Raw genomic sequence first — 98,586 nt, 5'->3', positions numbered from 1 at the left:
AGTAAAAGCAATGAAATAAATCAGTAAAATGGTTAGATTTAGTGTGTCCAAAATTTATTTAGGACAGGATTGTTAAAATACAATCAATTTCCCTAAACCCAGACTTTTTGCTAATTACCGAAATAACAATTTCAAGTAATTATTTTTAATTCACAATAATGTAAGTAAATTTAGGGTTTTATAGACTACTTATGACAAACAGATTATATGAGAAATTTTAAAGCCCTAACACTACTTCTTTTAGTTTCATTTGCAACTATTGGTTGTTTTGAAGATAATGATGATATCCCAATAGCTACAAGCAAAATAAACGATTTTGTTTGGAAAGGCATGAATCTTTTTTATTTATATAAAGACGATGTTCCTGATTTAGCAAATAATCGTTTTTCAAGCAATAATAGTGAATATGCCGATTACTTGAATAGTTTCCAAAGACCAGAAAACTTATTTGAAAGTTTGATTTATAACAGAGAAAACGTAGATAGATTCAGCTGGATTGTTGATGATTATATTGCTTTAGAACAATTTTTTAGTGGTATTTCTAGCAACAACGGTATGGAATATCAGCTTTTTAAATTTTCCACCACAGGTACAAACCAATATGGTGTGGTTACACATGTGTTACCAAATACTGATGCTGAAGCTAAAGGCATTAAACGCGGTGATATTTTTTATGGGATTGATAATGTACAACTTACTGAGGGCAATAAATCTCAGCTTCTAAGGCAAAACAATTATACTATTAATTTAGGAGCATATAATGATAATGGCACACCAGAAGTTAGTGATGATTCTGTAAATACAACCTCAGAAAGTATTTCATTATCGAAATCAATATATACAGAAAACCCAATTCTAGTAAATTCAGTTCTTAACGTTGGTAATACAAAAATTGGATACTTAATGTATAATGGTTTTACCGGTACCAATCAATTTAATACGGAATTAAACACTGTTTTCGGTTCATTTAAAAGTAATAATATCAATGAATTGGTTTTAGATTTACGTTATAATCCAGGTGGCTCTGTTTATACTGCTATTATATTATCTAGTTTAATTACAGGGCAATTTACAGGCGATGTTTTTAGTACCGAACAGTGGAATATGGAATTCCAAGAAGTTTATCAAAACCAAAATCCAGAGTTATTAATTAACAAGTTTATAAATAATGATAATGGTGCTTCTTTAAACAGTTTGAACCTTACTAAAGTTTATGTGCTAACTACAAAAAGAAGTGCTTCTGCAAGCGAATTAATCATTAATTCATTACGCCCTTATATTGATGTTGTTCAAATAGGCACAACAACTGCTGGAAAATATCAAGCTTCAACGACATTATATGATTCTCCAAATTTTAGACGAGAAGATGCTAATCAAGGCCACGCCTACGCCATGCAGCCTTTAATTTTTAAATCACTTAATGTTAATGGGGTAACTGATTATTTTAACGGACTTACCCCAGACATTGTTTTAGGAGAACAATTTAATAATTTAGGGATATTAGGAAATCAAAACGAGCCGCTTTTAGCTGCTGCCATTTCACGAATAATGGGAACAGGACGTTTTACTAAATCAAAATCAAATTTTCTTAAAATCACTAATGGTAGTGAGGATTTTGAACCTTTTGAAACGGGTATGTACGTTGAAAAGGAACTGCCTTTAAACCTTATAAATAATTTTCTTTTTGAATAAACACAAAACCTACTTCAACTGGAGTTCTGGCAAAGATTCCGCTTTGGCGCTATATCATTTATTGCAAGATAATAATTATAGTGTTGAGGAATTAATTACGACGGTTAACAGTCATTACAATCGTGTATCCATGCATGGATTAAGAAAGGAACTATTAATAGCCCAAACCCATGCTATAAATATCCCGGCTAGTTTAATAGAACTTCCCGAAATGCCAAGTATGGAAATCTATGAACAGAAAATGCTTGAAACAGTTACCAGACTGAAAAATGACAATTTTACCCATAGTGCATTTGGCGATATTTTTCTTGAAGATTTAAGAGATTATAGAGAGAAACAATTGGCCAAACAAGGCTTTAAAGCTGTTTTTCCTATTTGGAAACGAGACACCAAAGCTTTACTAAATGAGTTTTTAGATTTAGGTTTTAAAACCATTATAGTTTGTGCTAATTCGAAATATTTTGGTGAAGAATTTGTTGGCACCATTATAGATAAAAACTTTATTAATAATTTACCCGATGCTGTTGACCCTTGCGGAGAAAATGGAGAGTTTCACACGTTTTGTTTTGATGGTCCTATTTTTAAAAAACCCATACCTTTTACTTTAGGAGAAAAAGTGTATCGTGAGTATAACGCACCTAAATCAGATGATGATTCTGTTTGCAAAAGTGAAGATGAAAGGTACGGTGTTTGGTATTGCGATTTGATTCCTGAATAAAAAAAGACCTGTCAGGTTTTTAAAACCTGACAGGTCTGAAAATATTTAATTAAAATATACACTTCCAGGAATAATATTTACAGTAGTGGTATTAATTAATGTATTTGTTGACAATTGGTAAGACGTTAAAGTTCCTTTACTCGCAAAATCTCCAGCATCAACACCATATAACACACCATTATTTACATTCATATTATAAAAGCTAAGCCCCGAAATTTCTGAATTAGTTGGCAATGTGGTTTCAGAATTATTCATTTTATATACAGAACCATCTAGGTAATAATATAATGTATCATTTTCAACAGATAAAAAGTTTGGATGCTCCGTTACATCAAAATCTATGGAAGTAGCAGTATTAGTAACTGTATTTATTTTAAATAATTTTCCAGCAGTTTCACTTCCTGTCCATGCTGGTTTCCCGCCACACAGTACCCACAAATTTCCAGAAGCATCAAATTGTAATGTGTTCGGTACATCGCCAACTGTAATTGTTGCTGTTACTGCATCAGACGTTGCATCTATTACTGAAACTTTATCGTTCTGACTAAACCCGCCTTGTTGCGCTACATAAATGGTGTTTCCATTAGCTATAATTTCTTCCGGACCTTCTACAACCGAAATGGTATTACTTGCTAATGTATTTATGCTTAAATCAATAATGGCAATATAATCATCAGTGGCGTTTCCTCCATCACCCCAATTTGTAACATAGCCTTTTCCATTCGAAAAAGCTATAAACCTAGGGTTACTTAATCCTGAATTAATTGTTGCAACAGATTCAAACGTATAGCGATTAACGATTTCTATTTTATTAGAAACATTTAAAACAATATAGGCCAAATCATCATTAAATGCTATACTCTGTGCCGTGTCTCCTAAAAGCGAACTGTTTATAGTATTAAATACATTGTTTTCAACCGTCTCCAAATCGTAAGTAGCAAAAGAAATTGATGCATTCCCTTGCCCAAAATTCCCTTCATGAGATATTAAAATTCCATTTTCGTAATCGCCTTTTGGTGATGGCACACTTACATCATCGCTACTACAGGAGGTAAAAACAAAAGTTAAGGATACTAGTACTACTGCAATTCTTTTTAAGTTCATTGTTTAAAATTTAAGTGTTAATTGTAAAGTGAAATTTCTATTAGGCATGGGCCTTAGTGACACATTTTCGTAATAGGTATTGTATATATTATTAATTTTAAAATCTACTAAATACTGATTGTTTCTTTTTGAATTGAAGGTATAAGCCAACCCAAAATTACCGACATCAAATCCCTCTAACACACCCCCTATTATGTCTACTTTTCCATTATATAAATGTTGGTAAAACATTGTAAATGCTTTATAATGATATGAAATAGCTGTATTGGCTTTATGAGCAGGCACGTAAAACAAATCTTGTTCTTTTTCTAAATCCCTAGCAACAGTATAAGAATAGTTAGAAGCTATATCAAGAGCATGTTTATTAAACTGCTTTTTGAATTTCAACTCGGCTTCTACTCCATAATTACTGGCACTTGCTACATTAACAGGATTCCAATAACCGGTATTAGTGTTTGGACGCCATTGTATTAAATCTGAACTTTTTATATAAAATGTATTAAGACTACCTATAAAATCTTTAACCAAAATATTTTGACCAATATCTATTTGAAATGATGATTCTGGTTTTAAATCTAAATTCCCAGCGGGTTGCCAATACAAATCGTTAAATGTTGGAACTCTAAAGTTTTTAGAAGCATTAATTTTTAAAGTATAGGCTTTAGTTGCTTTAAAACTAGCATCTGCAGAAAAAACGATGGGACTTTTAAAATTAGAAATAACATCTTTTCTAGCACTCAATGCATATTGCAATTTTGGATAAGGTGAATGGCTTAAAATGGTCGTTATTGAGAATGCATTACGTTTAGGGCTACTAAAACTATGTCCCTTAGCGGTTACATAACTGTAATCTGTAATAGTATTTAGCTCTATTTTTTTTGAGAATTTATAGTTAAAACTATACTTTACCAACCAAGTATTGGCGCTTCCTTCAGAAAAATTAGAACTATTTTTATTTTCAAAATATTTAAATTCCTCTAACAAATTAACGGCTTTCAACTTGGAACTCATAGCTCCTGAAGCCCTTACCCATTCTAACATCGTACGATAATCGTTGCTTAGATATTTACTATCGGAGGGCGCCACCAGCGTAGATGAGAATTCTCTATCGCTTCTAAAATTTTGATGGTATAATTTAATAACGTCATTTTTTGAAATTACATAACCAACATTCAAGTTTAAATCCAAATTATTGAATGCGGCATTTTCATTTTCTTTATCGGTTCCTAAAAACCTATAATTATTATCAGAATCTTTATAAGCGGCACCAATAGTTGCAGTCCATAAATTTGAACCAAATGAAGAATTAAAAGCCATTTCCTTGGTGTCAAAACTACCATAAGACAATTTCAACCTGTTTTCAAAATGTGATTTAAACTCTAACTCATTATTTAAATGCACACTGCCACCAATAGAACCACTACCATATTGCACACTGCCACCACCGCTTCTAATAGCTATAGAATTATAATTTGAAGTACTTACAGTATTAAAATCAACTTGACCATTAAGTTGGGAATTAATATTAATCCCATTCCAAACAACTGCTGTTTGAGAGGCATTAGTACCTCTAAAAGAAGGTGAAGATACCATACCATATCCATTTTCCTTTAAATAAATATTAGAGTTGTATCGTAATACATCCGTTAGAGAGGTATTATTTTTTCTGAGAATAGAATCTGAAAGAATGGTTACTTTATAACCTTTTGCATAGCGTTTCAATTTAACATCGCTCAGTATCACTTCATCCAATTTCTGAATAGAGTCCATAAAAGCCTGAGCATTAATTGACATGCTAAAAACAGACATAAATAAAAGGCAAATAAATAATTTCATAATATCAAATACTTTTCTCCCGAAAGTTGTTTTTGAATTCTGAAAAATGGCAGGTCTCCTGACTTGTTTTATGTTATTACACCTTCCCAGCATAAAGCCAGTGGTATTGAAGTTAATAACATCCTCAATGAGGCACCCAATCAAATTGAGCATAAACTTACAGTTGCGGGAACAGTTCTGGAATTAACTAATTACGATATACGAATTACGATTTTTTGAATGAAAACTCATTGAAATCGTAAATCTAAAATCTGCAATTGTAAATAGTTGCACCAGATTCCCTTTTAATTTGTTCACGTGAAATGAACAAAACCAAATTTCTATGCAAAAGTACTTTTTTAATATAAATGACAATTAAAAAAACTACTTTTTCTTATTCAGTTTATAAATAAGGTAAATAAATCCTATAAGAAAATGAGCTATTATTACTCCAGCTACTATATATATTGTTAAATTTGAACCATTTCGCATGATTGTATTTTTTTTAAAAATAAGCACCTATAATATAATTAAAAGTGACCATTGTCACACAGCATTTATGATTTACAAATTCCTTCTATTACATATTTTATGCTTACTGCTTAATTGTAAAAGTGAACCTAAAAAACAATTAAGGGAAATTTCAGAAGGCACTAATCTTAACGTAAAATATGCCAAAGGTTTTTCTATCAAAGACTATAAAACATATAAAATTTTAGAAATAAATAAACCTTGGCCGCAATCAAAAAAGAATTATCGATTTGCCTTATTAAAAGCTAATTACGATGCCAATTTTTGGAGTTTAGAAAAACAAAGATTTGATGATGTTATTGAGTTACCCATTAACAAAATAGTAGTCACCTCAACCACACATATTCCTGCTTTAGATTTATTAAATGTTGAACAAACTTTAATTGGGTTTCCTGGAACGGATTTTATTTCATCTGAAAAAATAAGACAACAAATAAACCAAGGAAGCATAAGAGAGCTTGGTAAAAACGATGGTTTAAATACCGAAGTATTATTAGAATTAAACCCTGATTTGGTTGTAGGTTTTGGTATTGATGGTAATAACCGTTCCTTAGAAACCATTAAAAAATCGGGAATCCCTGTGATTTTTAATGGCGATTGGGTAGAAAATTCACCGCTAGCAAAAGCAGAATGGATAAAGTTCTTTGGCGCCTTGTATAACAAAGAGAAAGAAGCTGATTCAATTTTTAACCAAATAGAAAAAAACTATTTAGAAGCGAAGCTATTAGCTCAAAATGCAAAAACAAAACCAACGGTTTTAAGTGGCGCCATGCATAATGATATTTGGTATTTGCCAAACGGAACAAGTACAGAAGCACAACTTTTAAAAGATGCTAACGTAAATTATTTATGGCAAGACACTGTAGGCTCTGGTAGTTTAAAATTGAATTTTGAATCGGTTTTTGTAAAAGCAAAAGATGCAGATATTTGGCTAAACCCTTCTAACTATTCAAGTTTTGAAACTTTGAAAAATGGTAATGAAAACCATGCCTTGTTTAAAGCATTTCAAAACAAAAACATGTTTACCTTTACAAATACTATAGGCGAATCTGGAGGAGTTTTATATTACGAATTAGGTATGACAAGACCTGACTTAGTTTTAAAAGACCTTATAAAAATTTGTCACCCAGGATTATTAGAAAATTACGAAGCTCACTTTTTTAAACCTTTGAAATAATTGCCAAATAAAAAAACATATCAACTTTCATTTATAGTTTTAATCATTATTCTAATCCTGTGTTTTTTTATGAATATTAGTTTAGGTTCTGTGTCGATTCCCTTAAAAGATATTTTTAATAGCCTAACCGGAAACCCAACGGGACAAGAAACATGGCAGCATATTATCCAAAACTACAGATTACCTAAATCCTTAACAGCTATTATAGTCGGTTCTGGATTAGGTATTTCAGGATTACTTATGCAAACCCTGTTTAGAAATCCTTTAGCAGGGCCTTTTGTATTAGGAATTAGCTCCGGGGCCAGTTTGGGAGTCGCTTTGGTTATTTTAGGTTCGGGAGTTTTTGGCGGTATTTTTGCATCGCTTTTTATTTCAAAATGGGGCGTTGTTATAGCAGCAAGCTTAGGAAGTTTTTTAGTACTGCTTGCCGTTTTAATGGTTTCTATAAAAGTTCGAGATACTATGGCTATTCTTATTATTGGGCTCATGTTTGCTAGTATTACAGCGGCAATTGTTAGCGTACTCTCCTATTTTGGTTCTGCAGAACAACTACAACAATATATTTTTTGGGGCTTTGGCAGTCTTGGGAATTTATCATGGCATGATGTACTCATTTTGTTTCTCATTTATGGATTAGGAATCATTATAAGCATTCTATCAATCAAACCTTTAAACACCTTACTTTTAGGAGAAAACTATGCCAAAAGTTTAGGATTAAATATTAAACAAAGTCGTTTAATAATCATTATAGCAACAAGTTTATTAGCGGGAACCATTACGGCTTTTACTGGACCAATTGCATTTATTGGTTTAGCTATTCCTCATATAACTCGACAAGTTTTTAATACTTCAAATCATAAAATACTATTACCAGCAGTTTTTATATTTGGTGCTATAGTCATGCTTATTTGCGATAGTATTGCTCAGTTACCAAATAGTGATTTCACGCTACCTATTAATGCCATCACATCTTTAGTAGGTGCACCAGTAGTTATTTGGTTATTAGTTAGAAAACGGAAAATGATTTTTTGAAAAAATTAACGGAAGACGGAAGACCAAAAGGCGACCTGTAGTATTGAGTAATCACAAATGATTAGTGTCCCCTTGAGGGGACTTTAGGGGTGTTTTTAAAAAATTGACGGAAGACAGAATAGAGAATAGAGAATAGAGAATAGAGAATAGAGAATAGAGAAAATTCATGAATAAGTGGCTATAAAAAACCAACATATCATATTAAAAACCGAAGATTTATCCATCGGTTATGCTTCAAAAAAAGCAAAAACCAGTGTGGCCTCAAATATCAATATTGAATTAAAAAAAGGTGAACTTATTGGACTAATCGGTGCTAACGGTATTGGAAAATCTACTTTATTAAGAACACTAACTCAAGTTCAAGCTCCTTTAAGTGGTTCTATATATTTGAACAATAAAAATGTTTTAGACTATAAGCCTTTAGACTTAGCAAAAGTGATGAGTTTGGTTTTAACCGAACAAATAGCTTCAAAAAACTTATCGGTTTTTGAATTGGTGGCTTTGGGGAGACAACCTTATACCAATTGGGTTGGCAACTTATCTGAAAAGGATAAAACAATTATCAATAAAGCAGTAGAGCAAACTAATATTGAAGAATTAAAACATAAAAAATGTTTTGAGTTAAGTGATGGGCAATTACAAAAAGTCATGATTGCTCGTGCATTGGCTCAAGATACTGACTTAATTATTCTAGATGAACCCACCACACATCTGGATATGTATCATAAAGCATATATTTTAAAACTACTTCAAAAACTAGCAAAAGAAACGAATAAAACTATTTTATTTTCTTCACATGAAATAGATTTAGCCATTCAACTCTGCGATAATATGGTTGTTATGACTAATGACACTGTTGTGTCTGACCAGCCTTGTAATCTTATAGAAAAAGGTGTTTTCGAAACTTTATTCCCAAAAGATTTAATTGCCTTTGATGTGAAGACAGGAAGTTTTAGAGTAAAGGAGTAACATCTCTTTGTATTTCATCTCAAATTTCACTATATTCACATAATTGAAAATCAACATTTTAGCACTTTTCTCCCCTTTTAATGATTTTCTGCATGTAATTAAAATCATATTCTAATGAATACTTCAAAATTATTATTACTCATAGGGGGACTTTTCATGTTCCTAAATATTTCAAGTTGCAAAAATAAAACACCAAAACCTAGCCCCGCTTTAGCTACCATAAACTTTTTAAGAGGAGATTTACTTTTGTGTGGTGACGGGCAGTTTGGAGAACTTAAGTTTTCGCTCTCTTGTAGTTATGAGACTAGAGAAACCTTCGATTTAGCAGTAGCCTTGTTACATTCCTTTCAATACAATGAATCTGAAAAAGCATTTGTTAAAGTTATAGATGCCGACCCTAATTGCCCCATGGCCTATTGGGGGGTTGCAATGAGCATTTATCATGCTGCTTGGTTTCCGCCATCAAAAGAAGATTTAATCAAAGGATCTTCAGTCTTAAAAATAGCCAAAGGATTATCAATGGACAATAAACAAAGAGATTACATAAATGCTATTGATGCTTTTTATACAGATTGGGAAACTATAGATCATAAAACACGAGCTAAAAGGTTTGAAGTTAAGATGGAGCAGATATATCTAAAATACACCGAAGATATGGAAGCGGCTATCTTTTATTCCTTAGCCTTATTTTCTACTAGAGATCGCGTTGGAAAAGATTATATAAACGAAAAAAAAGCAGGTAAAATTCTTGAAGATTTATTCGTAGAGAATCCAAATCACCCAGGTATTGCACATTATATTATTCACAATTATGACAACCCCGTTTTAGCTCAAAAAGCTTTAAAAACAGCCAGACGCTATGCAAACATAGCACCCTCTTCGGCTCATGCCCAACATATGCCTTCACATATTTTTACAAGATTAGGAATATGGCAGGAGTCAATAAATTCAAATTTACAATCTACCGAAAGCGCTAGATGCTATGCAGAATCTGCAGCTTTATCTGGTTCTTATTTTGAAGAATTGCATGGTATCGATTATTTAGTGTATGCCTATCTTCAAAAAGGAGATAATGCTAATGCACAACTGCAACACGATCTAATTAAGGAGCGGAAAAAATTTCACCCTCAGATGTTAATGGCTTCAACCTATCCTTTAGCGGCTATACCTGCAAGACTGGCTCTTGAAAACAAAGATTGGGAGCGTGCAGCAAATTTAAAACTGCAAGATGTTGAATTAAATTGGGAACAGTTTCCTTGGCAAGAAGCCATACATCATTTTGCCATTGCCATGGGCGCAGCAAATACAAACGATTTTGAAACTGTTGAAGAAAAAATTGAAATTTTAAAACAGTTGCATCAAAAGTTAATCGCTCAAAATGACAAAACACAAGACATTCCAATTAAGCTAGTAGATATTCAAATTAAAACTACTCAAGCTTGGTTAAATTTTAGAAAAAATGATTTAAAAGATGGCCTTGAATTAATGCAAGAAGCTGTTGAAATGGAACGAAAAACAAGTAAGCACCCCGTTACTCCTGGCGATGTGTTACCCGCTATAGAATTACTTGGCGATATGCTTTTAGAATTAAATAAACATGAGGAAGCGTTAGCCGCCTATGAAGAAGATTTAATTGGACGCCCAAATAGATTTAACGGCATTTACGGTGCAGCAATAGCCTCAAAAAAGTCTGGCAACACTAAAAAAGCCATCAACTATTTTAAACAACTCATTGAACTAACAAAAAACACGAATAGTGATCGGTTAGAATTGGAGGAAGCAAAAACTTACCTTAAGTTACAAAACCAATCTATTTAAAAGCTTTATAAATGAAGGTTTTCAATCTATTTATTTTCTTGTTACTTATTTTGTTTCTATCATGCAAAAATACCCTTGAAAAACCATTACCTATTTATAATCCTGCTCATTTTAATCCAGAATTAGTAGACCCTAGTCTAAGAGATAAAACTGAATATCATACCGTTTCAGACTTTAAGCTTATAAATCAAAATGGAGACACCATCACACAAAACGATTATAAAGACAAAATTTATATAGCCGATTTCTTTTTTACCAGTTGTAAAACTATTTGTCCAATGATGACAAATAATATGGCAGAAATTCAAAATACATTTTTAAAAGATGATGATGTGATGCTTTTATCATTATCGGTAACACCGGAAATTGACAGCGTATCTATTTTAAATGAATATGCCACCAATAAAGGGGCTATAGATTCAAAATGGAATATTACCACAGGTAACAAAAAACACATATACAATTTAGCTCGAAAAAGTTATTTCGCTGTTGTGGAACAAGGTGATGGCGGACTCCAAGACTTCATACACACACCTAATTTTATATTAATAGATAAGAAAAAGCAAATTCGGGGTATTTATGATGGTACAAGTACGGAAGATATCAAACAAATTATTGAGGATATTAGAATTTTAAAGCACTAGCTAAATTCTTCCTTTACCATACTTTAATCTTCCAACTTAAAAAATTATCTTTGATTATATTTATTTTCTAAATGAACGACAACCTTATTCTTATTCTCGCTATTCTTGTTTCCGCTATTATTGGAGGCTATTTAGGCATGATTTTCACAAAACTTAAAAGTAAAAGTGAACAAAGCACACTTGAAGAACGCCAAAACCAAATGGGTTCTACAATTTCTGAATTAAAAGATAATTTAAGTAAAATTGAAACTGAACGAGAAGATATTCGTCGTGAAAAAGAATTATTAAATTCTGAATTAACAAGAAAAAATACGGAATACGAAAACCTACAACAACTAAATGTAAAACGTGATGCTGAAATAGAACAGCGCCAAGAACAACTGCGTAAAGACTTTGAGTTGTTAGCTACAAAAATTCTTGATGAAAAATCTGAAAAATTCACACTTCAGAATAAAGAAAACATCAAAAGTATTTTAAATCCGCTTCAAGAAAAAATCAAAGTTTTTGAAGAAAAAGTAGACCTAACCCAAAAGGAAAGTATTAGTATGCATTCTGCTTTAAAAGAGCAATTGCTAGGTTTAAAAGACCTCAACCAACAAATGACAAAGGAAGCTACCAACCTGACTCGAGCTTTAAAAGGTGATAGTAAAATGCAAGGTAATTGGGGCGAGTTGGTTTTAGAACGTGTTTTAGAAAAATCTGGTTTAGAGAAAGACAGAGAGTATTTTGTACAACAAAGTTTTACTTTAGAAAACGGCTCACGTGTATTACCCGATGTGGTTTTACATCTTCCTGATAGCAAAAAAATGATTATAGATAGTAAAGTATCTTTAACCGATTATGAACGGTTAGTAAATGCTAATGATGACGACAAACCTCAATATTTAAAAGCACACATAAACTCTGTTAAAAAGCACGTAGACCAACTTTCGGAAAAAAATTATCAGGATTTATATGATATTGAATCGCCAGATTTTGTTTTGATGTTCATTCCTATTGAACCTGCTTTTGCTGTGGTTGTAAATGACGATAATTACATTTACAATAAAGCTTTTGAAAAGAATATAGTTATAGTAACACCATCTACATTACTAGCAACTTTACGTACCATTGACAGTATGTGGAACAATGAAAAACAACAGCAAAATGCTATTGAAATTGCACGACAAGCTGGAGCACTGTATGACAAATTTGAAGGCTTAGTGTCCGATTTAACAGGTGTTGGAAAAAAAATAGATGCTGCGAAAACCGATTATTCTGCTGCTATGAATAAATTAGTCGAAGGTAGAGGAAACCTTATTACTAGTGTTGAAAAACTTAAAAAAATGGGAGCTAAAGCTAAAAAATCGCTTCCTGAAGCTATTATAAAACGAGCTCAAGAAAATGAATAATTTAATTATGACTTTAAATTCAATTCTTAATTTAGAATTTTAATAACGGAACCGTTAAAAATTATTAAAATCGCTTTTATATCCAAAATCATTTATATCTTATTAAAAATAAGATTCTGTTTTGACGTTTAGGAATATATATTGTTATTTTGGTTCTAATACTAATCATTACAATTAAAGGTCAATTGCTTATGTTTAAACACGCCAAAGAATCACAAGTATTCATAACCGAACTCATGTTACCATCACATTCCAATTTTAGCGGAAAAATCCATGGTGGGCATATTTTGAATTTGATGGACCAAATTGCTTTTGCATGTGCTTCTAAACATTCCAGAAATTACTGCGTAACTGCATCTGTTAATAAAGTTGATTTTTTAAATCCTATTGAAGTTGGAGAGCTAGTAACTCTTAAAGCATCCGTTAACTATACAGGTAGAACTTCTATGGTTGTTGGTCTTCGCGTTGAATCTGAAAACATTCAAACAGGCAAAAAGAAGCATTGTAATTCTTCATATTTCACGATGGTTGCCAAAGATGAACATGGTAAAAATGTACCTGTTCCTGGTTTAATTTTAGATACTGAACAAAGCATTAGACGTTTTGCAAGAAGTATTGCCAGACAAGAACAAGCCAAAACACGTTCTTCTCGTTTCAAATCTTCAGAATTTAAAATTGAAGAACATTTGGAATTAATTAAAACTCAAAACGCAAAAATTATAATGTGAAATTTGCAAGGTTATTGATTTTTTACGACTTTAAACTAAGCTTACCGACTTATTAAATACCAAGAAACAGAAGAAATCAAAAATAAATAAGCTAATGCGTAAATGGATTATTTTATTTTTTTTACTAATTACAGGATTTACTCTTTACAAGTATTTCTACCAAGACCATAGAGATATACAAGCTGAAAAGGCAAACTTCATAGTCACTTCAACCTCAATGGCAACAGAATTCTCTATTAACATGTTAGAGGCTGAATCAAAATACATTGATAAAACAATAGAAATATCTGGAAAGGTTTCAGAAATCAACAATCATGATTTAACTCTTGATGAAACCATTTTTTGTCAGTTTAAAGAAAATATAAAGAAATCTATTAAATTAGATTCAAAAATAAAAATAAAAGGACGAGTTATAGGCTATGACGATTTGCTTGAGCAAGTTAAATTAGACCAATGTAGTATTACTAACTAATTTTAAAAATGACTTGATTAATGTCTCGAAGTAAAATATTGGTAAATATTTACTTAAAGTCACTGCTTTAGGAAAAACAAAGACAAAACTATTTATAAAACAATAACTTATTTATTTAACCATAACTAAATTGATAATATGAAGCACCTATTAATTATATTCTTATGTATCCCTTTTATTATTAATTCGCAAAATGATTTATTGGATGAAATAGACACAGATTCTACAGGAATACAATATGCTACTGCTATTTTTAAAGGTTTAAAAATCGTGAATTTTGAATCCACTAAACTAGTTGCTGATAAGGAATTTACGTTTATAGTATCACACAGGTTTGGAAGTTTAGAAAATGGTATCGATACATTTTTTGGTTTAGATGAAGCTGTAACAAGATTAAATTTTGTTTATGGAATTTCCGAAGGCATAAACATTGGTGTTTCCAGAAGTTCATTTTTGAAAATTTTTGATATCTCAGCTAAATATAGATTATTGAGGCAGCAAGAAAATGGGTTTCCGTTTACCATAGTTGGTTATAACGCCATACTAATAAACACAGCGTTAGAAAAAGATAATTTACCACTTTTAGAGTTTAAACATCGTTTGGGCTATACGGTTCAATTTCTTGTATCCAGAAAAATAAATACTAATTTTTCTATAGAATTAGCACCTACTTTTTTTCACGACAATTATGTTGTTATTGATGAACAAAGTAATTCTCAATTTGCACTTGGTTTTGGTGGGCGTTATAAACTTAGTAAACGCTGGTCTGTTAATGCAGATTATGGTTTACACTTAAACAGGGCTAGTAATTCGCCATTTAAAAACCCTTTATCTATAGGTTTAGATTTAGAAACCGGTGGCCATGTGTTTCAAATGCATTTTACAAACGCTCAAGCCATGAATACCAATGGGTTTTTAGGACAAGGTTTTGGAGATTGGTCTGATGGAAATATCTACTTCGGATTTAACTTAAGTAGAACTTTTTAATTTTTAAAATGAATAAATAATTAATAAAAAAAGAAAGCTATGAAATTTAAAAACTTAATTTATGCCTCAGCAATGTCAATATTGCTGTTTAATTGTTCAAGCGATAGCAACGATGATTTAGCCCCTAAAGAAGAAGAAATAGATCCAGACCCAACTGCTATAACTTATGATGCAAACATTAAAAGTATATTTAGTAGCAATTGTACTAATTGTCATGGAAGCCAACCAACAAATGGTGCACCAACATCTTATACGACTTACACTCAGGTAAAAAATTCAATAGACAAAATTATTAATCGTATTAATAATGCTTCTAATCCGATGCCGCAAAGTGGTCTTATGTCTCAATCGTTGAGAGATGATATTCAACAATGGAAAGATGATGGTCTATTAGAAAACTAATTGTTTAGCATATGGCAAGTATTTTGTATTTATTATATTGAACTGATTTAAAACAATTATTAATATGAAAAAATCAGTCTATTTAATTGCTTTTATAAGCGTTAACATATTTTCTCAGGCAAAATACCTAACAAAAACTGGGGTTATTAATTTCGAAGCATCGGTGCCTTCAGTTGAAGAAGTTAAAGCCACTAACAATGCAGTTACCGCTATTATAAATTCTGATAGTGGTGAATTTGCCGCATTAGTTCTTGTGAAGGGTTTTCGTTTTAAAAACGCTTTAATGGAAGAGCATTTTAATGAAAATTATGCGGAATCCGACACCTACCCAAAAGCAACTTTTAAAGGAAAAATAAAAGATTTTTCTTTGGATAAATTAAACTCAACATCCTCATTTATTGCCGATGGTGTATTAACTTTTCATGGAAAAACAAAACAGCTTGAAGGTGTCATTTTAAACATTACAAAAAGCGATGACACCATTTCAATATCTAGTGTTTTTAATGTGAATGTTTCAGATTTTGATATTAAAATCCCTAAAATAGTTCGAGACAAAATCTCCAGAAATGTAGATATTTCTTTCGACTTTAACCTAAAAAAGAAGTAACTTCAAAATGATTTATAATAAGAAAGCCGCTTAACGCGGCTTTCAATATTTACTCAGAGTGTTTATTCAAAAATATGCTTTGCAAACTTTCAGTTAAAACACTATTCCTTTATAAATTTACTCATTAAGTCCATAGTATTCGTTTTTACTTTAAGAAAATAGAATCCATTTGGCAGACCCGAAGTATTTATAACATTCTTATCGGTTTTTGAATTGAACATCACTTTTTTACCAGTTATATCATAAATGGCATATCCCTTTATTACGCCATTGTTCTCTAAAGAAACCGTTAATTGGTCCGGTACAGGGTTTGGGTAAATCTTAAATTTAGAATTTGAAAAATCACTTATACTTAATGTACTTGTAACCGTAATACCGTAATCATCGGCACGTTCAACAAAACCATTACCACATGCAACGGGAGCTTGGATATGATCAGATATCACTCGCATCCTTAGTAACGTATTTGTTATAGCAGTAGCTGGAGGTGTAACACTTACTGATGGTGATCCTACAGAACTTGCTGCAATATTATCAGTTAAAACCTGTTCATTATTTCCATTATTATTAGATGTTTCAAAAACCCCATTATTATCCCAATCAATCCACACTTCTAGAAATGCACTTCCATCGCTTCTAGACTGGTATGTAACATCTAAATCATAGGCGGTTGAAGCGACTAAAGATGTATTATCAGAACATATAAAATTATTCATCGTACTAGCAGGTATAAATGTACTTGTTGCATTATTTAATGTGTTAAAAGTAACATTAGTAACCCCACAACCAAAATCATTATTATTATTAGTACTAGAAACAGAACATGCAGCTACTACCGTTTCATCTGTAATAATAATATACTCTGTATCTGAGGTACAACCTGCAGAAGTAACAGTAACTGTATAAGTTCCAGCTTCAGTAATTGTTGCTGACGCGCTATTACCAAGTCCATTGTTCCAACTATAACTATCACCGCCAGATGCCGTTACGCTAATGGAAGGCGCAGTATCACAAGTAAGTGCAGTTGCACCTGTATTGTTCGTAATAATAGCAGTTGTAGGTGACCTACTATCTGTAATTACTATACTCGTTGTATCTGTGCAACCATCTAACGACGTTGCTGTAACCATGTATGTACCAGGTTCTGCAATAGATATATCTGAGGTTATGCCCTTATTATTATCCCAAAGGTAGCTAACTCCTCCTGTTGCTGTTACACTAATTGAAGGCGCTGCACAAGTTAACTCTGTTACACCACTGTTATTAGTTATTCCTGCTGTTGGTGGTGTACAAACTGGTTTAACATAAACACCATAATCGTCAGCACGTTGAGCCAACCCATTTCCACATTCGTTAGGAGCACTACCATAATTTGATATAACTCGCATTCTAAGCAGCATATTTAATGTAGCATTTGCAGGTGGCATTACACTTCCTGATGCATTATGTGAACCTGCTGAACTTATTGGCACATTATCAGTTAAAACGCTTTCATTATCTCCATTACTATTAGAAATTTCAAAACTTCCACTATTATCCCAGTCTATCCATACTTCTAAATATTGAGCAGCACCATCTATCGACTTATAAATAACGTCCAAATCATAAGGTGTTCCAACATTAACCGTAGTATTATCAGAACATGTAAAATCTTGAATAACTGGATTAGCAGGTATAGCTGTACCTGTTACATTGTTTAAAGTATTAAATAAAACACTAGTTACTCCAGTACCAAAATTTTTATTGGTATTGCTAGTATTAGTCGTAACCGAACACCCGGCTATAACTCCCGAACTTACAGATATATTTCCTGCTTTAGTTAAACTAGTGGTGCCATGCAAATTTGTTACCGCAAGTGTTACATCATACAATCCAGAATTATCAAATGTAATTGTAGGATTTTGATCTGTTGAGGTATATGGTGTATCTACATTATTGTTAAAAGTCCATAGAAACGTTATATTATCATACCCTGTATTGGTTTTAGTATTTGGTGTACAACTTGACTCATCTTTAAAAGTTATTGTATTCCCAAGACAGGCATGTGTTCCCGATGATGTGAAATAGACCGTAGCCGTTGAAGCTGGGGTTAGCGCAGGACTTGTAAGAAAAGAAGCTCTAGCACCAGTTAATGCAGCTTGTGACACAGCACGCTGACCTCCTGTAAATTCAGTAGGACAACCTGTATAATCCATATAATTATGCATATGATCTTGATGTGTGCCAGTATCTCTTCTGAATCCAGTATCCGGATTAATTTCTTGATCGAATGTTAAATCACAATTATTTGCATCACTATTACCACAATCATTATAAATTGAAGGATCTATAGACGATGTCCTAATGTGGTTTGGGGTATCTGCAATAAGATCACCCGCACCAGTAGGACAACTTGTTCCATTACTATCACCCTGAAAAGTATGTGCTAAATTAAATGCATGTCCCATTTCATGAGCCCATACAGTTGATGATTCATTCAAATAAGAACAAGTTACAACTACAGATCCATCATAAGCCTGTCCGTGTGACGAAGCAAAATAAGCATAACCAGCTGTAAAAAACCCTCCACTAAAACAGTTCTTATTATCAATTTCATCAACAAGCCAAACATTATAATATTTGGTAGGATCCCAAATACCATACTCTTTAAGAGAATTTAATCCACCACCAGAGTCATAGTCATCTATACCCCCAGATTCACTTCTATTTACACCATTACTTACATAGGCAGGGACGCCGCTCATGTCTACACGGTCAATACCATTGGTACATCCTCCATTTTCATCTTGAATAGCTAAAGCAAATTCAATTTGCATATCTACACCATCACCAAACCCATTAGAACCAGCAACTTTTCTCCAGTAATTATTTAAATACTCCAAACCTCTTTTTACGTCTTCGTCAGAAATATTAGTACCTGTTCCAACCGATTCGCCTTTATGCATAACATGAACAACTACCGGAACTTGATAAATACCATTTGGCATTTTATTTTTCTGAGAACTAACCTTTTGAATAGATTGTATGGTTTGTAAATGACGTGCTTTATACCGAGCATCATTCTTCATTTTTTTATTATGTATAAAATCTGTCCCACAAAATTCAGGATTAAAGGGTGTGCTTTTAGTTTCAGATTTTCCTTTTTGTGAGCTAAGTTTTTGTCCATTAACGTGGTGACCTGAGAATAGAATAGCTAAAACAATTAATAAAAAGTAAGGTTGGTTTTTCATCATAGTAAGATTTTTAATAACTTTTTGAATAGCTAATATATAATATTATCCTTTCAACTAAGCTAGAAAACACGCATATCATCGATGATAGGCATTGCTATTACTTAAATACGAAGGATTATCGGATATAATTATAAGTTTTATAGATGGCTTTTTAGAAAATTAAATACTCATACCAATTCTTAAACATGAATATTTAATTTTAAAAAAACGCAATTAAAAAGCCGCTTTAAGCGGCTTTTTAATCAATTATTTCAGCGAGTCCTATTTGCTCAAATACATTTTTCGTCTTGAATATAAATCGTAAAATTCATCGTCTTTTAAACTGTCTATAAATAAAATACTCTCACCAGTACTTTTCATTTCTGGTCCTAGTTTTTTATTTACGTTATGGAATTTATCAAAAGAAAATACGGGTTGCTTTATAGCATAGCCATCTAATTTAGGTTGAAAATTAAAATCTTTCACCTTCTTATCCCCTAGCATCACTTTTGTTGCGTAATTCACATAAGGCTCTCCATAAGCTTTAGCTATAAATGGTACAGTTCTAGAAGCTCTTGGATTGGCTTCGATAATGTAAACCGTATCATCTTTAATAGCAAACTGAATATTTATTAATCCAACTGTTTTTAATGCTAAAGCAATTGTTTTAGTATGATCTATAATTTGTTGCATCACTAAAGGACCAAGATTAAATGGTGGTAATAAAGAATTACTATCTCCAGAGTGAATACCACAAGGTTCAATATGCTCCATAATTCCTATGATGTAAACATCCTCACCATCGCAAATCGCATCAGCCTCAGCTTCTATAGCACCATCTAAATAATGGTCTAACAGTAATTGATTTCCTGGCATTCTACTTAATAAATCAACAACATGTTTTTCTAATTCTTCCTTATTGATTACGATTTTCATCCCTTGGCCACCAAGTACATATGAAGGACGCACTAAAATCGGAAAATCCAACACATCTGCAATTGCAGAAGCTTCATCTGCTGTAGTTGCAATATCAAATTCAGGATATGGAATATTATTTTCTTTCAAAAGGTTTGAAAACAAACCTCTATCTTCAGCTAAATCTAGAGCCTCAAAACTAGTTCCTAATATCTTTATTCCGTATTTGGTTAATTTTTCGGCAAGTTTCAAAGCAGTTTGTCCACCAAGTTGCACGATAACGCCTTCTGGCTTTTCATGTTTGATGATATCGTAAATATGCTCCCAAAAAACGGGCTCAAAATAAAGTTTATCAGCAGTATCAAAATCTGTTGAAACTGTTTCAGGATTACAGTTAATCATTATGGTTTCGTAACCACATTCAGCAGCAGCTAAAACCCCATGAACACAACAGTAATCAAATTCGATACCTTGGCCAATTCTATTTGGACCAGACCCCAAAACAATTACTTTTTTCTTATCGGAAACTATACTTTCATTATCTGCATAACGTTTACCGTCTGCGGTTTCCATTTCACTTTCAAATGTTGAATAATAATATGGTGTTTTTGCTTCAAATTCTGCGGCACAAGTATCAACTAATTTATAAACACGATTTACACCTAACTCTTCACGTTTGTTATATACTTGACTTTCTAAACAGCCCAACATGTGCGCTATTTGTCTATCGCCATAACCTTTTTGTTTAGACTCAAGTAGTAACTCCTTTTCAATGGTATCAATAGTAAATGTTGAAATTTCATTTCTAAGGACATGTAATTCTTCATATTGCTTTAAAAACCACATATCTATTTGTGTGATTTTATGAATTTTGCTCAGAGGGATTCCCATGGCAATGGCATCATATATAATGAAAACCCTATCCCATGAAGCATAAGTTAGTTTTTCTATAATCTGATCATAATTCTTATTCTCTTTAGCGTCAGCGCCTAATCCGTTTCGTTTAATCTCAAGTGATTGTGTTGCTTTATGAAGGGCCTCTTGGAATGATCGTCCAATACCCATAACCTCTCCTACGGATTTCATTTGAAGTCCTAATCTTCTATCCGAACCTTCAAATTTATCAAAATTCCAACGTGGTATTTTTACAATAACATAATCTAAAGTTGGTTCGAATAATGCTGAAGTCGATTTTGTAATTTGGTTATTTAATTCATCTAAATGATAACCTAAAGCCAATTTAGCAGCAATTTTTGCAATTGGATACCCTGTTGCTTTACTCGCCAACGCTGAAGAACGCGATACACGCGGATTAATTTCAATAGCTATGATATCTTCATTTTCATCTGGAGATACCGCAAACTGCACGTTACAACCTCCTGCAAAATCACCAATACTACGCATCATATGAATTGCCATATCACGCATTTTTTGATACGTTCTATCGCTTAATGTCATTGCTGGAGCTACGGTAATAGAATCTCCAGTATGAATTCCAATCGGATCCATGTTTTCAATAGAACAGATTATCACAACATTATCATTAGAATCTCTAAGTAGTTCTAATTCATATTCCTTCCAGCCAATTAATGCCTTATCAATCATAACTTCATGAATAGGAGATACCTCTAATCCACGAGTTAATAATTCATCAAAATCTTCTTCTTTATAAACAAATGAAGCCCCTGCTCCACCTAAAGTAAAGGATGCTCTAATTATCAAGGGAAATCCAAATTCCTGAGCTATTTCTTTACCTTTTAAATATGAATTAGCAGTGGCTTGAGGTGCCATTGGAACACCTATTTTAAGCATCAATTCTCTGAACTGCTCTCTATCTTCTGTAATATTTATGGCATCAATATCAACACCAATAATTTCTACATCAAAATCTTTCCAAATACCTTTTTCATCAGCCTCGATACATAAGTTCAAAGCGGTTTGACCTCCCATTGTTGGCAATACTGCATCAATTTGAGGATGGTCTTTTAGAATCTTAATTATTGATTTTGTATTAAGTGGCAATAAATACACATGATCGGCCATAGCGGGGTCTGTCATGATTGTTGCAGGATTAGAATTGATTAAAATAGTTTCAATTCCATCTTCTCTAAGCGATCGTAGTGCTTGAGTTCCTGAGTAATCAAATTCACATGCTTGCCCTATTACAATTGGACCTGAGCCAATAATTAGTATCGATTTAAGTTTTGGATTTTTTGGCATTTTTACTGGTTATATGTTGAATTTCAATTTTTTACAAAAATAGTAATCAGTAGATATAAAAAAAGGCATTACACTTAAGTAACACCTTTAAATTATCAACAATTGTTAATCATTATTTTTTATGTCTAGTTTCAGTTGAAACAGATAATTTTTTTCTTCCTTTAGCTCTTCTACGAGATAACACCTTTCTACCATTAGCAGAAGCCATTCTTTCTCTGAAACCATGTTTATTTCTTCTCTTTCTTTTTGATGGCTGAAACGTTCTTTTTGGCATTGTCTTATTTTTTTAAATCTGAATTGTATTTTTTAAAGCTATGGCTTTCCTCAAAACCGAGGGCAAATATACAAAGCCTTTACAACTTTGACAAAAGTAATTTGAAAAAAATTCGAATTATTTTTTCAGAATAGAAAAACCCATGCTAGACCCTTATTTATTTGGGCTAACAGGTCATCTTTGTTAAATATCTATAGATAGATTTTAATAAAAATTTAGTTTCTTTGCACTCTTAAAACAATAAATTTGTTTAGTTTTAAACTAAACAACACTTTTTACTATTAGAAAATTTAATATCATGTACAATAAAATCATAAAACTTATCATTGCTGCGGGAATCATCGCTTTTGCTGTTTATCAATTTACAGAAGGCTATATAGGCAATGGCATTATGCTTATTCTTCTATCATTCATTTTTATATTCCTTTATTTTAAAAATGAATTTATATTACTCGCATTTTTAAAATTACGTAAACAAGATTTTGAAGGTGCTAAAAAATGGTTAAATAAAATTAAAAATCCTGAAACTGCTTTAGTAACCAAACAACAAGGGTATTTTTATTATCTACACGGTATCATGGTATCGCAAAGTAATGTGAATGAGGCAGAGAAACATTTTAAAAAAGCTATTTCTTTAGGTCTGTCTATGGATCATGATTTAGCTATGGCAAAGTTAAATTTAGCAGGTATTGCTTTTTCTAAACGTAGAAAACAAGAAGCTCAAAAATTACTTACTGAAGCTACAAAACTAGACAAACAAGGCATGCTGACGGATCAAATTAAAATGATGAAGCAAAATATGAAGCAAGCCGCTGGACCGAACCAACATTATGGCGCTGGAGGATCTATTAGAGCTCAAAAACGAAGAGGATAAATATTCGTTTACTTGATTTGGTTATTGATATTGGGGTTTAATTTAATCAAATCTTCAATAAATGCCATTTTATTTTTCGGAGATATAATAATACTGCTGGATTTTCCATAATTTAATTCTATTCTATCTGTAATAGACGCTACTGGCAAAGACAGTAATGAATTGGTTTTTGAAATGGCTGTAATTTTTTCTATCTCAATATTTTTTTTAAACAAAAAACCGCATCTTATTTTTAAAGTTTTACCTTCAATTGTATAGTCTATATTGTAAAAAATATAGAGTAAAAATAAAAATGTTGATACGTGAATTATAGATATAATAAGTAAACTCTTAAAACTTGAGTTATTAACTACCTGAAAATAAGTGATTATTACAAAAAGAAAGAAAACAGCAAATAAAAGACCGTAACTAATTTTCGATTTATAAACCTTCATAGTTTGTTATCTCTTGAAGTCCAACACTAAATTAATCATAGTACCCATCCTTAGGGATATCAATTAAATAAGATTTTCTACTCTTATTATTCAAATGAGGCTCTCGCAACCAAGGGTTATGAAGCTTTAATATCTTATAATTAATACCAAAATTTTGCGCAAACTTAGAGAAATCTGTTACCGCGGTATCTACTTCAATCTTATATGTTGGAACACTATTATATAAATCCTTATCTCTAAAATTGAATCCGTATTTGGTAGGGTTTGATAAAATCTCTTTTAAAGCAACAATTCTGAATAAATAGCGACCGGTCTCCTCTCCCAACAACAAATCATAATAACCGGTTACACCTTGTTCTCTTAAGCGTCTGGATACTCCTGCATTGCCTGCGTTATATCCCGCTGCGGCTAATGTCCAAGTTCCTAATTCATCTTTAGATTTTAAAAGATATTTACAAGCTACTTCGGTAGCCTTTTCAAGATTATAACGTTCATCTACATTTTTATTAACCTCTAAACCGTTTTCTCTACCAGTGGCTGGCATAATTTGCCAAACACCTCTTGCTCCTGCAGGAGAAACCGCGTTTGTTAAACCACTCTCTATAACCGCTAAATATTTAAAATCGTCCGGAACGCCATGTTTAGCCAAAATAGGTTCAATAATTGGAAAATATTTTTTTGCACGTTTAAACATCAATAAACCATTAGATTGCCAATAGGTGTTTACCAACAACTCACGGTCCATTCGTTCTAAAATATCTGGATTTTTAAGTGGCATCGGCTCGCCTGCAAAATCTAAATTATCTGGCACTTGAAGTGCATAAACATTATAATCGTTTATAAGTTTAGTTTCAAAATTCTCATCGGTTGGAGCATCTTGCAGGGCATAAATAAATAATGCGCATAAACTTAATAATCCCACAAACGCCAATCCTTTCTGTATAATTTTCATCTTTACTAAGTTTGGTTTAAAGTTAAATAAAATAATTAGTCCTTTAAAATAATTTTGGGCAAATTCTCATTAAACCACTTGTATTTATTAATAATCATAATATGACTTCCGTTTTTTATAGTGACACAATTTGAGATATTTTTAATGGGAAATACAGGATCATTATCTCCATGAATATGAATAATATCTGGATTACAAGTTTCTTGATTCCAACAAACCATTTGCTCTATGGCCCAACTCAAATATGCACTATCATTAACAGATAAATATTTTTTGTACAGATCTAAACGTTTAGTCACATTATTCCCAAAGGCATATTTAGCAAAAACATCAATATTGCTTGCTAATTGTGTAGGGATTAATTTATACGCCTTAGTTGCTTTTGCTAAAAGCATCCGTTTAGGTAATTCGTGCATTGACTTTACACTAGACACAATAATTAATTTTCTAACCTTAACATGCTTGTCCATTTCTTGCACCAGTACACCTCCAAAAGACACGCCTAACAGCACGATGTTATCATGCTCAATACTTTTAGATATACGAAATGCATAATCACTAACAGACTCATTATCAATAGGTATAAGCCATTCCAAAAAATGCATTTCAAATTTATCTTTAGGCAGTTTAATATGCTCGAAAATTCTAGGACTTGCAGCCATTCCCGGCATGAAATAAACATGTATTAACTCTTGAACCATAAGGTATTAACCTTTAATTTTCTTTATTTTAACGATTTATTTTTGTACTTTTGCACAAAGTTAGAGAAATAGTACTCACTATTTTAGATTCCTAAGAAATAAAACAAAAAATGACCATGGTTGAAGCTGCAGAATTAATTGACAACGATTTTCTACGTCAATTTGAAATTAAAATTGATGATGATTTAGCGAAAATTGAATACTCATTACAAGAGCGAAAGATTTTTTTAACCAAACTAATTATTCCCGAAGGCATTAAAGACGAAGACTTTCAAAAAGAATTTTTAGCTTTAGTTTTTGAACAAATAGGGGAAAGAAACTTAAGCGTTGTACCAACGAGTCCTGAAATTGCAAAATTCGTAAGGAGTAACAGGAAATACAAACGCATGCTTCCTGTTGGCGTGAGAATATAAAAAGTTAGAAAAATATATAAAATCTGAAGTTAGTAGCTTCAGATTTTTTTGTTTTATATCGCCAGTTCATTAACAAACTCAAGCCTTACCAAACCATCGTCATCAATTTTAGTCAGTTCCACTTGGTGTAACGTATTTACTAATTTTGGATTCCAGGGTGCTTTTACTTTTACATAGTTTTCTGTAAATCCTTGGATATAACCTTCTTTATTTTCACTTTCAAACAAAACCGTTCTTGTCGCTCCAATCTGGCTTTCATAAAACGCGCGACGTTTTTTAACTGATAAGCCTCTTAACATTTTACTTCGCTTGCTCCTTACATTATTTGGCACAACATCTTCCATTTCAGCGGCTTCAGTGTTATCACGCTCTGAATATGTAAATACATGCAAATATGAAATACCCAAGCCGTTCAAGAAATTATATGTTTCTAAAAAATGTTCATCGGTTTCACCAGGAAAACCAACAATAACATCAACTCCAACACACGCATGCGGCATGACTTCTTTTATTTTAGAAACCCTATCCACATACAATTCGCGCATATAACGGCGTTTCATTTTTTTAAGTATGTCGTTGTTTCCTGATTGTAACGGAATATGAAAATGAGGCACAAATGCCCTTGATTTTGAAACCAAATCAATCGTTTCGTTTTTTAACAGATTGGGCTCAATTGAGGAAATTCTTAAACGCTCAATACCTTCTACTTTATCTAATTCGGTAACTAAATCTAAAAATGTATGTTCATGTTTTTTATTGCCAAACTCCCCCTTACCATAATCGCCAATATTAACACCTGTTAATACAATTTCCTTGATATTTTGCTTTGATATTTCTTTAGCATTTTTCAAAACATTCTCCATGGTGTCACTTCTCGAAATACCACGTGCCAATGGAATCGTACAATACGTACATTTATAATCGCAACCATCCTGAACCTTTAAAAAGGCACGGGTTCTATCTCCAACAGAATAACTTCCAACATAAAAATCGGCATCTTCTATTTCACAGGAATGTACTTCTCCGAAATCGTTTTTAGAAAGGTCGTTTATATAATCTGTAATCTTGAATTTCTCAGTAGCACCAAGCACCAAATCCACACCATGAACGTCTGCCAAATCTTGTGGTTTTAGTTGTGCATAACAGCCAACAGCAGCCACAAAAGCATCTGGGTTCGATTTTTGTGCTTGTTTTACAATGGTTTTAAATCGCTTATCTGCATTCTCGGTTACCGAACAGGTATTTATCACATAAATATCTGCTTTTTCAGAAAAATCGACTCTATCAAACCCTTCATTATTAAAATCCCTGGCAATTGTTGATGTTTCCGAAAAATTCAGTTTGCAACCTAAAGTATAAAATGCGACTCTTTTATTCATTTGCTTTTTGTCATTCTGAACTTGTTTCAGAATCTTATAAAATTTACCTTTACATTTGTCATTTTAGATGAAATAAAATTTCGTTTAAGAGATATTTCGACTTTAGCTTATCTTGAGCGAAGTCAAAAGGCTAAAAAATGACATTAGCGTGCAAATTTACAACTAATAAGTTATATGATAAAACATGTTTCACAACAAATAATTAGCTATTTATCAATTAGTTGTATTGCATTATTCTTTTTTTCATGTGGAAACAATTCGAACTCAGACAAAGACCATTTAGTGTTTCGCTATAATGAATACGCAAACATCAATACTTTAGACCCTGCTTTTTCAAGAACGTTACAAGACAATTCGGTTTGTAATCAATTATTCAATGGTTTGGTGCAATTGGATAGCGATTTGAATATTCTACCATGCATTGCCAAAAACTGGACTATTTCTGATGATGGCCTTACGTATTCATTTTCATTACGTGAAAATGTCTATTTTCATAAACATCCTTTATTTGGAAAAGATTCTACCAGAACAGTTATTGCTCAGGATTTCAAGTACAGCCTTAACCGTTTAAGAGATGAAAAAATTGCTGCTCCCGGAAGTTGGGTTTTAAATAAAGTGGAAGATTTTAAAGCTATCAACGACACCCTTTTTGAGATGACTTTAAAACAACCATTCCCTGCTTTTATAGGGTTGCTGACCATGAAATATTGTTCGGTTGTTCCAAAAGAAATAGTTGAACATTATGGTAGTGAATTCCGTTCTAAACCCATTGGCACAGGACCTTTTAAATTTAAGCGTTGGGAAGAAAACATCAAACTCGTTTTTAGAAAAAATCAAAACTATTTTGAGAAAGACGAAACAGGCAAGCCACTACCCTATTTAGAAGCTGTAGCAGTTACTTTTTTACCCGATAAACAGAGTGAATTCTTGCAGTTTGCTCAAGGCAATATTGATTATATATCTGGGTTAGACGCCTCATATAAGGACGAACTATTAACAGCAGATGGACGGCTTCGAGATTCCTATGCTGAAACTGTTAATATGATCAGGGGACCATATTTAAATACAGAATATTTAGGATTCTATTTGGGTTCTAGCACTCCAGAAATACAATCAGAATTAATTAGAAAAGCCATTAACTATGGTTTTGATAGAAAAAAAATGATGATTTATTTACGAAACGGCATTGGAAACCCTGCAAATGGCGGTTTTATTCCTATTGGGCTTCCTGGCTATAATAAATCCATTGGTTTTTCATACCAACCAGAAAAGGCAAAGCAATTAGTCGAGCAGTTTAAAAAAGAAAGCGGTATAACCAATCCTGAAATAAGTTTAGTAACAACAAGTAATTACCTGAGTTTTTGTGAATTTATTCAACGAGAATTAGAAAAAACAGGACTAACAATTAACGTTGATGTGATGCCCGAGGCTACTTTAAGATCAGCTAGATCAAACGGAAAAGTAGACATGTTTAGAAGCTCTTGGGTTGCTGACTATCTAGATGCAGAAAATTATTTATCTATATTTTACAGCAAAAATTTTGCTCCAAATGGGTCTAACTATTTTCACTATAAAAGCACTCAATTTGACAGTTTATATAATAGAGCGTTTAATGTAACACATATTGAAGAACGAAAACATTTATATACAACCATGGATTCTTTGGTTATGCAAAAAGCGCTTATGGTACCTTTATTTTATGATGAAGTGGTTCGTTTTACTAGAAAAAATGTAAAAGGTTTAGGTATTAACCCTATTAATTTATTGGATTTAAAACGGGTAAAAAAAGATTAATACCAATTCTACATTGAAATTACTGTAAAAGAAATTGATGATTTTTTTCTTTATACGAAGTAGAAAAGTAAAGCATAGCCATATCCCGATAGCTATCGGGAACGGTTTCCTTTTATATTGATATAGAAAGGAAGAAAGGGCATTTTATTGCGGTCATTTCAATGCAGAATTGGTATAATTATCGTCTTCTATATGTTTACCAATATCATTGATTTCATCTTTAATAACTAGAACAGACTTTTCCCATTGTCTTTTCAACACTATATAGAATAAACCTGGAAATGAAATCCCAAATGAAATGGCTATTATACTTAAACTAAATAAACTGTCCCAATTAACACTTAAATCAAATAGCTCATCTGCAACTGCAACAACAGCTCCACCAACTGCTGACCCTGCATAATACAGACCAATTCCTAATAGACCATACAACCATCTGTTCCTATAATAGTCTTGCGCCAGTTCATAATAATATTTACCAATAAAGAAAATCACCAAAATCCCTAACATAAATTCTTCTTAGTTTTTTACAAAATAATAAATATCATCATCTCCCTTTCCGCCTACGCGCTTGGATACAAAATAACCAGATGTATTATCTGAATTCATAATTAGGGATAAATCATCTTTATTGCTATTTAAGGGTTTTGGTAACTTTACAGCTTTTTGAAAAACTCCCGATTCATTCATTTTGCTTTTATAAATATCAAATCCGCCATAACCACCAGGTCTATTTGATGCAAAATACAGAATGTTTTCGGCACTCATAAATGGAAACATTTCTCTACTATATGAATTAGCTTTACTACCTAAGTTTTTTGGCGTACTATATTCGTTTTCACCAAAAATATCTACCATAAAAATATCCGAACCTCCCTTAGTTGTTTCTTTTCCACCTCTAAGATTTGAAGTAAAATAAAGTGCTTTTCCATCATAACTCAACGCAGGGTGTGCATAGGAATATTTTGGATTACAAAAAGGCAGAACTTTAAAGTTAGTCCAACCTAAACCAGCTTTAAATTCTCCAACTTTAATATGAAAATTGGTTTCTTTAAAATCGCCTTTAGGCATATTTTTTCTAGTGTAATGAGTTGTTATATAAATTAATTTTCCATCGGGAGAAATAGCAGCACTGGTAATTCCAGCAATCTGCGCCTTTGAGTCTATTTGTATAGGATTAACATTTATAATACTTCGTTCCTCAGACAAATCTGCTTCAAAAACGGTTAATACAGGATTACCTTCATACCTTTTCACCTTGCCTCTTTTATCAATAAAATAAGATGTATAAATGATTTTATTATCACCAAAAGGCATTAAACCAAAGTGTGCATTTTCAGTATTTATTTTTAAATTTTTAACGGTATAATCTTCAGTTTGCGAAAAACTTAAGACACTACTTAAAAAGATGATATAATAGAATTGTTTAAGCATAAAGCATTGTACTATACACAAATATACAAATCTTTAGCTAGTATTAATCTCACAAATACTTAAGAGTAAAGCGGAAATACTAAAAACAAGGAAAATTGGATTGGCAAAGTTTTCAAAAGCTTCTTTACAAAACGTCATGAAATGCTAGAAAGGCAAGGTGCTAACCATTACTCTCTTCTGTACTTTTTGGTTTCTTCAAATACATGTTCCAAAATAGCTTGGTCTTGTTCCGAAAATTCAATACCGCGTCTGGACATCACTACTTTAGCAACTTCAAACACTTTTTTGGTTAAATAAGTAGTGAAGCCACTACTGCCACCCCAGCTAAAGCTTGGTACAAAATTTCTTGGAAATCCACTACCATAAATATTAGCACTTACTCCTATAACAGTCCCTGTATTAAACATGGTATTGATACCACATTTACTATGGTCTCCCATCATAAGCCCACAAAACTGCAATCCTGTTTTTGCAAAACCTTCGGTCTGGTAATCCCACAAACGGACTTCAGCGTAATTGTTTTTTAAATTAGAATTGTTAGTATCTGCTCCTAAATTACACCATTCGCCTAAAACAGAATTCCCTAAGAAACCATCATGTCCTTTATTAGAATATGCAAAAAGAACAGAATTATTAACCTCTCCACCAACCTTACTATAAGGACCAATAGTGGTAGGGCCATAAATTTTAGCTCCCATTTTAACCGTGGCATTTTCACATAAAGCAAATGGACCACGTACACTAGAACCTTCCATGATTTCTGCATTTTCACCTATATATATAGGACCATTGCTCGCGTTAAGTGTTGCAAACTCTAGTTTAGCACCTTCTTCTATAAAAATATTTTCTGGTGCTAAAATATTATTGCTCGCAGGAATAGGTTGCGATGTTCTATCTTTTGTTATAAAGTTAAAATCATCTTGAATAGCTTCTCCGTTTTTAGAAAAAATATCCCAAGTATTTTCAATTTTAATAATAGCGTCACTAAATTCAATAGCTTCATATGTATCGAAATCAATATCGTCTTGTGTTTCTTTAGTAAAAAACGCAATCACATCTTCTCCGTTAAAAATAGCCTGATTTTCTTTTAAACTCTTAATTCTTTCTATTAATTCTAAATTAGGCAAATAGGATGCATTAATCATAACATTCTCATCCATTTCTACCATTGGATATTTATCAGATAAATAATCTTCTGTAACGGTTGTAGTCGTAGAATCTAAAAAAGATTCCCACTTTTCTCGAATAGTTAAAATGCCAACACGTATATCTGCAACTGGTCGCGTAAATGTAAAGGGTAACAAATTGTTTCGCGAAGGACCATCAAATAGAATATAATTCATAATAAAATTAGAAGTTTTATGTCTTTCAACTTTTTTTCATACGTTCAAAAATAGGCTAATTCTATAAAATAAAAAAGCCTTCAGTTTTAAATATGAAGGCTTAAATATATAATTACTTTACTGAAGTTTATTTTTTAAACTTAGCGTATTTAGTTTTGAACTTATCAATACGACCTGCTGTATCTACTAATTTAGATTTACCAGTGTAGAAAGGATGAGATGTTCTAGAAATCTCCATTTTAACTAATGGGTATTCAACACCATCAACATCAAGAGTTTCGTTAGTACTTGCAGTAGATTTTGTTAAAAACACATCATCGTTAGACATATCTTTAAATGCTACTAATCTATAATTTTCTGGGTGTATACCTTTTCTCATCGCTAAATGCTTTAATTCTTTTCAATTTTGGAAGTGCAAATTTAAGTATTTTTTATAAATGAACAATATTTTTTTTAATTTTTATTTTGATTCCTATTTCCATGGAAACAACAATTTAAACGAAAACCATAAAGCGCTGCTAAAAGCCATTTTTTTTTATTTAAATGTAACGTTTCCCTATCTTTGATTACTAACTATACAACTAACAAATTAATTAAATATTATGGAAAAATCTTTAAAATCAATGGCTACTAATTATGGTTTGTATTTAGGAGTAGCATTAACTTTACTAACTGTTTTATCTTACGCTATAGATTTAACTCTTATGACCAATATGTGGTATGGGATATTCATCCTTTTAGTTGTTATCGTTTTCGGAGTTATTTCGGTTGCTAAAACCAAACAAGCACAAAACGGATTTGCATCTTTTAAACAAGCTTTCTCATCTTATTTTATAACAGTGGTCATTGGATTGGCAATAAGTACTTTTGTTTCATATTTATTATTCAATTTTATAGACCCTGAAGCTGCTGCTACTATAAAAGAGCAAACTATAGAAAAAACAGTTGAATTGCTAGAAGGCTTTAATACACCTACCGATGTTATAGCACAATCCGTAGAACAAATTGAATCTCAAAATCAATATTCTATTGGTAATATTTTAAAAAGTCTAGCGGGTTCTTTAGTGCTTTTTAGCATTATAGGGTTAATAGTTGCTGCGGCATTGAAAAAAAGTAATCCAGACGCCGAATAAATTCAGTATTTTTGAATTTTATATTTTGAAACTAAATGAATATATCTGTAGTTATACCACTACTTAACGAACAAGAGGCTTTAAAGGAATTACATAGTTGGATTGCTAAAGTGATGCTTTCCAATCAGTTTTCATACGAAATTATTTTTATTGATGATGGCAGCACAGATGATTCATGGAGCATTATCTCTAAATTATCAAAGCAAGATAAAAATGTAAAAGGTATTCGCTTTTTAAAAAACTTTGGAAAATCTCAAGCTTTACATGCTGGTTTTGAAACAGCTCAAGGCGATGTAATCATTACTATGGATGCCGATTTACAAGACAATCCAGACGAAATTCCAGAACTTTATAACATGATTATAAACGATGGATTTGATTTGGTTTCAGGCTGGAAAAAGAAACGATACGATTCGGTTATTTCAAAAAATCTACCTTCAAAATTATTCAATTGGGCAGCAAGAAGAACATCCGGTGTTAAATTGAATGATTTTAATTGCGGACTTAAAGCCTACAAACTTGATGTTGTAAAAAACATTGATGTTAATGGAGAAATGCATCGCTATATACCCGTACTTTCAAAAAATGCTGGATTTACAAAAATTGGCGAAAAAGTGGTACAACACCAAGCACGAAAATATGGCGTAACAAAATTTGGGATGAATCGCTTTATACATGGATTTCTTGACTTAATAACCATTTGGTTTTTATCACGTTTTGGCAAACGCCCTATGCACTTATTTGGAGCCTTAGGATTTATAATGTTTGCCATTGGTTTCGGGTTTGCTCTATATCTTGGTATTGATAAATTATTTTTAAACCCAATGGGAAGACTCATTACAGAACGCCCTCAATTCTATATATCACTTGTAACCATGATTATTGGTACTCAGTTTTTTGTTGCTGGTTTTTTAGGCGAAATCATTTTACGCACAAAACAAGACAAAAAGCGTTATTTAATTAAAGATGAATTAAATTTAAGTTAGAATAAATCAAAAATGGTTTCATTTATTTCAAAATGATGTCTTTTTGAAAATTATTCTTTCACAATTGATTACTTTTGCAATCTAATTTTTATACAACTTATGATACACATTGAACCAAAAATCTTAGACAGAATAAATGCATGGCTAACTCCTGCTTTTGATGAAAAAACGCAAACAACCATCAAAGAAAGCATTGCCAATAACCCTGAAGATATTCAAGAAAGTTTTTATAAAGATTTAGAATTTGGTACTGGTGGTATGCGAGGCATAATGGGCGTAGGAACCAATCGTATAAATAAATATACTTTAGGAAAAAGCACCCAAGGTTTAAGTGATTATTTACACAAATCATTTCCAAATGAAACACCAAAAGCTGTTATTGCTTACGATTGTAGACATAATAGTAAAACCTTAGCAAAAGTTGTTGCCGATGTATTTTCGGCAAATGGTATCGAGGTTTATTTATTTGAAGACTTAAGAGCAACTCCTGAATTATCTTTTGCAGTTAAGCATTTAAATTGCCACTGTGGTATTGTTTTAACGGCATCTCATAATCCTCCAGAATATAACGGCTACAAAGTATATTGGCAAGATGGTGGACAATTAGTCCCTCCACATGATAGTGCTGTGATTAATACGATTGATGCTTTGGAATATTCAGATATTAAATTTGAAGCTAATAATAATCTTATACATTATATAGGAAAAGATGTTGATGATGTGTTTATTGGTGCTTCAGTTGAAAATGGATGCGTCGGTGCAAAACAACCGGCTAAAGATGACTTGAAAATTGTTTTTACATCACTTCACGGAACTTCAATTACAGCAGTTCCAGAAACGCTAAAACGTGCAGGTTACAAAAATGTACACATTGTAAAAGAACAAGAAGTGCCTGATGGCGATTTCCCAACAGTAAAATCACCAAATCCAGAAGAACCAGCTGCTTTAAAAATAGCCTTGGAATTAGCTGAAAAAGTAGGTGCGGATATTGTTATTGGTACTGACCCCGATTGTGATAGATTAGGCGTGGCAGTGCGTAATTCTAAAAACGAATTGCAATTGCTTAACGGAAATCAAACCATGTTGATGATGACAGATTTCTTGTTAAAACAATGGAAATCAGAAGGAAAAATAAAAGGCAAAGAATTTATTGCGTCTACAATTGTATCAACACCTATGCTAACCAATTTAGCTAAATCGTATGGCGTTGACAGTAAAATTGTATTAACTGGATTTAAATGGATTGCTAAACTGATTCATGATTTCCCAGAATTAAATTTTGTTGGTGGAGGGGAAGAAAGTTTCGGATACATGGTTGGCGATTTTGTTCGCGATAAAGATGCGGTAACCTCTACCCTATTAGCTTGTGAAATTGCAGCGATTACCAAATCAAATGGTAGTTCTTTTTACGATGAACTTATCAAACTTTATGTAGAGCATGGTTGTTATAAAGAAAAATTGGTGTCATTAACTAAAAAAGGTATTGAAGGTGCCGAAGAAATTAAACAAATGATGACTGATGCTCGTGAAAACCCAATTAAAGTAGCTAATGGCTCTAAGGTTGTTAAACTTGAAGATTATGATTTATCGGTGTCTAAAAACATGATTACTGGTGAAGAAAGCAGTATTGATATTCCGAAATCGAATGTTATTATTTACTATTTAGAAGATGGAAGCCAAATTGCTTTGAGACCAAGTGGAACAGAACCAAAAATAAAATTCTACGTGAGTGTAAATACGCCATTAAAATCTGTAGAAGATTATGATGCTGTAGAAGCCAAACTCGATGCTAAAGCTGATGCTATTTTAAAAGATATGAATCTTATTTAATGAATCACTTTTTTAACATTCTAAGGTACGCAAAACCTTATAAACATTATGCAATAGGACACATTATATCTAATGTGTTTTTTGCTTTATTTGGCACATTATCATTCGTTGCCTTAAAACCTATGCTAGATGTTATTTTTGAAAAAGGAAATATCCCTCCTTCAGAAAAGCCAATATATACTGGTTTTATGGAAATTGGTGAATATGCTGAAAATTCTTTGGCGTTTATGATGAATGAATTCACAGGTGGCGATAAATCTAAAGCTTTATTATTCGTTATTGGATTGATTATAGTAATGTTCTTGCTTAAAAATATTGCTGGTTATTTAGCAAATTACTTCTTAGTATTTCTGCGCAATGGTGTTATAAGAGATCTAAGAAATAAGGTTTACAAAAAAACCATAGAATTACCCTTATCTTATTTATCAGAACAAAAAAAGGGGGATATTTTATCAAGAGTTACTGCGGATGTATTCGACTTGCAATATTCATTTTTATCTGTACTCGAACTTATCATAAGAGAGCCTTTAACTATTATATTTACCATAATAGCGATGCTTATAATCAGTCCACAACTAACGTTATTTGTATTTATTTTCATTCCAATAATGGGAATTATTATCTCAAGAATAGGAAAAAGTTTAAAACGTAAATCTGATAGAGTACAGAAAGAACAAGGTGTGTTTTTATCTACTTTAGAAGAAACCTTAACAGGGTTACGAATCATTAAAGGTTTTAGTGCAGAAAACAAATTCAATGAAAAATTTCAAGAATCCACCACCCGATTTTATCATTTTTCAAACAAGCTTTTAAACAGGCAAAATTTAGCATCGCCAACTAGCGAATTTCTAGGTATTCTAATGATTGCTGTCATTTTATGGTATGGTGGGAATTTAGTGCTTGGTGGAGATACAAACTCATTATTAAACGGCAGTACTTTTTTGGTGTATATGGGATTATCATATAATATTTTAACGCCTGCAAAAGCCATATCTCGTGGACTTTACAACATTAAAAAAGGTGGTGCTGCTGCAGAACGTATTCAAGAAATTATAGATGCACCTAATCCTTTAAAGGATAAACCAAATGCTATTGAAATAGACGGTTTCAACAATCAGATTGAATTCAAAAATATCTTTTTCAAGTATCAAGACGAATACGTTTTAAAAGATTTTTCATTAACTATTCCAAAAGGAAAGACCGTAGCATTAGTTGGACAATCAGGAAGCGGAAAATCAACAATAGCAAACCTCATCACCAGATTTTACGATGTCAATGAAGGTGAAATTTTAATTGACGGTACTAACATTCGTAATTTAACTACAAGTTCATTACGCAGTCAATTAGGCATTGTAACCCAAGACGCTATTCTTTTTAATGACAGCATCAAAAACAACCTAAAACTAGGAAAAGACGATGCCACTGATGAAGCCATTATTGAAGCTCTAAAAGTTGCCAATGCTTGGGAATTTGTTAAAGATTTACCTGAAGGCATAGAAACCAATATAGGCGATGCTGGCAATAAGCTTTCTGGTGGACAAAAACAACGTTTAAGTATTGCGAGAGCGGTTGTTAAAAGTCCTCCTATTATGGTTTTAGACGAGGCAACTTCTGCTCTAGATACCGAAAGTGAACGCCTTGTTCAAGTAGCTTTGGAAAACATGATGAAAAACAGAACATCCATTGTTATTGCACACCGATTATCTACCATTCAAAGTGCAGATGAAATTATAGTACTGAACAAGGGAGAAATAGCGGAACAAGGAAAACACAACGAACTTATAGCCAAAAATGGTATTTATAAAAAGCTTGTGGATATGCAGAGTTTTGAATAACAATTAAGGGTGTATAAATAAAAAAAGGATAGAGATTTGGGGGCTTCTATCCTTTTTTCGTTTTTGTTAGACTTGGGGAAGACTAACAACATAAGTAGGTTTCTGGTACAAACATAAAACATAAATACATATGCTACAAGAAAAAATGTATTTAATCGTTATTTAATTACGCTTTATCGATAAAATAAATAGTAAATCATTGAATTTCAATCATTTACTATTTTTATAAAAATCTTTAAAAAACTGCTTAAACTTTTAGTATATTCATTAGTCTAAAGACTAAACAATTTTTGTGACCGACGAAGCACAACTATTAGAACAATTAAAATCTGAAACCCATAAGAATCAAGCCTTTAAAGCACTATTAACGCTTTATAAGGAACGTTTATATTGGCACATACGAAATATTGTAAAATCTCATGATGATGCCGATGATGTCCTTCAAAACACGTTCATAAAAATTTTTAAGAACATTAATAATTTTAAAGGAGATAGTAAATTGTTTTCCTGGATGTATCGTATTGCCACTAATGAATCCATCACATTTATTAATAAAAAAGCAAAACGATTACAAGTCAGTAATGAAGAAGTTCAAAACTTGGCAATTAATAATTTAGCATCAGATGTTTATTTTGAAGGTAACGCCATTCAACTTAAACTTCAACGAGCCATTGCAACTTTGCCCGAAAAACAACGATTGGTTTTCAATATGAAATATTTTGAAGACTTAAAGTATAAAGATATGTCTGAAATACTAGAAACCAGCGAAGGTGCATTAAAGGCATCTTACCATATTGCAGTAAAGAAGATTGAAGCCTATTTAACTCATAATTAAACCTTTTGAATCTATTTTAGTCAAAGAGGCAATAGCAATTAAGTAATGAAAAACAAAAATTTACATAACATAAAATCTGCGGGATTTAAAACCCCTAAAGATTATTTTGAGTCTTTTGATGACAAAATTTTCAGTAAATTGAATAAGGAAAATCATTTAGAATCCATTAAAAAAACTGGATTTAAAGTACCTGATGATTATTTTGAATCTTTAGATGAACATATTCTAGATAATAATTTAAGTGAGAAAGAAACTAAAGTAATTCAACTATTTTGCAAAAGAAACTTAGTTTATATATCAAGTATTGCCGCTGCTATACTATTATTATTTAATCTTTCTATTTTTGAAAATACACCATCTTTTAATACTTTAGATATAGAAACAGTTGAAAATTATATTTTAGATGAAAACATTAGTTCTTATGAAATTGCAGCATTATTAAGTGATGAACATGAAGAAAACATTATAATTGACTATTCGATTGACGAAGATAACATTGAAGAATATCTATTAAATAACGCTGACATAGAAGCGCTAATGATAGAATAATACATATAATATAATGAAAAAACTACTCCCCATCATATTCTTTCTGTTTGTGTCATTGAACATAACAGCACAAGACAAGAACAAAGAACGTATAAAAGCCTTAAAGGTATCTGTAATTACTGAAAAGCTTGACCTAACTGAAAAAGAAGCACAACAGTTCTGGCCTATTTACAATGCACATGAAAAAGAAACTTCTGAAATTAGATTTAAAGAGGTGAAAGCCATTAGAAAAGAAATAAGAGAGCACAGTGATACCATGACTGATGAAAAGGCTAACGAACTATTAACAAGATTGAAAAAAGCTGAAATTAAAATGCATAATTTACGCATGGAATTTGCCAATAATCTTTCAGGTATTTTATCTCCAAAAAAAATAATTCTTCTCAAAATAGCTGAAGATGATTTTAAAAAGAAAATGTTTGAAGAGTTGAGAAAAAGAAGAAAAGAGAGAGGTTAGTAATATCCTTATTCTGAGTAATTTTTATGTCAAGAACATCATAAAAATACAGCAAATATTTATTACGGTAGTCATTTACTAAATTTCCCTCTTAAGTATATTGATATGCCGCTTTAAGCGTTCCACATCAATCTCCAAAGTACCATTATAAACCCCTCGTATATAACCGTCTTTATCAACTAAAACAAAATTTTCGGTATGTATAAAATTGCTTTCATCTTGAGTTTTGGTAAAATCTTCATCAGCAAAATAGCCAGTTCTTGCCATATTATAAAGCGCATCTTTATCGCCAGTTAACAAATGCCATTTTTCAGGATTCACATTATTTTTCGACCCATAATCTTTTAAAACAGAAACAGAATCTTTCCAAGGCATTACGGTATGGGACAGTAATTTTATAGCGTCATCATTTTTATAACCCTCCTGTAAAATTGCCATGTTTTTAGTGAGTTTCGGACAAATACCAGGGCAACTTGTAAAGAAAAAATCTGCTATATATATACAGCCTTTATAGGTCATATTAGTAACCGTTTCTCCATTTTGATTTATAAATGAAAATTCTGGGATTTTATGATTTGGTTTGTCCCATTCTGGAGTAAAATCTGCGGTATTGAAATAGGGCAAACTTAAAACGGACTGTTCAGCCTTCTTTTCTTTACAAGAACAAAACATTATCAGCAGTAAAAAACTTATATATTTCAATTTAAAATTCATTGCACAATTAATAAGATTCCTGCCTTCACAGGAATTATCATTTAACTTCATCACTATCAATTGTTACTGTATAGCATTTCTTTAACCCAATCAATCCAAAGCGTTCATTATTTACGACTTCATAATTAGCTTTAATAGTGCCATCATTTTTCCACATACGTTGACGACCTATTTCTTTTCCAGCAATGTAATTGAAATCTCTAAACATTTTACCGTTCTTGTACCACTCTTTTACAATACCATGAAATTCACCTTTATCATTAAAATGATATTCAAACTTTTGAGTTCCATCGTTCCACCAAGATTTATGAATCCCAGTTTTAAAACCTTCTTTATAAAAACGCTCAATCAATTTATCTCCGCTTCTATACCATTGCTTTTCATATCCGTGTTTCCTGCCTTCAACATATTCAATTTTAGACTTAAATGTTTCAGTTTCATAATAGGTAACTAATACACCATTAAAAGGGCTTTTATTAAAAAACAAAACTCCATTATCTAACTTCAAATCCATATCCGAAGCATCTACAATTTGTGACTTAGAAGATGTATTACAACTAAAAGTTATTAGACAAATAATGGCGATATATAAACGATTTATTTTCAATTAACGAGATATGTTTCCAGCTGTTCCAAAATAGCCATTACCATTTATATAAGGGTCTTGATTGGTAATGTGATAATGATAAATCCCATTAGGAAAATCTGGTGTTGCTGAAGTATGCCCATGATAAGCATCTAAATCACTATTTGTTATGGTTTTTCCATTTTCAATTGGGCCGTAAACAGGAAACCCATCTGATAATAATCCTAAAAAGGCATCTTCTCCAAATTGTTGAGTTAAATATGTTGGTTCAATATGATAATGGTATTGATCTCTGCCCGTTGGATGCCCTAAATACTGATCGAAAGAATTAATTTCATTGGTTAATGGTTGGTTTGGCCCAGCATATTGATTAAAAAATACCACACCATTTCTTGAAATACCAATAGGTCCTAAAGGAGTTGCTTGTTTACTAGATGCCTCTTTGGGATTAAGTGTGATGGTAAACACAATGTTTTGCTCTGCAATTTCATTCGGGTTTTTATTCCAACTGGAATTTGTTCCACTATAAACCTCATAAAGTGGGTTGCTGGTTGGCCAATATGGACTTGAATGGTTTGGTAAATCAGCAGTCGTAAATGTTACTGTATTTCCACTAACCTCATACGACAACCCAGTACCTTCAAACTTTGAAAGCACAGAAGTGATATCATAATCTGTATCGTCAACCATTTCTTCGTCATCATCATCCATTTCATCAGTAACACTATCATCACTACCGCTACAAGCTACCAATGTGAAAATACCTAACATTATTATACCAGTTATTCCTATTATTCCTATTGGCTTTTTAAATAGTTTTTTCATATTTAATTTTTTAAATTTATCTTTTTCCTATAACAATTTCTGCTGTATTTTCATTATCAATTTTCGCGTCTTTACTAAAATTATAGACCATAACTATGTTTAAAACAAGTAATATTATTACTATGATAAACAATAAGGTAATTATTAATTTACTTCGGTTAGACTTCATTGTCTTTAATATGGAACTCATTTAAACTTTTAGATGCCACTATCAAAAAAAACTTGCGCTTAAACTAGAATTTATTTAATGAACTACCTCGACCCAAGGGTACGAGGTAGTTCATTAACTGTTCAAATGTTGGTGGCTGTTTTCTATAGTCCCTGTTTTCTGATTGTCCAAAAGAACTATTTGAACACATAGTGTTATCCCAAAAACCAATACTGCTGTTTTTAATGTGTTACTTTTCATCTTAAATTTTTTATTGTTATGAACTTTTAGATGTCTTTATATTTTGAAACTTGTGCCTTGTATTGTAAAAAAAAGCATAAAAAAAAGACCCTCAATGTTTTTGAAGGTCTCTTACCAAATTAAATGCTATTTCTAAATTATTACTGTTTTGGTGGTGGCGGTCTGTTTCCATCTCGCTCTCCAAGATGTGGAGGTCTATGGCGATTAGTACCTTCTCTACGTGGTGGCCTTTGATTTCTGTCACCTTTACGAAGTGCATCATTTATTATCTTACTGAATTTTTCTTTTTGTTTATCGTTACACAATTCCTGAACACTTCTAAAATGTCTAAACACTTCTAAGTCCTTTGCCTTTTCTTTTTCACCAATTAGGGTGGCAATAGAATCTATATTTACATTCATTAAAGAAGCATCAGACAAGCCTTTAAACAAGTCGTCTTTTAAAACTCTAATACCTTCAGACAAACCTCGCATGTTTTGATGATGCTCTTTCCCAAGTGCTCTAAATTGTTCTTTTTGTAATTCATCAAACCCAAGTTCCTTTACCAAAAAATTGCCTGGTCGGTTTGATCCTTTAGCATCTTCTTTTTCGCCATTTCCTAAATAATTATAAAGAAAGAAAGCATTCACTATAATTAAAAATATGAGTAAAATGTATAAGAGTAAATTATTTTTCTTCATGACTCATTAATTTAATATTGAAGTGTCATCATCACTTGTTGATAATCCATAAGTCTCAGCAAAATCATTAAGGTTTTCATCATAAGATGACGAATCAATTTGAGTAAACGCCACAACATTTAAAATAACAACACAAACTAAAGTAGCCAGTTGCAATTTTGGCGATAACCAATTCCAAACGTTTACCGTTTCTTCTTTTTCCGTAAATAAATGTTGCATGGTCTTATCCTTAAAAAAAGGAGACACGCTTACGGTTTTAATAGCATCCATAGCACCTAAAGTGTTATCTATTTTGCTTTGTATGTTTTTATTTGTGTCCATTTTACTGTGTTCTATTATTTTAGATGCAATAATTTTAAAAAACTTGCGTTAGTTTTATCTTTTTATTTTTGTTTTTTTCATCTTTAAGGTGTCATCCATTATTTACAAACAGAGCTTCAATTTATATTTCAGGAACGCATTTCATTTTTATAAAAATTTTCTAGAGTATCCTGTAAATTCTTTTTCGCCCTAAACATTAACGACTCTACAGACGATAAACTTTTCTCGGTAATATCGCAAACTTCCTGATAACTCATACCATCCACTTTACTTAACGTAAACACCACTTTCTGAGCTTCTGGCAATTGATTTATGGCCTTAAAAAGTGTTTCACTTCGCTCTTTGTTTTCCAATAAAACCCCAGGATGGTTCATTTCGGTAAAATATTTGGTTTTATCCATCGGGATTTCATTCCCCGTAATAGACTGCAAAAAGGCAAAACGCTTTTTAGTATTCCGCTTTCTAATAAACTCTAAACATTTGTTTGTTGCAATCCTGTAAACCCAAGTAGATAGTTTAGAATGGCCATTAAATTTATTAATAGAATTAAAAACCTCAACAAAAACCTCTTGTGCAATATCCTCAGCATCGGCTTTATTGGGTACAAAAGAAATACAAGTAGCAAACACTTTCTGCTGAAAATCGTCAATTAACTTCCCATACGCATTGGCGTTATGGTTTCTCAATCCCTCAATAAATTCGTTTTCAGTCAAAAATTACAAATCTGGATTAGATTCCCGTCTACTCGGGAATGACAATTTCAATCGAAACACCAAAGCTATGCTTTGATGAAAGCTTTTTCTGTTTAGATGCTATTAAAATTTAAAACTTGCGCTTCAATATTACCAATTTCAAAATTTGTTTTTGGGCGTAACCCAAGGGTCGGGCTTTCACTACTCGCTCCCTCCTATCGTCGGGGAGCTCAAACAAACCGTTCAATCCCTTACGCACTATTCCGCTAAAGTAGGTTTACACCAAAAGCTCCTAACCAATCCGCAAGAGTCAGCAATGTAAAGAAATAACTAATAGAATTGCAGCCAAACCAAGCAAATAGTCAACACCCATTTCCAATGCGGTAGGAATGGTCAATCTACAGAAATAAATAACGAAAAAAGTAATCACGACCCACAGCATCAAGCGCGACGTTTCGAAAGTGCATGGCGTTTTATTGCGGTCATTTCAATACAGAATTGATATAAGCAATTTCATCAGATTGCTATAATTTTTTGGCTTGGTTTATACTGAGCGCAGTCGAAGGGCTTTCAATCAAGTCAAAATGAACATAAAAAAACAAAATCAGGTTCTTGTTATATCGAACGCATGTGGAACATAACATTAGAAAACAACACCTAAATTATGAGATGTCTCCTATCGTCGACATGACAAAAAAGCGTCATTTTACCAAAGAAACTCCACAAACTTTTAAACCCTTAATCAAATAAAAAATTAAACATTTTAAACGTACCTTTGCACCCTTATTTACACACGATGCGATTACACAGAAATTTATGCTTTGCGGTTATTGATGGTTTAACCCTAATTTTTAACGAAGGCAAGTATGCCGATAAAGTTATACAACAACTATTAAAACGGGATAAACGTTGGGGAGCAAGAGACCGAGGTTTTGTTGCCGAAACCACTTATGAAATGGTACGTTGGAAACGCCTTTATGCTGAAATTGCAGAAGTTAAAGAACCTTTTGATCGCGATAACCTGTGGCGTATGTTTGCTGTTTGGGCAACACTAAAAGGCATTAAATTACCAGATTGGAAATATTTTGAAGGCACACCTTTACGAAAAATTAAAGGACGTTATGATGAACTTTCAAAAATTAGAAAATTCAAAGAATCCATTCCCGATTGGATGGATGAAATAGGTAGAAAAGAATTAGGCGATGCTATTTGGGGCAAAGAAATTGCCGCATTAAACCAACAAGCCGATGTTATTTTAAGAGTAAACACCCTCAAAACAACCAAAGAAAAACTTCAAACTGAATTATTCGATTTAGATATTGAAACCGAATTTGTAGCTAACCACCCTAGTGCGCTAAAATTAAGAGAACGTGCTAATGTTTTTAGCACAGAGAATTTTAAAAAAGGACACTTTGAAGTTCAAGATGCTAATTCACAATTAGTAGCAGAGTTTTTAAATGTAGAACCTGGCATGCGCGTTGTTGATGCTTGTGCAGGAGCTGGCGGAAAAACATTGCATTTGGCGGCATTAATGGAGAACAAAGGGCAAATTATAGCCATGGATATTTATGAAAATAAATTAAATGAACTGAAAAGACGCGCCAAACGAAACGGTGCTCATAATATTGAAAACCGAGTTATTGATTCTACCAAACCCATTAAAAAACTTTACGATAAAGCCGACCGTGTTTTAATTGATGCCCCATGTTCTGGACTTGGTGTTTTACGAAGAAATCCGGATGCCAAATGGAAACTCCAACCAGAATTTATTGATAAAATTAAGATAACACAACAAGAGATTTTACAACAATACTCAAGAATGGTTAAAGCTGGCGGGCAAATGGTTTATGCAACTTGTTCGGTATTACCTTCTGAAAACCAAGAACAAGTTAAAACCTTTTTAGAGTCTGAAGCTGGGGCTAACTTCTCGCTTGTAAAAGATAAAAAACTATTATCGCATAAATCCGGTTTCGATGGATTTTATATGGCGTTGTTAGAAAGAAAAGCTTAAGTCATAGTTTTGATTTTGTCATTCTTTCCAATAGCTATCGGGATTCCATTCGGTTTGTATTTACTAAATCTACATATAAAAAAATCCAGCTCGTGCTGGATTTTTTTATATCAAAATATTCTAATTGTTTAGCTATTTACAACAAGCCTAAAGCCTTCGCCATGTATATTAAGTATTTCAACTTTCGGATCTAATTTTAAATACTTACGCAGTTTTGCAATATATACATCCATACTTCTTGATGTAAAGTAATTATCGTCTCGCCATATTTTAGTTAATGCTAATTCACGAGGCATTAAATCATTTTCATGTAATGCCAATAAACGTAATAACTCGTTTTCTTTTGGTGATAGTTTAACTGGATTTTCACCATCAAACTTCAAAAAACGTAATTTAGAATTTAAATCGAAACGTCCAATTTTAAATTCAAATTGTTTACTATCAGAAATGGTTTCAGTAGCTTTACGTTGTATAATAGCTTTTATTTTCATTAATAGCACTTCACTATCAAAAGGTTTATTTAAATAATCATCGGCTCCAACTTTATAGCCTTTTAAAACATCCTCTTTCATGGTTTTGGCCGTTAAGAAAACAATAGGAACGTCCGTATTTTTCTCTCTAATTTCTTTAGCTAAGGTAAACCCATCTTTATAAGGCATCATAACATCTAAGATGCATAAATCGAAATCGTCTTTCTTAAATTTCTCAAAACCTTCCATGCCATTTTTGGCGTGTGTAACGTCGTAATCATTCATCATTAAATAATCCTTAAGAACGGTTCCGAAATTAGGATCGTCTTCTACTAATAATATTCGTTTTTTGTGCTCTTCCATAATTATGATATTAACGGAAGCTTTATAATAAAAGTGCTTCCTTTGTCTTTTTCTGATTCTACTGATACATGACCTTGATGGTCCTCTACAATTCTTTTAACATAAGCCAAACCTAAGCCATGACCTTTAACGTTATGAATATTACCCGTATGTTCTCTATAAAATTTTTCGAACACTTTTTTGGCTGCCGCTTTACTCATGCCACTACCATGATCTTTAATTTTCAATAAAATAGTAGTTCCTACATTTTCTGTATATACCTCTATTTTTGGTGCATTTGGAGAATACTTAATAGCATTATCCAGAATATTTACTATAACATTAGTAAAGTGCGTTTCATTAGCCAAAACCGTTGATTGTTCGGCATCAAAAAAGGTTTTGATATAGCCTTGCCTATCTTCTACTAAAAGCTGAACATGCGTCATAGCATCTTCAACTAAGTCGTGTAATTCTACTCTATCCTTACTAATATTGAGCTCGTTCTTTTCTAATTTAGATATCCTTAATACGTTTTCAACCTGTGCATGCATGCGTTTGTTCTCTTCCTTTATCATTCTAAGATAGCGTAATACTTTATCCTTATCATCAATTACCTTAGGATTTCTAATGGCATCTAAGGCCAAATTTATCGTTGCAATCGGCGTTTTAAATTCATGCGTCATATTATTAATGAAATCCGTTTTTATTTCCGAAATCTTACGCTGCTTAACCAATTGAAACAAGGCACTTGAATACGCCAATATAATAATTAATGTAAATACAATAGACAACAAAATCATACCTATAATACCAGATAATATAAACTTTCTATCATCAGGAAAATTTACCAAAAGCTTATATAGACTTTGGTTGTTTTCATCATAAAAAATAGGCACACTAAAGGTAGATTTTACATCATTTTCAAAATTATCACTTCTCACTTTTGTTGCTAGGTCGTGACTATAAATAGCGAATTCAAAATCGATATCAATACCATCTTTTGCAAGCTTTTCAGATAATAAATCTCTGATTTCTTTTTTTGAAACACGCTTATGTACAGGTTTTCCTTTTGAAATCTCCTTAAAACTTTTCTCAAAACTTAATCGTTGAGCATCATCTATACTGCCGTCTCTAATAATTTTTGAAATAGGACTCTTTATTTCTTTTTCTGAGAGTTCACTATTACTATAAATCTCGGCGGTAGAACTTCCAATAATATTCTTAATATCAATGCTATCTAAACCAATGTCAAAGAGCGAAGAAGATAGTTTATAGTTTTCTTCTAAAACATTACTTCTATAAATGAGCGTTTCTTTCGTGCTATTATTTTTCTGGTATATTAATAATTGCGAAACAGCCTCTTCATCTACTTTCTTATCCTTGTCCCAACTAAAATACTCAGCAAAATATTTTTCAGATTCGTTGTTTTCAATGGTATTAGAAACGTAATTTAAAGTTTTAACAACATTAAATTTGAAACGCTCCTTTTCGTTGTTTACCGAATCATTAATGTAATAAGCTTGAATAAATATAATACCAATAAGAGATAAGCTCATTAGTATTATTAATAGGATGAATATTCTTTTGCTCATCATTCAAAATTAACATTTTAACATTTAGCAAACTTCCCTTTTAACCTTACATTAACAAAAATGTTAAATTTTAAGATTTATTGGTTATTTCTTGATGAATATGAAGCACTTGCTCTTTAGTTTTTTGGAGAGATACATTATCAATAACAAAGTCCGAAAGCGCAATTTTTTCAGCATCTGACCATTGATTTTTCATAATGGCTTCTATATTTTCTTTTGAAGTATTATCGCGCTCTAACAAGCGTTTTATTCTTAACGCTTTAGGAGCAGTAACCGTAATTACGTAATCGCAATCTTTATGTCCGTCATTTTCGAATAGAATGGCAACTTCTTTAATAACATAGGGCACATCTTGTTTCAATACCCATTTTTTAAAATGTTTGGCAACTCTTGGATGCACTATAGCATTCATTTTTTGCAAATATGCTTTATCATTGAAGATAATATTAGCAATAAAAGGTTTGTTTAATTCGCCATCAATATAAGCTTTATCCCCAAATAATTGGATGAGTTTTCGCTTGATGATTTTTGATTTACGCATGAGTTTTTTAGCTTCTTCATCAGCTATATAGACAGGAACCCCTAAAGCTTTAAATGCTTTTGCTACGGTTGTTTTACCGCTCCCTATACCTCCTGTAAGCCCTACAATAATCATTTTGTAATTATGAATTCAATACGTTGCTGACTAATTTTTGCGTTTTTCACGTCTTCTGGAACTTTAACCAATTCTGGAACTAAAAAAGACTGATCTTCATTGGTTTTTGTATAATCACAAATCACTTTAAAATCTTTTTTTGTAATACTTTTAAAATCACTTAAACTTACATAATAGGAAACGCTTACTTCTTTTGGAAAGTACTTTAATTTTATATCCTTTGGCGGATTAACAATGCTAACAGGAATCTTTAAAGTACCCTCAGTAAACTTTTCTACTTTAGCTTTTAAAACAACTTTTCTGTTAGAAAATTTTAAATCTGAGTTATCCTCAGGCAATTTAAGGTTTATGGTTTCTGATACATCAGCTCTAACGTCATTTAGAACAACCGATTCTGTTTCTATAAAATTAATTTTTGATACTAGAATATTTGGCCCTATAATATTGACTGAATCTGGAACAGAAACTAATGCACTAGACATATCGTAACCTGGATTAAAATTTACAGTGGTATTTAACTTAACAGGTACTTTTTTTACCAAATGCACTCCATATCTAAATGTTAATGTATCTGGCGATAAATTTAGCAGCTCTACTTGCTTGTCAAATTGTGTATTACCCAAATAGGCTTTAGATTTGTTCCAAACAAAAACAGCATCTTTTTTATAAACGTCCTTACTAAAATCTATCTTGATTTTTGGTGTAGAAACGTAATATTTAAGCCATTTAAAACCATGTGTTTTTAATGTGATATTTAGTTTTACTGAATCATTTAAAATAATATTTTCTTGTGGAACATTTAGCTTTTCAATATCAAAAGCCAAGGTGTTCGTATATTCTTTAGATAGTTTTGTAAACAATAAAATAATAAAGGCAAACAGCAGAAACAAAAAGAATACATTGATTCTTTTATTTTTAATAGAAGTTAATATTTCTGATTTAATTTTTTTTATCATTTTGATTTAAAAAATAATTGTGGAAAATATGCTTCTGGATCTTTATTCAACATTGAAACTACAAGGGTAGATTTTAGAAATCCATAACCATATCCGAAAAATTGTACTAAAATTGCGGGTATAGCCAAAACGGAAACCATGACGTTTTTAGTGCTGATTACAGCCCATATAAGTGCTATTGCAAAGTACAATATATAGCCCATTAATAGTGCTTTAAAATTAAGAAACCACAGCAATACCGAAACTAATAAGCCTAAACTAAAAAGCGTTGGGAACCAATAGGTTATTTTTTTTGTTGAAGGATGCCATGCATTTAAAATAGGACGAACCAACCCAAATTTATTGACTTGTTTATAAAAATTTTGCCAAGAAATACGGCGTTTATGATATACAAATGCTTCTGGTATGAGTTTCGTTTTATAACCTAAACCCCAAAGCCTGATTGACAAATCTGGATCTTCTCCAGGGTGAATACGTCCAAAACCTTTTGAAGCTATAAAAGCTTCTTTTGAAAGCCCCATATTAAAGCTTCTTGGCTGAAAGGTATCTACACTTTTTTTATGACCTCTAATACCGCCAGTAGTAATAAATGAAGTCATTGAAAAATTAATGGCTTTTTGAAGATTTGTGAATGATTCGTGAGCTTCATCTGGCCCTCCAAAACAATCTACATAATGTTCTTTAAGACTTCTTTTAACTTCCTTTAAATACTGTTTAGGCAAAATACAATCGGAATCTAAAATAATAAAATAGTTTCCTTTAGCATGTTGCATACCATAGTTTCTAGAATCTCCAGGCCCTGAATTTTCTTTAAAAAAGTAAGATATATTCAGATTACTTTCAAAACTACCTACCACTGCTTTTGATGTTAGATTAGAGCCATCTTCAACAATAACTACTTCAAAAGGAATATCACCTTCCAAAGCTTCAAAACTCTGTAAAAGTTCTTGTATTTCGTCCGGACGATTATAAACAGGAATGATAAATGAAAACTCTAATATCATAACACAAAAGTAACAAAAAAGCCACCGTTTTACAGGTGGCTCTTTCTCAATATAAATTTATTTTTAGTCTTCTTCATTCATGAAGGTACTCATTACTGCATCACTAACACCCATATTACTAAAACCTCCATCATGGAATAAGTTCTGTAAAGTTACTCGCTTAGTTAGGTCACTAAACAAAGACACCGTATAATTTGCACAATCTAAAGCTGTGGCATTACCAAGTGGCGACATTTTATCTGCGTAAGCAATAAAACCATCAAATCCTTTTACACCACTACCAGCAGTTGTTGGAGTTGGAGATTGCGAAATGGTATTTACACGTACATTCTTATCACGACCAAAGAAATAGCCAAAACTACGAGCTATACTCTCTAAATAAGCTTTATTATCTGCCATATCATTATAATCGGGAAATACGCGTTGCGCTGCCATATAGGTTAAAGCAACAATGCTTCCCCACTCGTTCATAGCATCAGATTTGTATAAAGTTTGCATGAGTTTATGAAAAGACATAGCAGAAACATCAGTTCCTTTTTGTGTCCATTCATAATTTTGATCGGTATAATGTTTTCCTTTTCTAACGTTTATAGACATCCCGATTGAATGCAATACAAAATCAATTTTCCCACCTAAAATTTCCTGAGATTTATCAATTAAATTTTGTAAATCCTCAAGAGATGTAGCATCGGCAGGAATAATTTGAGAACCCGTTTTTTCTGCAAGCTCATTAATTTGTCCCATTCGCATAGCAACAGGTGCATTGGTTAGTACAAATTGACCTCCTTCTTCATGAACGCGTTCTGCGGTTTTCCAAGCAATTGAGTTAGAATCTAATGCTCCGAAAATGATTCCCCTTTTTCCTTTTAGTAAATTGTATGACATATGAGATTGTTGTTTATTTATTGGTTGTTAAGATAGTTAATTTATACTTTCTGGTGCCAAATTTAAAAAACTTTAAACGTTAATCCTTAATCTTTTAAACTTTTAATTCAGTAATTCTTTCGCATGCGCTATTGCCGATGTTGACATTTCTGTGCCACCTAGCATTTGTGCAATCTCTACAATACGCTCGTCATGATTTAATTTTATCAAATTGGTTTGTGTAACCTCATTAATATCTTCTTTATATACTTTAAAATGCGAATGGCCTTTTGCTGCAATTTGAGGTAAATGCGTAATAGAAAACACTTGCATGGTTTTACTCATTTGAAGCATAATATCTCCCATTTTATTTGATATTTCGCCAGAAACACCTGTATCAATTTCATCAAACATAATGGTTGGCATTTGAATGTATCTTGCTAAAACGGATTTTATAGCCAACATGATTCTTGATAATTCTCCACCTGAAGCTGCTTTTTTAAGTTCATTAAAGTTTCCGCCTTTATTAGCTGAAAACAAAAAGGATAATTCATCTTTTCCATTGGTAAAAAACGCATCGCTATAGATTGCATCTATTTCAAACTGTGCATTTGGCATCCCTAAACTGCTTAAAATAGTTTCGAGCTGTTCCTTTAATTGCGGAATAACGTCATTACGCTTTTTATGAATAACTTGTGATATTTTATTTAACTCGCTTTCTTTTAAAACTATATCTTCTTGCTTTTTTAGAATGGTATCATCCAGATTTTCAGTGATGGCAACTTTTTCTTCAAGCTGATTCTTAATGTTGATTAATTCTGATACATCAGATGAAATATGTTTTTGCATTAAATTATGCAACACTTTCAATTTAGAATCCACTGCTCCTAGCCTACTTGGATCTGCTTCTAGATGATTTTGCAATTCATTTATCTCACTAAAAACATCATCCATTTCAATTAAACTACTATTGGCTCTATTAAATACCTCTTCGTATTTTGATGAAAACCCAGATAATTTTTGAAGTGCATTTTTTAATGACGTCAGTTTTGATAAAATCCCAAATTCTTCTTCACTTAATAATTCATAGCCTTCAGCAAGTTTTTCTTGAATACCTTCCATGTTGTTTAAGGTTTCGTATTCTTCTTCTAAAATTTCCAATTCACCTTCAACTAAATTAGCTTCGACCAACTCATTTAATAAAAATGAATTATAATCATGTTCTTTAATAGCTTCGGCTTGAAAATCTAAAAGATCTTTAAGTTCCTTTTGAAGGTTTTTGTAACTTTTTAGTGCTTTCTTGTATTTTTGAAGTTCATCTTCATTATTTGCTAAAGCATCAATAACTTGAAACTGAAAGGCGTTACTTGTAAGCTGTAAGGTTTGATGCTGAGAGTGAATATCAATTAACCGTTCTCCTAATAACTGTAAACTATTTAAGTTTACTGGAGAATCGTTTACAAATGCCCTTGATTTCCCCGAAGGCAATATCTCTCTTCGGATTATAGTTTGCGCTTCATAATCAAAATCTTCTTCTACAAATAGTGATTTTAAATTATAGTTTGAAACATTAAAAACAGCCTCTATAATGCATTTTTGAGTGGCATCTTTTAAACTATTTAAATCTGCTCGCTTACCTAGAATTAAAGATAATCCACCTAATAATATTGATTTTCCTGCCCCTGTTTCACCTGTAATTATTGAAAAACCATCATTAAAATTGACATGTAGATTATCAATTAAGGCATAGTTTTTTATGGAAAGTGAGGTTAGCATATTTTCAGTTTTCAGTCGCAGTCGCAGTTTTCAGTTTTCAGTCGCAGTTTTCCGTATTCGGTTATAAACCTTTTAGAATTTAATATTTTGCCATTTACTACTGTGCATAGGCGCCACTTTTTGAAGCGTTTCTTTAACACTTGCTATGTTCACATTGGGTCCATCAGTAAATATTTGCTCAATCTCGTCTGCTTTTGCATCAAAAAAAGTACGCAATAAAAAGGAATTAGGTCTACGGCTATTCATGGATTGAAACGTCTTTAGAGCTGATGCTATTTCATCCTTTCCCTTCTTAACATTCTCACTCATAACATCCAATCCGTTTCTATGATAATTATACATGACTTCTCGAAACTCTTTATAAGTAGGCGATAACATATTATCTATAAGTGCAAATCTACTCTGTAAACCGTCTTCTAATTTCCACCCTTTAAAATTACCTTGTTGTGAATAATTAGTAATTACTTGAGCCTGTTTATAATATTCATCTCCTCCTTTTTCGGAAAAAGAATCCGCATCTAAAGCTATAACCATATTAATATGAAAAGCTAAAACGGATACTAAATTGGATTCAAACTGTGAAGGATTATAAATTAAATTTTGGAATTCAAGATATCGAAAATTAAAATCTTTGTCATTAAAATTATAAATAGGCGTGCTAAACGACGACCCATAAACAGGACGAGAAGACTGTACTTGTATAGACGCTTGAAATGATTCGCCACTATAACTGTTAACATTTATAACCATACTACAATCTATGCGCTCTTGTGCTTTAAATGTTTTTTTAGTCCATTTGGTATTGTTTACGAACTCATTAAGTTGTTTTTCTAGTGTTTTAAAAATAGGAAAGTTTTCATTTCCCGTTTGCTGGGCATTAACAACAACACTACAATTCAATTCTTGAGAAAACCCCTTGAATACAAAGCAAAATATAAATACAACTAGAATGTTACGCATCAATTTGTGATATAATTTTATTTAATAAATCTTCAGCAACTTCTGCTTTAGACTTTAATTGAAACTCGGTAACGGCATCTTGATCGTCAATAAAAGTAACCTTGTTAGTATCACTTTTAAAACCAGCACCTTTATCATTTAACGAATTTAACACAATTAAATTTAAATTCTTTCTTTTTAATTTTCCTTTTGCGTTTTCAAGTTCGTTATTGGTTTCTAAAGCAAACCCAACCAAATATTGTTGTTTTTTAATGTCTCCTAAAGACGCTAAGATATCTTTTGTTTTTTCTAACTCTAAAGTTAACGTAGATGTTTTCTTTTTTATTTTCTGTGTAGCGACTTCTTTCGGTTTATAATCAGCAACTGCTGCAGAAAGTATGGCAATATCTACAGTCTCAAAATAGTTATGCACTTGATCATACATCTCTTGCGCATTAGTTACTGGAATTACTTTAATTAAGCTATGCACTGCTTTTTGGTGTGTTGGTCCAGAAATCAAAATAACCTCAGCACCAAAATTTGCTGCTGCTTTAGCAATTTCAAAACCCATTTTTCCGCTAGAATGATTCCCTATAAAACGTACTGGATCAATAGCTTCATAAGTTGGGCCTGCTGTAATCAATACTTTTTTACCACGAAGCGGAAGTTTTCCTAAAACATCATTTTCTATAAAAGCAACAATATCTTCAGGTTCAGCCATTCTGCCATCACCAACTAATCCACTTGCTAATTCTCCACTAGCCGCAGGAATCATAATATTACCGAAAGATTCAAGTTTTTGAAAAGATTGCAATGTGGAAGGATGCTTGTACATATCTAAATCCATGGCTGGTGCAAAATATACAGGACATTTTGCAGACAGATAAGTAGCTAATAACAAATTATCGCTAGTACCATTTACCATTTTAGATAACGTATTTGCTGTTGCTGGCGCAATAACAAAAACATCTGCCCACAAGCCTAAATCTACATGACTGTTCCAAACAGCATTATCATCTTCTTCATTTATAAAAGATGAATGAACGGGATGTTTAGAAAGTGTTGATAAAGTTAAAGGTGTTATAAAATCTTTAGCAGAAGGCGTCATAACTACTTTTACGTTAGCACCCGATTTTACAAACAACCTAACTAAAGACCCAGTTTTGTATGCGGCAATGCCAGCAGTTATGCCTAGTAGTATATTTTTTCCGCTTAATATGCTCATAAAAAAGCTTGTGATTAATAACGAAATAAACTCCAAAGCCATTTATTAAAACGGTTTTGGAGTTTATAAAATGGTGCTTAAATTTAGAAATTATTCCTGAGAACCTTCCTCTGTATTTCTAAAATATATTTTATCTGTTAACCATTCTTGAACGGCTAATGAATGAGGCTTTGGCAATTTTTCGTAAAATTTAGAAACCTCGATTTGCTCTTTGTTTTCAAAGATTTCTTCAAGACTATCGTTATAAGTCGCAAATTCTTCTAACTTATCGATTAGTTCTTTCTTTATCTCTGTGTTAATTTGCTCTGCACGTCTTGCAATGATAGAAATTGACTCATAGATATTTTCTGTTGGCTCATCTATCTGATTTCTGTCGTACGTTACCGTATTAACTGGAGCATTGGTTTTTTTTAAATCCATTGTGATATTATTTAACTTTTTGTGCTGTAATTTTTTAATTCTTCTTCTATAGCAACTGCCATACTATTTACATCTTTAATATACTTAGAATTGACAAAAGAACTTTTGAATATATCAGAATATTCCTTTGCCGTTTCAAGACGTTGCTTTTTTAAATTTACTATTCCGAATTGTAATGTTTTTTTTAATTCCACACTGTTCATAGCTAGCTTATATGCAGAATCCAATCTATAAAACAAAGCATCTTCACGTAGTGATGAACCTGGGAATTCAAATATAAAATTATCAAACGACCTTACAGAAGCTGGATAGTCTGATATTTGGTTATACTGTTTTGCTATACTATAGGACTTTTTTTCAAGCTTAAAATCTAACTCTTGTACTAATTTACTAGCTTCAGTGGCATATTCAGAATCCGGATAAACATTAATAAACTCTTGAAGTTTTTCAATAGCTTCTTTAGTTTCAGTTTGGTCTTTAGTATATACTGGTGACAGCATATAAGAACTTTTTGCGCTTAAAAAAGATGCTTCTTCTAACTTCTCACTTTTAGGATAACTTGCTGCAAAACGCTCAAACTGATATCCCGAAACATAGTAATCACCCATTTTATAAAATGAATTAGAATACAAGTACATGAGTTTTTCAGCTTGTGGTTTCCCTCTGTAATTTGGTACAATTTGAGCAAAAAGCCTATTCGCTTTTTCAAATTTACCCTCTTCATATAGGGTTTCTCCCATTTTAAACTTTTCTGCAATAGCCCCTTCTCCATCAGCTTTTAAAGCCTTTTGATACTCGCTACAGCTATTTAAAACAGTAAATACTAATAATATGTAAAAAAATTTGTTCATAGATTTTTAATACAGCATGCAAAAATACGCTATTAATATGGATTTTAAAAATATTATTTTGAGGCTAAAATAACGGCTTAAAGTCAGCAATCATAAGGTTTAAGTAATATTTAACAGGCTCTTAAAAATTATTTACAAAATCTGCAATCTTTTGTTTTAATTGATTTGATGCTGGAACTAATGGCAATCGAACGGTGTCTTGGCACAATTTTAAAGCTTCAAAAACCGCTTTAATTCCCGCTGGATTATTTTCTTCAAAAATATAACTAATAACATCCATTAACTTAAAATGAAGTTTATATGCCTCTTTAGCATTACCCTTTAATCCTAAACGAATCATATTAGAAAACGCCTCAGGAAACCCTTGTCCTATTACAGAAATAACACCTGCCCCACCTGCTAAAACAACTCCCAAAGCTAAATCATCATCGCCAGAAATTACTAAAAAATCTTCTGGTTTATTCTTTATCAACTCTAGATATTGCGACATATTATTTCCAGCCTCTTTAACAGCAATAACGTTTTTAAAATCGTTTGCCAGCCTTAAAGTTGTTTCCACCTCAACATTCTTTGAAGTACGTCCAGGCACATTGTATAAAATGATATCAACAGGCGACACCTCTGCAATGGCCTTGAAATGCTGATAAACACCTTCTTGTGTTGGTTTACTATAATATGGCGACACCGATAAAATAGCATCTATTTTACTCAAATCAGTTGATTTTATTTCTTCAATTACTTGAGTCGTATTATTACCTCCAATACCTAATACCATAGGCACTCTTCCGTTATTAGCTTTAGAAATAGTTGCAACAACTTCCTTTTTTTCTTGTTTTGTAAGTGTTACGTTTTCTCCAGTTGTACCACAAATCACAAGGTACTCCGTACCACTATCAATATTATAATTTACAATATTGGCTAAGGCCTCATGATCTATACTTAAATCTACCTTAAAAGGGGTTACCAATGCCACTCCAGTTCCTAGAAACTTATTATTCATTTTTACTATATTTTATTTAATATATTTAGGTACTTAAAAACTTCTTTTTTAAATATTTCAAACTGTTTTAGACTGGTTTTAATAATCAAATCGTTTAAACGTTCATCTGTTTGCAAAATGCCTATTTTAAATTTTGCTTTTGACTTAGCGGTCATCAATTTTAATTCTAAAACATCTTTTTCATAATAACTAATCAGAATATCAAACGGGACATCCAAAAACTCTTGTAAATCAGCGTTTTTAATTTTTCCGTTCCAACCAAAATCTTTTAAGTTATAACACTCATCCCACGCATATATATCGCCTTTCTTACTTTCAGAAAATGCAATAATCTTTAATTTATTTGGTCTAACTTTTATGAAATCCGATAGTTTTCGAAATGATTCAAAATCATGAATTTCATCAATATTAAAGATAATTCCTAAACTTATTAACTTGTCATCGTTAACATTTACCTGTCTTTCAGACAACAATTTGTTTAAGTACTTTTTATTAGATTTTTCTTTAAAACCCTTTAAAATCATTTATCTTTATGCTTTGCGCAAAGGTAACAAAAGTACGTTCAAATTTTCTTTTTTATATTATGAGGTTTACACATTTATTTATTTTGTTAAATATTTTTGTTTTTTCGAGTTGTAAAAACCAAAAAATGGAGCTTTCAAAAATCGAAGGAAAGCAAATTCAGATTACAGACACACTTGCTATAGACCCTGAAATAGAGACTTTCATTAAACCCTTCAGAGATCATATCCAGAAAGATTTAGATAGTGTTTTAGCCTATGCCGTTGATACCTATTCAAAAACTGATGGCGAATTTAATACGGCTTTAGGAAATTTTATGGCTGATGCTGTTTATGATGAAGCCAATCCTATTTTTAATGGCAGAACAGAAAAAAACATTGATATGGTGCTGCTTAATTACGGTAGTATTCGGTCTATTTTACCAAAAGGACATATTACCAAAAGAACCGCTTTTAAGTTGATGCCTTTTGAAAACAGTATTGTTGTAGTTGCTTTAAAAAGCGCTCAAATTAATCAATTAATCAACTATTTAAGTAGAGCAAAAAGAGCGCATCCCATATCTAAACTTAAGCTTACCTTGGATAAAGATTTTAAAATTGTTGACGCCAAAATAAAAGGGAAGCCCATAGACTTAAACAGAACCTATTATGTAGCCACCAATGATTATTTGTACAATGGTGGTGATAACATGAGTTTTTTTAAAACAAATGATAGCCTTTATGTTTTAAATTATAAAATTAGAAATGCTTTAATAGATCATTTTATAAAAGCCGATACTATTAATCCCGTTAGAGACGATAGATTTACTCAAATTCATTAAAATGCATTATGAAGCGCAGAGATTTTATTCAGCAAGCATCAGCTGGAACCGCTTTAGTAACTCTTGGAAGCTTAGGTTTACAATCGTTTACCTATAAGGAGAAAACTACTAAAATCACCATTTTACACACTAACGATGTGCACAGCCATATTGATCCTTTTGGTCCTGAAGATGGTAGAAATGCTAATAAAGGAGGCGTTGCAAGACGGGCTAGTTTAATTGATTCTATTAGAAAAGAAAACCCAAATACCTTATTGCTTGATGCCGGTGATATTTTTCAAGGCACACCCTACTTTAATTATTATGGTGGCGAATTGGAGTTTAAACTCATGAGCAAACTTAAATATGACGCTGCCACTATTGGCAATCATGATTTCGACAATGGAATTGATGGCTTGTATGCGCAATTACCACATGCAGAATTCCAGTTTATTTCTGCAAATTATGATTTTTCAAACACCATAATGGACACACATACCAAACCTTATAAAATGTTCAAAAAAGATGGTATTAAAATAGGGGTTTTTGGTTTAGGAATTGAATTAAACGGATTGGTAACCCCTTCTATGTTTAAAGAAACCAAATATTTAGACCCTATTGAAATTTCTCAAGATATGACCCGTATTTTGAAGGAAGACCAACAATGCGACTTAATCATTTGCTTATCGCATTTAGGGTACTACTATAAAAACAACCCAAACAAAATAAGTGATTTAAAATTAGCTAAAACCACAAAAGACATTGATTTAATTATTGGAGGCCATACCCATACTTTTCTTCCAAAACCAACTATTGTCAAAAATAGCGAAGAAAAAAGCATGCTGGTTAACCAAGTAGGCTGTTACGGCATTAATCTAGGTCGAATAGATTTCTATTTCGATACAAACAAAGGCAAATCGGCAAACGGAACTTCTATAATTGTCTAAATTTCTATAATCTGTGATAGTTTTTCAAAAAGAAAGCGTCTGAATATAAAATTTATACGATGAAAAAATACATACCGTTAGCTTTACGACTACTAGTTGCCATTATTTTAATTCAAACTTTACGTTTTAAATTCTCTGCACATCCAGACAGTGTTTACATATTTGAAAAAGTAGGTTTAGAGCCTGTTGGAAGAATAAGTATTGGCATATTAGAACTCCTTGCAGGGATATTATTGCTTATACCTAAAACCGTTTGGGTTGGCGCAACACTTACATTAGGAATTATTGGGGGTGCTATGATAATGCATCTAACTCAGTTAGGCATTGAAGTAAAGAATGATGGTGGCGTATTATTTATAACCGCAATTGTTACATTTATACTTTCTGCAATTATTCTCTATATCCACAGAAAAGATATTCCGTTTATTAAAAAGTCATAAGACTCCTCTATTCCATAACCATATACTTCTCTTCTTCATTAACCTTGTTTACTAGCTTTGATTGTTGATAAAAGAAATAAAAGGCAGCAACAGCAAGCGTAGTAGCTAAAACATTTAATATGCATCGTTGGGCAATATAAAGATAAGCTACGTCAATAACTTCAGAAAAAACAATACATAAAGCTCCTAAAAACATATACAAGGACTTTTTATCATCTCTAAAGAAATAATTTAATAACGCTACAGATAACAATGAAAGCATCACTATATTATATGTTAGCTCCAGATAATAGTTGTTATACATGCCATCATACGGATTGAGAATCATCTGTAAGACATAAACCAGATATACATTCAAAATAGTTAAAACAACTAAATGAATTTTGAAATTTTTTAAGACATGAAAGAAACTAATTGATTTGGCAATCTTTATAAACAAGAATGCATAAGCTAATATATATAATGAATTTCCTATATAATAATCAAAATCATACATTATTGAATCTTCATTAAAAGGAATACTGTAAATTATGACTCCTAATAAATCTGACATTGAATAACATAATAAAAACATCAAAAAGAAAATATTTTTCTTATTTACAAATAACATATAAATCAATGTTATCACCGGTATAATGAGAGAATTCAAGTAATATGCCACATCACTATTGCCCGTAAACTCAAAAATAACGAACAACACATATAACACTAAAACAAATCCTACCAAGACTTTCGACTTGTACATAATAGTAATTTACAATTAGAAGACAAATATAATAAAATATTGCAATTAAACGTATAAAAACGACTTTTTATCGATAAAAAATAAAATTACATTAATTTTTGTAAGAATTCATACTCGTTTATTAATGAAATATTTAGCTTTTCTGCCTTGTCTTTTTTACTTGGCCCCATATTATCTCCAGCTACTATATAACTTGTTTTTGAAGAAATAGAACTACTCACCTTTCCCCCATTGTCTTCAATAAGTTTTTTAAGCTCATTTCTAGAAACCGAATGAAAAACTCCAGAGACAACAACAATATCACCTTTTAATTTATCGGTCTGTCCGATAAGCTGCTCTGCAGACATTTCTAACTGAACCCCAAAAACTTTTAACCTATTAATAATAGTGGCATTTTCTTCTGAAGCAAAAAAAGCAGTAACACTTTCAGCTATCTTAACACCAATTTCATCAACGTTCACCAATTCATCTTGCGAAGCAACAGCAATAGCATCTATACGCTTATAATGTTTTGCCAACTTTTTTGCCACAGTTTCTCCAACGTACCGAATACCTAAAGCATAAAGCACACGCTCAAAAGGAATGTTTTTTGATTGCTCAATACCCTGAATTAAATTCTCTGCACTTTTTTCAGCCATGCGTTCTAGCGGAATAACCTGATCTTTGGTTAATTCATATAAATCTGAATAATTTTTAATCAAACCTTCATTTACCAAAAGCGCCACAGTTTCTCCTCCTAAACCATCAATATCCATAGCTTTTCTGGATATAAAATGCTGTATTCTACCAATAATTTGCGGATTACATCCATTATAATTTGGGCAATAATGCTGCGCTTCGCCTTCTTGCCTAACTAATGCTGTTTCACATTCAGGGCATCGTGTTATATATTGTGTTGGCTCAGAATTCGCTGGACGCTTACTTAAATCTACACCTAAGATTTTGGGGATAATTTCCCCACCCTTTTCAACATAAACCACATCACCAACCCTTATATCTAGTTTTTCAATCTGATCCGCATTGTGCAAAGAGGCGCGCTTAACAGTTGTTCCTGCTAACTCTACAGGCTCTAAATTAGCCACGGGTGTTATAGCTCCCGTTCGACCAACTTGGTACGTAATACTATTTAATCGTGTAGAAACTTGTTCTGCTTTAAACTTATAAGCCATTGCCCAACGTGGTGCTTTGGCCGTATAACCTAGCTCTTCTTGTTGCTGTAAATCGTTTACTTTAACAACTACACCATCCGTTTCATAAGGCAAATCGTGACGATGCACATCCCAATAATTAATAAACTCTAAAACGTCATCAATAGAATTAGCTATTTTTGCTGCTTTAGGCACTTTAAACCCCCATTGTCTTGCTTTATCTAAACTTTCAAATTGTGTCTTGATCCCTAAATTAGAACCTGTTAAATTATAAAGCAAACATTCTAACGGACGCTTAGCAACCTCAGCACTATCCTGTAATTTTAAACTTCCTGACGCCGTATTTCTTGGGTTTCTATAAGGCTCTTCACCAATTTCAATACGTTCTTCATTCATTTTATTGAAACCATCAAAAGGCAATACAATTTCACCACGTATATCAAACTTTGGTGGATAATCTCCTTTTAATTGAAGCGGAACTGATTTAATGGTTTTTATGTTTGCCGTAACGTTATCACCCTGAAATCCGTCGCCTCGAGTAATGGCTTTTATTAAATTGCCATTTTCATAGGTTAAACTTATAGAAGCACCATCATATTTTAATTCACAAGTATATTGAACCACTCCATCTACCAATTTTTTAATTCGGGTTTCCCAATCTTGCAAATCTTCTTTAGAATATGAATTATCTAAGGAATACATACGATGCTCATGAGGAATAGTCTCAAAATTCTTGGTAACAGCTCCTCCAACACGTTGTGTTGGTGAATTTGCATCAAAAAACTCGGGATACTTAGCTTCTAATTCTTGAAGTTCTTTCAGTTTAACATCAAAATCATAATCTGAAATGGTTGCATTATCAAGCACATAGTAATTATAATTATGCTCCCTTAGTTCGTTCCGTAAGTCTTGTATTTGTTGTTTTACACTCATTTACTTGTAAAATATTTACTTGAAATTTAAAAAAATTAAAATTCGTTAATCTTTTCTCCCTTAATCATTCTATCTTTTTTAAAAATGTCTTGTTTTAGCTCTATATTCTTGAAATTATTATCATTTAATAAATCAACCATGTCATGTCCTAAATATTCATTAATCTCAAAAAACAACTGCCCACCCATCGATAAATTACTGGAAGCAAATTGTGTTATCGCTTCATAAAATAGTAACGGGTTTTCATCTTTTACAAAAAGTGCCAAATGAGGCTCATTTTCTAAAACATTAGGTTTCATAAACCGCTTTTCCTTTTCTCGCACATAAGGCGGATTGGAAACTATGATATCAAATTTGTGAGATACTGAAACAAGTTCAGCATGACCTACGGTCAAGATATCAGCCTCTACAAACTCAACATTAACATCATTTAAATCTGCATTTTCTTTTGCTGTTTTTAACGCTTTCGCGGAAACATCCAGAGCAAAAACTTTAGCATTTGGCAAGTTTTTAGCTAATGAGATAGCAATACAACCGCTTCCTGTTCCTATATCCAAAATAGTAATAGGTTTATTATGATCTACTTTTTTCAAAACCCATTCAACTAATTCTTCGGTTTCAGGCCTTGGAATCAAAACATGGCCGTTCACTTTAAAAGGCAATCCATTAAATTCGGTTTCTCCAATTATATATTGAATTGGCTTTTGCTGCTTCAATAACTCTAAAGCATCCATAATTTCTTTGGAATCATCAATAGCATAATCAGAATCCATAGCTAGTTGAATTCTTGATACACCATAAAAGGATTCTATCAGCATAAAAAAGAAGCTATTAACCTCTTCCTCACCATAAATCGAATCTAATTCTTGATGATATGTATTTTGAATATCTTTTAACTTCATTTTTATTATACTGACATGTTTCTAGCTTAAACCAACTTACTTTTTCAAAGCATTTTTTTAGTTCAAAAATCTAAAATCGATATTCGTTAATCACAAATCCTTCAACATCCAAACACCACATGAGTAATGTCCAGTACTACCTAGCGCTCCTCCTAAATGCTTAAACCCATAGCTTTCATAAATATGAATTGCTGCTTTAAGTTGTGATGCCGATTCTAGATAACATTTTTTATATCCCAACTCTTTGGCTTTTTCCAAACATTTTTCAAATAACGCTCTTCCATAACCCATACCTCTTACTTTTGGTGAAAAATACATTTTTTGAATTTCACAAATGTCATTTTCAAAATCCTTTAAAGGTTTTATTCCTCCTCCTCCCAAAACTTCTCCGTTAAAATCAATTACAAAATAGATCTCGTTATCATTTTGATAAGACTCAAACATCCTCGGTGTTTCAGCATCAGAATATGCAGTGCCCTCTAAAGGAATTTCAAACTCATAAAAACACGCCCTAATAACCTGCTCTAATTGCGTGTTATCTCGAGGTTCAATTTCTCGAATAACTATATTATCTTTGTTCACTACAATCGTAACTTTTAAGCAAGTGAAGATACATTAAATCGAAAAAAATCAGAATGAAAAAACTTATAATCTTATCAACAATCTTCATCGCTGTCATGAGCTGTTCTGTAAATGAAAAACCTCAATTTATTGGTGTAGAAAATATTAAGGTTTTAGAATCCACCTCTAAATACGTCACTTTTACTGCAGATGCGCTATTTATAAATCCAAATGACATTGGCGGCGAATTACAAACCGATGAAATAAAAGTTTTTGTAAATGATAATGAAATGGCATCAGTTTCAACAGAAAGCTTTGAAGTACCTGCAAAAAAAGAGTTTTCAATTCCTCTAAAAACAAAAGTCCCTACAGACAGCCTGTTTAGCAACAAAAGTATAGGCGGTTTAATTAGCAGCTTGTTCAGTAAAAAGGCAAAAGTGCAATACAAAGGCGATATTAAATATAAAGTATTAGGCTTCTCATATACCTACAATATCGATAAAACCGAAGACGTAAAAATCAAACTTTAGTATTGACAAAACACGAAACTCACATAAAACGCTGTATACAAATTGCTAAAAATGGTTTAGGAAACACCAACCCAAACCCGATGGTTGGCAGTGTAATTGTTTACAACAACACCATTATAGGAGAAGGTTTTACAAGTCCTTACGGGGGGAATCATGCCGAAGTTAATGCGATTAATTCAGTTTCAAATAAAGATTTATTAAAAAAAGCCACACTTTACGTAACTCTAGAACCCTGTTCGCACTACGGAAAAACGCCACCTTGCAGCGACCTTATTATTAAGCACAACATACCAAACATAGTTATTGGCTGTATTGATGACAATGAGAAAGTAGCAGGAAAAGGGATTGAAAAATTAAGAGATGCTGGCTGTAACGTAACTGTTGGCATCCTAGAAAATGCGTGTAAAAATCATCATAAACGATTTTTTACCTATCATAATAAAAAACGCCCTTATATTATTTTGAAATGGGCAGAAACCAAAGATGGCTTTATTGCTCCTGAAACTAAAAACGAACAAAAACCTGTATGGATCACAAATACATTTTCCAGACAATTAGTACACAAATGGCGTACAGAAGAGCAAGCTATTTTGGTTGGAACAAATACTGTATTAGAGGACAATCCCTCATTGACTGTTAGAGATTGGACTGGAAAAAATCCTATTAGGTTAGTTATTGATAAAAATGAAAAACTTTCAAAAAAACATAGCGTTTTTAATACTGCTGCTGAAACTATTTTAATTTCAAAAAACAACATTGATTTTTCGAAAAACTTGGCAAAACAGATTTGTGATTTACTATTCGAAAAGAATATAAGTTCTGTCATTATTGAAGGTGGCACAAAAACACTAGAAACCTTTATAGACGAAAATCTTTGGGATGAAGCCAGAGTCTTTATTGGAAACACAGAATTCAAAAAAGGCACTAAAGCTCCTAGATTCCAAGGAAAACTAATTCCTGAAGAAAACATAATCACGGATACTCTTAAAATTTATAAAAATGATTAAAACCATCATTTTCGATTTCGGCAATGTATTTATTAATTTAGACATTGAAGCCGCACACAAACACGCTTTAGAAACATTTCAGATAGAATCTTTATCCGAAGAAATGCTAGGGTTTAATAGTTTTTATGAGCAAGGATTAATTTCTACGGATGAATTTCTTGAATTTTACTCTGAAAACTTTCCCAAATTACCCAAAGAAGAACTTATTGATGTTTGGAATTTCATGCTAAAAGATTTCCCTGAAAATCGCTTAGCCTTTTTAAAAACACTGAAACAATCTTCAAAGTATAAATTGATTTTATTGAGCAACACCAATGCGCTTCATATTAATTACATAAAAGAACAACTTACTTTTTATGAGGAGTTTAAAAAGTGTTTTGATAGCTTCTATCTTTCACACGAAATTAACTTGATAAAACCGAACCAAGATATTTTTGAATTTGTTTTAAATGAAAATAAACTCAAAGCTGCGGAATGTCTTTTTATTGATGACAATCAGGACAATATAAACACAGCAAACACTTTAAAGATTAAAACGTGGCATATTAACCCAGAAACTGAAGATGTTATCAATCTATTTGAAACTAAGAAAAACTTATTTTAAGTAATTTGATTGAAAAAGACACATACAAAACCATTGAAGCAACGCCTGAGCCTGTTTTATTTAAAGACAAAAACAGTAAATTCTTCGGTTATGCCTTTCCTGTTTTAAATGAAGATGCTGTTAGATTCCATTTAGAAAAACTAAAAAAAGAACACCACTCCGCAAGACACTGGTGTTACGCCTACCAAATTGGGACTGAAACCATATCTTATCGCGCTAATGATGATGGCGAACCTAGCAATTCTGCAGGAATGACAATTTACGGACAAATACAATCTTTTCAGGTTACCAATATTTTAATTGTTGTAGTTCGCTATTTTGGAGGGGTTAAATTAGGAGTTGGCGGCTTAATTAACGCTTATAGAACTGCCGCACAAATGATTCTTGAAGCATCAACTATTATTAAAAAAACCATCAATACAGACTACCTCATTTCTTTTGAATACAAGAATATGAATACCGTAATGCGTGTTATAAAAGAGAGGAACCTAAATATGATTGATCAAAAATTAGAAATGGATTGCCAAATTACTATTTCGGTAAGAAAAAATGAAGCTGAATCTGTTTTTGAAATTTTCAACCGCCTTTTTGAAATAAACATAAAAAAATTATAAATTAGTCTTCAAGAAGGTCCAAAATATATTGCGGTGCCCGAACCGGACGGTTTGTTTTCATATCCATAAACACTAACGTTGTATTTGCGGTTGTTAAAATTTCACCTTTTTCATTGGTGATTTCATACTCAAATTCAATCTTAGCAGTTGGCGCCTTTTTTAGTTGAGTTTTTACATTAATTACATCATCATAACCTACTGATTTTTTATAGTTTATACTCAAAGAAACTACAGGTAACATAATACCATTTTCTTCCATCGATTTATAAGAAACCCCCAATTTTCTCAACCACTCAATTCGTCCCATTTCAAGATATAGCGTATAGTTACCGTGATATACCACACCCATTTGATCCGTTTCACCGTATCTCACTCTTATTTGTATTTCATCGATTTTCATAAGTTTTATTGAATATTTTTTTGTAGTTTCGGCAATAGGTTAAACATGAGGAAAAATTTCTAAAAATTCAATAGTAAATCATTTTTTTTTTAAGATTTTTGTTCACATATTTGCCTCACAGTAAAAGGGGGGGTATGAAAAGTTGTTTTTCATATAAAAATCTAACAAAAAAATCAACAAAGTAAAGCATGAGTGTAACTGCGCAATCGGTATGGAATAATTGTCTGGAATTCATAAAGGATAACATCCAACCGCAAGCATACAAAACTTGGTTTGAACCCATCATCGCAGTTAAACTTACAGATAATGCATTAAGTATTCAGGTGCCTAGTAAATTCTTTTACGAATGGCTTGAAGAACATTATGTAAAAATCCTTAAAGTATCACTCACAAAAGAATTAGGCGAAAAAGCCAAACTTGTTTACATTATTAAAATGGAAAATACGTATGGCAACAAACAACCTTTTACCGAAAGAATTCCTAGTTCTAACAGAAACGCATTAAAATCTCAAGATGTTGACGTCCCTTTCAACAACAAAAGTCCTGAGTTACGCAATCCGTTTGTTATTCCTGGCATTAGAAATGTAAAGATTGAATCTCAACTTAACCCTAATTATAGTTTTGAAAATTTCTTAGAAGGTGACTCTAACAGATTAGCACGAAGTGCCGGATTAGCAGTTGCGACAAAACCAGGTGGAACATCCTTCAACCCATTATTAATTTTTGGCGGTGTTGGCTTAGGAAAAACCCATTTAGCACATGCTATTGGTGTCGATATTAAAGATAAGTATCCAGAAAAAACAGTTTTATATATTTCTGCTGAAAAGTTCACACAACAATATATAGATGCTGTTAAGAAAAACAATAGAAATGATTTTATTCATTTTTACCAAATTATAGATGTACTTATTATTGATGATGTACAATTCCTTTCTGGCAAATCAGGAACTCAGGATGTATTCTTCCATATTTTCAATCATTTACATCAAAACGGGAAACAGGTTATTTTAACAAGTGACAAGGCTCCTGTTGACATGCAAGATATTGAACAACGTTTATTATCTCGTTTTAAATGGGGATTATCAGCTGAATTACAAAACCCAGATTTTGAAACTCGGGTTTCTATCCTAAAAAACAAACTCTATCGTGATGGTGTTGAAATGCCCGAAGATATTATTGAATATGTAGCTAAAAATATTAAATCCAATGTTAGGGAGTTAGAAGGCGCTATTATTTCGTTAATTGCCCAATCCTCTTTCAATAAAAAAGAGATTACTATAGATTTAGCTAGAACTATAGTTGAGAAATTTGTAAAAAACACAAAACGCGAAGTTTCTATAGATTATATCCAAAAAATAGTATCAGACTATTTTCTAATGGATGTTGACACTTTACAATCTAAAACTCGAAAGCGCCATATTGTACAAGCAAGGCAATTGGCCATGTTTTTTGCTAAAAAACTCACTAAAGCTTCTTTAGCAAGTATTGGTTCTCAAATAGGAAAACGAGATCACGCAACTGTGCTTCACGCTTGCAAAACGGTAGATAATTTATCTTCAACAGATAAGCAATTTAGAAAATATGTTGACGATATCACTAAAAAGCTTTCCGTTTAAAATTCATTTAAAATGACTAAAATTCTGATGGTATGCTTGGGAAACATTTGTCGTTCTCCACTAGCCGAAGGTATTTTAAAATCTAAACTCCCAGATTCTTTTAGTGTTGATTCTGCAGGGACGGCAAATTATCATATTGGCACTTCTCCTGATAAGCGATCTGTTGCCGTTGGTAAAAAATACGGGTTAGATATTTCTAATTTAAAAGGACGCCAGTTTGAGGTTTCAGATTTTGATGCATTTGAATTGATTTATGTTATGGATGAATCTAACTTCAAAAATGTTATTAAACTTGCTAGAAACAATGAAGATATTGATAAAGTAAAATTCATTTTAAATGAAATTTATCCAAATCAAAATTATGATGTTCCAGATCCTTATTACGGAGGAGATGAAGGTTTTGAAAATATTTACAAAATGCTAGATGAAGCTTGTTCGATTATTGCAAATACGTTAACTTCCAAAAAATGACAAATACTAAAGGCAAACTCTATTTAATACCAACTACTTTAGGCGATAATGACCCGCTAGAAGTTTTGCCTATTACAGTAAAAAAAACGATTGACAAGATTGATGTTTTCATTGTTGAAAATGAAAAATCGGCACGTCGGGTTATCAAAAAAATAAGTCCAGAAAAACCGCAACCCACCTTACAACTATTCCTTTTAAATAAACACACAGACGCATCAACTTTACCAAACTTTTTAGAACCGTGCTTAAACGGTGTTAACGTAGGTCTTTTATCCGAAGCAGGTTGTCCAGGTGTTGCAGACCCTGGTGCTGATGTAGTGAAATTAGCACATCAAAAAAACATAAAAGTTGTTCCTCTAGTTGGGCCATCTTCGATTTTAATGGCGATAATGAGCTCTGGAATGAACGGACAAAGCTTTGCATTTAACGGCTACCTACCTATCGATAAAGGTGAACGAAAAAATGAAATTAAACGATTGGAGCGTTTATCGTTTGAACATAATCAATCGCAAATATTTATAGAAACACCTTATAGAAATAATAAAATGCTTGAGGATTTATCGCATAGTCTTGAAAATAACACAGATGTCTGTGTGGCTTGTGATATTACACTTCATAGTGAGTTCATAAAAACACAAACGGCTAACCAATGGAAAAAAAATATGATAGATCTACATAAGAGACCTACCATATTTATTATTCATAAAAGCTAAGGTTCCCGCCTCAGCGAGCATGACAATTTCAACTGAAACCTGTGTTTTTTTTTTCAAAACTATACAGCCTTCGCTTTTCTATTTGGTTTCACAAAAGAGGTATCGTAACCAGAAAAACGCTTCATATAGTAACGCACCGTAGTACCGTAGCCATCTGCAAAATTATCTAGTCCGTAACTTCTTAAGTAATTTTTTACACTGCCAGGACCCGCTAAATGAGCCGCCGCTAAAATACCAGATTCCGTTACAATAATACCATTGATTCGTTTTCCAACAAAGTTTTTGATATCTCGTCTTAAAATCCATTTATTACGTGCTGTATTGGCAACAAATGCTTTTTCTTGTAAACTAGGGTTCTTCAAAAACTTAGCTGGATTATTAATACCAATCATTTTTAAAGTCTCAGCTCCAAACTGATATTTTCCTAAATACCCATAAGTGTTTACTGAAAAATAGTTTCCTCCAGATTCCTTAAAAGCCAAAGCCTCTTTAAAACCTACAAATGATTTTCCTAAATAAGGTGAAAATGCGAAGTCTGAAGTATTTAATGCTGAAAGTTTATCACTATCATTTGCATTATCACTTACTGTGTAATTTAAGCACAACCCCTCTGTAGAGTATTTACTTAAATCAATTGTTTCATTAGTTTTTAATGAAACATGTAATAGTACACATATTGTAAGCGTCAGTATCGAATAACTTGCAATATTTCTTACCATAATTTTTAAATTTTTTCAGCACATTTTAATATAAAATACGCCTTGAAATTTGAGCGTGCAAAATTAGCCTTTTTTTTAATAACTTCAAAATTAATCGATTATATGCTATCTTTAATAGTAGAATAGATGAAATACACACTTATTTTTATTGATTTCTAGTGTTGGTAGCGGTATTTTTATCATATTAAAAACATCAAAAATAGACCTCAATAATTTTGAGTTTGTCCTAATAGCATTCAAATTTACATCAAAACCCAAATAGTATTGCCGATACCGCTCGTTACTTGTTAACACTTGGTTGTCAACATCTTTCACCCCTGTTAGCATCCCTTCTGCACCATAGCCTACGGCAACATTTAACCACTTAGGGATTTTACTTTCTTTAAAGAATGCATGTAGGTTTGCGCTTAACCAATAGGTTTGTCCGTTATAATCTTTCAAAACCTGTTCTATAAACGAATCTCCAAGCTTATCTGGTCGTTGTTTAGCATATCCTGTTTGATGAAAAGAGTATTTTAGGGCAATTCTTTGCTCATCCCATAATAATTCTTGTCCAATATACAAACCTGTTCCTGCTCCATTTGCTAAAATATCTCCCCATGAAAATCCCCATGCCGATGAATACCCATCAAGCATTTCAACAGTAGTTAAAAAAGTAAATCCTAAAGTAGCTCCATAAATTAATTGATTCTTTTTACTAACACCGCTCCAATTTAAAAGTTGTGCACCATGCCTCCCAACTTGGTAGGATGTAAAAACATGACCGAGTTTATCCATTTGCAACCACTCGTTATTATCATTTATAGTTTGAAATTTAGAACGCTCAAAATCGGCATACCAAAGTTGATTCAATCCAATAAGCGCCATACCCGACAAAGATGCTTCGGTAATAATAACAGCATTTCTCCTTGGTTTATTAAGTGTATCACTTGGCGTTAAAAACGCATCAAGTTTAGATTGCGAAAAGGAAAAAATAGGAAATAATACTAAAAGAACAATATGTTTTATTGCAAAACACTTCACTATTTATTAATCCCTTGAGATGACAAATAACGTTGGTATGCTCTAGCATTTACATTATGCTGCGTAAGGGTTTTAGCAAACTTATGAAAGCCATAACGTTTAGCATCAGCAGCAAAATACAAGTATTTATGTTTCTCATAATTTAAAACCGCGTCAATTGCCGAAATATCTGGCATAGCAATAAGCCCAGGAGGTAATCCTCTATTTTTATAAGTATTATAAGGTGATTCAATGTCTTTATGAACATTTAACACCCGTTTTATAACGGTCTTTTGATATTTAGGAAGTTGATATGCGGCAAACTTTAATGTAGGATCAGCTTGAAGCGGCATCCCAATTCTTAACCTGTTCATATAAACACCTGCAATTCTTGGCTGCTCACTGGCTTGTTTTGATTCTTCATAGACAATAGAAGCCAATGTGATAACTTGGTCTTGAGACAAACCATTATCATGTGCTTTTTGAATTCTAGTATCAGTCCAAAAACGCTTATATTCTTTAAGCATTCTATTTCTAAACCCTTCTGCAGAAGTATTCCAGAAAAACTCGTAACTATTTGGCAAATACATACCTAATGCAGTGGCTTTGCTGAATTTATTTTCAACCAAAAAGGCATCGTCATGCATAGCATTTATAAGCGACACACTATCAGCTTCTATCTCTTTTGAAACACGTCCTGCTAATCTTTCTAATGTACTTTGGTTATTGAACGATACTTTGATTGGCAAATTTTTACTTCGGATAGAATTAATAATATCGTTATTAGTCATGCCTTTTTTAATGGCATACTTTCCTGCTTTTATATTTGTCGTGTACTTTTTTTGTTCCGCTAAATCATCAAACGAATCAATATCCTCCAACAAGGGCTCTAATTGATTGCGAACCTCATCATAACTCGCATTTGACGGAATATATATATAAGCCGTTTCGTTATTAAACGCTGTGTTAGGTTTTAACATGGCCTTGTAAACAAAATTTGCAAAAAACGCGGCTACAACAAGTCCAATAACTAAAATAGCAAGAAGTATCTTTTTTATATACATTTAATTATTTATAAGCTGAAATAGATATTCATTTTTATAGGAACCATTTATGGTGTTCCAATCTTTTTTGAGACCAATTTCTTTAAAGCCATGATTGGCAAATAATTTTATACTGGCTTCGTTTTCTTCTGAAATATTACAATATAACTGGTGCAAGCCTAAATGTGTAAAACTATAATCAATGAGTAATTTTAAAGCCTCATTTCCGTAGCCCTTTAATCTATCGCTAGGTTCTTTTACTAAGATGCCAACGCCTGCTCTACTATTTTTAAAATCGAAATCGAATAAATCAATCATGCCTAAAGTCACTTCACTATAACTTGAAATAACCAATCTTAATTGCTTCACTTCAAAAATATCTTTGTGAGCATTTTCTAAATATTGTTTTATTAAAAACTTAGAATATGGTGTTTGGGTATTACTAATTTCCCAAATAGATTCGTCATTTTCAACAGTATGGATAAACTCCAAATCCTCAGGTTCTAAAGCACGTAAATATATGTTTTCGCCCTTTAGAGTAATCATATTATTCCTTTATAAACAAAAGTTGCTGGACCAATTAGCCAGACGTTTTTGTACACCTCATTTTCTACATCAAAACACACTTGCAAGTCGCCTCCTTCTACATTTAAAGTGATGTGTTTTTTGTCTGCCTCCCCTAAATAATGCATAGCTAACGCAACCGCTGTTACCCCTGTACCGCATGACAAAGTTTCATCCTCCACGCCTCGCTCATAAGTTCTTACACGAAATGTCGTATCAGATACTTTTTTTACAAAATTGACATTAGTTCCAGCGTCATTATATGGCGAACCATATCTGATTTTCGCGCCTTCGCTTTTAATATCGAAATCCTCAATATGGCTTTCAAATTGCACATGATGGGGCGACCCTGTATTTAAAAACACATGGTTTTTATATTTTTCAATGGCATCAACATCTTGCATTTGCAGTTTCACGATATTGCCATCTATTGTGGCGTGGTGCACCCCATCAATAGCTTCAAAAACAGCTTTATTTGTAATAACGCCTAATTGTTTTGCAAAAGCCACTAAGCAACGCCCCCCGTTTCCGCACATAGTACTTTCGTTCCCATCAGCATTAAAGTACACCATTCTAAAATCAAAATCAGGATGGTTTTCCAATAAAATAAGTCCGTCTGCTCCTATGCCAAAACGTCTGTCGCACAAATGGTTAATACGTTTGGTATCATTTTTGTCGAAGATTTGTTGACGATTATCAATCATCACAAAATCATTTCCTGTTCCTTGATATTTGTAAAAAGTCTGTTGCATAATAAAAGCACAAAGATAAAGAAGTGATTTAAATTTTTTGGTTGTTATCAAGAATTTTGGGTAATCCAGAAAAGCGTGTTGATAATGAAAAAATCATGAATGGGAAGCGCGTTAGGAATTGAGGTATTTGTTGAAGCTCTTTTTGTGTTGTTGCACCTATGCAACACAAAAAAGCGACTACCGAAAGCCCGACCCTTGGGTAACGCCCAAATAATTACTGATAATTATGTAAAACTTTTGAAGATTATTATGATTGTTAAATAGTCGTTAAAGTTGAATTTTTGATTCAATAAATATTTAATTTTAATCGTTAATAGAACTTAAACTAAAAAAAAATATGAAGAAGATTTTAACATTACTATTGGTTTCTGCATTAGGTGGGATTTTCACTTTAGGAGCGTATAAACTTTATATAGAAGACGAAAATCCAGTTGCAATTGCAACTGCCGATTCAATTCCTGCATTTTTGCCAACTCATAATGTGGATGCATTTTTAAACGCGGCAGAAAACACAGATTTTACAGTTGCAGCAGAAAATACTGTAGACGCCGTAGTACACGTAAAAAACATAACTCTGAGTTCTGGACAAATGACTTTACAAGATTTATTTTCTGGTAGAAGCCCAAAGCGTGCGCAGTTAGGTACAGGTTCCGGTGTTATTATTAATGCCGATGGCTATATAATTACTAACAATCACGTTATTAGAAACGCGCACGAACTATCGGTTACTTTAAACAACAACAAAACTTTTAAAGCCGAAATTATTGGAACAGATCCAAAAACCGATATAGCATTGTTAAAAATTGAATCTGACGAAGCCTTACCTTATGTAACATTTGGCGATTCTGATACTTCAAAAATTGGTGAATGGGTTCTGGCAGTGGGCAATCCGTTTAATTTAACATCAACGGTTACCGCTGGTATAATCAGTGCTAAATCTAGAGATTTAACAGGCAAAAGTTCACAATCCTTTATTCAAACAGATGCTGCCGTAAACCCAGGGAATTCTGGTGGTGCGCTGGTAAATACGAATGGCGAATTAATTGGCATAAACACGGCAATAACTTCGCAAACGGGGTCTTATATTGGGTATTCGTTTGCCGTACCTAGTAATATTGCCCGCAAGGTCGTAGAGGATATTATGGAATATGGCAACGTGCAAAATGGTATTTTAGGTATTGTAGGGGGCACCTTAAACAGCTCGGTAGCAGAAGAACTGGGCGTAGAATACACTGAAGGTGTACTTGTTAGTGAGGTTACTAAAAATTCTGGTGCAGAAAAAGCAGGTATCAAAAGCGGTGATGTTATTAAAAAGTTAGATGATATCGAGATTTCAAAATTTGAAGACCTAAGTGGCTATATTAAGACCAAACGCCCTAATGATATTGTGAAGGTTGAAGTATCGAGAGACAACAAGTTAAAATCATTCTCTGTAAAACTTACTAAAACCGAACTATTTACTGTGACCTTCATGAAAATGGAATTACAGGATTTAACTGATGCTTTTAAGGAAAAACACGGAATCAATAATGGTGTTATGGTTAAAAGCACGGAAAACAAATGGTTGTATTCTAATTTAGGAATTTCGGAAGGTTATATTATCACAGGAATTAATGATATTCAAATTGAATCCATCGAAGATATTTCAAAATTAAAGAAAAAATACGGCGATGATATTTTAGAAAACATCAAAAAGTTAGAATATATAAATAACAGAAAAGAGAAAAAAGAAGTTATTTTTAGATAAAAAAAGTCCTTATACCGATTTTTTTTAACCCTTCAAAGTTTTAAATTTTGAAGGGTTATTTTTTTCTTAAATTACATTACGAAAACGTTTGAAATATGATATTTTTGTACCCCCTCAAAATCGAACTAAACTATTTAAGCTATGGTTTCCAACAAAACTTATGAAAAAGAATTAGCTTTTCAATCAGACCGACGAAAAGTAACCGTTGAATTTATTAAAATTATAAGCGACTTGTGGTACGACAAATCTATCGAGTTGGTGCTTTTCAGAAATCAATTAATTGATAGAAACGTAAGTCAGATTTTAAACCTGCATGAATATGCTGGTAAATTTGTACAAAAACCGATTTCTATTTTTGATTCAGTAGAAATCGCACAGGCTATTAAGGCACTTGATATACCACCTGCAAAATTAGATATCGGGAAGCTTACTTACGAATATCAACTAGAAGACAATACATACAGCAATGCCACCGCTTTTGTTGCTAGGAAATTAAAAGACGCTAGAAAAAATGGGCATATTGCCCCTAAAGATGTTGTACTTTATGGCTTTGGTAGAATTGGTCGATTAGTTGCTCGCGAACTTATGGCACGTACGGGAAAAGGCAGTCAATTGCGTTTAAGAGCCATAGTTACCAGAGGAACAATAGACGCCCAAATACTTGAAAAAAGAGCATCACTATTACGTTATGATTCCGTACATGGCGATTTTCCAGGAACGGTTTCTGTCGATTTAAAAAACAAGGCCTTAATTATTAATGGCACTACGGTAAATATAATTTCGGCTCATGCACCCGAAGCTATTGATTATACCGAATTCAACATCAATAATGCCTTAATCATAGATAATACGGGAGCTTTTAGAGATAAGAAATCCTTAGGCAGGCATTTAAAAGCTAAAGGTGTTGATAAGGTTTTGTTAACGGCACCAGGGAAAGAAGTTCCGAATATTGTATATGGTGTCAATCATAAAGAAAACGATCCAGATAAAGTTGATATATTTTCTGCAGCATCGTGTACAACCAATGCCATCACCCCAGTATTAAAAGCTATGGAAGATTCTTTTGGTGTAAAAAGCGGGCACTTAGAAACCATTCATGCGTATACCAACGACCAAAATCTGGTGGATAATTTCCATAAAAAATACCGTCGTGGTAGAGCTGCTGGATTAAATATGGTAATTACCGAAACTGGTGCAGGAAGTGCTGTTGCCAAGGCATTACCAAGTTTGGAAGGTAAATTAACATCAAATGCCATTCGTGTTCCTGTGCCTAATGGATCATTGGCTATTCTTAACTTAGAGTTAAAAAACAAAACATCACTTGAAGGTGTTAATACTATTTTAAAAAAATATGCTTTAGAAGGTGATTTGGTAGAGCAAATTAAATACGAATTGAGTGATGAATTAGTTTCTAGCGATATTGTAGGCAATTCAGCCCCATCCATTTATGATAGTAAAGCCACCATTGTTCGTAAAGATGGTAAAAATGTGCTGCTCTATATTTGGTATGATAACGAGTACGGCTATAGCCACCAAGTTATTAGACTTGCTAAATATATTGCCAAAGTTAGACGTTATACCTATTATTAAAAATAGCTACTATTACTGCTTCTATTTTGTAATTTTAAAATACTAATAGTACCGTCATCTAAATACACATTTGAACCGTATATAAACTAGCCTCATTTTTATGAGGCTTTTTAATGATTTATAATCAATTAATAAACAATATTTTATAAATTCGCAAACCAAATACAACCATTAAAATCATTCAAAAATGAATCCTAATAAATCACTTTTTTTTATAGTATTTACGTGTTTATTCACATTAACCGTATTTTCTCAAGCTAACCAAGAAGAAGACAAATTATCATTAAATAGTGGTACAATTGATAGCCAGTTCGAGTATATCCTTAGAAAGTCTGGTAATTTTAAAGGCACAAACGGACAAGCTTATGAAGCCGTTAAACGAAGCATGCTACTTACTTTAAGAGCACATACAAATGATTCCTTAAAAACGGTTCATAAAAACCTAACAGAAACGCAGGCTGTAGTTAAAAATCAAGCTAAAGAAATTTCAGATTTAAAAGCGAATCTTTCAAATACCCAAACTGATTTAGACAAAACCAATTCAGAAAAAAACAATATGGCTCTATTTGGTATGCAAATGAGCAAAAGCAGCTATAATGTGCTTATGTGGTCTATTATTGGTGGATTATTAGCCTTACTCCTTTTCTTTATTTATAAGTTTAAAAATAGTAATTCAATTACACACGATGCTAAAAAGGCACTTGCAGAAATTGAAGAAGAATTTGACGAGCACCGTAAAACAGCCTTAGAGCGCGAACAAAAAGTGAGACGCCAATTACAAGACGAAATTAATAAGCAGAAAAAAGCTTAAAAAAATAGTTTAGGATATAAATTCATTAAAGAGACTGTCTAAAAAGTCAATTTTAGAGCAAACTGTCACATTGAGCGCAGTCGAAATGCATTGAAAATCAAGATTATAATTTTTTCGACTGCGCTCAAAATAACGACCGGAATAACTTTTCAGACAGCCTCTTTTTTTATGACAATTACTAAAACTACCACAGAACATTAAGATAATTTAGTTCCACTTTTTGATGGTTACCGCATATTTTACAGACAACCGTCTGACCACGAATCGGTTCGTGAATTTTTAAAAGCACGCCTTGCCAAACAAGATTCAGTAATATATATAGCTTATATAAACGTTATTCCGGTTGGTTTTAAACAACTTTTCTTTTTGTTTTCTTCGGTAAGCATGGAACCCTAAAACACGTTATGGATTTTCCCGAAAACAAAAAAGCCTCTTAAAGCAGACTTTTCGAGTTAAGTGGGGAGAGCAGGATTAAATATCCTAGTTCCCCGCACGTGAAAATGAAAAGTAACGCTGTTATCACAGCTTGACATTTTTATTTTATAATGTTTACTGAAATAAATTTCGCAAACATTATAAAACAAAAAAGTCTGCCAAAGCAGACTTTTCGAGTTAAGTGGGGAGAGCAGGATTCGAACCTGCGAAGACGTAGTCAGCAGATTTACAGTCTGCCCTCGTTGGCCGCTTGAGTATCTCCCCAAAACTGAACGCAAATATATTATTGTTTATCAATTCTACAAAAGGAAACTAGAAAATTTAATATAAATATTCACTTTGTGTCATGCTTAACTTGTTTCAGCATCTGATACCTATTGAGAATCAATGGCTTTCAAAATGAAACCCTGAAACAAGTTCAGTGTGACGTGGCATCTTTTGATATCACAACTCATAACGCAATCTAAACGTTAAAAAACGAGGTTGGATAAAATACTCGGTGGCACTAACCGAAATATTACCTGCGCTACTTCTATTTTGCGACTTGGTATCTAATAAATTAGTAGCTTTAATTTCGTATTCCCATTTACTGTCTTTATTCTTTTTATAAGCTAATGAAGCATCCCAAAACTCATAAGAATTAATAGTTTGATCTTCGTCGCTAAAATTATTATACGAATAGTCGGTTTTAAAAGTAAACGATTTAAAAATAAGCGCATCAAACTCTATCGATGGGGCTTTGGTAAAAAACTTTGTTCTCCGGTCGCCTTGGTCGTTATCTTGAATGGTGTAACGATACCCAATTTCAAAGTTTGGAGCTTCTCTAAAATTTGATCTTAACTGGGTTCTATAGGTTTGTGAATAATTTTCATTTACTGAAGTTCGGTCATTAACCACCTGATTAAATTTATTGTAACTTAAATTTGCACTTAATGTGCCCCTAAATTTTCCAATGGTTTTTTGAAAACGTGTATTGGCACTAGCACTTTCATCTGCTAAAGCAGAATTAATAGGCGAACTGATTCTAATAACACTACCCTGCGGAAGACTGGAACTGGTTCTAATCCTATCTACGGTTTTACTATAGTTAAGCCTTGCCGTTACATTAGTATAATTGAACATATTAAAGCTAAAATAAGATAGGTTTAAGTTATGAGACACCGCACTTTCTAACTCCTGATTTCCAGAAAAAACGGAACCATAATTGTTCAAGACCAAACCTCTAGCCAATTGATTTACATCGGTAAAACGGGTACGCATGCTGTAATTAAAAATAATTTGTTCGCTCTTTTTTAATTGCATACGCATATTAAAATCCGGTAAGAGTCTGAAAAAATTATCCGTATACTTAACATTAAACTGATTGTTTTTTGCACTGTAAGCATGTCCTGAAAACCCAGGTGTGAAGGTGAAAATTCCTGATTTTAATCTATAATGCACACCTAAATACAAATCGCTGAACGTGTAACCAATGTTGTTGGTATCTAAACCATCGTTTATTGTTGGTGTGGTTTCAAATTTTGAATCATCATCTAAAACCTGAAAAATATTAGAATCAAAATCTTGTCGGCTATAAATGGTTCCTAATGTAAAATTGATATCGCTTTTTTTATTAAGAATATTCCAATAATCCAATTTAGCATCTACTTGGTTCGATTTTACGCGTTTGTCTTGATTAATATTATAGACCGATTGTTCTCGGTCTAAACCTAAATTACTTGCTGTATCATCATAAGCATCTGGGTCTGGCAGATTATCATCTGGATTAACCGGGTTATCATTATTAGCAGGATCATTCTCTAAAATGGCGTTATAAAAAGGATCCTCATCTTGCAATAAATGTTGTACTTCAAAAGCAAAAATATTGGTGTCGTCTAGTGTATAATAGTAATTTAAGTTTTGATTGAAACTAAAAGGTGTAGCGCTTTCTAATTCGTCAATATTACCAACACGAGAAGACAAAACGTTTTGATCTTGCGACTCTTTCGAGGTTCTAGCCAACACATCATAATCTAATTGGTTATTCCCATTAGGTTTATACTTAGCACTAAACTTCATCATGGCTAAATCGCTACGTTGTGTTGTGTTGCTTTCTTTATTTTCATCTCTTGATGCATCATTTAAAAACTGCACATCGTTAATTTCCTGTAAATCTGTTCTGCTACTTAAAAAAATAGCAAAACCACTTAAATCTAAAGTCTTTTTTGGTGAGTAACTAAAGTTTGCTGCTCCAAACTTGGTATTTATATCTTTTGCTCTATTATTTTGAAGCGTTAAAAACCCTAAATTATTACTTCCTAAATCGATATTGGTTCCGCTACCTCTACTCGGGCTTCTAAAACCGCCTGTAAAATTGAAATAATCGCGACGCGTAAACGCTATTTCACCTATATTGTTTAAATCGCCAATAACGTTGATGCTATATTTGGGACTGTAATAAAACAACTTGGGTTGCGCCAAATACAAGGTATTTTCTTCTGAAGCTCCTCCTCCTGCCGTTACATTTCCAAACCAGAAATTCTTTTTTCCTTGTTTAAGCTTAATATTTATAGCAATATTATCTTGATTGTTGGTTACACCGCTTAACTGCCCAACTTCGGCATAATTTTTAAGGACCTCAACTTTATCAATGGCATTAGCAGGTATATTTTGAGTTGCTAATTTAGAATCGCCATCAAAAAAATCTTTCCCTTCAACCATCACTTTACCAACGGTTACGCCTTCAACTTCAATTTGTCCTTCGTCATTAACTTCAACACCAGGCAACTTATTTAATACATCGCCCAACTTTCTTTCTGTTCCAGACGTAAAAGAATCCGCATTATAAACAATGGTATCTCCTTTTATAGTTACTGGCATCTCGTAAACTAATTCTACTTCATCTAAAGTAGTGTCGTATTGCAACGTAAAATCTTTTGTAATATTTAAATCTGACGTTTTTAAATCTACTTGCGCTGTTTTAGTTCCTATATAACTTACCTGAATTTTATAATTGGTGTTTTTTTCTATAGATAGCTTGTAACGTCCATCTGAATTGGAAATGCCATAAGAATCTAATTTTTGGGTTTCTTGGTTTATAGCAATAACATTTGCCAGCTCAAGTGGCGCTCCTATACTGTCTTTAATAACACCTTCTAGCTTTACTTGAGCAAAAGTGGATCCAGCTACCAAAAGCAGCAGTAAAAAAATTAGTTTATTCATTAAATGGTTTTTTGATTGATTAACACCTAAATTACCTTCGTCTTCCACCGCCTCTACCACCTCTATTCCTAAACATTTCTCGCATTTCCTCCGTTTTCTTCTTAACGATAATGTCATACTCTTTTTGGGTGACTTCTTTTCCCTTTGAAGGCACTTTAAAAACATCTTTTTCTGAAGGGTTTAATATGATTTTAGAACATAAAATAGTTGTTCTATCGGCACTCACTTCTAAAATTAATCCTGGTAACCCCCAATATACATCCGGCCCTTGATTAACCGGTATTTGTGGTGTATACCAAGCAGTAACCATTATTTCTCTAGGTGCTTCCTCTTTTTCTACCACTTTATTTTCTGTATTTGTGGAATCTTGGGGCTTTTCATCATTCGGTCTTCGCCTAAAACTACTAAAATCAAAGCCTTCAACTTTTTTAACTGCAGTAGCTTTAAAACACATATACTTGCCAATCATTTTAGTTTCAGCTCCCATTTCCCAATCTAACTTTCGTAAACTATCATTTATTAAAAACTGTTTCCCAAAAAATTCTTGTTCCTGTATTAATTGCTGCGCTTTTACATTTTTATATTGATTGCCACCTGTAGCATTCATCATCCCAAAACGCATACCGCCGCCTCCTTGCCCAGGAGTCTCCAAACCCGCTTCCTCTTTATACAATGATTCTGATTGATTAAATGTTAGAATATATACTTTCTCCAAAGCGTTCTTCATGCGGTCTGCTATTTGCTTTTTTCGTTCTTCAGATAATTTACCACCTCCAAAATTACTCATATCAACAGTTGTTTTTGTCTGATAGTAAGCTTTACCTTGGAAGCTTTTTTGGGCAAATAAGAACAGTGAGGTTAGGATTAAAAAAACGGATGTTATTAATTTTACGGAATTAATTTTCATTATAGCATGTTTTTGTTTCGTAATAAAACTAAAGTTTTTATTTGACTCCAAAACGTACTATTTAGTTTAATCACTTATGTGTTAAATAATTCTTAAAAAACTAACCACCTATTCTAATTTCTATGCTCCCAGCACCATCATCACAATTATGCTCATAGCATTCTTTTTTCCATTTTTTTTTCAAAATGGCTTCAAGCGTATGTAAGATATGTGGTGTTGAGAAGTCTACAGTTTCTATTTTATCAAAATAACAAATAAAAGTGGTTTGATTTTTGTACTTTTCAAATCGATATGAAATACATCATTTACCTTTTTTTTCTTTTACCTTACTCAATATTTGCTCAAGAATCCATTGAAGCATCTTTTATTAAAAAAACAAAATTAACTATTGAAACTCTTGTTTCTGTTGATAATTTTGGGACGACCTACTTTATAAACAACAGTGTATTCAACAAAAAAGACACTAATAAAACCATTACATATAACAACTTACAATTAGGGAATCTATATTCTGCGCATGCATTTAATCCTTTAAAAATTAATCTATTCTATAAAGATTTCAATACTGTTGTTACTCTTGATAACAGGTTAGCTGAAATTTTTAAAATAGACTTTAATGCGCTTAATAAATATAAAAACATCTCACACGTTTCTACAGGACATGATAATACCATATGGGTATTTAACCAAGACCTTCAAAAACTAGAACTTTTTGATTACAAAACACGAACAACCCGGGCGCAAACCGTTCCTGTTCAAAGCACGGTTATAGACCTAAAAAGCAATTACAATTATTGCTGGTTACTCACAGAAAATTATATCTACATGTATAATTATTTTGGCAGCTTAGTAAAAAAACTAAAAAATGAAGGGTATACATCTTTGGTTGAAAGCAATGATAACATCCTATTAAAAAAAGAAAATTCGCTTCTTTATTTGAAAAAAAATAGTGACAAACCACTTCCAATTAAAACACAAAATTTATTAATAAATCAGTTTTTTGTAACCAATGAAACCTTGTATATTTACAACAATGAAACCTTACACCAATTCCAACTAAAAATCAAGTAAATTATGCATATTGCTATTGCCGGAAATATTGGCGCTGGAAAAACGACACTCACTAAATTATTAGCAAAACATTATAAGTGGGAAGCACAATTGGAAGACGTAGTAGACAATCCATATTTAGATGATTTTTACAATCAAATGGAACGTTGGAGCTTTAATTTACAGGTTTACTTTTTAAACAGTAGATTTCGTCAGGTTTTACAAATTCATCAAAGCGGAAAAGATATTATTCAAGACCGAACAATTTATGAGGACGCTCATATTTTCGCGCCTAACCTACATGCCATGGGTTTAATGACGAATAGGGATTATGAAAACTACAAATCGCTTTTCGATTTAATGGAATCTTTAGTTAAAGGCCCAGATGTTTTAATTTATTTACGAAGCTCTATTCCAAATTTAGTTTCGCAAATTCACAATAGAGGTCGTGATTACGAAAACTCAATTAGTATTGATTATTTAAGTAGATTAAATGAACGTTATGAAGCTTGGATTCACGGCTATGATAAAGGAAAATTGTTAATCATAGATGTAGACAATTTAAATTTTGTTGATAATCCAGAAGATTTAGGTAGCGTTATTAATACTATTGATGCTGAAATTAATGGGTTGTTTTAACCTCTAATAAAACCGTTTTCTTTAGCATGTTCAATAGCTAGATAGCTACTATCAACCAAAAGAACAGGTGTTCTTTTATAATCTTTAAATAATCTGGACACATGAAGCATTTTCTTTTTATGGTTAACACTATGCAAATAAATGGCTAAAATTCTTTTAGGGTAAGCCTCAGCTATTTCCTTATAAATATCAGGGTCATGCTCACCACTATCGCCTATTAAAATGAATTTTAACTTTGGATAGGTTTTTAAAATATTGACGATTTCTATTTGTTTTTGTGGACTATCACCAGAGTTCTTTTTGAATATATCCTTAAAACTTCGCAGTAAGATTGGCCCTTTGGGAAAGCTATTCTGTTTTAAAAAGAATTCGAGGTAACGGTATAAATTCCATGGGCTATGGCTTACATAAAATATTGGGTTAGCATCATGCCCCGTTTTTCCTTGATGCAATAAATTATAAAACTCCGGTGCTCCTTCTAACGGAATTCGTTTTCCTGCTGAAATTAAAAAGGTGTTTATAAGGACTCGCCACTTCAATATAGAACTTAAACCAGTGTGTAGTATCGTATCATCAATATCGCTAATTATCCCAAACGACGCTTTATTTGACGGAATGAGCATCTCTCCTGGAAATCGGTTATCTAATTGTATGGTTCTTGTCAGATGTTTTTCTCTATAAGAAAACTCTAGTTGAACCCAACCTGCTTCATTAGCATAATTACTAATATCATCAACCTTTTCATCTAATAAAAAATAACCCTTATTATCAGTTTTGGTGTAAAAACATGTATCATTACCTAGTCTAATTATGAGTTCTGTATTTTTTATTTCATCGGTTTCAAAACGCTTCCAGGCATTTAAAAGTAATTTGAACTTACCCTTTTGTTCTAAATCAATACTTTCATCTTCTATGGCTCTTCCCCTTAAATAAACATGGTTTGGTGTTCCGTAAGTTTGAAAAGCAATGATTTGAAGTGGGTCTTTTTTGAACATAAAACGTAATTACTTTTGATTTGTTTGAAATGTAGTTAGCTATAGCTTTTAAAAAATTTAGCCACGAATTTCACGAATTTCCACAAATCCATTCTTTTTCTAAAATATATTCGCAAATAGTATGGTTTAGAATTTCACGAATGCAACAGACCTTCAGTCTGCTTTAAAAGCCTATGGACTTGCAGTCCATAACAGTTTAGTTAAAAATACAAAAAAACCACACCGATTGGTGTGGTTTTTTCATTTGAAATTTATAATCTATTTAGCAATCGTCTTCTATTTTATCAAATGAAGCTACAAAAGTTTGAGTAACCTCAGCTGCAGCTTCAATTTGAGCTTTAACTTCTGCCTCAGTACCATTAAATGTTTCATAGCTCCTAGATGCTTCACCATTTTCAGTTGTAATTGTAGTCAAAACAGCTTTAACAGTTCCATCTTCATTCTCATTCATTTCTACTTTAACTTCTTTAGAAATATTGTTTACTACTTCTGTAGTATCTTTATCAGATACATAAACCGTAACAACATCTGATGATAATGCAATACTAGGTGCAATTACTAAGGCTACAACCGACATTAATTTTAATAATATGTTTAATGAAGGTCCTGAAGTATCCTTAAACGGATCTCCAACTGTATCACCTACAACTGCAGCTTTATGCGCATCTGTCCCCTTTTTACCTTGCTCTTCAATGGTTTTCTTAGCATTATCCCAAGCACCACCAGCATTCGATTGGAAAATAGCCATAAGCACACCACAAGTTGTTACACCTGCTAGTAAGCCTCCTAACATTTCAGCACCTCCAATAAATCCAACGGCAACAGGAACAGCAATAGCTAATAACCCCGGTAATACCATTTCTTTAATCGATGCTTTTGTTGAAATATCAATACATTTTCCATAATCTGCAACACCATCAGCAGCATCAAAAATGGCTCTTTGTTCTTTTGTTGCTTTCGACATATCAGAGTCAACAGCTCTCATAACCTCTAAAGCAGCTTTTAATTTTGGAATATCTCTAAACTGACGACGAACCTCTTCAATCATTGCCATAGCAGCACGACCAACAGCATTCATTGATAAAGCCGAAAATACAAATGGCAACATACCACCAACTAATAATCCTGCCATAATTTTAGGCTGAGATACATCTATTGCAGTTACACCAGCAGTTTTCATAAACGCTGCAAATAATGCTAAAGCTGTTAATGCCGCAGAAGCAATAGCAAAACCTTTACCAACAGCCGCAGTTGTATTACCAACAGCATCTAATTTATCAGTACGTTCACGAACCTCGCTTGGTAATTCTGCCATTTCAGCAATACCACCTGCATTATCACAGATTGGCCCATAAGCATCAACTGCTAATTGGATTCCTGTGTTTGCTAACATCCCTACCGCTGCAATAGCGATACCGTATAAACCTGCAAAATGATGTGATACCATGATAGCAGCAGCAATCAAAAGAATAGGAATCATTGTTGACATCATTCCAACACCTAAACCAGCAATAATATTTGTAGCTGCTCCAGTTTCAGATTGCTCGACAATTGACATGACAGGTTTTTTACCAGTAGCTGTATAATACTCCGTTATTTTACCAACACCTAAACCAGCAATTAAACCAGAAATTGTTGCCCAAAACACACCCATTGCCCCGAAAGGTAAACCATCGATTGATTCAGGGATTAAAGCATTAATAATAAAATAAGACGCCACAACCATTAATCCTGCAGAACCAAATTCTCCAATATTTAATGCTGTTTGTGGGTTTCCTCCATCTTTTACTTTTACAAAAAAGGTTCCAAGTATAGACATTATGATACCTACAGCTCCAAGGACTAAAGGCAAGTAAACAGCTCCTAAACCATTAAAATCTGGTGTTAGAATAAATGCTCCTAAAACCATTGTACCAATAATAGAACCTACATAAGATTCGAATAAATCGGCTCCCATACCAGCAACGTCACCTACATTATCTCCAACGTTATCAGCAATAGTCGCAGGGTTTAATGGATGATCTTCTGGAATACCAGCTTCAACTTTACCTACTAAATCCGCTCCTACATCGGCAGCTTTGGTATAAATACCACCACCAACACGGGCAAATAATGCAATAGATGAAGCCCCTAATGAAAATCCTGAAAGTACATTTAATACCATCGATAAATTTCCAGCTCCGGGCCACATACCTTGATATAACATAAATAAGCCACTCAATCCTAAGATTCCTAAACCTACTACACCTAATCCCATTACAGCACCACCAGCAAACGCAACTTCTAATGCGCGACCTAATGATGTTCTAGCAGCTTGTGTTGTTCTTACATTGGCTTTGGTTGCCACTTTCATCCCGATAAATCCGGCCAAAGCAGAACAAATAGCTCCAATAATAAAGGATACGGCTACCATACCGTTTGACCCTACTTCTGATGCGCCTTTAAAATATAACAAGACAGCCACTGCAGCCACAAAAATTGCTAAAACTTTGTATTCTGCTTTTAAGAATGCCATGGCTCCGTCTGCAATATTCTTAGCTATACGTGACATTTTTTCATCGCCAACTTCTTGTTTCGAAACCCATCCGCTTTTTAGAAAAACGAAAATTAAAGCTACAACACCAAAAAGTGGTAAAAATTTTACTATTAATTCCATATTAAGTTAGTTAATTATTAAATCAGTTATTTTTTAACAGAGCCAAAAATAGGAAAATATAAGTGATAAAAAAAACCCCTATTAATTAAAGATTTTGTATCTAAACCGCCCTTAAATTATATTATTTTTAATACTATGATATATGTTAGTTTTTTCTTGTTTTTACGAATAAATTTACACAATAAACTATCGAAGATTTCATAGTCCCGCTCGATGGTTTAGTATTAAAAAACCAATTCAAACCTCTTTTTTCCATTTTTATAAAACAAATATCTATTGGATATATTTTAAATAAAAAGACCATCTTAATTATTAAAGATGGTCTTTTTTATCTTGAAATTGAAATTCCAATTATATGGTAAACGTTCTTTTTTTCTTGTGCTCACTATTATCATAACGTGCTACACATTCATGATAAATTTTAATGGCAGCTTCAGCATTTCCCCAGCCACCAGTATCTACTTTTTTCTTCTCTAAATCTTTATATACTTGAAAAAAGTGTTCTATTTCTTTAAGCCTGTGTGGATTTAAATCAGAAATATCTTTTCTTTTACTCCAAATGGGATCTGAAACTGGTACACATATAATTTTTTCATCTGGTCCTTTTTCATCTGTCATATAAAAAACCCCGATAGGTCTCACTTCCATAACCACCATTGGATAAGTAGGTTCTGTTCCCAATACCAAGACATCCAAAGGATCTTGATCCAACGCCAAAGTTTCTGGTATAAAACCATAATCCCCTGGATACATCATTGAAGAAAACAACATACGATCAAATCTAATTTTATGTAATGTAAAATCATATTCATATTTATTTCTACTTCCTTTAGGTATTTCTATTAACACATCAAATGTTACTATTTCCTTTTTTTTATCACTCATTGTATAATTTATTTTTCTATCCTCAATCAGGATATATCATTCATATTTTAAGATTGCAAATGTAAAGAACCATTAACCTTTAAGCAACAAAATCAATCTCTTTTCTATCATTTTACATTACATAAACTTAATTTGACGTAGAAAACAAATTAAGCAAAAAAACACCCTAATATTTATTATCTTGTGCATGACTAATTCTTATAATTTAAAAATCATGCGACTTCTACTGTTTGCGTTTATAACACTTTTTTCATTTTTTTCTATCCATGCACAACACCAACCTTGGCAGGGTAAATTTGAACCTATTGATAATTTAATTTCTCCACCAAACATATACAGAACTGCTAGTGGTGCACCAGGAAAAGTGTATTGGCAGCAACGTGCAGATTATAAAATAAAAGTGACTTTGAATGAAATTGACAATACCATGTCTGGGGAAGAAACTATTACCTATTTTAATAATTCTCCAGATGATTTAAGTTATGTTTGGTTACAACTTGAACAAAACGTTAACAAAAAAGGAAATGAAGATTTTGGATCTGTGAACAATAGCATGAAAGACTCTATGACTACCAGACAAATTCAATTTCTTACTAGAACTATAGATTTTCCGGCTGGTTATTCTATTAAGCATGTAAAAGACACTAATGAGTACAACCTCAAAACCATGGTTAATAACACCATGATGAAGGTTAAATTAAATACCATACTTAAATCTGGATCATCTACAACCTTATCGATAGCTTGGTCATACCCTATTACTGACCGAAGCTTATTTTTATTATCAAGAGAAGGCTATGAGTATTTTCCTGAAGACGACAACACGGTTTATCTTATTGCGCATTGGTTTCCAAGAATGGCGGTTTATAATGATACAGAGGGATGGCAAAATCAGCAATTTCAAAAATTAGGAGAGTTTGCCTTAGAGTTTGGTGATTATGATGTTGAAATTACAGTACCCGAAGACCATATTGTAGCATCTACAGGAGAACTTCAAAATAGCGAAACCGTGTTAACCAAAACACAGCGTAAAAGGATGGATGCTGCGAGAAAATCTTTTGACAAACCTGTTATGATTATCACGAAAGCAGAAGCTGAAGCCAACGAAAAACAAAAATCCACAAAACAAAAAACGTGGAAATTTAAAGCTAAGAATGTTAGGGATTTTGCTTTTGCCTCATCTAGAAAATTTATGTGGGATGCTCAAGCTGTAAAACTACCAACCAACACTGTTATGGCCATGTCGTTATATCCCAAAGAAGGATTGCCCGTTTGGCAAGAAGAATCTACTAAGTCTATAATGCACGCACTTGAAGTGTATTCTGAAGCGACTTTCGATTATCCATATCCTGTTTGTATTTCTGTTAACACGTCTAATATTGGCATGGAATTCCCGATGATAAGTTTTAATGGTGGGCGTCCAATAAACGGCAAAATTAGTCATGCGGCTAAACAAGGTATGATTGGCACTATTATCCATGAAGTGGGCCATAATTGGTTTCCTATGATTGTGAGTTCGGACGAAAGAAAGTGGATGTGGATGGACGAAGGATTAAACACCTTTTTACACCAAAGAACGGTTGCTGAACGCTATCCTGAATTTAATAGCGTAACTCCGAAAAGCATTGTGCCTTTTATGAGTGGTGACAAAAATATTTTACGCCCAGTAATGACGACATCTGACAATGAATTATTTAATCAATTTGGAGCTAATTTTTATATAAAACCTACTGTAGGGTTACAAATGCTTCGTAATTCTATTATTGGAAAAGAACTTTTTGATGAAGCTTTTAAAGAATATGCCAACCGTTGGAAATACAAACACCCCAATCCTGCTGATTTATTTAGAACCTTAGAAGATGCAACAGCGACCGATTTAGATTGGTTTTACAGAGGTTGGTTTTTTACTACAGACCATGTAGATATGGAATTAACTAATGTAAAATGGTTTAAAGTTTTTGAAGAAAACTCTAATATTGAAGATCAAAACAAGTCTTCTAAAAGAAAAATTGTAGCCAACCAAAAAAATGTGGAATCTCAGGAAAAGGATTTTTCAAATGGCCCAGAAGTGATTACTATGACATCTACACCAGACGCTGCTTATGGTCAGTTTTTATCGCGATTAGATGAATCTGAAATTCGTAAACAACTTTCAGGAAAAAATATTTATGAGGTCACTATAAAAAACATTGGTGGTCTAGTTATGCCCGTTACCATTGCATGGGTATTTGCTGATGGTTCAACAGAAATTGATACTTTACCAGCCGAAATTTGGAGAAGAAATGAATACGAAATCCAACAAACTTTTATTAAAGACAAGGAAGTTAGCAAAGTAAATTTAGACCCTAATTTTGAATTTGCCGATACCGATATGAAAAATAATAGTTTCCCGAAGATTGAGTCGAAATCTGAGTTTGATAAGTTTAAAGATAGTAATAGGTAATTTCTCTAAAACAAAAGTTTATGAGTAGGCGCGTTAGGGATTGCAGTGGAAATCCTTTTTGTAAGGCACGAGCAAAAAGATTGCAACGAAAAGCCCGACCTTTGTGGTAACGCCAAAAAAAAAATACAAGTCATTACCTTTTATTGAAACCTAATGGCTTTTACGGGCGATATTTTTGTGATGATGTACGACGGAACAAGCAACATAAGCAAACATAAAATTAACGTGCCAACATTTAGTGCTATGATATACCCCAAACTGATGTAAACTGGGGCTTCGGTTACGTAATACACGCTAGGGTCTAGCGGGAATAATTTGAAATATTTTTGTGCAAACAAAAGTCCTAAACCTAAAATATTACCCCAGATTAGTCCTAAAATAATGAGGTATGAAGCGTTGTACAAAAAGAGTTTACGGATGCTCCAATTGTTGCTTCCTAAGGCTTTTAGGATACCTATCATTTGGGTGCGTTCGAGGATTAGAACGAGTAATGCGGTTATCATGTTAATGCCTGCTACGAGTATCATAATGCCGATGATGCCGTATATGTTTTTGTCGAATATTTTAATCCATTCGAAAATAGAACTAAACTTGTTGGTAATGGTCTGTGAGTTAAGTGTTGATGGCGTATTTTGATAGATTTCTACACCTTTTTTGTCCAATTCATTATAATCATCTATAAACACTTCAAAGCTTCCTATTTGGTCATCTTCCCATCTATTTATGCGTTGAATATGACGAATATCGCCTATTAAATAACTCGCATCAAAATCTTGAAATCCTGAATTGTAAATACCAACAATCTTATAGGTAATGATGTTGGGCAGTTTTTCTGGGTCGTCCTTTGCAAATACCATTTGAAAATTATCGCCGACCTTAAAGTGTAAACGATTTGCTAAATATGTTGAAATTAGCACTTCCTCATTTCTTTTTTGCTTGTAATCAGGAAGGCGACCTTCAATTAAAAACTCATTAAAATAGTTCCAATTATAATCTGCTCCTACACCTTTTAAATAAACGCCTTCAAAATCGGTTTCTGTACGGATAACTCCAAATTTAGAGGCTACGGCTTGAATGTGGGTAACACCTTCAACAGATTTAAACTCTGGATAAAACTCTTGATTTTTTGAAATGGGCAAACCGCTTTCTTGCGAATTGTTACTATCGTAATTTGTAATGGTAACATGCCCATTAAACGCCACTACTTTATCGCGTATTTTTTGTTGTAGACCAATTCCTGTTGCAATGGCTATCATCATAACCACAATACCAATAGCAATTGCGGCAATACCAATTTTTATTATTGGTGCCGATATACTACTTTTATACGCTTTACTACCAATAATGCGTTTAGCTATAAAATACTCGTAATTCAATTTATACAATGGGGTTTAATGTTTTCAAAAATACAGTTTTATTATTTGTTTTAGTAATGATTTCTTGTGCATCTAAGATGAAAGATAACAAGGCTATATCTGAAAAGGTTAGTCCATCTAATCATATACTAAACGATAGCACTATAGTAGTTGGTGCTAATCAAATTGAGGCCTATCTACCGTTACTAAACAGGAAACGTGTTGGAATTGTTGCGAATCAAACTTCTGTTATTTTTAAGAAAGACAAAAGCTATACACATCTTGTTGATTCATTATTAGCATTGGATGTAGCTATCAAAAAAGTATTTGCTCCAGAACATGGTTTCCGTGGTATGGCTGATGCTGGCGAAGTTGTGAAAGACGGCATAGATACTAAAACCAAGCTTCCAATCATTTCACTCTACGGAAAAAATAAAAAACCCACTCCTGAACAACTTCAAGATTTAGATGTAGTGGTTTTTGATATCCAAGATGTTGGCGCACGATTTTACACTTACATATCGTCATTACATTATGTGATGGAAGCTTGTGCAGAACTGGAAATTCCCGTTATCATATTAGATAGACCAAACCCTAATGGGAATGTTATTGATGGCCCTATTTTAGAAATAGAACATCAAAGTTTCGTTGGTATGCACCCCATTCCTGTAGTTCATGGTATGACCATTGGCGAATATGCACAAATGATAAATGGCGAAAATTGGTTAAAGAATGAAGTTCAATGTGATTTAAAAGTGATTCCCGTTAAGAATTACAATCATCATTTAAGATACAGCTTACCCATAAAACCAAGTCCTAATTTACCAAATGACCAAGCAATCAACCTGTACCCAAGTTTGTGTTTTTTTGAAGGCACCAATGTAAGCGCAGGAAGAGGCACTGAAACGCAATTTCAAATATTTGGAAGTCCATTTCTGAATAAAGACAACTTTAGTTTTGAATTTACACCTCAACCTAACTATGGTTCTAAATATCCGAAACATCAAAACAAACTCTGTTATGGTAAGGATTTAACTCAAATAGAGACTATAAATAATTTAAACTTGAAATGGCTGATTGAAGCGTTTCAAAACACCTCAAATCAATCTGATTTTTTTAATTCATTTTTTACAAAGCTAGCAGGCACAAAACAACTACAAAAACAAATTGAATTGGGATTAACGGAAAAAGAAATACAAGCAACTTGGAAAAATGGCTTAGAAAACTTCAAAAAAATAAGAACCCAATATCTCATTTATCCATGAGGCGTTTTTTTGTTATGCTGACCCTTTTTTTTACATGCTTCGGATTTGGTCAAAATTCTAGACCTACTGAAACTAAAAACATTAAGGAAGCCAGAAAACTTGCTAAAAGATTTTTACGCAAGCAAAGGGTTCCTGGAATGTCTATTTCGGTTTCAAAGAATAATGATTTGGTTTGGTCTCAAGGATTTGGCTATGCCAATCGAAAACCAAAAGTTAAAATAAAACCAGACAAAACCCTTTTTAGAATAGCTAGTATTTCAAAATCAATAACAGCCGTTGCACTGGCCAAATTAGTAGATGATAATCTCATCAATTTAGACGAAAGCATTTACACCTATCTTCCTGATTATCCAAAAAAGGAATATGACTTTACTGTAAGAGAATTAGCTGGACATTTGGCAGGAATTAGATCTTATAAAGGTTCTGAATTTACATTAAATAAAAAACTATCTATTTCTGAAGGTGTTGCATTATTTAAAAATGACTCCCTGCTATTTGAGCCGTCAACACAGTTTTTTTACAACACATTTGGTTATGTTTTATTAAGTGAAATTATGCAAACCGTTTCTGGGACAGATTTTGTTAGCCTAGTTAACAAATCAGTTATAGACCCACTAAAATTGACAAATACAATGCTTGATGCTTCGGATATAACTATTCCAAACAAAACTAATTTCTACAGAAAAAAACGTGTTTTATCAACAGTAGTTTCAAATGAGTATAAAGTTGCAGGTGGTGGGTTTTTATCAACCTCAGAGAACTTAATTAAATTTGGACAAGAACTCATTTTACCCACACTGATTTCAGAACAATCATTCCTAGAACTCACAACCTCACAACGCCTAAAATCAGATAATATTACTGGTTATGGTATTGGCTTTTCAGTAGAACAAACTAAACATAACACAGTCAAATACTATCATACTGGAGGCGGTGTTGGAGCCTCAACCATTCTATTAATTTGCCCAAAAGAGGAATTGGTTATATGCGTATTGACTAATCGGTCTAATATTAGTGTTCAATTTTTTGCCGAACAGTTGGAATCCATTTTTATAGATTAATCTCTAATTGCAGATCTTCTATACTTCTGAAAAGGTTTTTTTAATAAATCTTTGATATTACTATTTTCTTTTTCATCAGGAAACACATCAACGCCATACACAATATCATTTGTATCTAATTCCATGTAAGTGCCAAATAATCTATCCCAAATAGAAAATATATTTCCGTAGTTAGAATCGGTATATGGCATTACATAATGATGATGTACCTTATGCATATCAGGAGATACAATCACATAACTTAGGAGTTTGTCTACTTTTTTAGGAAGTTTAATGTTGGCGTGATTAAATTGAGTTGCTACCACAGATAAAGATTGATATAACATAACCAAACCAATTGGAGCTCCAATTATAATTACACCTAGCAATGTAAAAAAATAGCGAATGACACTTTCAATAGGATGATGTCTATTTGCTGTGGTTGTATCAACATTATGATCTGTATGATGCACCCAATGCACCATCCATAGTGGCTTAACCTTGTGCTCTATAATATGTGGCAAATATGAACCTACAAAATCTAATAAAACCAATCCCAAAACCCCATAAATCCATAAAGGCATTTCTGGCAACCAATTAAGTACACCAAAATCAGTGATAATAACCCAATCTGCAGATTTTAATAACAAAAAGGCCAATGGAAGATTTACCAAAAGAAGTGTTAAGTTAAAAAACAAATTAGGCACAGCATGCTTCCACTTAATATATTTGAATTTGAATAATGGTAGAATACCTTCTAGTATCCAAAAAAAAGTTAACCCGCTTACTATTAATATTACTCTATGATGCGCAGGAATTGTTTCAAAATAATTTAGGAGTGTTTCCAATAGATAAGTTTTAAACTTAAATACACCTATTTTATTCGTTTTTTAATTTCCTCAACAATATTAAATGCTGCAGGACATATAGCTACATTCTTTAATGTTAAATTTGATATTTGTTGAAACCTTTTTCTATCGGTATGCGGAAATTCTCTACATGCTTTCGGTCGCACGTCATAAATAGAGCAATAATTATCTGAACCTAAAAAAGCACATGGTACATTTTGCAATACATAATCGTTGTCTTCATCAATACGCAAATATTGACTTATGAATTGCTGTGTTTTCATTCTGAAATGTTTTGCAATTCTGTCCACATCTTTATCTGTAAATAACGGGCCTGTGGTTTTGCAACAATTGGCACATTCTAAGCAATCGGTACGTTCAAACTCAGCTTCATGCAAATCTTCCATGACATAATCTAAATTCTTAGGCGGTTTCTTTTTTAGCTTGGCGAAGAATTTTTTATTCTCGTTATGCTTATCTTTGGCGAGCTTTGGAAGATGGTTTATGAAGTCTTGCATGGTGCAAAAATAATGCTTTTCGTCATTACGAAGTAAATATGACTGAAGTAATCTTTAAAATTTGAACATAAAATTAAGAGATTGCCACGACTTAAAAAAGTCTCGCAATGACGTAAAGATTCCCTCCTTCGAGGGAATGACAAAAAAGTAATTAATGAAAGACCTTTTTGGAAACGCTTTATTAGATTATCAAAACGGGAACTACACTGAAGACATTATTACTTCTACAAGTATTTCTGATAATGATATACTACCGCTCCCCTATTTATTTCGTGATTACAAAGACATGCCTAAATTAGAACAACGGGCATTAAAATTATGCAAAGGTTCTGTTCTAGATGTAGGTTGTGGCACAGGAAGTCATAGTCTACAGCTTCAAAAAAAGGGATTTAAAGTTAAAGCTATTGATATTTCTAAAGGCGCTATTAAAGTTGCCAAACAACGTGGTGTACAAACTACTGAAGTCAAAGCGCTTTTAGACGAAACAGAAACTTTTGATACCATATTATTGTTAATGAACGGTACTGGAATCTTTCAAGAATTGAGTCAAGTTTCAAAATACTTATCACATTTAAAAAGCCTCTTAAAACCTAGCGGACAAATTTTAATTGATTCATCGGATATTAAATACATGTATGAAGATGAAGGTGGTGGTTTCTGGATGGATACTAATGCTAGTTATTATGGAGAACTTGACTATTATTTGTCTTATAAAGGCGAAAAAGAAACCCCAATAAAATGGTTGTATTTGGATTTTAAAACTTTGAAGTTGGCTTGCGAAACGGTTGGTTTAAAATGTGAATTGGTTTTGGAAGGGGAACATTATGATTATTTAGCGCTGTTAATTCCTGCGGAGGCAAGAATCTCATAATCAATAAAACAGAACTGTTCTGATATTGAAAGTCTTTATATTATTTTTGTAATTCAACCCGCCTAATTTCGATTAAAAACCGAAATTGTCCTCCCTTCAAAATAAAGAGAGAAACAAGTTTAATTAAAATTTTTAGGAAAAATAAAAGAATTTCTTGAAACGAACTATCTCGAGGCAGAGCAATAGAGGTATTTCGCTTATTTCATTTTGACCTGACAAGGCACTTTCAGATGTACGCAAATACTTGTAAATCAGCGATATAATTCGTAAATTAGAATAAACAAACCCCGAAAATTGGCGTTAAGACCA

93 protein-coding genes, 1 tRNA gene and 1 riboswitch are annotated in these 98,586 nt (G+C 32.5%); of the genes, 43 read left to right on the top strand and 51 right to left on the bottom strand.

Going from position 1 to position 98,586, the window contains the following annotated elements:
• Positions 1 to 207 precede the first annotated feature (207 nt).
• Both ABD935_RS01400 and ABD935_RS01395 read left to right on the top strand, forming a co-directional pair.
• On the top strand, positions 208 to 1,692 hold the full coding sequence (locus ABD935_RS01400) for a S41 family peptidase (RefSeq protein WP_345189728.1): 1,485 nt from the start codon (positions 208 to 210) through the stop codon (positions 1,690 to 1,692).
• Complete coding sequence (locus tag ABD935_RS01395) at positions 1,685 to 2,410, top strand: Dph6-related ATP pyrophosphatase (RefSeq protein ID WP_345189726.1); 726 nt, start codon at positions 1,685 to 1,687, stop codon at positions 2,408 to 2,410. The genes ABD935_RS01400 and ABD935_RS01395 overlap by 8 nt, the downstream gene beginning before the upstream one ends.
• A 45-nt stretch (positions 2,411 to 2,455) precedes the next feature.
• Here the strand turns inward: ABD935_RS01395 and ABD935_RS01390 are convergent, their stop codons facing one another.
• Positions 2,456 to 3,514 (bottom strand): YncE family protein, encoded by a 1,059-nt coding sequence (locus ABD935_RS01390; RefSeq protein WP_345189725.1) that lies wholly within the window; start codon positions 3,512 to 3,514, stop codon positions 2,456 to 2,458.
• 3 nt (positions 3,515 to 3,517) lie between these two features.
• The gene (locus ABD935_RS01385; RefSeq protein ID WP_345189724.1) at positions 3,518 to 5,350 is read right to left on the bottom strand and encodes a TonB-dependent receptor plug domain-containing protein; all 1,833 of its coding nucleotides are present in this window, start codon (positions 5,348 to 5,350) and stop codon (positions 3,518 to 3,520) included.
• A 31-nt stretch (positions 5,351 to 5,381) separates the two neighbouring features.
• Positions 5,382 to 5,682, bottom strand: a riboswitch (cobalamin riboswitch).
• Positions 5,683 to 5,888: 206 nt separating this feature from the next.
• Between ABD935_RS01385 and ABD935_RS01380 the strand changes: the two genes are divergently transcribed.
• From ABD935_RS01380 to ABD935_RS01330, 11 genes are all read left to right on the top strand, one after another.
• On the top strand, positions 5,889 to 7,037 hold the full coding sequence (locus tag ABD935_RS01380) for an ABC transporter substrate-binding protein (RefSeq protein WP_345189723.1): 1,149 nt from the start codon (positions 5,889 to 5,891) through the stop codon (positions 7,035 to 7,037).
• Positions 7,038 to 8,069, top strand: coding sequence for a FecCD family ABC transporter permease (locus ABD935_RS01375; RefSeq protein ID WP_345189722.1), 1,032 nt, complete (start codon positions 7,038 to 7,040; stop codon positions 8,067 to 8,069).
• A gap of 174 nt (positions 8,070 to 8,243) precedes the next feature.
• Positions 8,244 to 9,038, top strand: coding sequence for an ABC transporter ATP-binding protein (locus tag ABD935_RS01370; RefSeq protein ID WP_345189721.1), 795 nt, complete (start codon positions 8,244 to 8,246; stop codon positions 9,036 to 9,038).
• 114 nt (positions 9,039 to 9,152) lie between these two features.
• Entirely contained in the window at positions 9,153 to 10,856 is a 1,704-nt protein-coding gene (locus tag ABD935_RS01365; RefSeq protein ID WP_345189720.1) for a tetratricopeptide repeat protein, read from the top strand.
• An 11-nt stretch (positions 10,857 to 10,867) separates the two neighbouring features.
• Complete coding sequence (locus ABD935_RS01360) at positions 10,868 to 11,500, top strand: SCO family protein (protein WP_345189718.1); 633 nt, start codon at positions 10,868 to 10,870, stop codon at positions 11,498 to 11,500.
• A 71-nt stretch (positions 11,501 to 11,571) separates the two neighbouring features.
• Positions 11,572 to 12,891, top strand: a complete 1,320-nt coding sequence (locus ABD935_RS01355) for a DNA recombination protein RmuC (protein WP_345189717.1) — start codon at positions 11,572 to 11,574, stop codon at positions 12,889 to 12,891.
• 191 nt (positions 12,892 to 13,082) lie between these two features.
• Positions 13,083 to 13,619: an acyl-CoA thioesterase gene (locus tag ABD935_RS01350; RefSeq protein ID WP_345189716.1), complete on the top strand. Its 537-nt coding sequence runs from the start codon at positions 13,083 to 13,085 to the stop codon at positions 13,617 to 13,619.
• A gap of 94 nt (positions 13,620 to 13,713) precedes the next feature.
• Positions 13,714 to 14,091, top strand: coding sequence for an OB-fold protein (locus ABD935_RS01345; RefSeq protein ID WP_345189714.1), 378 nt, complete (start codon positions 13,714 to 13,716; stop codon positions 14,089 to 14,091).
• A 138-nt stretch (positions 14,092 to 14,229) separates the two neighbouring features.
• The gene (locus ABD935_RS01340; protein WP_345189713.1) at positions 14,230 to 15,078 is read left to right on the top strand and encodes a DUF5777 family beta-barrel protein; all 849 of its coding nucleotides are present in this window, start codon (positions 14,230 to 14,232) and stop codon (positions 15,076 to 15,078) included.
• A gap of 72 nt (positions 15,079 to 15,150) precedes the next feature.
• The gene (locus ABD935_RS01335) at positions 15,151 to 15,480 is read left to right on the top strand and encodes a c-type cytochrome (protein WP_345189712.1); all 330 of its coding nucleotides are present in this window, start codon (positions 15,151 to 15,153) and stop codon (positions 15,478 to 15,480) included.
• A 64-nt stretch (positions 15,481 to 15,544) separates the two neighbouring features.
• Positions 15,545 to 16,087, top strand: a complete 543-nt coding sequence (locus ABD935_RS01330) for a YceI family protein (protein ID WP_345189710.1) — start codon at positions 15,545 to 15,547, stop codon at positions 16,085 to 16,087.
• Between the two features lie 101 nt (positions 16,088 to 16,188).
• Here ABD935_RS01330 and ABD935_RS01325 read toward each other — a convergent pair whose 3' ends face one another.
• From ABD935_RS01325 to rpmH, 3 genes are all read right to left on the bottom strand, one after another.
• Entirely contained in the window at positions 16,189 to 19,320 is a 3,132-nt protein-coding gene (locus ABD935_RS01325) for a GEVED domain-containing protein (RefSeq protein ID WP_345189709.1), read from the bottom strand.
• 261 nt (positions 19,321 to 19,581) lie between these two features.
• Positions 19,582 to 22,434, bottom strand: a complete 2,853-nt coding sequence (carB, locus tag ABD935_RS01320; RefSeq protein ID WP_345189708.1) for a carbamoyl-phosphate synthase large subunit — start codon at positions 22,432 to 22,434, stop codon at positions 19,582 to 19,584.
• Positions 22,435 to 22,546: 112 nt separating this feature from the next.
• Positions 22,547 to 22,708 carry a 50S ribosomal protein L34 gene (gene rpmH, locus ABD935_RS01315; protein WP_345189707.1) on the bottom strand — a complete coding sequence of 54 codons (162 nt, stop codon included), beginning with the start codon at positions 22,706 to 22,708 and terminating at the stop codon, positions 22,547 to 22,549.
• 298 nt (positions 22,709 to 23,006) lie between these two features.
• Between rpmH and ABD935_RS01310 the strand changes: the two genes are divergently transcribed.
• Complete coding sequence (locus ABD935_RS01310) at positions 23,007 to 23,582, top strand: tetratricopeptide repeat protein (RefSeq protein ID WP_345189706.1); 576 nt, start codon at positions 23,007 to 23,009, stop codon at positions 23,580 to 23,582.
• 8 nt (positions 23,583 to 23,590) lie between these two features.
• Here ABD935_RS01310 and ABD935_RS01305 read toward each other — a convergent pair whose 3' ends face one another.
• From ABD935_RS01305 to ABD935_RS01295, 3 genes are read right to left on the bottom strand one after another with little or no spacing between them, the layout of a single operon-like run.
• Positions 23,591 to 24,016: a PH domain-containing protein gene (locus tag ABD935_RS01305; protein ID WP_345189705.1), complete on the bottom strand. Its 426-nt coding sequence runs from the start codon at positions 24,014 to 24,016 to the stop codon at positions 23,591 to 23,593.
• Positions 24,017 to 24,047: 31 nt separating this feature from the next.
• On the bottom strand, positions 24,048 to 24,968 hold the full coding sequence (locus ABD935_RS01300; protein ID WP_345189704.1) for a lytic transglycosylase domain-containing protein: 921 nt from the start codon (positions 24,966 to 24,968) through the stop codon (positions 24,048 to 24,050).
• A gap of 35 nt (positions 24,969 to 25,003) precedes the next feature.
• A complete protein-coding gene (locus tag ABD935_RS01295; RefSeq protein WP_345189702.1) occupies positions 25,004 to 25,669 on the bottom strand; it encodes an alpha/beta hydrolase family protein in 666 nt (221 codons plus the stop codon).
• Between the two features lie 116 nt (positions 25,670 to 25,785).
• On the opposite strand from ABD935_RS01295, the gene ABD935_RS01290 reads away from it, so the two are divergent.
• Positions 25,786 to 26,082, top strand: a complete 297-nt coding sequence (locus tag ABD935_RS01290; protein ID WP_345189730.1) for an N-acetyltransferase — start codon at positions 25,786 to 25,788, stop codon at positions 26,080 to 26,082.
• A gap of 53 nt (positions 26,083 to 26,135) precedes the next feature.
• On the opposite strand, the gene mtaB is transcribed toward ABD935_RS01290, so the two are convergent.
• Positions 26,136 to 27,461, bottom strand: a complete 1,326-nt coding sequence (gene mtaB, locus ABD935_RS01285; RefSeq protein WP_345189701.1) for a tRNA (N(6)-L-threonylcarbamoyladenosine(37)-C(2))-methylthiotransferase MtaB — start codon at positions 27,459 to 27,461, stop codon at positions 26,136 to 26,138.
• Positions 27,462 to 27,635: 174 nt separating this feature from the next.
• Here mtaB and ABD935_RS01280 point away from each other — a divergent pair, with 174 nt between their 5' ends.
• Positions 27,636 to 29,255, top strand: a complete 1,620-nt coding sequence (locus ABD935_RS01280) for an ABC transporter substrate-binding protein (protein WP_345189700.1) — start codon at positions 27,636 to 27,638, stop codon at positions 29,253 to 29,255.
• Between the two features lie 153 nt (positions 29,256 to 29,408).
• Here the strand turns inward: ABD935_RS01280 and ABD935_RS01275 are convergent, their stop codons facing one another.
• The 4 genes from ABD935_RS01275 to ABD935_RS01260 all read right to left on the bottom strand — a co-directional run bounded on the left by ABD935_RS01275 (position 29,409) and on the right by ABD935_RS01260 (position 32,411).
• Positions 29,409 to 29,765, bottom strand: a complete 357-nt coding sequence (locus ABD935_RS01275) for a hypothetical protein (RefSeq protein WP_345189698.1) — start codon at positions 29,763 to 29,765, stop codon at positions 29,409 to 29,411.
• A 9-nt stretch (positions 29,766 to 29,774) separates the two neighbouring features.
• On the bottom strand, positions 29,775 to 30,689 hold the full coding sequence (locus ABD935_RS01270) for a TolB family protein (RefSeq protein WP_345189697.1): 915 nt from the start codon (positions 30,687 to 30,689) through the stop codon (positions 29,775 to 29,777).
• 167 nt (positions 30,690 to 30,856) lie between these two features.
• Complete coding sequence (locus ABD935_RS01265; protein ID WP_345189696.1) at positions 30,857 to 32,032, bottom strand: GlmU family protein; 1,176 nt, start codon at positions 32,030 to 32,032, stop codon at positions 30,857 to 30,859.
• A gap of 127 nt (positions 32,033 to 32,159) precedes the next feature.
• Positions 32,160 to 32,411: a type B 50S ribosomal protein L31 gene (locus ABD935_RS01260; RefSeq protein WP_345189695.1), complete on the bottom strand. Its 252-nt coding sequence runs from the start codon at positions 32,409 to 32,411 to the stop codon at positions 32,160 to 32,162.
• Positions 32,412 to 32,634: 223 nt separating this feature from the next.
• On the opposite strand from ABD935_RS01260, the gene ABD935_RS01255 reads away from it, so the two are divergent.
• From ABD935_RS01255 to ABD935_RS01225, 7 genes are all read left to right on the top strand, one after another.
• The gene (locus ABD935_RS01255; protein ID WP_345189694.1) at positions 32,635 to 33,165 is read left to right on the top strand and encodes a DUF4199 domain-containing protein; all 531 of its coding nucleotides are present in this window, start codon (positions 32,635 to 32,637) and stop codon (positions 33,163 to 33,165) included.
• A gap of 35 nt (positions 33,166 to 33,200) precedes the next feature.
• Entirely contained in the window at positions 33,201 to 34,151 is a 951-nt protein-coding gene (locus ABD935_RS01250; protein WP_345189693.1) for a glycosyltransferase family 2 protein, read from the top strand.
• A gap of 99 nt (positions 34,152 to 34,250) precedes the next feature.
• Positions 34,251 to 35,981: a phospho-sugar mutase gene (locus tag ABD935_RS01245; RefSeq protein ID WP_345189692.1), complete on the top strand. Its 1,731-nt coding sequence runs from the start codon at positions 34,251 to 34,253 to the stop codon at positions 35,979 to 35,981.
• Complete coding sequence (locus tag ABD935_RS01240; protein WP_345189691.1) at positions 35,981 to 37,816, top strand: ABC transporter ATP-binding protein; 1,836 nt, start codon at positions 35,981 to 35,983, stop codon at positions 37,814 to 37,816. Before ABD935_RS01245 ends, ABD935_RS01240 begins: the two co-directional genes overlap by 1 nt.
• 292 nt (positions 37,817 to 38,108) lie before the next feature.
• The gene (locus tag ABD935_RS01235; protein WP_345189689.1) at positions 38,109 to 38,651 is read left to right on the top strand and encodes an RNA polymerase sigma factor; all 543 of its coding nucleotides are present in this window, start codon (positions 38,109 to 38,111) and stop codon (positions 38,649 to 38,651) included.
• Between the two features lie 45 nt (positions 38,652 to 38,696).
• On the top strand, positions 38,697 to 39,200 hold the full coding sequence (locus ABD935_RS01230; protein WP_345189687.1) for a hypothetical protein: 504 nt from the start codon (positions 38,697 to 38,699) through the stop codon (positions 39,198 to 39,200).
• A gap of 13 nt (positions 39,201 to 39,213) precedes the next feature.
• Positions 39,214 to 39,657 (top strand): Spy/CpxP family protein refolding chaperone, encoded by a 444-nt coding sequence (locus tag ABD935_RS01225; RefSeq protein WP_345189685.1) that lies wholly within the window; start codon positions 39,214 to 39,216, stop codon positions 39,655 to 39,657.
• Positions 39,658 to 39,735: 78 nt separating this feature from the next.
• Here ABD935_RS01225 and ABD935_RS01220 read toward each other — a convergent pair whose 3' ends face one another.
• From ABD935_RS01220 to ABD935_RS01195, 6 genes are all read right to left on the bottom strand, one after another.
• Positions 39,736 to 40,329 carry an SCO family protein gene (locus tag ABD935_RS01220; protein ID WP_345189682.1) on the bottom strand — a complete coding sequence of 198 codons (594 nt, stop codon included), beginning with the start codon at positions 40,327 to 40,329 and terminating at the stop codon, positions 39,736 to 39,738.
• A 79-nt stretch (positions 40,330 to 40,408) separates the two neighbouring features.
• Complete coding sequence (locus ABD935_RS01215) at positions 40,409 to 40,885, bottom strand: toxin-antitoxin system YwqK family antitoxin (RefSeq protein WP_345189680.1); 477 nt, start codon at positions 40,883 to 40,885, stop codon at positions 40,409 to 40,411.
• A gap of 93 nt (positions 40,886 to 40,978) precedes the next feature.
• On the bottom strand, positions 40,979 to 41,782 hold the full coding sequence (locus tag ABD935_RS01210; RefSeq protein ID WP_345189678.1) for a YHYH protein: 804 nt from the start codon (positions 41,780 to 41,782) through the stop codon (positions 40,979 to 40,981).
• Positions 41,783 to 42,331: 549 nt separating this feature from the next.
• Positions 42,332 to 42,871, bottom strand: a complete 540-nt coding sequence (locus tag ABD935_RS01205) for a hypothetical protein (RefSeq protein WP_345189676.1) — start codon at positions 42,869 to 42,871, stop codon at positions 42,332 to 42,334.
• A 6-nt stretch (positions 42,872 to 42,877) separates the two neighbouring features.
• Positions 42,878 to 43,192, bottom strand: a complete 315-nt coding sequence (locus ABD935_RS01200) for a hypothetical protein (protein WP_345189674.1) — start codon at positions 43,190 to 43,192, stop codon at positions 42,878 to 42,880.
• Between the two features lie 128 nt (positions 43,193 to 43,320).
• Complete coding sequence (locus tag ABD935_RS01195; protein WP_345189670.1) at positions 43,321 to 43,905, bottom strand: RNA polymerase sigma factor; 585 nt, start codon at positions 43,903 to 43,905, stop codon at positions 43,321 to 43,323.
• Positions 43,906 to 44,680: 775 nt separating this feature from the next.
• Between ABD935_RS01195 and ABD935_RS01190 the strand changes: the two genes are divergently transcribed.
• On the top strand, positions 44,681 to 45,895 hold the full coding sequence (locus tag ABD935_RS01190) for an RsmB/NOP family class I SAM-dependent RNA methyltransferase (protein ID WP_345189668.1): 1,215 nt from the start codon (positions 44,681 to 44,683) through the stop codon (positions 45,893 to 45,895).
• Between the two features lie 128 nt (positions 45,896 to 46,023).
• On the opposite strand, the gene ABD935_RS01185 is transcribed toward ABD935_RS01190, so the two are convergent.
• From ABD935_RS01185 to ABD935_RS01125, 13 genes are all read right to left on the bottom strand, one after another.
• Complete coding sequence (locus ABD935_RS01185) at positions 46,024 to 46,728, bottom strand: response regulator transcription factor (protein ID WP_345189666.1); 705 nt, start codon at positions 46,726 to 46,728, stop codon at positions 46,024 to 46,026.
• A 2-nt stretch (positions 46,729 to 46,730) separates the two neighbouring features.
• Complete coding sequence (locus ABD935_RS01180) at positions 46,731 to 48,263, bottom strand: sensor histidine kinase (protein WP_345189664.1); 1,533 nt, start codon at positions 48,261 to 48,263, stop codon at positions 46,731 to 46,733.
• A gap of 106 nt (positions 48,264 to 48,369) precedes the next feature.
• Entirely contained in the window at positions 48,370 to 48,954 is a 585-nt protein-coding gene (gene coaE, locus ABD935_RS01175; RefSeq protein ID WP_345189662.1) for a dephospho-CoA kinase, read from the bottom strand.
• Positions 48,951 to 49,910, bottom strand: coding sequence for a CdaR family protein (locus ABD935_RS01170; RefSeq protein ID WP_345189660.1), 960 nt, complete (start codon positions 49,908 to 49,910; stop codon positions 48,951 to 48,953). The genes coaE and ABD935_RS01170 overlap by 4 nt, the downstream gene beginning before the upstream one ends.
• Complete coding sequence (locus tag ABD935_RS01165; RefSeq protein ID WP_345189658.1) at positions 49,907 to 50,914, bottom strand: glycosyltransferase family 2 protein; 1,008 nt, start codon at positions 50,912 to 50,914, stop codon at positions 49,907 to 49,909. Before ABD935_RS01165 ends, ABD935_RS01170 begins: the two co-directional genes overlap by 4 nt.
• A gap of 63 nt (positions 50,915 to 50,977) precedes the next feature.
• Positions 50,978 to 51,799: an enoyl-ACP reductase FabI gene (locus tag ABD935_RS01160; RefSeq protein ID WP_345189655.1), complete on the bottom strand. Its 822-nt coding sequence runs from the start codon at positions 51,797 to 51,799 to the stop codon at positions 50,978 to 50,980.
• Positions 51,800 to 51,901: 102 nt separating this feature from the next.
• Positions 51,902 to 53,554: a DNA repair protein RecN gene (recN, locus tag ABD935_RS01155; protein ID WP_345189653.1), complete on the bottom strand. Its 1,653-nt coding sequence runs from the start codon at positions 53,552 to 53,554 to the stop codon at positions 51,902 to 51,904.
• Between the two features lie 72 nt (positions 53,555 to 53,626).
• On the bottom strand, positions 53,627 to 54,514 hold the full coding sequence (gene porD, locus ABD935_RS01150) for a type IX secretion system protein PorD (protein WP_345189651.1): 888 nt from the start codon (positions 54,512 to 54,514) through the stop codon (positions 53,627 to 53,629).
• Positions 54,507 to 55,718, bottom strand: coding sequence for a bifunctional phosphopantothenoylcysteine decarboxylase/phosphopantothenate--cysteine ligase CoaBC (gene coaBC / locus ABD935_RS01145; RefSeq protein ID WP_345189649.1), 1,212 nt, complete (start codon positions 55,716 to 55,718; stop codon positions 54,507 to 54,509). Before coaBC ends, porD begins: the two co-directional genes overlap by 8 nt.
• Before the next feature lie 90 nt (positions 55,719 to 55,808).
• Positions 55,809 to 56,138, bottom strand: coding sequence for a DNA-directed RNA polymerase subunit omega (locus tag ABD935_RS01140; protein ID WP_345189647.1), 330 nt, complete (start codon positions 56,136 to 56,138; stop codon positions 55,809 to 55,811).
• 11 nt (positions 56,139 to 56,149) lie between these two features.
• Positions 56,150 to 56,989, bottom strand: coding sequence for an outer membrane protein assembly factor BamD (locus ABD935_RS01135; RefSeq protein ID WP_345189644.1), 840 nt, complete (start codon positions 56,987 to 56,989; stop codon positions 56,150 to 56,152).
• 121 nt (positions 56,990 to 57,110) lie between these two features.
• Positions 57,111 to 57,989 (bottom strand): 4-hydroxy-tetrahydrodipicolinate synthase, encoded by an 879-nt coding sequence (gene dapA, locus ABD935_RS01130; protein WP_345189642.1) that lies wholly within the window; start codon positions 57,987 to 57,989, stop codon positions 57,111 to 57,113.
• Between the two features lie 5 nt (positions 57,990 to 57,994).
• The gene (locus ABD935_RS01125) at positions 57,995 to 58,513 is read right to left on the bottom strand and encodes a DUF6913 domain-containing protein (RefSeq protein ID WP_345189640.1); all 519 of its coding nucleotides are present in this window, start codon (positions 58,511 to 58,513) and stop codon (positions 57,995 to 57,997) included.
• 125 nt (positions 58,514 to 58,638) lie between these two features.
• On the opposite strand from ABD935_RS01125, the gene ABD935_RS01120 reads away from it, so the two are divergent.
• From ABD935_RS01120 to ABD935_RS01110, 3 genes are read left to right on the top strand one after another with little or no spacing between them, the layout of a single operon-like run.
• Positions 58,639 to 59,331: a 5'-nucleotidase C-terminal domain-containing protein gene (locus ABD935_RS01120; protein ID WP_345189638.1), complete on the top strand. Its 693-nt coding sequence runs from the start codon at positions 58,639 to 58,641 to the stop codon at positions 59,329 to 59,331.
• Positions 59,332 to 59,339: 8 nt separating this feature from the next.
• Positions 59,340 to 60,257, top strand: coding sequence for a bifunctional metallophosphatase/5'-nucleotidase (locus tag ABD935_RS01115; protein WP_345189636.1), 918 nt, complete (start codon positions 59,340 to 59,342; stop codon positions 60,255 to 60,257).
• Between the two features lie 59 nt (positions 60,258 to 60,316).
• A complete protein-coding gene (locus ABD935_RS01110) occupies positions 60,317 to 60,697 on the top strand; it encodes a DoxX family membrane protein (RefSeq protein WP_345189634.1) in 381 nt (126 codons plus the stop codon).
• Between the two features lie 7 nt (positions 60,698 to 60,704).
• On the opposite strand, the gene ABD935_RS01105 is transcribed toward ABD935_RS01110, so the two are convergent.
• From ABD935_RS01105 to ABD935_RS01090, 4 genes are all read right to left on the bottom strand, one after another.
• Positions 60,705 to 61,250: a hypothetical protein gene (locus ABD935_RS01105; protein WP_345189632.1), complete on the bottom strand. Its 546-nt coding sequence runs from the start codon at positions 61,248 to 61,250 to the stop codon at positions 60,705 to 60,707.
• A gap of 278 nt (positions 61,251 to 61,528) precedes the next feature.
• On the bottom strand, positions 61,529 to 63,523 hold the full coding sequence (gene ligA / locus ABD935_RS01100; RefSeq protein WP_345189630.1) for an NAD-dependent DNA ligase LigA: 1,995 nt from the start codon (positions 63,521 to 63,523) through the stop codon (positions 61,529 to 61,531).
• Between the two features lie 35 nt (positions 63,524 to 63,558).
• Positions 63,559 to 64,425, bottom strand: coding sequence for a peptide chain release factor N(5)-glutamine methyltransferase (prmC, locus tag ABD935_RS01095; RefSeq protein ID WP_345189628.1), 867 nt, complete (start codon positions 64,423 to 64,425; stop codon positions 63,559 to 63,561).
• 90 nt (positions 64,426 to 64,515) lie between these two features.
• Complete coding sequence (locus ABD935_RS01090; protein WP_345189626.1) at positions 64,516 to 65,007, bottom strand: GNAT family N-acetyltransferase; 492 nt, start codon at positions 65,005 to 65,007, stop codon at positions 64,516 to 64,518.
• 53 nt (positions 65,008 to 65,060) lie between these two features.
• On the opposite strand from ABD935_RS01090, the gene ABD935_RS01085 reads away from it, so the two are divergent.
• From ABD935_RS01085 to ABD935_RS01070, 4 genes are read left to right on the top strand one after another with little or no spacing between them, the layout of a single operon-like run.
• A complete protein-coding gene (locus tag ABD935_RS01085) occupies positions 65,061 to 65,516 on the top strand; it encodes an LEA type 2 family protein (RefSeq protein WP_345189624.1) in 456 nt (151 codons plus the stop codon).
• 2 nt (positions 65,517 to 65,518) lie between these two features.
• Complete coding sequence (gene ribD, locus ABD935_RS01080) at positions 65,519 to 66,523, top strand: bifunctional diaminohydroxyphosphoribosylaminopyrimidine deaminase/5-amino-6-(5-phosphoribosylamino)uracil reductase RibD (protein ID WP_345189622.1); 1,005 nt, start codon at positions 65,519 to 65,521, stop codon at positions 66,521 to 66,523.
• Positions 66,516 to 67,127 (top strand): HAD family hydrolase, encoded by a 612-nt coding sequence (locus ABD935_RS01075; RefSeq protein WP_345189621.1) that lies wholly within the window; start codon positions 66,516 to 66,518, stop codon positions 67,125 to 67,127. Before ribD ends, ABD935_RS01075 begins: the two co-directional genes overlap by 8 nt.
• Before the next feature lie 5 nt (positions 67,128 to 67,132).
• Entirely contained in the window at positions 67,133 to 67,741 is a 609-nt protein-coding gene (locus ABD935_RS01070; RefSeq protein WP_345189619.1) for an IMPACT family protein, read from the top strand.
• A gap of 1 nt (position 67,742) precedes the next feature.
• Here ABD935_RS01070 and ABD935_RS01065 read toward each other — a convergent pair whose 3' ends face one another.
• Positions 67,743 to 68,141: an acyl-CoA thioesterase gene (locus tag ABD935_RS01065; protein ID WP_345189618.1), complete on the bottom strand. Its 399-nt coding sequence runs from the start codon at positions 68,139 to 68,141 to the stop codon at positions 67,743 to 67,745.
• A 188-nt stretch (positions 68,142 to 68,329) separates the two neighbouring features.
• On the opposite strand from ABD935_RS01065, the gene dnaA reads away from it, so the two are divergent.
• From dnaA to ABD935_RS01050, 3 genes are read left to right on the top strand one after another with little or no spacing between them, the layout of a single operon-like run.
• Entirely contained in the window at positions 68,330 to 69,757 is a 1,428-nt protein-coding gene (dnaA, locus tag ABD935_RS01060; protein WP_345189617.1) for a chromosomal replication initiator protein DnaA, read from the top strand.
• 12 nt (positions 69,758 to 69,769) lie between these two features.
• Positions 69,770 to 70,228 carry a low molecular weight protein-tyrosine-phosphatase gene (locus ABD935_RS01055; protein ID WP_345189616.1) on the top strand — a complete coding sequence of 153 codons (459 nt, stop codon included), beginning with the start codon at positions 69,770 to 69,772 and terminating at the stop codon, positions 70,226 to 70,228.
• Positions 70,225 to 70,941, top strand: coding sequence for an SAM-dependent methyltransferase (locus ABD935_RS01050; protein ID WP_345189614.1), 717 nt, complete (start codon positions 70,225 to 70,227; stop codon positions 70,939 to 70,941). The genes ABD935_RS01055 and ABD935_RS01050 overlap by 4 nt, the downstream gene beginning before the upstream one ends.
• A 59-nt stretch (positions 70,942 to 71,000) precedes the next feature.
• Here ABD935_RS01050 and ABD935_RS01045 read toward each other — a convergent pair whose 3' ends face one another.
• From ABD935_RS01045 to dapF, 5 genes are all read right to left on the bottom strand, one after another.
• Positions 71,001 to 71,660 (bottom strand): peptidoglycan-binding protein LysM, encoded by a 660-nt coding sequence (locus ABD935_RS01045; RefSeq protein WP_345189613.1) that lies wholly within the window; start codon positions 71,658 to 71,660, stop codon positions 71,001 to 71,003.
• A 111-nt stretch (positions 71,661 to 71,771) separates the two neighbouring features.
• The gene (locus ABD935_RS01040) at positions 71,772 to 72,683 is read right to left on the bottom strand and encodes a DUF2279 domain-containing protein (protein WP_345189612.1); all 912 of its coding nucleotides are present in this window, start codon (positions 72,681 to 72,683) and stop codon (positions 71,772 to 71,774) included.
• Positions 72,683 to 73,726 (bottom strand): endolytic transglycosylase MltG, encoded by a 1,044-nt coding sequence (mltG, locus tag ABD935_RS01035; protein ID WP_345189611.1) that lies wholly within the window; start codon positions 73,724 to 73,726, stop codon positions 72,683 to 72,685. Before mltG ends, ABD935_RS01040 begins: the two co-directional genes overlap by 1 nt.
• Positions 73,727 to 74,251: a GNAT family N-acetyltransferase gene (locus ABD935_RS01030; RefSeq protein ID WP_345189610.1), complete on the bottom strand. Its 525-nt coding sequence runs from the start codon at positions 74,249 to 74,251 to the stop codon at positions 73,727 to 73,729.
• Complete coding sequence (gene dapF / locus ABD935_RS01025) at positions 74,248 to 75,021, bottom strand: diaminopimelate epimerase (protein WP_345189609.1); 774 nt, start codon at positions 75,019 to 75,021, stop codon at positions 74,248 to 74,250. The genes ABD935_RS01030 and dapF overlap by 4 nt, the downstream gene beginning before the upstream one ends.
• A gap of 337 nt (positions 75,022 to 75,358) precedes the next feature.
• On the opposite strand from dapF, the gene ABD935_RS01020 reads away from it, so the two are divergent.
• The 3 genes from ABD935_RS01020 (at position 75,359) to ABD935_RS01010 (ending at position 79,169) form a co-directional block, all read left to right on the top strand.
• Complete coding sequence (locus ABD935_RS01020; RefSeq protein WP_345189608.1) at positions 75,359 to 76,768, top strand: trypsin-like peptidase domain-containing protein; 1,410 nt, start codon at positions 75,359 to 75,361, stop codon at positions 76,766 to 76,768.
• Between the two features lie 141 nt (positions 76,769 to 76,909).
• Positions 76,910 to 78,358, top strand: coding sequence for a glyceraldehyde-3-phosphate dehydrogenase (locus tag ABD935_RS01015; RefSeq protein WP_345189606.1), 1,449 nt, complete (start codon positions 76,910 to 76,912; stop codon positions 78,356 to 78,358).
• 187 nt (positions 78,359 to 78,545) lie between these two features.
• Positions 78,546 to 79,169 (top strand): tRNA (guanine-N1)-methyltransferase, encoded by a 624-nt coding sequence (locus ABD935_RS01010; RefSeq protein WP_345189605.1) that lies wholly within the window; start codon positions 78,546 to 78,548, stop codon positions 79,167 to 79,169.
• A gap of 617 nt (positions 79,170 to 79,786) precedes the next feature.
• Here the strand turns inward: ABD935_RS01010 and ABD935_RS01005 are convergent.
• The 3 genes from ABD935_RS01005 to ABD935_RS00995 all read right to left on the bottom strand — a co-directional run bounded on the left by ABD935_RS01005 (position 79,787) and on the right by ABD935_RS00995 (position 83,712).
• Positions 79,787 to 79,868: transfer RNA gene (locus tag ABD935_RS01005), tRNA-Tyr, on the bottom strand.
• Positions 79,869 to 80,048: 180 nt separating this feature from the next.
• A complete protein-coding gene (locus tag ABD935_RS01000) occupies positions 80,049 to 82,805 on the bottom strand; it encodes a TonB-dependent receptor (RefSeq protein ID WP_345189604.1) in 2,757 nt (918 codons plus the stop codon).
• A 31-nt stretch (positions 82,806 to 82,836) separates the two neighbouring features.
• Positions 82,837 to 83,712 carry a GLPGLI family protein gene (locus ABD935_RS00995; protein ID WP_345189603.1) on the bottom strand — a complete coding sequence of 292 codons (876 nt, stop codon included), beginning with the start codon at positions 83,710 to 83,712 and terminating at the stop codon, positions 82,837 to 82,839.
• Positions 83,713 to 84,003: 291 nt separating this feature from the next.
• Between ABD935_RS00995 and ABD935_RS00990 the strand changes: the two genes are divergently transcribed.
• Together ABD935_RS00990 and ABD935_RS00985 are read left to right on the top strand one after the other, a co-directional pair.
• Positions 84,004 to 84,783: a hypothetical protein gene (locus tag ABD935_RS00990; RefSeq protein ID WP_345189602.1), complete on the top strand. Its 780-nt coding sequence runs from the start codon at positions 84,004 to 84,006 to the stop codon at positions 84,781 to 84,783.
• Positions 84,784 to 84,786: 3 nt separating this feature from the next.
• Positions 84,787 to 85,401, top strand: a complete 615-nt coding sequence (locus ABD935_RS00985; RefSeq protein WP_345189601.1) for a deoxynucleoside kinase — start codon at positions 84,787 to 84,789, stop codon at positions 85,399 to 85,401.
• Here the strand turns inward: ABD935_RS00985 and ABD935_RS00980 are convergent.
• The 3 genes from ABD935_RS00980 to ABD935_RS00970 all read right to left on the bottom strand — a co-directional run bounded on the left by ABD935_RS00980 (position 85,398) and on the right by ABD935_RS00970 (position 89,937).
• On the bottom strand, positions 85,398 to 86,396 hold the full coding sequence (locus ABD935_RS00980; RefSeq protein WP_345189599.1) for an App1 family protein phosphatidate phosphatase: 999 nt from the start codon (positions 86,394 to 86,396) through the stop codon (positions 85,398 to 85,400). The genes ABD935_RS00985 and ABD935_RS00980 overlap by 4 nt on opposite strands.
• Before the next feature lie 262 nt (positions 86,397 to 86,658).
• Positions 86,659 to 89,052: a sodium-translocating pyrophosphatase gene (locus ABD935_RS00975; RefSeq protein WP_345189598.1), complete on the bottom strand. Its 2,394-nt coding sequence runs from the start codon at positions 89,050 to 89,052 to the stop codon at positions 86,659 to 86,661.
• A gap of 351 nt (positions 89,053 to 89,403) precedes the next feature.
• The gene (locus ABD935_RS00970; RefSeq protein WP_345189597.1) at positions 89,404 to 89,937 is read right to left on the bottom strand and encodes an inorganic diphosphatase; all 534 of its coding nucleotides are present in this window, start codon (positions 89,935 to 89,937) and stop codon (positions 89,404 to 89,406) included.
• A gap of 214 nt (positions 89,938 to 90,151) precedes the next feature.
• On the opposite strand from ABD935_RS00970, the gene ABD935_RS00965 reads away from it, so the two are divergent.
• The gene (locus ABD935_RS00965) at positions 90,152 to 92,380 is read left to right on the top strand and encodes a M1 family metallopeptidase (RefSeq protein ID WP_345189596.1); all 2,229 of its coding nucleotides are present in this window, start codon (positions 90,152 to 90,154) and stop codon (positions 92,378 to 92,380) included.
• A gap of 140 nt (positions 92,381 to 92,520) precedes the next feature.
• Here the strand turns inward: ABD935_RS00965 and ABD935_RS00960 are convergent, their stop codons facing one another.
• The gene (locus ABD935_RS00960) at positions 92,521 to 93,756 is read right to left on the bottom strand and encodes an ABC transporter permease (protein ID WP_345189595.1); all 1,236 of its coding nucleotides are present in this window, start codon (positions 93,754 to 93,756) and stop codon (positions 92,521 to 92,523) included.
• An 8-nt stretch (positions 93,757 to 93,764) separates the two neighbouring features.
• Between ABD935_RS00960 and ABD935_RS00955 the strand changes: the two genes are divergently transcribed.
• Both ABD935_RS00955 and ABD935_RS00950 read left to right on the top strand, forming a co-directional pair.
• Positions 93,765 to 95,000, top strand: a complete 1,236-nt coding sequence (locus ABD935_RS00955) for an exo-beta-N-acetylmuramidase NamZ family protein (RefSeq protein WP_345189594.1) — start codon at positions 93,765 to 93,767, stop codon at positions 94,998 to 95,000.
• A gap of 14 nt (positions 95,001 to 95,014) precedes the next feature.
• The gene (locus ABD935_RS00950; protein WP_345189593.1) at positions 95,015 to 96,061 is read left to right on the top strand and encodes a serine hydrolase domain-containing protein; all 1,047 of its coding nucleotides are present in this window, start codon (positions 95,015 to 95,017) and stop codon (positions 96,059 to 96,061) included.
• On the opposite strand, the gene ABD935_RS00945 is transcribed toward ABD935_RS00950, so the two are convergent.
• Positions 96,058 to 96,888, bottom strand: a complete 831-nt coding sequence (locus ABD935_RS00945) for a sterol desaturase family protein (RefSeq protein ID WP_345189592.1) — start codon at positions 96,886 to 96,888, stop codon at positions 96,058 to 96,060. The two genes, ABD935_RS00950 and ABD935_RS00945, sit on opposite strands and share 4 nt — an antisense overlap.
• Before the next feature lie 26 nt (positions 96,889 to 96,914).
• Positions 96,915 to 97,406 carry a YkgJ family cysteine cluster protein gene (locus ABD935_RS00940; RefSeq protein WP_345189591.1) on the bottom strand — a complete coding sequence of 164 codons (492 nt, stop codon included), beginning with the start codon at positions 97,404 to 97,406 and terminating at the stop codon, positions 96,915 to 96,917.
• Between the two features lie 154 nt (positions 97,407 to 97,560).
• On the opposite strand from ABD935_RS00940, the gene ABD935_RS00935 reads away from it, so the two are divergent.
• Positions 97,561 to 98,277 carry a class I SAM-dependent methyltransferase gene (locus ABD935_RS00935; protein WP_345189590.1) on the top strand — a complete coding sequence of 239 codons (717 nt, stop codon included), beginning with the start codon at positions 97,561 to 97,563 and terminating at the stop codon, positions 98,275 to 98,277.
• Positions 98,278 to 98,586: the final 309 nt, after the last annotated feature.

It is taken from the genome of Algibacter agarivorans (genome assembly GCF_039543245.1).
Classification (GTDB): domain Bacteria; phylum Bacteroidota; class Bacteroidia; order Flavobacteriales; family Flavobacteriaceae; genus Algibacter_G; species Algibacter_G agarivorans.
This window is presented reverse-complemented; position numbering and strand designations above follow the sequence as displayed.

Coding starts and splice junctions, on each gene's coding strand:
- dapF (WP_345189609.1), bottom strand. CDS start 75,021: ATGCAACAGACTTTTTACAAATATCAAGGAACAGGAAATGATTTTGTG.
- ABD935_RS01295 (WP_345189702.1), bottom strand. CDS start 25,669: ATGGTTCAAGAGTTAATACATGTTTATTTCATGCCGGGAATGGCTGCA.
- dnaA (WP_345189617.1), top strand. CDS start 68,330: ATGAGTGTAACTGCGCAATCGGTATGGAATAATTGTCTGGAATTCATA.
- prmC (WP_345189628.1), bottom strand. CDS start 64,425: ATGAAGTTAAAAGATATTCAAAATACATATCATCAAGAATTAGATTCG.
- ligA (WP_345189630.1), bottom strand. CDS start 63,523: ATGAGTGTAAAACAACAAATACAAGACTTACGGAACGAACTAAGGGAG.
- ABD935_RS01110 (WP_345189634.1), top strand. CDS start 60,317: ATGAAAAAATACATACCGTTAGCTTTACGACTACTAGTTGCCATTATT.
- ABD935_RS01290 (WP_345189730.1), top strand. CDS start 25,786: ATGGTTGAAGCTGCAGAATTAATTGACAACGATTTTCTACGTCAATTT.
- ABD935_RS01000 (WP_345189604.1), bottom strand. CDS start 82,805: ATGAATAAACTAATTTTTTTACTGCTGCTTTTGGTAGCTGGATCCACT.
- ABD935_RS01065 (WP_345189618.1), bottom strand. CDS start 68,141: ATGAAAATCGATGAAATACAAATAAGAGTGAGATACGGTGAAACGGAT.
- rpmH (WP_345189707.1), bottom strand. CDS start 22,708: ATGCCAAAAAGAACGTTTCAGCCATCAAAAAGAAAGAGAAGAAATAAA.
- ABD935_RS01010 (WP_345189605.1), top strand. CDS start 78,546: ATGAATCCTAATAAATCACTTTTTTTTATAGTATTTACGTGTTTATTC.
- ABD935_RS01245 (WP_345189692.1), top strand. CDS start 34,251: ATGATACACATTGAACCAAAAATCTTAGACAGAATAAATGCATGGCTA.
- ABD935_RS01400 (WP_345189728.1), top strand. CDS start 208: ATGAGAAATTTTAAAGCCCTAACACTACTTCTTTTAGTTTCATTTGCA.
- ABD935_RS01380 (WP_345189723.1), top strand. CDS start 5,889: ATGATTTACAAATTCCTTCTATTACATATTTTATGCTTACTGCTTAAT.
- porD (WP_345189651.1), bottom strand. CDS start 54,514: ATGCGTAACATTCTAGTTGTATTTATATTTTGCTTTGTATTCAAGGGG.
- ABD935_RS01115 (WP_345189636.1), top strand. CDS start 59,340: ATGAAGCGCAGAGATTTTATTCAGCAAGCATCAGCTGGAACCGCTTTA.
- ABD935_RS01340 (WP_345189713.1), top strand. CDS start 14,230: ATGAAGCACCTATTAATTATATTCTTATGTATCCCTTTTATTATTAAT.
- ABD935_RS01190 (WP_345189668.1), top strand. CDS start 44,681: ATGCGATTACACAGAAATTTATGCTTTGCGGTTATTGATGGTTTAACC.
- mltG (WP_345189611.1), bottom strand. CDS start 73,726: ATGTATATAAAAAAGATACTTCTTGCTATTTTAGTTATTGGACTTGTT.
- ABD935_RS01165 (WP_345189658.1), bottom strand. CDS start 50,914: ATGATATTAGAGTTTTCATTTATCATTCCTGTTTATAATCGTCCGGAC.
- ABD935_RS01325 (WP_345189709.1), bottom strand. CDS start 19,320: ATGATGAAAAACCAACCTTACTTTTTATTAATTGTTTTAGCTATTCTA.
- ABD935_RS01135 (WP_345189644.1), bottom strand. CDS start 56,989: ATGAACAAATTTTTTTACATATTATTAGTATTTACTGTTTTAAATAGC.
- ABD935_RS01185 (WP_345189666.1), bottom strand. CDS start 46,728: ATGGAAGAGCACAAAAAACGAATATTATTAGTAGAAGACGATCCTAAT.
- coaBC (WP_345189649.1), bottom strand. CDS start 55,718: ATGAGCATATTAAGCGGAAAAAATATACTACTAGGCATAACTGCTGGC.
- ABD935_RS01050 (WP_345189614.1), top strand. CDS start 70,225: ATGACAAATACTAAAGGCAAACTCTATTTAATACCAACTACTTTAGGC.
- ABD935_RS01230 (WP_345189687.1), top strand. CDS start 38,697: ATGAAAAACAAAAATTTACATAACATAAAATCTGCGGGATTTAAAACC.
- ABD935_RS01125 (WP_345189640.1), bottom strand. CDS start 58,513: ATGATTTTAAAGGGTTTTAAAGAAAAATCTAATAAAAAGTACTTAAAC.
- ABD935_RS01045 (WP_345189613.1), bottom strand. CDS start 71,660: ATGGTAAGAAATATTGCAAGTTATTCGATACTGACGCTTACAATATGT.
- ABD935_RS00940 (WP_345189591.1), bottom strand. CDS start 97,406: ATGCAAGACTTCATAAACCATCTTCCAAAGCTCGCCAAAGATAAGCAT.
- carB (WP_345189708.1), bottom strand. CDS start 22,434: ATGCCAAAAAATCCAAAACTTAAATCGATACTAATTATTGGCTCAGGT.
- ABD935_RS00990 (WP_345189602.1), top strand. CDS start 84,004: ATGAAATACATCATTTACCTTTTTTTTCTTTTACCTTACTCAATATTT.
- ABD935_RS01345 (WP_345189714.1), top strand. CDS start 13,714: ATGCGTAAATGGATTATTTTATTTTTTTTACTAATTACAGGATTTACT.
- ABD935_RS01260 (WP_345189695.1), bottom strand. CDS start 32,411: ATGAGAAAAGGTATACACCCAGAAAATTATAGATTAGTAGCATTTAAA.
- ABD935_RS01085 (WP_345189624.1), top strand. CDS start 65,061: ATGAAAAAACTTATAATCTTATCAACAATCTTCATCGCTGTCATGAGC.
- ABD935_RS01385 (WP_345189724.1), bottom strand. CDS start 5,350: ATGAAATTATTTATTTGCCTTTTATTTATGTCTGTTTTTAGCATGTCA.
- ABD935_RS01180 (WP_345189664.1), bottom strand. CDS start 48,263: ATGAGCTTATCTCTTATTGGTATTATATTTATTCAAGCTTATTACATT.
- ABD935_RS01365 (WP_345189720.1), top strand. CDS start 9,153: ATGAATACTTCAAAATTATTATTACTCATAGGGGGACTTTTCATGTTC.
- ABD935_RS00985 (WP_345189601.1), top strand. CDS start 84,787: ATGCATATTGCTATTGCCGGAAATATTGGCGCTGGAAAAACGACACTC.
- ABD935_RS01225 (WP_345189685.1), top strand. CDS start 39,214: ATGAAAAAACTACTCCCCATCATATTCTTTCTGTTTGTGTCATTGAAC.
- ABD935_RS01350 (WP_345189716.1), top strand. CDS start 13,083: ATGTTTAAACACGCCAAAGAATCACAAGTATTCATAACCGAACTCATG.
- ABD935_RS01105 (WP_345189632.1), bottom strand. CDS start 61,250: ATGTCAGATTTATTAGGAGTCATAATTTACAGTATTCCTTTTAATGAA.
- ABD935_RS01305 (WP_345189705.1), bottom strand. CDS start 24,016: ATGAAGGTTTATAAATCGAAAATTAGTTACGGTCTTTTATTTGCTGTT.
- coaE (WP_345189662.1), bottom strand. CDS start 48,954: ATGATTATTGTAGGGCTTACAGGAGGTATAGGGAGCGGTAAAACAACC.
- ABD935_RS01200 (WP_345189674.1), bottom strand. CDS start 43,192: ATGGACACAAATAAAAACATACAAAGCAAAATAGATAACACTTTAGGT.
- ABD935_RS00970 (WP_345189597.1), bottom strand. CDS start 89,937: ATGAGTGATAAAAAAAAGGAAATAGTAACATTTGATGTGTTAATAGAA.
- ABD935_RS01220 (WP_345189682.1), bottom strand. CDS start 40,329: ATGTTTTGTTCTTGTAAAGAAAAGAAGGCTGAACAGTCCGTTTTAAGT.
- dapA (WP_345189642.1), bottom strand. CDS start 57,989: ATGAATAATAAGTTTCTAGGAACTGGAGTGGCATTGGTAACCCCTTTT.
- ABD935_RS01020 (WP_345189608.1), top strand. CDS start 75,359: ATGAAGAAGATTTTAACATTACTATTGGTTTCTGCATTAGGTGGGATT.
- ABD935_RS01250 (WP_345189693.1), top strand. CDS start 33,201: ATGAATATATCTGTAGTTATACCACTACTTAACGAACAAGAGGCTTTA.
- ABD935_RS00965 (WP_345189596.1), top strand. CDS start 90,152: ATGCGACTTCTACTGTTTGCGTTTATAACACTTTTTTCATTTTTTTCT.
- ABD935_RS01015 (WP_345189606.1), top strand. CDS start 76,910: ATGGTTTCCAACAAAACTTATGAAAAAGAATTAGCTTTTCAATCAGAC.
- ABD935_RS01275 (WP_345189698.1), bottom strand. CDS start 29,765: ATGTTAGGGATTTTGGTGATTTTCTTTATTGGTAAATATTATTATGAA.
- ABD935_RS01075 (WP_345189621.1), top strand. CDS start 66,516: ATGATTAAAACCATCATTTTCGATTTCGGCAATGTATTTATTAATTTA.
- ABD935_RS01355 (WP_345189717.1), top strand. CDS start 11,572: ATGAACGACAACCTTATTCTTATTCTCGCTATTCTTGTTTCCGCTATT.
- ABD935_RS00950 (WP_345189593.1), top strand. CDS start 95,015: ATGCTGACCCTTTTTTTTACATGCTTCGGATTTGGTCAAAATTCTAGA.
- ABD935_RS01140 (WP_345189647.1), bottom strand. CDS start 56,138: ATGGATTTAAAAAAAACCAATGCTCCAGTTAATACGGTAACGTACGAC.
- ABD935_RS01300 (WP_345189704.1), bottom strand. CDS start 24,968: ATGAAAATTATACAGAAAGGATTGGCGTTTGTGGGATTATTAAGTTTA.
- ABD935_RS01390 (WP_345189725.1), bottom strand. CDS start 3,514: ATGAACTTAAAAAGAATTGCAGTAGTACTAGTATCCTTAACTTTTGTT.
- ABD935_RS00995 (WP_345189603.1), bottom strand. CDS start 83,712: ATGAAAATTAATTCCGTAAAATTAATAACATCCGTTTTTTTAATCCTA.
- ABD935_RS01265 (WP_345189696.1), bottom strand. CDS start 32,032: ATGAATTATATTCTATTTGATGGTCCTTCGCGAAACAATTTGTTACCC.
- recN (WP_345189653.1), bottom strand. CDS start 53,554: ATGCTAACCTCACTTTCCATAAAAAACTATGCCTTAATTGATAATCTA.
- ABD935_RS01330 (WP_345189710.1), top strand. CDS start 15,545: ATGAAAAAATCAGTCTATTTAATTGCTTTTATAAGCGTTAACATATTT.
- ABD935_RS00955 (WP_345189594.1), top strand. CDS start 93,765: ATGGGGTTTAATGTTTTCAAAAATACAGTTTTATTATTTGTTTTAGTA.
- ABD935_RS00980 (WP_345189599.1), bottom strand. CDS start 86,396: ATGTTCAAAAAAGACCCACTTCAAATCATTGCTTTTCAAACTTACGGA.
- ABD935_RS01310 (WP_345189706.1), top strand. CDS start 23,007: ATGTACAATAAAATCATAAAACTTATCATTGCTGCGGGAATCATCGCT.
- ABD935_RS01280 (WP_345189700.1), top strand. CDS start 27,636: ATGATAAAACATGTTTCACAACAAATAATTAGCTATTTATCAATTAGT.
- ABD935_RS01210 (WP_345189678.1), bottom strand. CDS start 41,782: ATGAAAAAACTATTTAAAAAGCCAATAGGAATAATAGGAATAACTGGT.
- ABD935_RS01270 (WP_345189697.1), bottom strand. CDS start 30,689: ATGCTTAAACAATTCTATTATATCATCTTTTTAAGTAGTGTCTTAAGT.
- ABD935_RS00935 (WP_345189590.1), top strand. CDS start 97,561: ATGAAAGACCTTTTTGGAAACGCTTTATTAGATTATCAAAACGGGAAC.
- ABD935_RS01205 (WP_345189676.1), bottom strand. CDS start 42,871: ATGAAGAAAAATAATTTACTCTTATACATTTTACTCATATTTTTAATT.
- ABD935_RS01170 (WP_345189660.1), bottom strand. CDS start 49,910: ATGATAAAAAAAATTAAATCAGAAATATTAACTTCTATTAAAAATAAA.
- ABD935_RS01120 (WP_345189638.1), top strand. CDS start 58,639: ATGGAGCTTTCAAAAATCGAAGGAAAGCAAATTCAGATTACAGACACA.
- ABD935_RS01030 (WP_345189610.1), bottom strand. CDS start 74,251: ATGATTACTCTAAAGGGCGAAAACATATATTTACGTGCTTTAGAACCT.
- ABD935_RS00975 (WP_345189598.1), bottom strand. CDS start 89,052: ATGGAATTAATAGTAAAATTTTTACCACTTTTTGGTGTTGTAGCTTTA.
- ABD935_RS01335 (WP_345189712.1), top strand. CDS start 15,151: ATGTCAATATTGCTGTTTAATTGTTCAAGCGATAGCAACGATGATTTA.
- ABD935_RS01240 (WP_345189691.1), top strand. CDS start 35,981: ATGAATCACTTTTTTAACATTCTAAGGTACGCAAAACCTTATAAACAT.
- ABD935_RS01255 (WP_345189694.1), top strand. CDS start 32,635: ATGGAAAAATCTTTAAAATCAATGGCTACTAATTATGGTTTGTATTTA.
- ABD935_RS01360 (WP_345189718.1), top strand. CDS start 10,868: ATGAAGGTTTTCAATCTATTTATTTTCTTGTTACTTATTTTGTTTCTA.
- ABD935_RS01215 (WP_345189680.1), bottom strand. CDS start 40,885: ATGGATTTGAAGTTAGATAATGGAGTTTTGTTTTTTAATAAAAGCCCT.
- ABD935_RS01160 (WP_345189655.1), bottom strand. CDS start 51,799: ATGTCATACAATTTACTAAAAGGAAAAAGGGGAATCATTTTCGGAGCA.
- ABD935_RS01055 (WP_345189616.1), top strand. CDS start 69,770: ATGACTAAAATTCTGATGGTATGCTTGGGAAACATTTGTCGTTCTCCA.
- mtaB (WP_345189701.1), bottom strand. CDS start 27,461: ATGAATAAAAGAGTCGCATTTTATACTTTAGGTTGCAAACTGAATTTT.